This window comes from Nocardia nova NBRC 15556 (genome assembly GCF_001613005.1).
GTDB lineage: Bacteria > Actinomycetota > Actinomycetes > Mycobacteriales > Mycobacteriaceae > Nocardia > Nocardia nova.
In genome coordinates this window covers 1-114,552 of sequence record NZ_BDBN01000005.1, presented here as the reverse complement: position 1 = coordinate 114,552, position 114,552 = coordinate 1, and the positions used below count along the sequence as shown (strand labels likewise).

General features: G+C 68.0%; 112 protein-coding genes and 3 pseudogenes (1 of these 115 only partly in view). 68 read left to right on the top strand and 47 right to left on the bottom strand.

Annotated features, from left to right (window positions below):
* Positions 1-287, bottom strand: the start of a protein-coding gene (locus tag NN2_RS03125; RefSeq protein ID WP_227463121.1) for an aldehyde dehydrogenase family protein. The gene continues 1,249 nt to the left of window position 1, outside the view; 287 of the gene's 1,536 nt are visible here — the first part of the coding sequence; the start codon lies at positions 285-287; its stop codon lies beyond the left edge, outside the window.
* Positions 288-755: 468 nt separating this feature from the next.
* Between NN2_RS03125 and NN2_RS03115 the strand changes: the two genes are divergently transcribed.
* The gene (locus NN2_RS03115) at positions 756-2,150 is read left to right on the top strand and encodes a PucR family transcriptional regulator (protein WP_063010149.1); all 1,395 of its coding nucleotides are present in this window, start codon (positions 756-758) and stop codon (positions 2,148-2,150) included.
* A 4-nt stretch (positions 2,151-2,154) separates the two neighbouring features.
* On the opposite strand, the gene NN2_RS03110 is transcribed toward NN2_RS03115, so the two are convergent.
* Complete coding sequence (locus tag NN2_RS03110; protein ID WP_030517356.1) at positions 2,155-2,403, bottom strand: DUF2277 domain-containing protein; 249 nt, start codon at positions 2,401-2,403, stop codon at positions 2,155-2,157.
* A gap of 217 nt (positions 2,404-2,620) precedes the next feature.
* Between NN2_RS03110 and NN2_RS03105 the strand changes: the two genes are divergently transcribed.
* Positions 2,621-3,442: a DUF1266 domain-containing protein gene (locus NN2_RS03105; protein WP_227463118.1), complete on the top strand. Its 822-nt coding sequence runs from the start codon at positions 2,621-2,623 to the stop codon at positions 3,440-3,442.
* A 23-nt stretch (positions 3,443-3,465) separates the two neighbouring features.
* On the opposite strand, the gene NN2_RS03100 is transcribed toward NN2_RS03105, so the two are convergent.
* Entirely contained in the window at positions 3,466-4,389 is a 924-nt protein-coding gene (locus NN2_RS03100) for a hypothetical protein (protein WP_063010147.1), read from the bottom strand.
* Positions 4,390-4,700: 311 nt separating this feature from the next.
* Here NN2_RS03100 and ftsH point away from each other — a divergent pair, with 311 nt between their 5' ends.
* From ftsH to NN2_RS02995, 21 genes are all read left to right on the top strand, one after another.
* Entirely contained in the window at positions 4,701-7,109 is a 2,409-nt protein-coding gene (ftsH, locus tag NN2_RS03095; protein WP_063010145.1) for an ATP-dependent zinc metalloprotease FtsH, read from the top strand.
* Positions 7,110-7,184: 75 nt separating this feature from the next.
* On the top strand, positions 7,185-7,856 hold the full coding sequence (gene folE / locus NN2_RS03090) for a GTP cyclohydrolase I FolE (protein ID WP_036525602.1): 672 nt from the start codon (positions 7,185-7,187) through the stop codon (positions 7,854-7,856).
* 10 nt (positions 7,857-7,866) lie between these two features.
* Entirely contained in the window at positions 7,867-8,766 is a 900-nt protein-coding gene (gene folP, locus NN2_RS03085) for a dihydropteroate synthase (RefSeq protein ID WP_082856669.1), read from the top strand.
* Positions 8,763-9,155 carry a dihydroneopterin aldolase gene (gene folB / locus NN2_RS03080; protein ID WP_063010141.1) on the top strand — a complete coding sequence of 131 codons (393 nt, stop codon included), beginning with the start codon at positions 8,763-8,765 and terminating at the stop codon, positions 9,153-9,155. The genes folP and folB overlap by 4 nt, the downstream gene beginning before the upstream one ends.
* On the top strand, positions 9,152-9,688 hold the full coding sequence (gene folK / locus NN2_RS03075) for a 2-amino-4-hydroxy-6-hydroxymethyldihydropteridine diphosphokinase (RefSeq protein WP_063010139.1): 537 nt from the start codon (positions 9,152-9,154) through the stop codon (positions 9,686-9,688). Before folB ends, folK begins: the two co-directional genes overlap by 4 nt.
* A 22-nt stretch (positions 9,689-9,710) precedes the next feature.
* Positions 9,711-10,181, top strand: coding sequence for a DUF3180 domain-containing protein (locus NN2_RS03070; protein WP_063010222.1), 471 nt, complete (start codon positions 9,711-9,713; stop codon positions 10,179-10,181).
* Positions 10,182-10,251: 70 nt separating this feature from the next.
* Positions 10,252-11,334, top strand: a complete 1,083-nt coding sequence (locus NN2_RS03065) for a DUF6779 domain-containing protein (RefSeq protein WP_063010132.1) — start codon at positions 10,252-10,254, stop codon at positions 11,332-11,334.
* Between the two features lie 89 nt (positions 11,335-11,423).
* A complete protein-coding gene (locus NN2_RS03060; RefSeq protein ID WP_030517346.1) occupies positions 11,424-12,407 on the top strand; it encodes an AurF N-oxygenase family protein in 984 nt (327 codons plus the stop codon).
* 213 nt (positions 12,408-12,620) lie between these two features.
* Entirely contained in the window at positions 12,621-13,604 is a 984-nt protein-coding gene (locus NN2_RS03055; RefSeq protein ID WP_082856667.1) for a Rossmann-like and DUF2520 domain-containing protein, read from the top strand.
* The gene (gene panC, locus NN2_RS03050) at positions 13,604-14,629 is read left to right on the top strand and encodes a pantoate--beta-alanine ligase (protein ID WP_082856666.1); all 1,026 of its coding nucleotides are present in this window, start codon (positions 13,604-13,606) and stop codon (positions 14,627-14,629) included. The genes NN2_RS03055 and panC overlap by 1 nt, the downstream gene beginning before the upstream one ends.
* Positions 14,630-14,643: 14 nt before the next feature.
* A complete protein-coding gene (panD, locus tag NN2_RS03045) occupies positions 14,644-15,063 on the top strand; it encodes an aspartate 1-decarboxylase (RefSeq protein ID WP_030517343.1) in 420 nt (139 codons plus the stop codon).
* A gap of 21 nt (positions 15,064-15,084) precedes the next feature.
* Positions 15,085-15,879: a type III pantothenate kinase gene (locus NN2_RS03040; RefSeq protein WP_036497452.1), complete on the top strand. Its 795-nt coding sequence runs from the start codon at positions 15,085-15,087 to the stop codon at positions 15,877-15,879.
* A 175-nt stretch (positions 15,880-16,054) separates the two neighbouring features.
* Complete coding sequence (locus NN2_RS03035; protein WP_082856665.1) at positions 16,055-16,714, top strand: cysteine dioxygenase; 660 nt, start codon at positions 16,055-16,057, stop codon at positions 16,712-16,714.
* Positions 16,711-17,148, top strand: coding sequence for a rhodanese-like domain-containing protein (locus tag NN2_RS03030; protein ID WP_063010130.1), 438 nt, complete (start codon positions 16,711-16,713; stop codon positions 17,146-17,148). Before NN2_RS03035 ends, NN2_RS03030 begins: the two co-directional genes overlap by 4 nt.
* A 165-nt stretch (positions 17,149-17,313) precedes the next feature.
* Positions 17,314-18,780 (top strand): lysine--tRNA ligase, encoded by a 1,467-nt coding sequence (lysS, locus tag NN2_RS03025; protein ID WP_063010128.1) that lies wholly within the window; start codon positions 17,314-17,316, stop codon positions 18,778-18,780.
* A gap of 114 nt (positions 18,781-18,894) precedes the next feature.
* Positions 18,895-19,260, top strand: coding sequence for a histone-like nucleoid-structuring protein Lsr2 (locus NN2_RS03020; protein ID WP_030517338.1), 366 nt, complete (start codon positions 18,895-18,897; stop codon positions 19,258-19,260).
* Positions 19,261-19,498: 238 nt separating this feature from the next.
* Positions 19,499-20,122: an FHA domain-containing protein gene (locus NN2_RS03015; RefSeq protein WP_063010126.1), complete on the top strand. Its 624-nt coding sequence runs from the start codon at positions 19,499-19,501 to the stop codon at positions 20,120-20,122.
* Between the two features lie 144 nt (positions 20,123-20,266).
* Positions 20,267-21,208, top strand: coding sequence for an esterase/lipase family protein (locus NN2_RS03010; protein WP_439955841.1), 942 nt, complete (start codon positions 20,267-20,269; stop codon positions 21,206-21,208).
* A 327-nt stretch (positions 21,209-21,535) separates the two neighbouring features.
* Positions 21,536-24,085 (top strand): ATP-dependent Clp protease ATP-binding subunit, encoded by a 2,550-nt coding sequence (locus tag NN2_RS03005; protein ID WP_063010122.1) that lies wholly within the window; start codon positions 21,536-21,538, stop codon positions 24,083-24,085.
* A gap of 146 nt (positions 24,086-24,231) precedes the next feature.
* The gene (locus NN2_RS03000) at positions 24,232-25,017 is read left to right on the top strand and encodes a phytanoyl-CoA dioxygenase family protein (RefSeq protein ID WP_063010120.1); all 786 of its coding nucleotides are present in this window, start codon (positions 24,232-24,234) and stop codon (positions 25,015-25,017) included.
* 76 nt (positions 25,018-25,093) lie between these two features.
* Positions 25,094-25,942 (top strand): LLM class flavin-dependent oxidoreductase, encoded by an 849-nt coding sequence (locus tag NN2_RS02995; protein ID WP_063010118.1) that lies wholly within the window; start codon positions 25,094-25,096, stop codon positions 25,940-25,942.
* A gap of 83 nt (positions 25,943-26,025) precedes the next feature.
* On the opposite strand, the gene NN2_RS02990 is transcribed toward NN2_RS02995, so the two are convergent.
* Together NN2_RS02990 and NN2_RS02985 are read right to left on the bottom strand one after the other, a co-directional pair.
* Positions 26,026-26,691, bottom strand: a complete 666-nt coding sequence (locus tag NN2_RS02990) for a response regulator transcription factor (RefSeq protein ID WP_063010116.1) — start codon at positions 26,689-26,691, stop codon at positions 26,026-26,028.
* Positions 26,688-27,899: a sensor histidine kinase gene (locus tag NN2_RS02985; RefSeq protein WP_063010114.1), complete on the bottom strand. Its 1,212-nt coding sequence runs from the start codon at positions 27,897-27,899 to the stop codon at positions 26,688-26,690. The genes NN2_RS02990 and NN2_RS02985 overlap by 4 nt, the downstream gene beginning before the upstream one ends.
* Positions 27,900-28,025: 126 nt before the next feature.
* On the opposite strand from NN2_RS02985, the gene NN2_RS02980 reads away from it, so the two are divergent.
* From NN2_RS02980 to NN2_RS02970, 3 genes are all read left to right on the top strand, one after another.
* Positions 28,026-29,018, top strand: a complete 993-nt coding sequence (locus NN2_RS02980; RefSeq protein WP_082856679.1) for an ABC transporter ATP-binding protein — start codon at positions 28,026-28,028, stop codon at positions 29,016-29,018.
* Complete coding sequence (locus NN2_RS02975) at positions 29,015-29,863, top strand: ABC transporter permease subunit (RefSeq protein ID WP_063010112.1); 849 nt, start codon at positions 29,015-29,017, stop codon at positions 29,861-29,863. Before NN2_RS02980 ends, NN2_RS02975 begins: the two co-directional genes overlap by 4 nt.
* Before the next feature lie 114 nt (positions 29,864-29,977).
* A complete protein-coding gene (locus tag NN2_RS02970) occupies positions 29,978-30,421 on the top strand; it encodes an OsmC family peroxiredoxin (protein ID WP_030517328.1) in 444 nt (147 codons plus the stop codon).
* Between the two features lie 60 nt (positions 30,422-30,481).
* Here the strand turns inward: NN2_RS02970 and mhuD are convergent, their stop codons facing one another.
* Positions 30,482-30,796: a mycobilin-forming heme oxygenase MhuD gene (gene mhuD, locus NN2_RS02965; protein WP_030517327.1), complete on the bottom strand. Its 315-nt coding sequence runs from the start codon at positions 30,794-30,796 to the stop codon at positions 30,482-30,484.
* Positions 30,797-30,840: 44 nt separating this feature from the next.
* Here mhuD and NN2_RS02960 point away from each other — a divergent pair, with 44 nt between their 5' ends.
* The 3 genes from NN2_RS02960 to NN2_RS02950 all read left to right on the top strand — a co-directional run bounded on the left by NN2_RS02960 (position 30,841) and on the right by NN2_RS02950 (position 33,843).
* The gene (locus NN2_RS02960; RefSeq protein WP_063010214.1) at positions 30,841-31,584 is read left to right on the top strand and encodes an alpha/beta fold hydrolase; all 744 of its coding nucleotides are present in this window, start codon (positions 30,841-30,843) and stop codon (positions 31,582-31,584) included.
* Positions 31,585-31,709: 125 nt separating this feature from the next.
* On the top strand, positions 31,710-32,882 hold the full coding sequence (locus NN2_RS02955) for an acyl-CoA dehydrogenase family protein (protein WP_030517325.1): 1,173 nt from the start codon (positions 31,710-31,712) through the stop codon (positions 32,880-32,882).
* Between the two features lie 130 nt (positions 32,883-33,012).
* Positions 33,013-33,843: an enoyl-CoA hydratase/isomerase family protein gene (locus NN2_RS02950; protein ID WP_063010110.1), complete on the top strand. Its 831-nt coding sequence runs from the start codon at positions 33,013-33,015 to the stop codon at positions 33,841-33,843.
* Between the two features lie 75 nt (positions 33,844-33,918).
* Here NN2_RS02950 and NN2_RS02945 read toward each other — a convergent pair whose 3' ends face one another.
* From NN2_RS02945 to carD, 6 genes are all read right to left on the bottom strand, one after another.
* A complete protein-coding gene (locus NN2_RS02945; RefSeq protein WP_063010108.1) occupies positions 33,919-34,215 on the bottom strand; it encodes a hypothetical protein in 297 nt (98 codons plus the stop codon).
* A 274-nt stretch (positions 34,216-34,489) separates the two neighbouring features.
* Positions 34,490-35,458 (bottom strand): 23S rRNA (guanosine(2251)-2'-O)-methyltransferase RlmB, encoded by a 969-nt coding sequence (rlmB, locus tag NN2_RS02940; RefSeq protein WP_063010106.1) that lies wholly within the window; start codon positions 35,456-35,458, stop codon positions 34,490-34,492.
* Positions 35,459-35,519: 61 nt separating this feature from the next.
* A complete protein-coding gene (gene cysS / locus NN2_RS02935; protein WP_063010104.1) occupies positions 35,520-36,905 on the bottom strand; it encodes a cysteine--tRNA ligase in 1,386 nt (461 codons plus the stop codon).
* Between the two features lie 238 nt (positions 36,906-37,143).
* Positions 37,144-37,626, bottom strand: a complete 483-nt coding sequence (ispF, locus tag NN2_RS02930; protein WP_063010212.1) for a 2-C-methyl-D-erythritol 2,4-cyclodiphosphate synthase — start codon at positions 37,624-37,626, stop codon at positions 37,144-37,146.
* Positions 37,627-37,640: 14 nt separating this feature from the next.
* Positions 37,641-38,417, bottom strand: a complete 777-nt coding sequence (ispD, locus tag NN2_RS02925) for a 2-C-methyl-D-erythritol 4-phosphate cytidylyltransferase (protein ID WP_082856664.1) — start codon at positions 38,415-38,417, stop codon at positions 37,641-37,643.
* A gap of 10 nt (positions 38,418-38,427) precedes the next feature.
* Positions 38,428-38,916: an RNA polymerase-binding transcription factor CarD gene (gene carD / locus NN2_RS02920; RefSeq protein ID WP_019931623.1), complete on the bottom strand. Its 489-nt coding sequence runs from the start codon at positions 38,914-38,916 to the stop codon at positions 38,428-38,430.
* A gap of 272 nt (positions 38,917-39,188) precedes the next feature.
* Here carD and NN2_RS02915 point away from each other — a divergent pair, with 272 nt between their 5' ends.
* From NN2_RS02915 to disA, 3 genes are all read left to right on the top strand, one after another.
* Complete coding sequence (locus tag NN2_RS02915) at positions 39,189-39,917, top strand: copper chaperone PCu(A)C domain-containing protein (RefSeq protein ID WP_063010102.1); 729 nt, start codon at positions 39,189-39,191, stop codon at positions 39,915-39,917.
* A gap of 52 nt (positions 39,918-39,969) precedes the next feature.
* Entirely contained in the window at positions 39,970-41,373 is a 1,404-nt protein-coding gene (gene radA / locus NN2_RS02910) for a DNA repair protein RadA (RefSeq protein WP_030517317.1), read from the top strand.
* A 125-nt stretch (positions 41,374-41,498) separates the two neighbouring features.
* Positions 41,499-42,602, top strand: a complete 1,104-nt coding sequence (gene disA / locus NN2_RS02905; RefSeq protein WP_063010100.1) for a DNA integrity scanning diadenylate cyclase DisA — start codon at positions 41,499-41,501, stop codon at positions 42,600-42,602.
* Between the two features lie 36 nt (positions 42,603-42,638).
* Here disA and NN2_RS02900 read toward each other — a convergent pair whose 3' ends face one another.
* The gene (locus tag NN2_RS02900; RefSeq protein ID WP_063010098.1) at positions 42,639-43,292 is read right to left on the bottom strand and encodes a hypothetical protein; all 654 of its coding nucleotides are present in this window, start codon (positions 43,290-43,292) and stop codon (positions 42,639-42,641) included.
* Between the two features lie 148 nt (positions 43,293-43,440).
* Complete coding sequence (locus tag NN2_RS02895; RefSeq protein ID WP_030517314.1) at positions 43,441-44,064, bottom strand: carbonic anhydrase; 624 nt, start codon at positions 44,062-44,064, stop codon at positions 43,441-43,443.
* Between the two features lie 98 nt (positions 44,065-44,162).
* On the opposite strand from NN2_RS02895, the gene NN2_RS02890 reads away from it, so the two are divergent.
* Positions 44,163-45,113, top strand: a complete 951-nt coding sequence (locus NN2_RS02890; protein WP_063010096.1) for an HhH-GPD family protein — start codon at positions 44,163-44,165, stop codon at positions 45,111-45,113.
* 138 nt (positions 45,114-45,251) lie between these two features.
* Here NN2_RS02890 and NN2_RS02885 read toward each other — a convergent pair.
* The 5 genes and pseudogenes from NN2_RS02885 to kstR all read right to left on the bottom strand — a co-directional run.
* A pseudogene (locus NN2_RS02885) lies at positions 45,252-46,142 on the bottom strand (metal ABC transporter permease); the annotation flags it as partial.
* Entirely contained in the window at positions 46,139-46,981 is an 843-nt protein-coding gene (locus NN2_RS02880; protein WP_063010210.1) for a metal ABC transporter ATP-binding protein, read from the bottom strand. The pseudogene NN2_RS02885 and the gene NN2_RS02880, both read right to left, overlap by 4 nt.
* A 230-nt stretch (positions 46,982-47,211) precedes the next feature.
* Positions 47,212-48,141 carry a metal ABC transporter solute-binding protein, Zn/Mn family gene (locus NN2_RS02875; RefSeq protein WP_082856661.1) on the bottom strand — a complete coding sequence of 310 codons (930 nt, stop codon included), beginning with the start codon at positions 48,139-48,141 and terminating at the stop codon, positions 47,212-47,214.
* A 136-nt stretch (positions 48,142-48,277) separates the two neighbouring features.
* On the bottom strand, positions 48,278-50,851 hold the full coding sequence (gene otsB, locus NN2_RS02870) for a trehalose-phosphatase (RefSeq protein WP_063010092.1): 2,574 nt from the start codon (positions 50,849-50,851) through the stop codon (positions 48,278-48,280).
* Positions 50,852-51,017: 166 nt separating this feature from the next.
* Complete coding sequence (gene kstR, locus NN2_RS02865; protein WP_030517308.1) at positions 51,018-51,674, bottom strand: cholesterol catabolism transcriptional regulator KstR; 657 nt, start codon at positions 51,672-51,674, stop codon at positions 51,018-51,020.
* A gap of 150 nt (positions 51,675-51,824) precedes the next feature.
* On the opposite strand from kstR, the gene NN2_RS02860 reads away from it, so the two are divergent.
* Genes NN2_RS02860 through NN2_RS02835 form a run of 6 tightly spaced genes read left to right on the top strand, consistent with a single transcriptional unit; the run spans position 51,825 to position 58,857 of the window.
* Complete coding sequence (locus NN2_RS02860) at positions 51,825-54,008, top strand: acyl-CoA dehydrogenase family protein (RefSeq protein ID WP_063010090.1); 2,184 nt, start codon at positions 51,825-51,827, stop codon at positions 54,006-54,008.
* A 54-nt stretch (positions 54,009-54,062) separates the two neighbouring features.
* On the top strand, positions 54,063-55,142 hold the full coding sequence (locus NN2_RS02855) for an acyl-CoA dehydrogenase family protein (protein WP_063010088.1): 1,080 nt from the start codon (positions 54,063-54,065) through the stop codon (positions 55,140-55,142).
* Positions 55,127-56,296, top strand: coding sequence for an acyl-CoA dehydrogenase family protein (locus tag NN2_RS02850; protein WP_063010086.1), 1,170 nt, complete (start codon positions 55,127-55,129; stop codon positions 56,294-56,296). Before NN2_RS02855 ends, NN2_RS02850 begins: the two co-directional genes overlap by 16 nt.
* A 22-nt stretch (positions 56,297-56,318) precedes the next feature.
* Positions 56,319-57,269, top strand: a complete 951-nt coding sequence (locus tag NN2_RS02845; RefSeq protein WP_082856660.1) for a bifunctional MaoC family dehydratase N-terminal/OB-fold nucleic acid binding domain-containing protein — start codon at positions 56,319-56,321, stop codon at positions 57,267-57,269.
* Positions 57,266-57,685: a MaoC family dehydratase gene (locus tag NN2_RS02840; protein WP_030517303.1), complete on the top strand. Its 420-nt coding sequence runs from the start codon at positions 57,266-57,268 to the stop codon at positions 57,683-57,685. The genes NN2_RS02845 and NN2_RS02840 overlap by 4 nt, the downstream gene beginning before the upstream one ends.
* Positions 57,682-58,857, top strand: a complete 1,176-nt coding sequence (locus NN2_RS02835; RefSeq protein ID WP_063010082.1) for a lipid-transfer protein — start codon at positions 57,682-57,684, stop codon at positions 58,855-58,857. The genes NN2_RS02840 and NN2_RS02835 overlap by 4 nt, the downstream gene beginning before the upstream one ends.
* Before the next feature lie 53 nt (positions 58,858-58,910).
* On the opposite strand, the gene NN2_RS02830 is transcribed toward NN2_RS02835, so the two are convergent.
* Positions 58,911-59,513 carry a TetR/AcrR family transcriptional regulator gene (locus NN2_RS02830; protein WP_063010080.1) on the bottom strand — a complete coding sequence of 201 codons (603 nt, stop codon included), beginning with the start codon at positions 59,511-59,513 and terminating at the stop codon, positions 58,911-58,913.
* An 87-nt stretch (positions 59,514-59,600) separates the two neighbouring features.
* Here NN2_RS02830 and zapE point away from each other — a divergent pair, with 87 nt between their 5' ends.
* From zapE to NN2_RS02800, 6 genes are all read left to right on the top strand, one after another.
* The gene (zapE, locus tag NN2_RS02825) at positions 59,601-60,707 is read left to right on the top strand and encodes a cell division protein ZapE (protein WP_245658518.1); all 1,107 of its coding nucleotides are present in this window, start codon (positions 59,601-59,603) and stop codon (positions 60,705-60,707) included.
* Positions 60,708-60,820: 113 nt separating this feature from the next.
* On the top strand, positions 60,821-61,759 hold the full coding sequence (locus NN2_RS02820; RefSeq protein ID WP_245658516.1) for a DUF4129 domain-containing protein: 939 nt from the start codon (positions 60,821-60,823) through the stop codon (positions 61,757-61,759).
* Positions 61,760-61,764: 5 nt separating this feature from the next.
* A complete protein-coding gene (locus NN2_RS02815) occupies positions 61,765-62,256 on the top strand; it encodes a hypothetical protein (protein ID WP_063010206.1) in 492 nt (163 codons plus the stop codon).
* 49 nt (positions 62,257-62,305) lie between these two features.
* Complete coding sequence (locus NN2_RS02810; protein ID WP_030517297.1) at positions 62,306-63,268, top strand: AAA family ATPase; 963 nt, start codon at positions 62,306-62,308, stop codon at positions 63,266-63,268.
* Positions 63,265-64,539, top strand: a complete 1,275-nt coding sequence (locus NN2_RS02805; protein WP_063010078.1) for a DUF58 domain-containing protein — start codon at positions 63,265-63,267, stop codon at positions 64,537-64,539. Before NN2_RS02810 ends, NN2_RS02805 begins: the two co-directional genes overlap by 4 nt.
* Positions 64,536-64,985 (top strand): hypothetical protein, encoded by a 450-nt coding sequence (locus NN2_RS02800; RefSeq protein WP_063010076.1) that lies wholly within the window; start codon positions 64,536-64,538, stop codon positions 64,983-64,985. Before NN2_RS02805 ends, NN2_RS02800 begins: the two co-directional genes overlap by 4 nt.
* Positions 64,986-65,256: 271 nt before the next feature.
* Here NN2_RS02800 and chsH3 read toward each other — a convergent pair whose 3' ends face one another.
* Together chsH3 and kstD are read right to left on the bottom strand one after the other, a co-directional pair.
* On the bottom strand, positions 65,257-66,120 hold the full coding sequence (chsH3, locus tag NN2_RS02795; RefSeq protein WP_030517294.1) for an enoyl-CoA hydratase ChsH3: 864 nt from the start codon (positions 66,118-66,120) through the stop codon (positions 65,257-65,259).
* A gap of 124 nt (positions 66,121-66,244) precedes the next feature.
* On the bottom strand, positions 66,245-67,948 hold the full coding sequence (gene kstD, locus NN2_RS02790; RefSeq protein WP_082856678.1) for a 3-oxosteroid 1-dehydrogenase: 1,704 nt from the start codon (positions 67,946-67,948) through the stop codon (positions 66,245-66,247).
* A 152-nt stretch (positions 67,949-68,100) separates the two neighbouring features.
* On the opposite strand from kstD, the gene NN2_RS02785 reads away from it, so the two are divergent.
* From NN2_RS02785 to NN2_RS02760, 6 genes are all read left to right on the top strand, one after another.
* Positions 68,101-68,886 carry a 2-keto-4-pentenoate hydratase gene (locus NN2_RS02785; RefSeq protein ID WP_063010072.1) on the top strand — a complete coding sequence of 262 codons (786 nt, stop codon included), beginning with the start codon at positions 68,101-68,103 and terminating at the stop codon, positions 68,884-68,886.
* A 10-nt stretch (positions 68,887-68,896) separates the two neighbouring features.
* Positions 68,897-69,808 carry an acetaldehyde dehydrogenase (acetylating) gene (locus NN2_RS02780; RefSeq protein WP_030517291.1) on the top strand — a complete coding sequence of 304 codons (912 nt, stop codon included), beginning with the start codon at positions 68,897-68,899 and terminating at the stop codon, positions 69,806-69,808.
* Between the two features lie 13 nt (positions 69,809-69,821).
* The gene (gene dmpG / locus NN2_RS02775) at positions 69,822-70,871 is read left to right on the top strand and encodes a 4-hydroxy-2-oxovalerate aldolase (RefSeq protein WP_062994502.1); all 1,050 of its coding nucleotides are present in this window, start codon (positions 69,822-69,824) and stop codon (positions 70,869-70,871) included.
* Between the two features lie 176 nt (positions 70,872-71,047).
* On the top strand, positions 71,048-71,533 hold the full coding sequence (locus NN2_RS02770; RefSeq protein WP_063010070.1) for a hypothetical protein: 486 nt from the start codon (positions 71,048-71,050) through the stop codon (positions 71,531-71,533).
* A 318-nt stretch (positions 71,534-71,851) separates the two neighbouring features.
* Positions 71,852-72,457: a TetR/AcrR family transcriptional regulator gene (locus NN2_RS02765; protein WP_063010068.1), complete on the top strand. Its 606-nt coding sequence runs from the start codon at positions 71,852-71,854 to the stop codon at positions 72,455-72,457.
* 120 nt (positions 72,458-72,577) lie between these two features.
* Positions 72,578-72,985, top strand: coding sequence for a cupin domain-containing protein (locus NN2_RS02760; protein ID WP_063010204.1), 408 nt, complete (start codon positions 72,578-72,580; stop codon positions 72,983-72,985).
* Between the two features lie 139 nt (positions 72,986-73,124).
* Here the strand turns inward: NN2_RS02760 and NN2_RS02755 are convergent, their stop codons facing one another.
* A complete protein-coding gene (locus NN2_RS02755) occupies positions 73,125-73,442 on the bottom strand; it encodes a hypothetical protein (RefSeq protein WP_030517286.1) in 318 nt (105 codons plus the stop codon).
* The gene (locus tag NN2_RS02750; protein ID WP_063010202.1) at positions 73,442-74,665 is read right to left on the bottom strand and encodes a 3-ketosteroid-9-alpha-monooxygenase, oxygenase component; all 1,224 of its coding nucleotides are present in this window, start codon (positions 74,663-74,665) and stop codon (positions 73,442-73,444) included. The genes NN2_RS02755 and NN2_RS02750 overlap by 1 nt, the downstream gene beginning before the upstream one ends.
* 225 nt (positions 74,666-74,890) lie before the next feature.
* Between NN2_RS02750 and hsaA the strand changes: the two genes are divergently transcribed.
* The 5 genes from hsaA to NN2_RS02725 all read left to right on the top strand — a co-directional run bounded on the left by hsaA (position 74,891) and on the right by NN2_RS02725 (position 79,654).
* Positions 74,891-76,060 (top strand): 3-hydroxy-9,10-secoandrosta-1,3,5(10)-triene-9,17-dione monooxygenase oxygenase subunit, encoded by a 1,170-nt coding sequence (hsaA, locus tag NN2_RS02745; protein WP_063010066.1) that lies wholly within the window; start codon positions 74,891-74,893, stop codon positions 76,058-76,060.
* Positions 76,060-76,941 (top strand): 4,5:9,10-diseco-3-hydroxy-5,9,17-trioxoandrosta-1(10),2-diene-4-oate hydrolase, encoded by an 882-nt coding sequence (gene hsaD, locus NN2_RS02740; protein WP_063010059.1) that lies wholly within the window; start codon positions 76,060-76,062, stop codon positions 76,939-76,941. The genes hsaA and hsaD overlap by 1 nt, the downstream gene beginning before the upstream one ends.
* Positions 76,942-77,008: 67 nt before the next feature.
* A complete protein-coding gene (gene hsaC / locus NN2_RS02735; protein ID WP_030517282.1) occupies positions 77,009-77,908 on the top strand; it encodes an iron-dependent extradiol dioxygenase HsaC in 900 nt (299 codons plus the stop codon).
* A gap of 23 nt (positions 77,909-77,931) precedes the next feature.
* The gene (gene hsaB / locus NN2_RS02730) at positions 77,932-78,522 is read left to right on the top strand and encodes a 3-hydroxy-9,10-secoandrosta-1,3,5(10)-triene-9,17-dione monooxygenase reductase subunit (protein WP_030517281.1); all 591 of its coding nucleotides are present in this window, start codon (positions 77,932-77,934) and stop codon (positions 78,520-78,522) included.
* 223 nt (positions 78,523-78,745) lie between these two features.
* Positions 78,746-79,654 (top strand): AraC family transcriptional regulator, encoded by a 909-nt coding sequence (locus tag NN2_RS02725; protein WP_063010057.1) that lies wholly within the window; start codon positions 78,746-78,748, stop codon positions 79,652-79,654.
* Between the two features lie 57 nt (positions 79,655-79,711).
* On the opposite strand, the gene NN2_RS02720 is transcribed toward NN2_RS02725, so the two are convergent.
* The 11 genes from NN2_RS02720 to NN2_RS02670 all read right to left on the bottom strand — a co-directional run bounded on the left by NN2_RS02720 (position 79,712) and on the right by NN2_RS02670 (position 90,846).
* Complete coding sequence (locus tag NN2_RS02720; RefSeq protein ID WP_063010055.1) at positions 79,712-80,461, bottom strand: DUF427 domain-containing protein; 750 nt, start codon at positions 80,459-80,461, stop codon at positions 79,712-79,714.
* Positions 80,458-81,327: a helix-turn-helix domain-containing protein gene (locus NN2_RS02715; protein ID WP_063010053.1), complete on the bottom strand. Its 870-nt coding sequence runs from the start codon at positions 81,325-81,327 to the stop codon at positions 80,458-80,460. The genes NN2_RS02720 and NN2_RS02715 overlap by 4 nt, the downstream gene beginning before the upstream one ends.
* Entirely contained in the window at positions 81,324-81,845 is a 522-nt protein-coding gene (locus NN2_RS02710; protein WP_063010051.1) for a DUF6879 family protein, read from the bottom strand. Before NN2_RS02710 ends, NN2_RS02715 begins: the two co-directional genes overlap by 4 nt.
* Positions 81,823-82,158: a hypothetical protein gene (locus NN2_RS02705; protein WP_063010200.1), complete on the bottom strand. Its 336-nt coding sequence runs from the start codon at positions 82,156-82,158 to the stop codon at positions 81,823-81,825. The genes NN2_RS02710 and NN2_RS02705 overlap by 23 nt, the downstream gene beginning before the upstream one ends.
* Positions 82,159-82,996: 838 nt before the next feature.
* Positions 82,997-84,250, bottom strand: coding sequence for an MFS transporter (locus NN2_RS02700; protein ID WP_063010049.1), 1,254 nt, complete (start codon positions 84,248-84,250; stop codon positions 82,997-82,999).
* 8 nt (positions 84,251-84,258) lie between these two features.
* Positions 84,259-84,759 carry a MarR family winged helix-turn-helix transcriptional regulator gene (locus tag NN2_RS02695; protein WP_030518691.1) on the bottom strand — a complete coding sequence of 167 codons (501 nt, stop codon included), beginning with the start codon at positions 84,757-84,759 and terminating at the stop codon, positions 84,259-84,261.
* Positions 84,760-85,050: 291 nt separating this feature from the next.
* Complete coding sequence (locus NN2_RS02690) at positions 85,051-86,151, bottom strand: acyl-CoA dehydrogenase family protein (RefSeq protein WP_063010047.1); 1,101 nt, start codon at positions 86,149-86,151, stop codon at positions 85,051-85,053.
* A gap of 31 nt (positions 86,152-86,182) precedes the next feature.
* Positions 86,183-87,187 carry an acyl-CoA dehydrogenase family protein gene (locus NN2_RS02685; RefSeq protein ID WP_063010045.1) on the bottom strand — a complete coding sequence of 335 codons (1,005 nt, stop codon included), beginning with the start codon at positions 87,185-87,187 and terminating at the stop codon, positions 86,183-86,185.
* A 55-nt stretch (positions 87,188-87,242) separates the two neighbouring features.
* Positions 87,243-88,400: an acyl-CoA dehydrogenase family protein gene (locus NN2_RS02680; RefSeq protein ID WP_030518688.1), complete on the bottom strand. Its 1,158-nt coding sequence runs from the start codon at positions 88,398-88,400 to the stop codon at positions 87,243-87,245.
* Complete coding sequence (locus NN2_RS02675; protein ID WP_255359499.1) at positions 88,400-89,302, bottom strand: enoyl-CoA hydratase; 903 nt, start codon at positions 89,300-89,302, stop codon at positions 88,400-88,402. Before NN2_RS02675 ends, NN2_RS02680 begins: the two co-directional genes overlap by 1 nt.
* Positions 89,299-90,846, bottom strand: a complete 1,548-nt coding sequence (locus NN2_RS02670) for a FadD3 family acyl-CoA ligase (RefSeq protein ID WP_063010043.1) — start codon at positions 90,844-90,846, stop codon at positions 89,299-89,301. Before NN2_RS02670 ends, NN2_RS02675 begins: the two co-directional genes overlap by 4 nt.
* Before the next feature lie 243 nt (positions 90,847-91,089).
* On the opposite strand from NN2_RS02670, the gene NN2_RS02665 reads away from it, so the two are divergent.
* The 5 genes from NN2_RS02665 (at position 91,090) to NN2_RS02645 (ending at position 96,060) form a co-directional block, all read left to right on the top strand.
* Complete coding sequence (locus tag NN2_RS02665) at positions 91,090-92,271, top strand: acyl-CoA dehydrogenase family protein (protein ID WP_231983155.1); 1,182 nt, start codon at positions 91,090-91,092, stop codon at positions 92,269-92,271.
* A gap of 75 nt (positions 92,272-92,346) precedes the next feature.
* The gene (locus tag NN2_RS02660; RefSeq protein WP_030518684.1) at positions 92,347-93,141 is read left to right on the top strand and encodes an SDR family oxidoreductase; all 795 of its coding nucleotides are present in this window, start codon (positions 92,347-92,349) and stop codon (positions 93,139-93,141) included.
* 279 nt (positions 93,142-93,420) lie between these two features.
* Positions 93,421-94,155 (top strand): hypothetical protein, encoded by a 735-nt coding sequence (locus tag NN2_RS02655; RefSeq protein ID WP_063010041.1) that lies wholly within the window; start codon positions 93,421-93,423, stop codon positions 94,153-94,155.
* Between the two features lie 45 nt (positions 94,156-94,200).
* Entirely contained in the window at positions 94,201-94,863 is a 663-nt protein-coding gene (locus NN2_RS02650; RefSeq protein WP_063010039.1) for a TetR/AcrR family transcriptional regulator, read from the top strand.
* 9 nt (positions 94,864-94,872) lie between these two features.
* Positions 94,873-96,060, top strand: coding sequence for an acetyl-CoA C-acetyltransferase (locus tag NN2_RS02645; protein WP_051757277.1), 1,188 nt, complete (start codon positions 94,873-94,875; stop codon positions 96,058-96,060).
* 92 nt (positions 96,061-96,152) lie between these two features.
* On the opposite strand, the gene NN2_RS02640 is transcribed toward NN2_RS02645, so the two are convergent.
* Complete coding sequence (locus NN2_RS02640; RefSeq protein ID WP_063010037.1) at positions 96,153-97,469, bottom strand: lipase family protein; 1,317 nt, start codon at positions 97,467-97,469, stop codon at positions 96,153-96,155.
* 546 nt (positions 97,470-98,015) lie between these two features.
* On the opposite strand from NN2_RS02640, the pseudogene NN2_RS02635 reads away from it, so the two are divergent.
* Both NN2_RS02635 and NN2_RS02630 read left to right on the top strand, forming a co-directional pair.
* Positions 98,016-98,920, top strand: a pseudogene (locus tag NN2_RS02635) (cyclase family protein).
* A 46-nt stretch (positions 98,921-98,966) separates the two neighbouring features.
* Positions 98,967-100,487: an AMP-binding protein gene (locus NN2_RS02630; protein WP_063010035.1), complete on the top strand. Its 1,521-nt coding sequence runs from the start codon at positions 98,967-98,969 to the stop codon at positions 100,485-100,487.
* Positions 100,488-100,665: 178 nt separating this feature from the next.
* Here the strand turns inward: NN2_RS02630 and NN2_RS02625 are convergent, their stop codons facing one another.
* The 6 genes from NN2_RS02625 to NN2_RS02600 are packed head-to-tail and all read right to left on the bottom strand — an operon-like array spanning position 100,666 to position 106,533.
* Positions 100,666-102,051, bottom strand: coding sequence for a phosphotransferase family protein (locus NN2_RS02625; protein ID WP_245658514.1), 1,386 nt, complete (start codon positions 102,049-102,051; stop codon positions 100,666-100,668).
* On the bottom strand, positions 102,042-103,226 hold the full coding sequence (locus NN2_RS02620) for an acyl-CoA dehydrogenase family protein (RefSeq protein ID WP_174554942.1): 1,185 nt from the start codon (positions 103,224-103,226) through the stop codon (positions 102,042-102,044). Before NN2_RS02620 ends, NN2_RS02625 begins: the two co-directional genes overlap by 10 nt.
* Positions 103,226-103,615 (bottom strand): nuclear transport factor 2 family protein, encoded by a 390-nt coding sequence (locus NN2_RS02615; RefSeq protein WP_030518675.1) that lies wholly within the window; start codon positions 103,613-103,615, stop codon positions 103,226-103,228. The genes NN2_RS02620 and NN2_RS02615 overlap by 1 nt, the downstream gene beginning before the upstream one ends.
* Before the next feature lie 31 nt (positions 103,616-103,646).
* On the bottom strand, positions 103,647-104,558 hold the full coding sequence (locus tag NN2_RS02610; RefSeq protein WP_063010033.1) for a hydroxymethylglutaryl-CoA lyase: 912 nt from the start codon (positions 104,556-104,558) through the stop codon (positions 103,647-103,649).
* Entirely contained in the window at positions 104,555-105,850 is a 1,296-nt protein-coding gene (locus tag NN2_RS02605) for a CaiB/BaiF CoA transferase family protein (RefSeq protein WP_082856656.1), read from the bottom strand. Before NN2_RS02605 ends, NN2_RS02610 begins: the two co-directional genes overlap by 4 nt.
* Before the next feature lie 47 nt (positions 105,851-105,897).
* Entirely contained in the window at positions 105,898-106,533 is a 636-nt protein-coding gene (locus NN2_RS02600; RefSeq protein WP_063010031.1) for a TetR/AcrR family transcriptional regulator, read from the bottom strand.
* A gap of 123 nt (positions 106,534-106,656) precedes the next feature.
* Here NN2_RS02600 and NN2_RS02595 point away from each other — a divergent pair, with 123 nt between their 5' ends.
* Positions 106,657-107,223 (top strand): VOC family protein, encoded by a 567-nt coding sequence (locus NN2_RS02595; protein WP_063010029.1) that lies wholly within the window; start codon positions 106,657-106,659, stop codon positions 107,221-107,223.
* Positions 107,224-107,269: 46 nt separating this feature from the next.
* Complete coding sequence (locus tag NN2_RS02590; protein ID WP_030518670.1) at positions 107,270-107,908, top strand: carboxymuconolactone decarboxylase family protein; 639 nt, start codon at positions 107,270-107,272, stop codon at positions 107,906-107,908.
* A gap of 69 nt (positions 107,909-107,977) precedes the next feature.
* Here NN2_RS02590 and NN2_RS02585 read toward each other — a convergent pair whose 3' ends face one another.
* The 5 genes from NN2_RS02585 to NN2_RS02570 all read right to left on the bottom strand — a co-directional run bounded on the left by NN2_RS02585 (position 107,978) and on the right by NN2_RS02570 (position 111,751).
* Positions 107,978-109,072 carry an NAD(P)H-dependent flavin oxidoreductase gene (locus NN2_RS02585; RefSeq protein WP_030518669.1) on the bottom strand — a complete coding sequence of 365 codons (1,095 nt, stop codon included), beginning with the start codon at positions 109,070-109,072 and terminating at the stop codon, positions 107,978-107,980.
* Complete coding sequence (locus tag NN2_RS02580; RefSeq protein ID WP_063010027.1) at positions 109,069-109,827, bottom strand: CoA-transferase subunit beta; 759 nt, start codon at positions 109,825-109,827, stop codon at positions 109,069-109,071. Before NN2_RS02580 ends, NN2_RS02585 begins: the two co-directional genes overlap by 4 nt.
* Positions 109,824-109,961, bottom strand: a complete 138-nt coding sequence (locus NN2_RS36865; RefSeq protein ID WP_156511191.1) for a hypothetical protein — start codon at positions 109,959-109,961, stop codon at positions 109,824-109,826. Before NN2_RS36865 ends, NN2_RS02580 begins: the two co-directional genes overlap by 4 nt.
* Positions 109,958-110,839 (bottom strand): CoA transferase subunit A, encoded by an 882-nt coding sequence (locus NN2_RS02575; RefSeq protein WP_082856677.1) that lies wholly within the window; start codon positions 110,837-110,839, stop codon positions 109,958-109,960. Before NN2_RS02575 ends, NN2_RS36865 begins: the two co-directional genes overlap by 4 nt.
* Before the next feature lie 147 nt (positions 110,840-110,986).
* Positions 110,987-111,751: an enoyl-CoA hydratase family protein gene (locus NN2_RS02570; protein WP_063010023.1), complete on the bottom strand. Its 765-nt coding sequence runs from the start codon at positions 111,749-111,751 to the stop codon at positions 110,987-110,989.
* A 50-nt stretch (positions 111,752-111,801) separates the two neighbouring features.
* Between NN2_RS02570 and NN2_RS02565 the strand changes: the two genes are divergently transcribed.
* The 3 genes and pseudogenes from NN2_RS02565 to NN2_RS36860 all read left to right on the top strand — a co-directional run.
* Positions 111,802-112,596, top strand: coding sequence for an SDR family oxidoreductase (locus NN2_RS02565; RefSeq protein ID WP_439955840.1), 795 nt, complete (start codon positions 111,802-111,804; stop codon positions 112,594-112,596).
* 75 nt (positions 112,597-112,671) lie between these two features.
* Entirely contained in the window at positions 112,672-113,589 is a 918-nt protein-coding gene (locus NN2_RS02560) for an SDR family oxidoreductase (protein WP_063010021.1), read from the top strand.
* A 327-nt stretch (positions 113,590-113,916) separates the two neighbouring features.
* Positions 113,917-114,552 (top strand): annotated as a pseudogene (locus NN2_RS36860) (hypothetical protein); the annotation flags it as partial.

The following is a 114,552-nucleotide window of genomic DNA, read 5'->3' as shown; positions in this document are numbered from 1 at the left end:
TAATAGCCGGTGAGGTCGACCGAGAAGCTCGGATCGATCAGCGCGTCGACGCGGGCCTTGCCGGTTTCCGACTGCAGCACATCGGCGAGATGATCGGTGTGATCGATGATCCAGTCCTGCAGCTTCAGCAGCCATTCCTTGCGGCCCTCCGGCCCGATGGCCTCCCATTCGGGCTGGTAGAGCCGCAGTTCGCGCACCTTGGCGGCCACCGCGTCGGCCGATTCGGCGGGGACGGTGCCCACCAGCTCGCCGGTCGCGGGGTTGCGTACCTCGATCTCGGTGGCCACCGCGGTCGCGACCGCCCTCGCCTGCGGCCCGGATGAGGAGGCCTGCTCGGCGGCGGCCGGTGCCGATTTCTCGGCGGCCGCGGTGCGCGACTTCGCAGGGGTGCTCGACTTCGCGGCCGGGGCGGACTTGGCCGCCGACTTCGCGGGCGTCTTCTTGGCCGCGGTGCGGCCTGCGGTCTTGCGGGCGGCCGGCTTGTCGGCGCCGGTCGGCTTCCCGGCCGTGGATTCGCCGGGTGACGGTTCGGTATTCGGCACGATGCTGTCTCTCCCCACGTGCGCTGCGCTGCGAACGGTTGACATTGTGAATCACTTCACTGATCTATGATCGTGTCACAATGAATCGCGCGCTGCTTGGTCTTTGCGGTCAAGGACTCGCGCGGAATTTGGCACCAGAGCACAACTTTTCGCCGCCGGTGACAGGTGGTCGGCGGCTGCGGAACGAGATCGTGTGACGGAGGGGGATCGGTGATGGCGACAGCTGCGTCCGATGTGGCGGTGCGGCAGTGGATGGCCGATTTCGTCGCCGAGACACTGCGCGGGGAGACCCTCGAACAGATGGTGGCCCGGCTCGACGCGCAGATCATCGGCCGCGTACCGGAGCTGACCGATCGTGATCTGCGCCGCGACCTGGAATCCAGCACCCGGGCGCATGCCCTGGCGGTGCTCAGCGGTCTCACCCAGGACGCGATGGACTACGCGGTTCCCGAGCAGGCACACGCGTTCGCGCGCACCCTGGCCCGCCGTGGCTACGACCTGCGGCTGCTGCTGCGGGTCTACCACGCCGGCCAGGAGGCCGCGAACGATTACATGACCGAGGTGATCGACGAGCGCCGACTGCCCGAGCAGTTCGAACGCTCGGCGCTGATCCGGCTGTTCGAGCGCTCCACCCGCTGGGTCAACACCTCCGTCGAGGCGTTGACCGACACCTATATGCAGGAGCGGGAGCGCGGTCTGCGCGCTGCGCTCAACCAGCGCACCGAAATCGTGCGCACCTTGTTGTCGGGAGAGGATGTCGACGCGGACTACGCCTCGGCGCGGCTGGGTTTCCGCCTCGCGCAACGCCAGGTCGCGATCGTGCTGTGGACCGATCCCGCCGCGCGCGGGGCCGCTGCGTTGCTGTCCGCCGCGGCGGACGGGTTCGCCGGCTGGATCGACGCCCCCGGCGCGGGCGACGGCGAGGATGCCCCGACCGGGCTGCCCGGTAATGCGGTCGCAGGAAACGATGGCCGCGCGGGGGAGCGCGCGTCGGGTGAGGACCGGCTGGCGGGCGGCAGCGACGAACTCGGGCGGCTGGAACGTACGGCCACGCGGCTGGCCAACGCGCTCGGCGGGGTCGGCGTCCTCACCGTCCCGGCCGGATCGGCGGCGCTGTGGGCGTGGATCGCGGCCGATGCCGAGGCGGTCGCGGCGGTCGCCGCGGATATCGTCGCCGCCCCGATGCGCCTCGCGCTGGGGTCGTCCGGGACGGGCGTGGTGGGGTTCCGGCAGAGCCACCGCGAGGCGATCGCGGCCCGGCAGGTGGCCGAGCGCGCGGCCGTCGAACTCGGCCGGGTGCTGCCGTACGCGCAGGTCGAACCGGCATATCTGGCCGGTGCGGACGTCGCGGCGATGCGTGCGCTGATCCGGCGGGAGCTCGGACCGCTGGCCGCGCCGGATGCGAGTTCGGCGCGGCTGCGCGAGACGCTGCTCGCCTATCTGCGCTGCCACCGCAGCCCGGAGGGCGCGGCGGCGCGCCTGGGTGTGCACAAGAACACGGTCCGCTACCGCGTTCAGCGCATCGAGGAAACGCTCGGGCGCCGCATCGAGGAATGCGGGCTGCGACTCGAGCTCGCGCTGGAATGCGTCGCGGTCTACGGGGTGTGAGCGCTCAGACCCGGTCTCCGGTCGCGCGCAACGGCGGTTCCGCCGCCGCGGTCACCGGATGGTCGGGCAGTTCCGCCAGCAACGTCGTCGTTGCCGCCGCCACCGCGGCCACCGCCTTGTCGAAGGCCGGCTTCGTGACATACGACAGACCGGTCAGGCCACCCACCTTCCGCACGTATTCCTGTGCGGCAGCAAAGATTTCCTGCTCGGTGGCACGGGGTTCGAGCCCGCGCAGCACGGTGATGTTGCTCATGGCGCCGAGAGTAGCCCTAGGTAGGGGCTTGCGGCGCCCGATGAAACGGCAAATGTGAAAAATGTGTGTATCGGACTGCGACGAAGCGTCCAGAAGTCTCGAAATCCGCCTCTAGAGCGTCCCGATCGGTGAACGCGGCGAATCGTGCGGGTCACAGTCGACACGGCATCGGGAGATAATCGAACTCCCGCATCGCCGATACGACACAATCGGAACCATGGCTGCCCGCGACATGCCGACCCTGACCACATTCCCCTACCCGGAACTGGACGAGCGCGAGGACGACCACTGGTCCGGCGCTCAGGTTTCCGACGACGAATTGCGCGCGCTGTCCCTGGGGGCGTTCTATTCCGCCCGCTGGGACGCGTTCCACGACGCGCTGTTGCTCGGGCCCGAGCGGGAACATCCGCTCGGCGACCGCCGCGAACTGGCCATCGACACCCTGACCGGAGCCTGGGGAATCACCGACGGGACCGAGGCGATGGCGTCGATGGAACAGCTGCTCGAAGGGATGCACGCGCCCCTGTACGCGTTGGTCCATCCGCTGGTCAACGCGGCCCTCAACTCGCCCGAACGCGACCGCTTCGGTGAACGCGCCGATCGGCATCGCGCGTTCCTGCGGCAGGTCGGGGCGTTCCGGGGAATGGACAATCCGGAGGCGCTGGTTCGCGACTACGACATCTGGTCCCAGGCGATCAAACTCGATCTGACCGGCCATCTGGTGCAACCGCTGCCGGCCGATATCCAGGCCTGGGACCTCGCCCGGGTGGTGGCGGTGGCACGAATGGCCTTCACCGCCGGCTACCTCGAGGCCGATACCGCCTGGGATTATGTGATGCGCGCCCTGCCGCCGGCGCAGAAGCGCTACCGCAATTGGCGGCAGTTCGGCGACGCCTATCTCACCGGCTGGACCTACTGGCAGGCCTGCGAGGATCTGGCCGAACTCAAGTCCGGCGGCACCGATCGGCGGCTCGAACTGGTTCGACTATGGATGCGGCCGACCAGTCCGTGGCGGCGCATCGCACTCCAAGGGGAGTAGCACTCCAAGGCGAGTAGCGCGTCTCAGTCGGGGAGCGAGCGCAGGATCCCGCGGCCGTAGCGCTGGAACTGCGCATCGTCGACCATCGCCAGTGAATGACGCTCGACCAGCAGTTCCCACTCCGAATACAGCTGTGCCACACCGGGGTCCGGCGGCGCTACGGCGCCGTCGGCGGACTCGCGCTGAATCGCGAAATTCACCGCGCCGACGATCCGATCGGTATCGGCCCGGTCGGTCCCCAGAAAACTCAGCGTCCGGTTGCCGTCGGTGAGGTCGATGCCGTAATCACCACCCGGCTCGTCGCCCGAACCCTTGCCGACCTCGGCCGAGATCAGCGCGGAAACCGGCATCTCGTGCGCGTAGCGGGGAGTGGATCCGATCGAGAGCAGCAGCACCCGGTCGGTGGTGACGGCCATCAGCCCGCGCCCCCGTCCGGCCGGCGGGACCGCGGTGACCATCGCCGTCTCCAACATGAATTCCTCAGGTGTGACCATCGTGTGCAGCGCTCCGGCGGCCGCGCGGGTCTCGCGCCGCGGCGCCATCCGCCGGACCGCGCGGTCCACGTCGGCCCGGGTCGGCCCGGTCTTGCCCCAGACCGGCGCGGGAGGCACCAGATCGGGGGCCGACATATCGATGCGCTGGGTGGACAGGATCTGGGAGTTGATCCGCTCCACGATCACGGTCGCGGCCGGTACGTCGTGTTCGGCGATCAGCACCGGGAGCGGGGTGCGGTCGGCCGGGACGCCGGTGAGGACCGGACTCGGATAACGCAGATAGATCTCGATCACGACGGCGTCGTCGGCGCGCCGGTTCAGCCGGACCTTGAGCAGGTCCGACACCGGTACGTCGAGCACCCGCTCGCCATCGGTGCCCGGCCGCAGAACCTGGAGTCGCCCGCCGCCGTGGCGCAGTATCGCTGTGGGTGTCCGTAGCTCGACTATGTCCATACCCCCTGCGTTCGTCCTGTGTTGTCGCTCACAATAGGTCGTGCATGCCATGATTGGGACCACTTGGACGGACACCGTGAGGTGATCGCCCGATAGGCCGGGAACCACCAGCGTTCTCCGACCGTTTACCTGTTGAACTGCATCAGCTGCCGAACTGCGCGATGTATCGAGTAGACCGTACGCGGTAACGTGGCTTGTCCGCATCCGTTCTGCCCGACCCGGTCGGTGCCGGTATGGATACGGCCCCGCCCGACGCATAGTAGGCATACACCGGAAACACCGGAAAGGACTGGCCCGCCGGCCGACGCTCTATGAACCGCAAGACAGTGTTTCGCAACCTGGCCATAGTCGCGGGCATCCTGCTCGTGATCTATCTGGTCAGCTACTTCAGCAACGACACGCGCGGCTGGAAGAACGTCGATACCTCGGTGGCGCTCACCCAGCTTGCCGACAAGCAGAACGTCAAGCAGGTCCAGATCGATGACAAAGAACAGCAGCTGCGCATCACCCTGAAACAGGGCAACGACGCCACCGGCGGCCAGACCCAGATCATGGCCAAGTACCCCGGCGGCAGCGAGGTCTCCGCGCAGATCCTGCGCGACGTGCAGCAGTCCGGAGCGCCGTTCAACACCGCGGTCAAACAGGACAGCTGGTTCACCCAGGTGCTGCTGTTCGTGCTGCCGATGGTGATTCTGCTGGGTCTGTTCGTCTTCGTGATGGCCCGGATGCAGGGCGGTGGTCGCGGCGGCATGATGGGCTTCGGTAAATCCAAGGCCAAACAGCTGTCGAAGGATATGCCCAAGACCACATTCGCCGATGTGGCCGGTGCCGACGAGGCCGTCGAAGAGCTGTACGAGATCAAGGACTTCCTGCAGAATCCGGCTCGCTACCAGGCGCTGGGCGCCAAGATCCCCAAGGGCGTGCTGCTCTACGGCCCGCCCGGAACCGGTAAGACGCTGCTGGCCCGCGCGGTCGCGGGTGAGGCCGGGGTGCCGTTCTTCACCATCTCCGGTTCCGACTTCGTCGAGATGTTCGTCGGCGTCGGCGCCTCCCGCGTGCGTGACCTGTTCGACCAGGCCAAGCAGAACAGCCCCTGCATCATCTTCGTCGACGAGATCGACGCGGTCGGCCGCCAGCGCGGCGCCGGCCTCGGCGGTGGGCACGACGAGCGCGAGCAGACGCTGAACCAGTTGCTGGTCGAGATGGACGGTTTCGGCGACCGCACCGGTGTGATCATCATCGCGGCCACCAACCGCCCGGACATCCTGGACCCGGCGCTGCTGCGCCCGGGCCGCTTCGACCGCCAGATCCCGGTCGGCAATCCCGACCTCGCCGGTCGGCGCGCGATCCTGCGGGTGCATTCGCAGGGCAAGCCGATCGCCCCCGATGCCGATCTGGACGGCCTCGCCAAGCGCACCGTCGGCATGTCGGGTGCGGATCTGGCCAACGTGATCAACGAGGCGGCGCTGCTCACCGCCCGTGAGCACGGCAACGTCATCACCGGACCGGCGCTGGAGGAATCGGTCGACCGCGTAATCGGCGGCCCGCGGCGCAAGAGCCGGATCATCAGCGAGCACGAGAAGAAGATCACCGCCTACCACGAGGGTGGTCACACCCTGGCCGCGTGGGCGATGCCGGATATCGAGCCCGTCTACAAGGTCACCATCCTGGCCCGCGGTCGCACCGGCGGGCACGCCATGACCGTGCCCGAGGACGACAAGGGCCTGATGACCCGTTCGGAGATGATCGCTCGCCTGGTGATGGCGATGGGTGGCCGCGCCGCCGAGGAGTTGGTCTTCCACGAGCCGACCACCGGCGCCTCGTCCGATATCGACCAGGCGACCAAGATCGCGCGTGCCATGGTCACCGAATACGGCATGAGTGCCCGGCTGGGCGCGGTGCGCTACGGGCAGGAACAGGGCGACCCGTTCCTGGGCCGCACGATGGGCACAGGCTCTGACTATTCGCATGAGGTGGCCCGCGAAATCGACGAGGAGGTGCGCAACCTCATCGAGGCCGCGCACACCGAGGCCTGGGCGATCCTCAACGAATATCGCGACGAACTCGACGCGCTGGCCACCGCGCTGCTGGAGCGCGAGACCCTGCACCGCAAGGACCTCGAGCAGGTACTCGCCACCGTCGACAAGCGTCCGCGCATCACCGCCTTCAACGATTTCGGTGAACGCGTGCCCTCGGATCGGCCGCCGGTGAAGACCCCGCGCGAACTCGCCGCCGAACGCGGTGAGCCGTGGCCGGAGGAAGCCGAGACCCGCAAGCCGAACCAGCAGCCCGCGCCGCAGCCGGTGCCGGCCAACGGTTATCCGCAGGAGGGCCATCGCAACCCGGCCCCGGCTCCGACCGGCTACAGCTATCCCGCCCCGCAGCCCGGGAACTACCCGCGGCCCGCGGGTGGCCCGGGATATCCGCGGCAGAGTACGCACGGCTCCCGGCCGGATTACGGCGCTCCCGCCGGCTGGTCGGCTCCGGGCTGGCCTCCGCAGGAGGATCCGTCCGCGGGCGGATCGCCGCAGCAGCCGGAGTACGGCGGCGCCCCTCAGGGCGGCGGCTCGCAGGGATACGGCGAGCCTCAGCGCTATGGCGAGCCGCAGCGTTACGGCGGCGGTCATCGCCGGCCCGAATGGCCCGGAGATCAGGACGGATCGACGCAGAACGGCACTCAGGATCACGGCGATTGGGACGGACCGAACAGCCACCGCTGACCGGCTGCGATTAGGCTCGACGGTCGAACCGCGCTGTCGGCGCGTTGATTTACGTGATTGTGGAGGTGTCCTCGTATGTCGGCCAACAACAGCGCTCCCGCCGGGTCCGATTCGGCGTCGGGCGCGGGTGCCGCCGTGGTTGCGGAGGAACCGGCCCTGATCGCGCTGGGTACCGGTCGGCCCTTCGACCAGAAGCGGGCCGAGGCCGCGGTACGTGAACTACTGGTCGCGGTCGGGGAGGACCCCGACCGCCCCGGGCTGATCGATACTCCCGCCCGGGTCGCGCGCGCCTATCGCGAGATGTTCGCGGGCCTGTATGTGGAACCTGATTCGGTGCTGAACACCACCTTCGACGAAGGGCATCAGGAATTGGTGCTGGTGCGCGACATCCCGATGTACTCGACCTGCGAACATCACCTGGTGTCCTTCCACGGGGTCGCCCACGTCGGATATATTCCGGGCCCGCAGGGCCGGGTCACCGGTCTGTCCAAACTGGCCCGCCTGGTCGACCTGTACGCCAAGCGGCCGCAGGTCCAGGAGCGGCTGACCAGCCAGATCGCCGATGCGGTCATGCGGAAGCTGGATCCGCGGGGCGCCATCGTGGTGGTGGAGGCCGAGCATCTGTGCATGGCGATGCGCGGCATCCGCAAGCCGGGCGCGAGCACCACCACGTCCGCGGTCCGCGGCCTGCTGCAGACCAACGCGTCCTCGCGCGCCGAGGCTCTCGACCTGATCCTGCGCAAATGAGCGATCGCCCATGAGCGCATTGATCACTCCCCGGGACGGGCGCTCGTGCGTGGTGATGGGCGTGGTGAACGTCACCAGCGACTCCTTCTCCGACGGTGGCCGCTACCTCGATCCGGCTGTCGCGGTCGCCCACGGGGTGCGGCTGTACCAGGCGGGCGCCGACATCATCGATGTGGGCGGTGAGTCCACCCGCCCGGGCGCCGTTCGCATCGATCCGGAGACCGAGGCCCAGCGGGTGGTCCCGGTGATTCGCGGTCTGGTGGAAGCCGGCGTGCCGACCAGTGTGGACACCATGCGGGCCAGTGTCGCGGCCGCCGCGATCGACGCCGGAGTGAGCGTGGTCAACGACGTATCCGGTGGTCGCGCGGATGCCGAGATGGTGAAAGTCGTTGCCGCCGCCGAGATCCCGTGGATTCTGATGCACTGGCGGGCGAATGCCGATCATCGCCACATCGGCCCCGCCGATCACTACGACGACGTCGTGTGCGAGGTGCTGGCCGAACTCTCGTCCCAGGTGGATCTGGCTATGGCGGCCGGTGTGCATCCGAGCCGGCTGGTACTGGACCCCGGCCTCGGCTTCGCCAAGAACGCCGAGCACAACTGGGCCCTGCTGGGCGCACTGCCGGAACTGACGGCCCAGGGGTTGCCGATTCTGGTCGGCGCCTCCCGCAAGCGTTTCCTGGGTTCGCTGCTGGCCGACGAGTCCGGACCGCGCCCGCCCGACGGGCGTGAGGTCGCCACCGCCACCATCTCCGCCCTGGCCGCTCAGCACGGCGCATGGGGCGTGCGAGTGCACGATGTGCGGTCGTCGCTCGACGCCATCGCCGTCGCGGATGCCTGGCGGCGAGCCGCCGAATCTGCGGGGCGGCGAGCCGCCGAAGCCGGTTCACACAATCAGGGGAGCGAGTGAGTACCGATCGCATCGAGCTGCGCGGTCTGCGCGCCTACGGTCACCACGGCTGCTTCGATTTCGAGCGCCGCGACGGCCAGGAATTCCTGGTCGACATCACCCTGTGGCTGGATTTCGCGAAGGCGGCCGCGACCGATGAGCTGTCGGCCACCGTCGACTACGGCGAGCTGGCGCAACGCGCGGTCGCGATCGTCTCCGGCCCGCCGCGCAATCTCATCGAGACCGTCGTCGCCGAGATCGCCGATGATGTGATGCGCGACGAGCGCGTCACCGCGGCGGAGGTGGTCGTGCACAAGCCCTCGGCGCCGATTCCGCACACCTTCGCCGATGTCCGCGTGGTGGCCACCAGGCGGCGAGGATTACCGCCGACCCCGGAGGTGGCCGGATGAGCCGTGCGGTGCTGTCGATCGGGTCGAATCTGGGGGATCGGCTCGCCCATCTCCGCAGTGTGGTGGAGGCGCTGACGCCGCAGCTGGTCGCCGTCTCGTCGGTGTACTCGACCGCTCCGTGGGGTGGAGTGCCGCAGGAGGACTACCTCAATGCCGTTGTGGTGGTCGAGGATTCGGAGCTGGTCCCGCGCGATTGGCTCGAACGCGGACAGCGGTTGGAACGGCGGTCCGGGCGTGTCCGCGAGATCCGCTGGGGCGCACGGACTCTGGATGTCGACGTGATCTGGTGCGCGGAGCGTGGCCCCGCGGGGCTGCATCCGGTGACCAGTGCGGACCCGGAACTGACACTGCCGCATCCGCAGGCGCACAATCGCGCGTTCGTCCTGATTCCGTGGGCCGAAGTCGAACCCGACGCGACGCTGGAGGTGCTCGGCCGGACCCGGCCGATTCGGGAACTGCTCGCCGAGCTCGATCCGGACGAGATCGACGGCGTCCGGCTCACCGACCTGTCGCTGTCCGCGGCGCAACGATGAACGGCGGCTGGTCATGAACGTCATGAGGCCGACCAAAATTCTGGATCTGCTCGCCAATGTCGTGATCGCCGCCGCGGTGGCGTGGGTGGCGACTCGGTGGGCCTATTCGAGCTTTCCGCCGATCACGGTGATCGCGGCCGCCTCGCTGTATCCGGTGGCCGCCGTGGAAGCGGTGCTGGCGTTCGTGATTCGCGCCCGCGTCGGCGATCACCGCATCGGTGACGGGCCGAAACAGTTGCATCCGATCACCGCGGCCCGCGCGGTGGCGCTGGCGAAGGCTTCGGCGCAGGTGGGGTCCCTGGCGGCCGGCGTGTGGCTGGGCTTTTTGATCTGGGTGCTGCCGCAGCGGTCGGATATCCGCGCGGCCGCCTCGGACACCCCCGGCGCCATCGTGGGTTTGATCGCCGGTGTGGTGCTGGTCGCCGCCGCGCTGTGGCTGGAGTATTGCTGCCGCGCGCCACATGAGCCACCAGACGAACCGGCTACCTCATAGCTAACGCAATCGAGTGGAGTTCCGGACCGGCTGCGCGCCGGAATCCGCTATTCGAGCTACCCTTGCGGACATGGTTTCACCCTCCCGTAGCAGTGCTTCCCCGCGACAGCGGGACAACGCGGGAAAAATCGTCGTCGGCGTATTAATTCTGCTCGGTCTGATTGCCAGTGTGTTTCTGATTTTCAGCAACAATGTGCAGTTGGTCCGGGTCGGTTTGGTCGCGGCTCTGTGGGCCGCCGCGGTGGCCGCGCTGGCGGCGACCCGCTATCGCCGGGATGCGGCGATCGATCAGGCCAAGGCTCGTGACCTGCAGAAGGTCTACGAGTTGCAGCTCGAACGCGAGATCACCGCCCGCCGCGAATACGAACTCGGTGTCGAATCGCGGGTGCGCCGGGAGGTCGGCGCGGACGCCGCCGAACTGGCCGCGCTGCGCAGCGAACTGACCGTGTTGCGCGAAAGTCTGCAGCGGCTGTTCGACGGCGACCTACTGGTCGACCGACCGGCGCTGCGCGCCGAGGCCGTGCGGGTGCAGGAGCTCACCCACGCGACCGTGGCGAACGGTAGCTCGCAGGAAACCGACACCTGGGACGCGTGGAGCGCACCTGCCGTGCCGCTGCACGTGGTCTCGCCGGTCTTCGATCCCGATCATCCCGAACCCCCGGCCTTCGCCAGTCCGTACGACGATCCGGTGACGGCCGAGACCGCCGTGGTGTCGGCGGAGGCGCTGGATGAGGAGGGGGTTTCGTCCGGACCGTCGGTGAACGGCGACGGAAACGGCGGTCGCCAGGGTGGGGAAGCGCAGTCCGGATCGTCGGAGTCTCAGCTGCCGGAGTCTCAGCCGTCGGAGCTCCTGTCGCCGGAGTCCGGATCGGCCCCGTCCGGCGACCGGCAGATCGACGATCCCTCGGCGAGCTCGGCGAAATCCGCCACCGCGTCGGCGAACGGTACTTCCGAGCCGGCGACCACGGAGTCCGGCGACTCGCGCCCGAGTTCCTCGGTGCCGCGGCTGGCTCCCGTCCAGCCCACGACGACCATGGGTACCGCCGGTTCCCGCCGTCGTCGCCACGCCGATTCCGACGAGGATCAGCCGGGGCGCAAACTCACCGTCGCGGAGATCATGGCGAATCTGCGATCGGAGCAGAACAGCTCGTAATGCCCGCGATCACGCCTGTGAAACAGGTTGCATGTGACGCTAAGTATCGGTAACTTTCGCAGGAGAGTACTGCGAAGGAGACACCGAAGATGCTGTCCACTGCCGTAAAGAACACGTCGGCCGATCCCGAGTATCACGAGATCCTGCGCGGTCTGTCCGAGGGGTCGGTGCACAAGAACTTCGACCCCTACGTCGACATCGATTGGGATTCACCGGAATTCGCGGTCGATCCCACCGACACCCGCTGGATCATGCCGGACGAGGATCCGCTGGGACGCCATCCCTGGTACAAGGCGCAGCCGGTGGAACGCAAAATCGCCATGGGTATGTGGCGCCAGGCCGGTATCGCCAAGGTCGGCCTGGACTTCGAGCAACTGCTGATCCGCGGTCTGATGCAGTACCTGGTGTCGGTGCCCAACGGTGATCCGGAATTCCGCTACGTGACGCACGAGGCGGCCGAAGAGTGCAACCACACGATGATGTTCCAGGAGATGATCAACCGCATCGGCGAGGATGTGGTCGGCATGGGCACCGTCGACCGCAAGCTGACCATGATCATCTGGCCGGCCGTGAAGTACTTCCCGGAACTGTTCTTCACGATGATCCTCGGCGGTGAGGAACCCATCGACCACCTGCAGAAGTCGCTGCTGCGCGCCGGTACCGACCTGCATCCGATGGTGCAGCGGGTGATGCAGATCCACGTGGCGGAAGAGGCGCGCCACATCTCGTTCGCACACGAATATCTGCGCCGCAACGTGCCCGGCATGAATCCGGCCACGAAGTTCGTGCTGTCGCTGCTCTTCCCGACCGCGATGCGGATCATGCTCGACATGATCATGACTCCGCCCAAGGAGTTCGTGGAGAAGTTCGACATCCCCGCGGAGGTGATGCGCGAGGCCTATTGGGGCAGCACCGAATCCCAGGTCACCATGCGCAACATCTTCGGCGACGTCCGAGCACTGGCCACCACCAGCGGCCTGATGAACCCCGTGGCCAAGGTCGCCTGGCGCCTCCTGGGCATCCACGGCCCCACCTCCCGCTACCGCAGCGAACCCGCCCGCAAGGCCGCGTAAGGGCGGCAGCCGAGACCCCTGCCGAAGCGAAGCGGAAGCCAAAGATCCGAAGCGAAGCGGAGGCCAAAGGTCCGGAGCGAAGCGCAGGCCGAATCTACTGAGGGAAATATCACGCGCGGGTCCTCTGGCAGCGCCCCCGGTCACTACCTATTCTCGACTCGTAACGTCCGGTACCCGCCATGCGGGACTGGAACGCCTTCCGAGAGGACAACGGTGACCTCCGATTTTTCGCGGCCCGACGAGGCCGATTCGTCGCGCCCCGCCGCGCCTGCGGTCTCGGGCTCGTCCGCTGTACCAGGCAGTGATCCGGCGCCGGCCCGGCTGACGGTCGGCATCGTGTCGGCGGGCCGGGTGGGTTCGGCGCTGGGTGTCGCGCTGGAGCGGGCCGGGCACGTGGTGTTCGGGGTGTCGGCGATTTCCGATGCGTCGCGGCATCGGGCGCACACGCGGTTGCCGGAATCGCAGATCTTGCCGGCCGAGGAGATCGCGGCGCGCAGCGAACTGTTGATCCTGGCCGTACCGGACAGTGAACTGCCCGGTCTGGTGGCCGGTTTGGCGGCGGCGCGGGTGGTCCGTCCGGGAACGATCGTCGCGCATACCTCGGGGGCCAACGGTGTGGCCGTCCTGTCCCCGCTGACCGATGTCCGCCCGCTGGCGATCCATCCGGCGATGACCTTCACCGGCCACGACGAGGACACCGCCCGCCTGGCGAATGCCTGTTTCGGCATCACCGCGGCCGACGAGATCGGCTATGCCATCGCGCAGTCGCTGGTGATCGAGATGGGCGGCGAGCCGGTGCGGGTCCCGGAGGAGAATCGCGCGCTGTACCACGCGGCTCTCGCGCACGGCAGTAATCATCTGGTCACCCTGATCGTCGATGCGGTCGCGGCGTTGCGGGCGGCGCTGGAGGGTCCGGGCCTGCTGGGGCAGCAGGTAGTCGACGACCAGCCCAACGGATTGGCGGAGCGGATGTTGGCGCCGCTGGTCTCGGCGGCGCTGGACAACGCGCTGCGGCGCGGCCTGCCTGCGCTGACCGGTCCGGTGGCGCGGGGTGACGCCCTCGCCGTCTCGACGCACCTGGAGGCACTGGCCGCGGCCGATCCGGAACTGGCGGCCGGCTATCGCGCGATGTCGCTGCGCACGGCGCAGCTGGCCCGCACGAATCCGGATCTGATCGGCCTGCTGGAGGGATACTGATGTCGAATTCGGGAGCGAAGAAGCTGACCCCGGAGCAGCTGCGCAAGCTGTATCGCCCGGGCGAGCTCACGGTCGTCCACGAGCCGGCCGGTGTTTCGGCGGTGACCTCCGCACTGCGCGGGGTCGGTCGCACGGTCGCGCTGGTGCCGACGATGGGTGCTTTGCACGAGGGCCATCTGGAGTTGGTGCGCCGCGCCAAGCGCACGAATCAGGTTGTGGTGGTGTCGATCTTCGTCAACCCGCTGCAATTCGGTGAGAACGAGGACTTCGACAAGTACCCGCGCACCCTCGACAGCGATGTGGCGCTGCTGCGCGAGGAGGGCGTGGCGCTGGTGTTCGCGCCGAGCGTCGCCCAGATGTATCCGGACGGCCCGCGCACCTCGGTCCATCCGGGACCGCTCGGCGCCGAATTGGAGGGCGCCAGCCGCCCGACCCATTTCGCCGGGATGCTGACGGTGGTGGCGAAACTGCTGCAGATCGTGCGTCCGCACGAGGCGTTCTTCGGCGAGAAGGACTATCAGCAGCTGACGTTGATCCGGCAGATGGTCCGGGATCTGAACTTCGACGTCGATATCGTCGCGGTGCCCACGGTGCGCGAGTCCGACGGCCTGGCGCTGTCCTCGCGCAACCGCTACCTGGACGAACAGCAGCGCGAGTTGGCGATCACACTGTCCGCCGCGCTGGCCGCGGGCCGGCATGCGGCGGGGCGCGGGCCCGACGCGGTTCTGGCCGCGGCTCGTTCGGTGCTCGACGGTGCGACCGGTGTCGACGTCGACTATCTGGAGTTGCGTGGTTCGGATCTGGGCCCCATTCCGAGCAGCGGGAACGCTCGCCTGCTGGTGGCCGCCCGCATCGGCGCCACCCGCCTGATCGACAACGTGCCCGTTTCCGTCCCTCCCGCGGTGTCCGATGCGGCGTCCGCGGGGCCCTCCGTGGTTACGCAGGCTGCCGCCTCCGGACCCGTCGCACCCGCCGACGGCCACAACGCTGTCCCCGATTTCCAGCCTGCCCAGGCCGACGCATAGGAAAGGCGACCACGATGTTGCGCACCATGATGAAGTCGAAGATCCACCGTGCCACGGTGACTCACGCCGATCTGCACTATGTGGGTTCGGTGACCGTGGACCCGGATCTGATGGACGCCGCCGATCTGCTCGAGGGTGAGCAGGTCTGCATCGTCGACATCGACAACGGCGCCCGGCTGGAAACCTATGTGATCGCCGGTGAGCGCGGTTCGGGCGTGATCGGAATCAACGGCGCAGCAGCGCATCTGGTGAATCCGGGTGATCTCGTCATCCTGATCGCCTACGGCATGATGGACGAGGCCGAGCTGCGCGAGTACCAGCCGCGGGTGGTGTTCGTCGACGACCGCAACCGTCCGGTGGAGCTGGGTTCGGACCCGGCGCACGCCCCGGAGGGTTCGGGGTTGACCTCGCCGCGCTCGCTGACCTTCGCCTGAGCCGCGGGCAGCGGGGCGAGGATGCTGCTGACGATCGACGTCCGCAACACCAGTATCGAGATCGGCCTGTTCTCGGGCAGTGGTGCGCATGCGGAGCTGGTGCACACCTGGCGCGTGCACACCAATCCGCTGCTGACCGCCGACGAATTCGCCATGCAGGTGCGGGGTTTGGTGGGCGAGCGGCTGGACCAGGTGGTCGGGGTGTCGGCCTTGTCGACGGTGCCGCCGGTGCTGCGGGAGTTGCGCACCATGTTGGGTCGCTACTGGTCGCACGTGCCGCACGTGCTGGTGGAACCCGGTGTGCGCACCGGAATCCCGCTGCTGGTCGACAATCCGAAAGAGGTCGGCGCGGACCGGATCGTGAATTGCCTTGCGGCATATCATCGTTTCGAGTCGCCGGCGATCGTGGTCGATTTCGGCACCGCCATCTGTGTCGACCTGGTGTCGGCGAAGGGCGAGTTCCTCGGCGGGACGATCGCCCCCGGCGTGGAGATCTCCACCGAGGCGCTGGTGGCCCGGAGTGCGCTGCGGCGCGCGGAACTGACCCGCCCGCGTTCGGTGGTGGGGAAGAACAGCATGGAGTGTATGCAGTCCGGCGCGGTATTCGGCTTCGCGGGCCTGGTGGACGGTTTGATCGACCGGATTCGCGACGAACTCGACGCCTTCGCCGGTGACGATGTGTCGGTGGTGGCGACGGGCCCGACCGCACCGCTGATCGTCCCCGAATCCGAGACCATCGACCACCATGAGCCGCATCTGACCCTGGACGGCCTCCGTCTGGTCTACGAGCGCAACCAGCAGCGCCGCCGCCCGTGACCGGCGCGCTATGGGGTGAAACACACCGCCTTGCACGCGCTGGTCACCCTGCTAGACTTCGGCTCGTGACTTTCCGCGTGAGCACCCAGGAGTGTTGTCGAGGCTGATTCGCCTCGGCTGATTGTCGAGGCTGCGTATCCGCCCTCGGCCGTCCACTACTCCTGGAGCTTCGCTCATGCGTTCCTCTGTCCTCACCTCTGCTGTTACCTCCGTCGCGAGCGGTGATGCCGCGCGGCGTCGGACGGGGCAGTTGCCGCCCGCTCGTCCGGCCAACCGCCTCACCGCCGAGATCACCGATCGCTCGGTGTCGTCCGCATTGCCGACCCGGCTGCGCCCGGCGGATCTGCTGCGGCTGACCGACGAGGGCGCCGAGGACGTCATGGCGGGCCGCTTCGACCACCTGCTGCCGTCCGGTGGCGTGTGGCCCACCGAAAACCGTTGGGCCGTCCGGCTTCTCGCCGACGACGAGGTCGATGTCTGGCTGATCAGCTGGGTGCCGGACCGGTCGACGGAATTGCACGACCACGCCGGCTCGCTCGGCGCGCTCACCGTGCTGAGCGGTGCGCTCTCGGAATTCCGCTGGAACGGCAAGGAATTGCGCCAGCGCACTCTCACCGCCGGTGATCAGGCCTCGTTCCCGCTCGGCTGGGTGCACGACGTGGTGCGTGCCCCGGATCAGTTCGCGGGTGTGCCCGAGCCGTCGAATCCGACGCTCTCGGTGCACGCGTATTCACCACCTCTGTCCGCCATGTCGTATTACGAGGTGACCGGCCACGGGACGCTGCGACGTACCCGGACCTTGCTCACCGACCAGCCCGAAGGCGATGTGAAATGACGTACCCGCATCTCACCATCAACGACATGCTGGAGGCGGCGCGTGCGCGATTGACGCGCATGTACGCGTTCGAATTGCCGGAGGCGATCGCGCGCGGCGCCCTGCTGGTCGACATCCGTCCGCAGGCCCAGCGGGTCAAGGAGGGCACCCTGCCGGGCGCCCTGGTGATCGAGCGCAATGTGCTGGAGTGGCGGCTGGACCCTACCAGCCCCGCACGGCTCGCCCTGGCCACCGATCACGATCGCGAATGGGTGATCGTCTGCTCGGAGGGTTACACCTCCAGTTTGGCGGCAGCCACACTGCAGCAGCTGGGTCTGCACCGGGCCACCGATCTGGTCGGTGGCTACCAGGCGGTAAAGGCCGCGGGGCTGCTGTCGGTGGCCGCCGGCGCACCGCATCTGGCCGGTGAGATCACCGCACTCGTCTCGCTGTAATAGCCCGGGTGAGCGGGGGTCGGGCGCGCGCAGAACGATTTCCGGCGCACGATAGGGTGGTTCGCTGTGAGCACCCCGAAAAGCCCTTCGTCCGGTGGCTCCGCGGGCCGGGTTCCTGCGGGGCAATCGCATCCTGCCGCAGCGGAAGTCGACGTTCCCGAGCAGATGCGGATCCGCCGGGAGAAGCGTGAGCGGCTGCTCGACGCGGGCGTAGAGCCGTATCCGGTGGTGGTGCCGCGGACCCACACCCTCGCCGAGATCCGCGCCGCCTATCCCGACCTCGAGCCCGACACCAGCACCGGCGTGCAGGCCGGCGTGGCCGGCCGGGTCATCTTCATGCGCAATACCGGCAAGCTCTGCTTCGCCACGCTGCAGGAGGGGGACGGCACCAAGCTGCAGGCGATGATCAGCCTGAACGGTGTCGGCGCCGATGCGCTGGCGGCGTGGAAGGCCGATGTCGATCTGGGCGATTTCGTCTTCGTGCACGGCGAAGTGATTTCCTCCCGCACCGGCGAATTGAGCGTGATGGCCGATTCGTGGTCGATGGCGGCCAAATCGCTGCGTCCGCTGCCGGTGGCGCACAAGGAGATGAGCGAGGAGTCGCGGGTCCGCCAGCGCTATGTCGACCTCATCGTGCGCCCGGAGGCGCGGGAGATGGCCCGCACCCGGGTGGCGGCCGTGCGCGCACTGCGAAATGCGTTGGAGCGCAGGGGTTTCCTCGAGGTAGAGACGCCGATGCTGCAGACTTTGCACGGAGGTGCGGCGGCGCGTCCGTTCGTCACCCATTCCAATGCGCTGGATATGGATCTGTATCTGCGCATCGCGCCGGAGTTGTTCCTGAAGCGCTGCGTGGTGGGCGGGATCGAGAAGGTCTTCGAGGTCAATCGCAACTTCCGTAACGAGGGCGCCGACTCGACGCATTCGCCCGAGTTCGCGATGTTGGAAACTTATGAGGCCTACGGCACCTACGACGATTCCGCGCGGATGATGCGGGAATTGATCCAGGAAGTCGCACAAGAGGTCTTCGGCACTCAGGTCGTCACACTCGCCGACGGTACGGAATACGACCTGAGTGGTGAGTGGAACACCATCGAGATGTATCCCTCGCTATCCGATTCGCTGGGGGTCGAGGTAACGCCGGAAACTACTGTTCCGGAATTGCTCGCGCTAGCCGATCGGGTCGGTCTGGAAATTCCTCCGGACAAGGGTTACGGCCACGGCAAACTTGTCGAGGAACTGTGGGAACACAGCTATGGCGACAAGCTCTATGCGCCCACTTTCGTGCGGGACTTCCCGGTGGAGACCTCACCCTTGACGCGCCAGCATCGCAGTAAGCCGGGCGTCACGGAGAAGTGGGATCTGTATGTCCGCGGATTCGAGTTGGCTACGGGCTATTCGGAACTCGTGGATCCGGTCGTACAGCGGGAACGTTTTGTCGACCAGGCCAGACTCGCCGCCGCCGGTGACGAGGAGGCCATGCGGCTGGACGAGGACTTCCTCGCCGCCATGGAACACGGTATGCCGCCGACAACCGGTACCGGTATGGGAATCGATCGGTTGCTGATGGCACTGACCGGACTCGGAATCCGGGAAACCATACTGTTCCCAATTGTGCGTCCGTCCGGTCGCTGAGTACCGGGTTTGAATGCCGATTCCCCGTCTTGGAAATTTCGTATCTAGAGGTATTCTCGACTCGGGCATCGGCCTGGTATCCGGGTCGCACGATTTCGAGAGGACGTTCATCTCATGGCAAAGAAGGTCACCGTTAGCCTGATCGACGATGTCGATGGTGAGTCCATTGCGGACGAGACCATCGAGTTCGCGATCGACGGTGTTTCGTACGAGATCGACCTGTCGGCGGCGAATGCGGCGAAGCTGCGGGACGGGCTGGACGTGTGGGTTGCCAATGCCCGCCGGGTGAGCGGTCGCCGGCGCAGCAAGCCGGTCGGTGCGACCACCGGTGCGCCGAAGGGCCGAGTTTCCATGGATCGCGAACAGAGTGCGGCAATTCGGGAGTGGGCGCGGCGTAAGGGCCACAAGGTTTCCGCGCGCGGTCGCATCTCCGCCGATGTCGTGGAGAGCTACCACAAGGAAGTCGGCCGCAACAACTAGTGCGGTCGAAAAGACCCGGCTGCGTCTGTGCCGCTGCCGCCCGGAGGAATCGTGCGACGTCCGGGCGGCAGCGGCATTTCGATGCCTCGGCGGTATTTCCGTGCGGTCGCGGTATTTCGGTGCGGCCGTACCCGGACGGTCCCGGCGTGGTGATCTTGCTCGTCGCCGCGTCGGCGCGGCACCATGGGGCCTATGCAGACCACGTCACTGGCGGTACGAGGGTGGGGGTAGCAACGCGGTGACGAATATTCACGAATCGTTTCTCCGGTTCATCGACGACACCGGCCGCCGCCACGAACTGACGCTGACCCCGGATCATCAGCGCATCACCATCGGGCGTTCGCCGCAGGCAGATCTGTCCCTGGGCTGGGACGCCGAGGTGTCGCGACTGCATGCGGCAGTGGAATACCTCGGCGCGCACTGGACGATCGTCGACGACGGACTCTCGCGCAACGGCACCTTCGTCAACGGCGAGCGGCTGGCCGGCCGCCGCCGGCTGGAGGCCGGCGACCGCATCCGGGTCGGGACCTCGATGCTGTCGTTTCACGATTACACCGGTACGGTCGACGACGCGACCCGGACTTCCGTCGGCTCGGTGCCGAGTCCCCGTTCACTCACCGATACGCAGCGCGCGGTTCTGATCGCGCTGTGCCGCCCGTACCGCGGCAATACCGAATTCGCCACGCCCGCCTCCAATCAGCAGATCGCCGACGAGTTGTATCTGAGCGTGGATGCGATCAAAACCCATCTGCGCGCGCTGTTTTCGAAGTTCGGCGTCGAGGATCTGCCGCAGAATCAGAAGCGGGTGCGGCTGGCGGCGCTGGCCATCCAGAACGGCATCATCTCGCAGCGCGACCTCTGAGATCCGTCCGCCGGATGTGACGCGCGATTCCGGTTACCCGCCGGTATCGATCCGCACGGTTCCCTGCTCCCGCTAGCGTGTTGAAACGCGTTCTAGTTTTTGGAGCTCTCGATGTCGTCTCGTCCCGTGCGTGCGCCGCGTCTGCTGCGCCGGTTACCCGGATCCATCCTCGTCCTGGCGGTATTGAGCACCCTGTGGGTGACCGCCGCAGCGGCGGCCCACGCCGAATATCCGGTGGACTACAACTTCTTCTCCGGCATTCCGTACGAGCTGCGAAATCCGGGTGGTTCCCTGCCCGGCGCCGACGACTGGTCGTGCCGGCCCAGCGCCGCGCATCCCGAACCCGTGGTGCTGGTGCACGGCACCGGCGGCGGGGCGCAGACGAACTGGGGCGTGTACGCGCCGCTGCTGGCCAACGAGGGATATTGCGTCTACTCGCTGACCTACGGCGCCTACGACCTGCCGTGGCCGCTCTCGGCGATCGGCGGCATGCGGCCGATCGAGGACAGTTCGGCGCAGCTCGCGGAGTTCGTGGACCGGGTGCTGGCGGCGACCGGCGCCGCGAAGGTCGATCTGATCGCGCATTCGCAGGGCAATCTGGTGGGCAACTACTTCGTCAAGCGGCTGGGCGGTTCGGACAAGGTCGACAAGTTCGTGGCGATCGCCGCGCCGTGGCTGGGCACCTTCGGCCCGGTGATCGATCCGGCTCGCGATTTCGCGCGGCGCCTGGGCGCGGAGCCGGCCTTCGACGGCGTCCTGGGCGTGAGCCCCTGTGCCGCCTGCGCGCAGATGACGGGCAGTACGGATTTCCTCCGCTCCCTGAACGCCGACGGCGTCTACGACCCGGACGTCACCTACACCAATATCGAGACCCGCTACGACGAGCTGGTGGTCCCGTACACCGTTGCCCTGGTGCCCGGACCGACGACGACGAACATCGTGGTCCAGGACGGCTGCGCGTCGGACTATTCGGAGCACGCCGGCATCGCGGGCAGCGACCGGGCGGCCGCGTTCGCGCTCAACGCCCTGGATCCGGACGATCCGCACCCCGTGCCCTGCCATTTCATCCCACCGCTCACCGGATAGTTCCGTCGGCGAGGACGTCGCGCGGAGATTCGCGGCCGAGTTTCGGGGCCGCGAACCCCGACGTCGGGAAGGGGGCCCGAAAATTCAGCTGTGGGCGTAGTTGCTGGGGAAACGTTCCGGGTTGGAGCCGCGTTAGAACGGTATGACTCGCGTTGTCGCCCGTTCGCAATAGGGTAGACGGACGACGGCCGTGACCCCCGCCAACTACAGTAGAGGCGGGGGATGCAACCCCAGGGCTTCATGGCAGGCTGGCGCCACAGGTGTGAAGCACGAAGCACAACAGCAGCGCCGGATGCCGTGGATAGCGGAGCAGGAAGTGAGGGAGCGATGTTCGAGAGGTTCACCGACCGCGCGCGGCGGGTCGTTGTCCTGGCCCAAGAAGAGGCTCGGATGCTCAACCACAACTACATCGGCACCGAGCACATCCTGCTGGGCCTGATCCACGAGGGTGAGGGTGTCGCGGCGAAGTCCCTGGAGTCGCTGGGAATTTCGCTCGAGGGTGTGCGCAGCCAGGTGGAGGAGATCATCGGACAGGGCCAGCAGGCGCCGTCCGGTCACATCCCCTTCACCCCCCGGGCCAAGAAGGTGCTGGAGCTGAGCCTGCGCGAGGCGCTGCAGCTCGGCCACAACTACATCGGCACCGAGCACATTCTGCTCGGCCTGATTCGTGAGGGCGAAGGCGTCGCGGCCCAGGTGCTGGTGAAGCTGGGCGCCGACCTCAACCGGGTGCGGCAGCAGGTCATCCAGCTGCTGTCCGGCTACCAGGGCGGTAAGGAGGCGGTGGAGTCCGGTGCTCGTGGCGAATCCGGGACCCCGTCCACCTCGCTGGTCCTCGACCAGTTCGGCCGCAACCTGACCCAGGCCGCACTCGAAGGCAAACTCGACCCGGTCATCGGCCGCTCGAAGGAGATCGAGCGCGTCATGCAGGTGCTGAGCCGCCGCACCAAGAACAACCCGGTCCTGATCGGTGAGCCCGGCGTCGGTAAAACCGCCGTCGTCGAGGGTCTCGCTCAGGCCATCGTCAACGGCGAGGTGCCGGAGACGCTGAAGGATAAGCAGCTCTACACCCTCGACCTGGGTTCCCTGGTCGCGGGCAGCCGCTACCGCGGTGATTTCGAGGAGCGCCTGAAGAAGGTGCTCAAGGAGATCAACACCCGCGGCGACATCATCCTGTTCATCGACGAGCTGCACACGCTCGTGGGTGCGGGTGCCGCCGAGGGCGCGATCGACGCGGCCTCGATCCTGAAGCCGAAGCTGGCCCGCGGTGAGCTGCAGACCATCGGTGCCACCACCCTCGACGAGTACCGCAAGTACATCGAGAAGGACGCCGCCCTGGAGCGCCGGTTCCAGCCGGTCCAGGTGGGCGAGCCGACGGTCGAGCACACCATCAACATCCTGAAGGGCCTGCGCGACCGCTACGAGGCGCACCACCGGGTGTCCATCACCGACGGTGCGCTGGTGGCCGCGGCCACGCTGGCCGACCGGTACATCAACGACCGGTTCCTGCCGGACAAGGCGATCGACCTGATCGACGAGGCGGGCGCGCGGATGCGCATCCGCCGGATGACCGCTCCGCCGGACCTGCGCGAATTCGACGACAAGATCGCCGATGCCCGCCGGGAGAAGGAAAGCGCCATCGACGCGCAGGACTTCGAGAAGGCCGCGCGGCTGCGCGACAAGGAGAAGCAGCTCGTCGCCAAGCGCGCCGAGCGGGAGAAGCAGTGGCGTTCCGGTGATCTGGACGTCGTGGCCGAGGTCGACGACGAGCAGATCGCGGAGGTGCTGGCCAATTGGACCGGTATTCCGGTGTTCAAGCTCACCGAGGAGGAGACCACCCGTCTGCTCCGCATGGAGGACGAGCTGCACAAGCGGATCATCGGCCAGGAGGACGCGGTCAAGGCCGTGTCGAAGGCCATCCGCCGTACTCGCGCCGGCCTGAAGGATCCGAAGCGTCCGTCCGGTTCGTTCATCTTCGCCGGTCCGTCCGGCGTCGGTAAGACCGAGCTGTCCAAGGCGCTGGCGAACTTCCTGTTCGGCGACGACGACGCGCTCATCCAGATCGACATGGGCGAGTTCCACGACCGCTTCACCGCCTCGCGGCTGTTCGGTGCCCCTCCGGGCTACGTCGGCTACGAGGAGGGCGGCCAGCTCACCGAGAAGGTGCGCCGCAAGCCGTTCTCGGTCGTGCTGTTCGACGAGATCGAGAAGGCCCACCAGGAGATCTACAACACCCTGTTGCAGGTGCTGGAGGACGGCCGCCTCACCGACGGCCAGGGCCGGACCGTGGACTTCAAGAACACGGTGCTGATCTTCACCTCGAACCTCGGCACCTCGGATATCTCGAAGGCCGTGGGTCTGGGCTTCTCGCAGTCCAACGCCGAGGGCTCGAACTACGAGCGGATGAAGCTCAAGGTCAACGACGAGCTGAAGAAGCACTTCCGTCCGGAGTTCCTCAACCGTATCGACGACGTCATCGTCTTCCACCAGCTCACCAACGAGCAGATCGTGGAGATGGTGGATCTGATGATCAACCGCGTCGCGACGCAGCTGCGGAACAAGGATATGGAGATCGAGCTCACCGAGAAGGCCAAGAGCCTGCTCGCCAAGCGCGGTTTCGATCCGGTGCTGGGCGCTCGCCCGCTGCGCCGGACCATCCAGCGCGAGATCGAGGATCAGCTCTCGGAGAAGATCCTGTTCGGCGAGATCGGCCCCGGCCAGATCGTCGAGGTCGACGTCGAGAACTGGGACGGCGAGGGCGCCGGCGAGGATGCCAAGTTCACCTTCGCCGGTAAGGCCAAGCCCGCCAAGGCGGAAGCCGAACCGGTCGCGGCGCTGGCCGGCGCCGGTGAGACCGCTCCGGAGGCCTCGGGCGAGTAAGTAGTCCGTACGAACCGACCGATGCCGGCCACCCCGACGGGGTGGCCGGCATCGTCGTATCCGCGGCTGCCTGCCCTGAAAATGAGTGGCGGCCGCGCGGGAACCTGTTCCATGCTGGCGATGTTCGCGAGCGGAATGAGGGCTGTGTGCTGACCGATGCCGAGGTGCAAGACTTCATCTCCGACGGTTTCGTCCGAGTGGAGGGTGCGTTCTCCGAGTCCACCGCGGCCGAGGCGCGGGAAATACTCTGGCGCGCGACCGGATGCGATCCGGCGGATTCCGGAACGTGGACGCGGCCGGTGGTCCGGCTGCCCGGTTTCGCGGACCCGCCGTTCGCCCGGGCCGCGCGCAGCCCACTGCTGGCCCAGGCGTGCGATCGGCTGGTCGGTGCGGGCCGATGGGTCGCCGCTCAGGGACTGGGCACCTTCCCGATTCGCTTCCCCAGCGAGCAGCCGCCGGGTGACGACGGATGGCATATCGATGCGAGTTTCCCGGGCGAGGATCCGCAGGACTATCTGCGGTGGCGCATCAACGTGCGGTCGCAGGGGCGGGGGCTGCTGATGCTGTTCCTGTTCTCCGATGTCGGCCCCGACGATGCGCCGACACGGATCCGGATGGGCTCGCATCTGCGCATGGCGAAGGTGCTGGAACCGTACGGTGTGGCCGGAGTCGCGATGTCGGACCTGGTCGAGGACTTCGCCGCCACCGCGGACCTTCCGGAAATGGCGGCGACCGGTCGGGCCGGAGATGTGTATCTGTGCCATCCGTTCCTGGTGCATGCCGCCCAGGCGCATCGAGGCCGGAACCCGAAATTCATGGCCCAGCCGCCGCTGCTGCTGCACGAACCGTGCGTGCTGGACCGGCCCGACGGTGCGTATTCGCCGGTGGAGCAGGCGATCCGACAGGGACTCGAGCTCGGCGTCACCCGCTGACTACGCGCGGGGACGTACCCGGGATGTGTTCTCCGGACGGATGATTCGCGCTGCCGCGAGGCAGAGGGTGAAAGTCATGGATATCGGATTGCATCTGACGAACTTCGCGCTGGATACCCCCTCCGAACGCATCGGATCGCGCCTGGCCGAGGTCGTCCACACGGCCGAGGACAGCGGGTTCTCAGTCGTCGCGGTGGGTGATCATCTCTGGCAGAGCCCATGGCTGGGACGGGTGGAACAGAATGTGCTGGAGGCGTATTCGACACTGTCGTTCATCGCGGCGCACACCTCGCGGGTGGAGCTGACCGCGGTGGTGTCGGGGGTGCACTATCGGCATCCGGCCATGCTCGGAAAGCTGGTCACCACCCTGGATGTGCTGTCCGGCGGCCGGGCCTGGCTGGGAATCGGGACGGGCACCTCCACCGGCGATGTTGAAGGGTACGGCCTGCCGTTCCCGCCGCTGCGCGACCGCTACGACATGCTGGAGGAGGCGCTGCGGATCTGCCGGGCCATGTGGACCGGTGCGCGGGGCGGTCCGGAACCCGTATCCGGCAAGCACTTTCACGTCGAGCGCCCGCTGAACGCTCCGCAGGTGGTGCGGAATCCGCCGGCGGGCGGACATCGCCCGCATCCACCCGTGCTCGTCGGCGGCGACGGTGAGCGGCGCACATTGCCGCTGGTGGCGCGCTACGCGGATGTGGCGAGTCTGCGGCCGGGGCCGGAGCTGGCGAGCAAGATCGAACTGCTGGACCGGCTGTGCGCGGAGATCGGCCGCGATCCGCGCGAGATCCGCAAGAGCTGCGTCTTCGCCTTCGATCTCGGGCCGAGCGGTGGCGGCGTGGGCCAGGTGCTGGGGCAGCTGGAGCGGATGGCGGAGGTGGGAATCGATCTGGTGATCGGACGGGTGGCGGCGTCGACGAGCTGACGTCCCTGGAGGTGCTCGGGCGCGAGGTGATCCCGGTGGCCGCGGAATTCGGTCGCTGACCCGGAGCCGCGACCGACCCCGAATTACTGCCAGCCGGGGCGGACCACCCCCGACTCGTAGGCAAGGACCACGAGTTGCGTTCGATCACGGGCGTTGAGTTTCACCAGGATTCGGCTCACGTGAGTGCGAGCGGTGGCGGGGCTCATGAAGAGGCGCCGGCCGATTTCGGCATTGGTGAGCCCTTCCGCGACCAGCGCCATCACCTCGCGCTCCCGATCGGTGAGCTCCGACAGCGCCGCGGCGGGCGCGGGTTTGGCGTGGGTGGCGAATTCGGCGACCAGGCGGCGGGTGACGCTGGGCGAGAGCAGCGCGTCCCCGGCGGCCACCACGCGCACCGCCTTCACCAGATCCGCGGGTTCGGTGTGTTTGACCAGGAACCCGGTGGCGCCCGCGCGCACGGCTTCGAAGACGTATTCGTCGAGTTCGAAGGTGGTGAGTACCACGACCTTCACCTCGGACAGGCCGGGGTCGGCGGCGATCTCGCGGGTGGCCGACAGGCCGTCGAGGACCGGCATGCGGACATCCATCAGCACCACATCGGGATGCAGCTCCCGGGTCATCCGCAGGGCCTGGTCGCCGTCGCCGGCCTCCCCGACGACCTCGATGCCGTCCTGGGCGTCCAGCAGCGCGGCGAATCCCGCGCGAACCAGAGCCTGGTCGTCGGCGACCAGGACGCGGATCTCGTTCACGACACCTCCTGTAGGCCGGCGTCCGGCCGATCCGGAATCGGCAGCCGGGCCCGCACGGCGAACCCGCCGTCCGGCCGCGGTGCTGCCGAGAGCTCGCCACCCAGTGCGCGGGCGCGTTCGATCATGCCCGGAATTCCGTTCCCGCCACCGGTTGTGGACGACTGTGGAGAATTCGGGGAGCGCTCGTTGTCCACAGTGATGCACAGCTCGCTCGGCGAATAAGCCACAGCCACGGTCGCTTCCGCGCCGGGCGCATGCCGCAGCACATTGGTCAGCGATTCCTGCACGATGCGGGCGGCGGCGACGTCGACCACCACCGGCACCCGGCGCGGTGTGCCGGAAATGCGGGTGTGGACCGGGGTGCCGGCGGCGCGCATCGGAGCCAGCAATGATTCCAGGTCGCCGATGCCGACCGCCGGGCTGGTCGGCGCCGCAACGGTTTCCGCGCCGGCGCGGATCGAGCGCAGCAGACTGTGCACCTCGCCGAGCGCATCGCGGCTGACCTCTTTGATCGCAGAAAGGGCGGTCGCGGCCTGTTCGGGTTTGCGGTCGAGCAGTTCCAGCGCCACCGACGACTGGACATTGATCAGCGACAGGCTGTGGGCGAGCACATCGTGCAGTTCGCGCGCGATGGCCAGCCGTTCCTGGGCCGCGCGCTGTTCGCGCTCGGCCAGTTCACGGGCACGCTCGGCTTCCCGGTTGCGCCGGGCAGCCTCGACGCGCTGCCGCCGCGCGATCAGCGCCGAACGCCGCTGCCGGATGCCCTCGGCGATCGCGATCAGCACCACGAGCCAGGCCAGGATGCCGACGACCGGCCAGCCCCCGGGCCCGTGGCCGCGCAGCGCGGGCACCGGCCACACCATCAGCAGGAATCCCAGCGGCACCAGCGGATAGGTGTACCAGCGGGAGCCGCGCGAGGTCGCGGTCAGGAAGGCGATGACCAGCGATACGAAGACCGGCCCGTAACCGTAGCCGACCAGCAGATAGGCGACGGTGACCGCGAGCACGCCCACGAAGACCGCCCGGGGATACCTCGCGCGCATCGTCAACAGCAGCGGGCCGGCCACCAGCAGCGCATATCCCAGCGCATCCAGTGGACGCACGCCGGACTGATGCGCATTCGCCGCATGCCCGCCGCCCAGCTGGACGACGGCCACGACGACGCACAGCAGCACATCCCGGGCGCCGGGCCGTTTACTCGACTGCACAGTTCGAACGGTAACCCCGCCGCGTCGCCGCACGAGCCCGCGCGCCGCGAATTACGTCCAGATACGTACGCCGAGCCGGGCGCCCCGGCGGATGTGTCGGCGCGGGTCGAAGCGGATGGTCGAGATATGAACAGATCGAATGCCGATCCGGCCGGCGAACTCCCCGGCACGGTCACGCGGACCCGGGCCAGCGCCACCGAGGTCGTGGTTACCGAGTCTCTCACCAAGAAGTACGGCGACCACACGGCAGTCGACGCCGTCTCCATGACCGTGCGCCGCGGCGAGATCTACGGATTTCTCGGCCCCAACGGCGCCGGTAAGACGACGACGCTGCGGATGCTCGTCGGGCTGATCGCGCCGACCTCCGGTACCGCGACGGTGCTGGGCCTGAATCCGGGCGAACGGGAGTCGTTGCGGCGCATCGGCGTTCTGATCGAAGGGCCCGGCTTCTATCCGTACCTGTCCGGCCGCGACAACCTGCGCGTGCTGGCCCGCTACCACCTGACCGAGCGCACCGCCGGTTCCCGGCCTCGCGACCGATTCGCCGAGGTGGACGAGATCCTGGCGCGAGTCGGACTCGCCGACCGGGCAGGCGATCGGTTCCGCACCTACTCGCTCGGCATGAAGCAGCGCCTCGGTGTCGGCGCGGCCCTGCTCGGCAACCCGGATCTGCTCATTCTCGACGAGCCGACCAACGGTCTGGACCCGGCCGGAATGGCCGAAATGCGAGAACTGGTGACCGGTTTGGCCGCCGACGGGCACACCGTCGTGCTCTCCTCGCATCTGCTCAGCGAGGTGCAGGAAATCTGCGATCGGGTCGGCGTCATCTCCGGCGGGAGGTTGCTCACCGAATCGACCGTGAGCCAATTACGCGGTGCGGCGACACTTCTCGTGCGCGCCGAGCCGATGGAGAAGGCCTATCCGGCGGTGCGCCGGGTGGTGGGCGAACACCGTGCGTTACCGACCGCCGCCGGCATCAGAGTCGATGCCGGCAGGGCAATGGCGCCCGAGGTGGCGCGCGCGGTGATCGCATCCGGCGCGGATCTGCTGGAACTGCGCACCGACGAAAAGTCGCTGGAGGAAGTGTTTTTCGAGATGACGAAACAGGAGCACCGATGAACGACGTAGTGGCCTGCACCAGGGCCGAATTCGCACGGCTGCGGAAGTGGCCCGCGTTCTGGATCGTGCTCGGCACCTGGATCGCGCTGAATCTCGTTTTCGCGTATCTGTTCAACTATCTGGCCTACACCTCGGGCAGCAGTTCCCGGATGTCGAACGGGCAGCCGCGCGAGGTGCTGTTGCAGTTGATGCTGCCCGCGGCCGTGCCGGAGGTGTTCACCCAGGGCATGGCGATGTTCGGCGGTGCGCTCATGCTCGTCCTGGGCGCGCTGGTGGTGGGAAGCGGATACGGCTGGGGCAGTTGGAAAACCGTTTTCACCCAGGGACCCTCGCGTCGTGCGGTGGTCGGCGGAACCGTGGTTTCCCTGATGAGCGTGGTGGTGGGCCTGGTCGGTGCGGCGTTCGTGGTGGATACCGGGGTGGCCGCGATGATCGGGGCCGCCGAGCATCGGACGCCGACGCTGCCGACAGCCGCGCACACCCTGCTCGGTCTCGCGACCGGCGTGGTGATCCTCGGTATGTGGACGCTGGCCGGCGCGCTGATCGCGGCGATCGCCCGTGGTCCGGCGCTGGCGGTGGGCCTGGGCCTGGTGTGGGTGCTCGTCGTGGAGAATCTGCTGCGCGGTGTCGCGTCGATCTTCTCGCCTGTCCGGGCGCTCACCGACCATCTGCCGGGGACCGCGGCGGGTTCGGCGGCCGGGGCCATGCGCACCGTGGGCGGCACGGCGACGCCGGGCGTCCTGGACATCCTGTCCCGACCGGCGTCGTTCGTCGTGCTGGCGGTGTACATCGCGGTATTCGCCTGCGGCACAGTGGCACTGATGGTGCGCCGCGATATGGCGTGAACAGCGCCGCGGCGTCCCGCCGGAATCGCGCCGGGCCGGACAGCGGTGAGTCGAGCGCGCGCGGCGAGTAGGTTCGATCGCGACGGCTCATTCTCACTCGACGAAAGGACAGCGATGCCTACACGCAGCGCGCGTACCGCATGGACCGGTGGCTTGCAGGACGGTTCCGGACAGGTCGACCTGGCCAGTTCCGGTGTCGGCAAATTCGACGTCTCGTTCCCGAAGCGCACCGCCGATACCGCCGAGGGCACCACCAGCCCCGAGGAACTGATCGCGGCCGCGCATTCGTCCTGCTACGCGATGGCGCTGTCCGGTCAGATCGGCGCTGCCGGCGGCACCATCGAAAGCCTGGACGTGAATGCCGATGTGACGCTCGGCCCGGATCCCGCGGGCGGTTTCCGCATCTCGGCGATCAAGCTGACCGTGCGCGGCCGGGTCTCGGGTATCGACGCCGGCGGCTTCGAGCAGGCCGCCCAGACCGCCAAGGCCGGTTGCCCGGTCAGCAAGGCTCTGGCCGGCGTCGAGACGATCGAACTCGACGCCGCCCTCGAAAGCTGAGCCGGGGCGACCGGCGCACCTCACCCGGTGGTCGGACCGACCACCGGGTGCGGCGAGAAACTACTGAGCGGGCTTCGCCGCGACGTCGAGGACCACCTCGAATTCCAGCAGCGAGGCGCCCGTGGCGACCGGCTGGCGGGCCTGGCCGGCATGCGCCTCCTTGGCCGGTCCGTCTCGCCACGCGGCGAACGACTCCTCCGAATCCCACTGCGTCACAACGAAATACCGGTTGTCACCGGCGACCGGGCGCAGCAACTGGAAGCCCAGGAAGCCGGGAGAATTCTCCACCGCGTGCGCCCGATGGGCGAAGCGCTTCTCGAGTTCGGGTCCGGCTCCCTCGGGAACCTCGATCGCATTGATCTTTACAACAGCCATGAGCACAGGCTAATCCCACCGCGCGGCACGTATCGTCGGTGCCGATGTTGTACGACGAGGGTGGCACCGGGGTGCCGATTCTGCTGCTGCACGGATTGATGGGCAGCGCGCGGACCTGGGCGGGTCAGGTGCCGTGGCTGCGCGAATTCGGCCATGTCCACTCCTTCGACGCCGCTGGGCACGGCCGGCCGGCCCCGCCGGAGCTCACCACCGAGGCATTCGTCGCCGATCTGGCCGCCGCGACCGCCGCGATATCGGAACCGATGGTGGTGATCGGCCATTCGATGGGCGGACTGCACGGGTGGATGTTCGCGGCCGCGCACCCGGAGCGGGTCCGGGCGCTGGTGGTCGAGGATATGGCGCCCGATTTCCGCGGGCGCACCGCGCGGCACTGGGCGGAGATGATCGAGGCCTGGCCGCAACCGTTCCCCGACGCCGACGCGGTACTGGACTCTTTCGGCCCGGTCGCCGGGCGCTACTTCCTCAACTCGTTCACGCGCGGCCGGGACGGCTACCGGTTGCACGGTTCGGTCGCGACCTTCCGCGACATCTCCGAGGAGTGGGGCACCCGCGATTTCTGGGCCGAATGGGCCGCGGTGCGCGTGCCGACCCTGCTGATCGAGGGCGAATACACGATCACGCCGCCAGGTCAGATGCGGGAGATGGCGGCCGCTCGGGCGGGTGTGCGCCATGTGGTCGTCGGTGCCGCCGGACATCTCGTCCACGACGATCAGCCCGCTGTCTATCGCGCCGAAGTCGAACGGTTTCTGCACGAAAACGTGGGTTGATCGGATCGCCTGCGCGTGGGTCCGGGCGAAGGGAGACCCGAGGTCCGGCAGTTGCGGGCAATCGCCTTCAGTCTCGGTGGGGAGGCGACGTATGCTCCACTCAGGCCCCGACCATAAGGTGAATCATGATTAACTTCTCGATACCCGCCGACCTCGCCGCCGAACGTGACCGCATCCGCCGGTTCGTCATCGACAAGATCGTTCCGTTCGAGCGCGACCCCCGCCTGACCGCGCACGGGCCCAACGACGATCTGCGCCAGGAATTGGTCGAATTGGCGCGGGCCGAGAAGCTGCTCACCATCCAGGCGCCCGAGGCACTCGGCGGCCGCGGGCTCACCCACGTCGAACAGGCCGTGCTGTACGAGGCCGCCGGGTGGTCCACGCTGGGACCGGTCGCGATGAACTGCGCCGCGCCCGACGAGGGCAACATGTTCCTACTGTCCAAGGTCGCCGACACCGAGCAGGTCGACCGCTTCCTGATGCCGGTGATCGACGGCCGTCAGCGCTCGGTCTTCGCGATGACCGAGCCGGGCGGCGCCGGATCCGATCCCGGCCAGCTCGCCACCACCGCCACCTTCGACGGCGAGAACTTCACCGTCAACGGCCGCAAATGGCTGATCACCGGGGCCGACGGGGCCAAGACGTGGATCATCATGGCGAAACTCGAGGACAACGACCACCTCCCCGCGGGCCCGACCCTGTTCCTCACCGAGGGGGACGCGCCCGGAATCGTCATCGAGCGAACCATGAACACGATGGACCGCAACTACGTCGGCGGCCACGGCGTCGTGCGCTTCGAGAATCTGATCCTGCCCAAGGAGTCGCTGCTGGGAGAGAGCGGCCAGGCGCTGCGCTACGCCCAGCTGCGACTGGCCCCCGCCCGCCTCACCCACTGCATGCGCTGGCTCGGCGCCGCCGAACGCGCCCAGAGCATCGCCGTCGAACACGCCAAGACCCGCACGGCCTTCGGCAAGCCGATCGGCGAGCACGAGGGCGTGTCCTTCATGCTCGCCGACAACGAGATCGCCCTGCACCAGTGCCGCCTGACCATCTGGCACGCCTGCTGGTTGATGGACCAGGGCCACAAGGCTCGCCACGAGAGTTCGATGGCCAAATCGTATGTGTCCGAGGAACTGTTCAAGGTCGCCGACCGCTGCGTCCAGGTCCTCGGCGGCATCGGCATCAGCGACGAAACCGTGGTCGAGATGATCTTCCGCGATATGCGCGCCTTCCGCCTCTACGACGGCCCCACCGAGGTCCACAAGTACGCGATCGGCCGCCAAGTGTTGCGGGGATAGCGGTCCTGCGCCTGCTGCCATCTGTCAAGGCGTACGTCTATGAGCCGTTCACCCCGCCGCAGCGAAGCGGAGGCAGATAACACAGCCAGTAAGGTGGTCGGGAAAGATCACCCAAACCTAGGATCGTCGCATGAGTTCGGAACTGCAGGTCGATGTGTCCGCCGGTGTCGCCGTACTCACGCTCAACCGTCCCGCGCAGCAGAACGCCATGACGCCCACGATGGCGGTGGAGCTCGGGACCGCGCTGCGGCGCTGCGATACCGAGGACGCGATTCGGGCGGTGGTGATCACCGGGACGCCGCCCGCGTTCTGCGCGGGCGCCGATCTGTCCGCCCGCGTCGGTGACGTGCGCGGCACGATCGATCCGCCGCCGTGGCAGATCCGCAAGCCGGTGATCGCGGCCGTGAACGGGCATGCCGTGGGGATCGGGCTGTCGCTGGCCCTGCAGTGCGATCTGCGATACATGGCCACCGATGCCGTATACGGGCTGAATCAGGTGCGTCGCGGCGCGATGGCCGACGGCTACGCGCACTGGACACTGCCGCGGCTGGCGGGAATGGCCAACGCCGCCGACATCATGCTCACCGGCCGCACCTTCGACGGTGAGGAAGCGCGCCAGATGGGCGTGGCCAACAGCAGTCTGCCGGCGGGCGAGGTACTGCCGACCGCCTTGGCCGTGGCGCACGACCTGGCGGCCGGTTCCGCGCCGCTGCCGACCGCTCTGACCAAACGGTTGCTCTGGGAGGGCCTGGGGATGAGCCCCGAGGCGGTCGGCCGGCTGGAATCCGAGCTGCACGGCTTCGTCGGCAAGAGCGTGGACGCGGCCGAGGGCATGGCGGCGTTTCGCGACCGCCGCCAGCCACAGTGGAAGGGCAGTATCAGCGCCGAATGGCCCGCGGGCGAGTTGTCGTCGCCGGGCGAGCGTCGCGGTCTCGACGGCACCGCCGAGGAACCGGCCTAGTCCTGCGAAGCCGGGCGCTTCGACCTCGGACCGGTTACGGAGCCACCGCCGGCGAGTTCCCCCGGAGCCGCCCGGTCAGCGCCCGCCGATGAGCATCAACAGAAAGACGCACGCGTACAACACCATCAGTACGGTGCCGACGATGCCGACCACATAGCCGACCACCACCTGCGATCGGCCGCCGATGGTGCCGCCGGACATCTCGATCTGGTCGAGCGCCCGCTTGCCCATCACCCATGCCACCGGACCCAATGCGCCACAACACAATAGGCTCAGCACACCCAGGATCAGCACCGTCGTCGCATGAGGGTGTTCGACCGGGTTACCGGTCGGCGGCTCAGGCAGCGATCCCCAGTAGTCGGGTTGATTCATGGCCACCGTGCGAGTTTAAGGCGTGCCCACCCTAAAAGCTGTATCTTCGGCCTACGCTTCGCTTCGGCGGGGGTCTCGGCCCCTTGGGCCTCGATTTTTCACTCCTCCGCTCAGTCGCTGCGCTCCCTCGCTCCGTCGCTCCAAAATCGAGGCGGGCCGAGACCACCATGGTGCACGCCTCGTAGACGTTCACCCGCGTGGGGTAAGCGCCTGCTGCCTCGCAAACGGCTGCGACGGTGCAGAACTCACTGGCCGATAGCCCGGCTGCCCCCGCTCAGCGGCGTTGGCGGGCGATGTCGGCCAGCACGACTCCCGCTGCCACCGAGGCGTTGAGCGATTCCACCGGCCCGGCCATCGGGATGCTGATGATGGTGTCGCAGGTTTCGCGGACCAGGCGCGACAGGCCCTTGCCCTCCGAGCCGACGACCACGACGGTCGGTGTGGTGCCGTCGAAGTCGTCGAGGACGGTGTCGCCGCCGGCATCGAGGCCGACCACCTGCAGACCTGCCTTGGCCCAATCCTTCAGTGTGCGAGTCAGATTGGTCGCACGCGCCACGGGCAGCCGGGCCGCGGCGCCGGCGCTGGTGCGCCAGGCGACCGCGGTGACGCTGGCGCTGCGGCGCTGCGGAATCACCACGCCGTGCCCGCCGAACGCGGCGACCGAACGGATCACCGCGCCCAGGTTGCGGGGATCGGAGATGTTGTCCAGCGCCACCAGCAGCGGGGCGGTCCCGGAAGCGCGGGCGCTGTCCAGCAGATCCTCCGGATGGGCGTAGCGGTACGGCGGCACCTGCAGGGCCATGCCCTGATGTAAACCGTTGGTGCTCATCCGATCCAGGTCGATGCGCGACACCTCCAGGATGGAGATTCCGGCATCGGCGGCGCGCTGCACGGACTCGGTGAGGCGGTCGTCGTTCTCGGTGCCCAGCGCGACGTACAGCGCGGTGGCCGGAACCTCCGCGCGCAGACACTCCACCACCGGATTGCGGCCGAGCACCAACTCCGGCCCGTCGTCACCCTTGCGGGTACCGGGCCGGGCGCGGTTCTGCCCCTGCGTCGCCTTGGCCGCTTTCGCCGCCGCCGCAGCGCGTTTCGCGGCGGGGTGGTTCTTGCGCATGGTGGCGGGCGGGGTGGCGCCGCGGCCCTCGAGTCCGCGACGGCGCTTACCACCGCTGCCGACGACGGCGCCCTTCTTGGTGCCGCCCTTACGGATCGCACCTCGTCGCTGCGAATTTCCTGCCATCAGTATGCCTTTCGTGTCGGTCGCGACACCCGCACCCGATCAGCAGGCTTCGCTGGGAGAATCATTTGGCCAGCGACCAATCCGAGCCGCCGGGAGTGTCGACGACGTCGATTCCGGCCGCGCCCAACCGGTCGCGCACGGCGTCGGCGGTGGCCCAGTCCTTTTCGCGGCGGGCCTGCTGGCGGCGTTCGAGTTCGGCCCGCACCAGGACGTCGAGCGCGGATTCGGCCGCCGAGGTGTCCTTCGGGCCGGCCCAGTGCGCATCCAGCGGATCGACGCCCAGAATTCCGAGCATCGCCCGCACCTGTCCGGCGGCCTCGCGCGCCGATTCGCCCGCGCCCGCTTCCAACGCCCGATTGCCCTCGTGCACCACGCGATGAATCTCGGCCAGGGCCTTCGGGATCGCGAGATTGTCGTCCAGCGCCTCGGCGAAGGCGTCGGTCCATTTCCCGACCGCGACCTCACCCACCCGCTCGACGGTGCGCTGCACGAATGCCTCGAGTCGCTGATAGGTCTGCGCGGCATCCGCCAGCGCCTGTTCGGAATATTCGAGCATCGACGCGTAATGCGCACTGCCCAAATAGAACCGCAATTCCACGGCCCGCACCTGGGCGAGAATATTCGGCACCGAGAGCGTGTTGCCGAGCGATTTCGACATCTTCTCGCCGCCGAGCGTCACCCACCCGTTGTGCAGCCAGTACTGCGCGAATCCGTCTCCGGCGCCGCGGGATTGGGCGATTTCGTTCTCGTGGTGCGGGAAAACCAGATCCATACCACCGCAGTGGATATCGAATTCGGGCCCGAGGTAGAACTCGGCCATCGCCGAGCATTCCAGATGCCAGCCCGGACGCCCGGGTCCCCATGGCGAGGGCCAGGTCGGCTCGCCCGGTTTCGCGGCCTTCCACAGCGTGAAATCGCGCGGATCGCGCTTACCCTCGCCGGCGCTCTCGCCCTGTTGCACATCTTCGAGTTTGTGCCCGGACAGCGCACCGTATTCCGGATAACTGCGCACATCGAAATACACGTTGCCGCTCGACGCGTAGGCGTGGCCGCGGTCGATGAGCCGCTGCATCATCTCGACCATCTGGGTGATGTGCCCGGTGGCCCGTGGTTCCACCGACGGCGGCAGCACCCCGAGCGCTTCGTAGGCGCGGTCGAAGGCGCGCTCGTGCGTCGCGGCCCATTCCCACCACGGGCGGCCCGCCGCGGCGGCCTTGGCGAGGATCTTGTCGTCGATATCGGTGACATTTCGCACGAAGGCCACGTCGTAGCCGTTCGCGGTGAGCCAGCGGCGCAGCACGTCGAAGGCGACGCCGCTGCGGACGTGCCCGATATGGGGTTCGCCCTGCACGGTGGCGCCACACAGGTACACCGACGCACGTCCAGGGACCAGCGGGGTGAAATCCCGCAGGGTCCGCGTCGCGGTGTCGAACAGGCGCAGAGTCACGACCAGCCATCCTAAGGCTTGTTGAACAACGGTATGGGTGGGCCCCTCCTATGGTCCACGGTCCATCGAATGCGATGACACCGCGGGTCCGGAACGGATTCGACGGGGCATGTTTCCGGAGCGAGTGTGAGGCCGACGGTGCGGCCGCCCGGCGCGGATGCAAATACGGCGGCCGGCGCCGAGTTCGCCGCGGTAGATCGGCGCGAACGATAAATCAGCACCGAATCGCCGACTGCGGTTACGCGGTACTACATCGCCCGTCGTGCACGAGTAATGCGGTCGCGACCGCGGCGATTCCCTCCCCACGGCCGGTGAGCCCCAGACCGTCGGACGTCGTACCGGATACCGAAACCGGGGCGTCGAGTAATTCGCCGAGTATTTTTTGCGCTTCGGCGCGTCGCGGCCCGATTTTGGGGCGATTACCGATGATCTGCACCGCCGCGTTGACGATCCGATATCCGGATTCGGCGAGCAGGCGCCGTACCTCGGTCAGCATCGCGGCGCCGGAGACGCCCTCCCACTCGGGACGTCCGGTGCCGAAGACCGCGCCGACATCGCCCAGGCAGGCGGCCGACAGCAGCGCATCGCACAGGGCGTGGGCGGCCACATCGCCGTCGGAATGTCCGGAGCAGCCGTCGTCGCCCTCGAACAGCAGCCCGGCCATCCAGCAGGGCCGACCGGGTTCGATGGGATGCACATCGCTGCCGATGCCGGTGCGCAGCGCGGTGAGATCGGTCATCCGGTCACCGCCGCCTCGGTCGTCGTGGTGACCGCGGTCTCGGCGTTCGCCGCGCCGGCAGCCCCGCCCGCGGCGGTGGAGTCGTCCGCTACCAGCGCGTTCGCGAGTCGCAGATCCAGTGGGCCGGTGATCTTGAATGCCAGGGGATCGCCCGGAACCACCGAGACGGTCGCGCCCATCGCCTCCACGAGGCCGGCATCGTCGGTGGCGGGCAGGTCGACCGCATAGGCCTCGCGCAGCAGCGCGGCGTCGAAGCCCTGGGGAGTCTGGATCGCTCGCAGTCCGGAGCGGTCCGGTGTCCCGGTGACATCACCGGCCGCGTCGACTGCCTTGATGGTGTCGGCCACCGGGATGCCGGGGACGACCGCGCGATGACCGGCGTCCAGCGCGTCCACGACACGCTCGATCAGCGACGGCGGCGTCAGGGCGCGGGCCGCGTCATGCACGAGGATATGGGTGGCTTCCGGGGCGGCGGCCAAGCCGGCGCGCACCGAGTCGGTGCGTTCTACGCCGCCGGCCACCACATCGACCGGTATCGAGCTGGCCGCGTGGGCACGGGCGGCGAGCAGTTCCCGGGCCGCATCGATCATCTCGATGGGCGCCATGATCACGATGCGGTCGACGACCCCGGACGCGATCAGACCGTCTACTGCGTGTACGAGCATGGGACTGCCGCCGACCGGGACGAATGCCTTGGGTGTCGATTCACCCAGGCGAACGCCCCGACCGGCGGCAGGTACCAATGCCACAACGCGGCGGGAGTTGAGCGTCAAGGCGATGCGGTCAGGAGGCCGCGGCGAGAACCTCGTCGAGCAGGGTCTCGGCCTTGACGTCGTCGGTGCCCTCGGCGAGCGCGAGCTCACCGACCAGGATCTGCCGGGCCTTGGCCAGCATCCGCTTCTCGCCGGCGGACAGGCCGCGGTCCTGCTCCCGACGCCACAGGTCGCGGACGACCTCGGCCACCTTGTTCACATCGCCGGAGGCGAGCTTCTCGAGGTTGGCCTTGTACCGCCGAGACCAGTTCGTCGGCTCCTCCGTGTGCGGAGCGCGTAGCACCTGGAAGACTCGGTCGAGACCTTCCTGGCCGACGACGTCGCGGACGCCGACGTACTCCGCGTTCTCTGCGGGAACCCGAACGGTGAGATCGCCTTGAGCGACCTTCAGGACCAGATACTCTTTCTGAACACCCTTGATGGTGCGAGTCTCGATTGCTTCGATCAGCGCCGCTCCGTGGTGGGGGTAAACGACGGTGTCTCCGACCTTAAAAATCATGTGTCCCGTGCCCCTTTCGATGTTCACAGTTTAACATGCGACTCGATAACGCCGCGATCAACGGCGCAGGTCAGGGGCCACAACAGGCCGACCTTGGGGCTTGACAGATCGCGATGCGTGTGCATCCCGTTGCGGCAGAACGGGATACGCGGCTCGCGGGTCGCCGCGGAACATTACACCGGACCGGTCCACACCGACCACCCTGCGAACTACTACGCTGCCTACTACTACTCTCCATCGTGGAGTGAGCCGGTCGACATGGAGGACAACCCGTGACTGCCCTGAAAGCCACCACAGCGTCGAATGTGACCAAGGTGTCGCGGCGCGCAATCGCTGTTGCCGCGCTGGCCACCGGTGCGGCGCTGGCGTTGTCCGGATGCGGTGCCGGCCAGATCTCGCAGACCGCGGGTCAGGTGCCCGCCGTCAACGGCAGCGCGGCCACCGTCGGCAACGTGGCGCTGCGTGACGTGCGCATCCTGCTGCCGCAGTCGGAGGAGTACACCAACGCCAAGGGTGGCAAGTCCGTCGTCGCGTTCAGCGCGATCAACGAGGGCTCGTCCAAGACCGACCAGCTGGTCAGCATCACCACCGACCTCGGCCAGGTGAAGATCACCCCGGCCACGCCGGAACTGATCCCCGGCCAGACGGTCGTCGCCGCGAGCCCGGAGGCCGCCAAGGCCGCCCAGGCGGGCGCCGAGAACGCCTCGCCGACCACCGGCGCCGCGCAGCCCACCAGCTCGCCCGCCACGCCCACGCCGGAGCACAGCGCGTCGCCGCGCCAGGAGGGCGCCGGTTCGCCCGATCAGCCGGCCGACCCGAACGCGCATCCGATCCTGGTCGAGATCACCGGACTGACCAAGGACATCGTGCCGGGCCTGACCTACGGCGTCACCTTCAACTTCAAGAACGCCGGCACCGTGCAGGTGCAGGTGCCCGTCGACGCCGGCCCGAACACCCCGCGGCACGAGGGCGCGACGGTCGCCGAGCACGGCGGCCACTGAGGCTCGCTCCTGCACACCGGCCCATGTCGGCCCCCCTATCTAGGCTGCGCACGTGGCCAAGGTGAAATCGCTGTACCGCTGCTCGGCATGCGGGAACGAGGTTGCCAAATGGGTGGGGCGCTGCCCGGGGTGCAACGAATGGGGAACCGTCGACGAGGTGGTGTCGGCCGGCGCCGGGGCGGGAGCGCATGCCGCCGGGCGCCGGGCACTGCTGCCCTCGACGGCCGCGGCGCCCATCTCGACCATCGACTCGAAGGTCACCCGCGCCCGGCCCACCGGTGTCGCGGAATTGGATCGCGTCCTCGGCGGCGGGGTGGTGCCCGGATCGGTGGTGCTGCTCTCGGGTGAGCCGGGCGTGGGCAAGTCGACGCTGCTGCTCGAGGTCGCCCACCGCTGGGCGCGGGAGCGCGAGGAGCGTGCGCTCTACGTCACCGCCGAGGAGTCCGCCGGGCAGGTCCGGCTGCGCGCCGACCGGACCGGGGCGGTGCACGAAAGGGTTTATCTCGCAGCCGAATCCGATCTCGCCACGATTCTCGGCCATGTCGATCAGGTCCGGCCGACGCTGCTGGTGGTCGATTCGGTGCAGACCATGCTGGCCGCCGACGCGGACGGGGTGATCGGCGGTGTGACCCAGGTGCGCGCGGTGACCGCGGCCCTGACCTCCCTGGCCAAGGCGAGCGGTATCGCGGTGCTGCTGGTCGGCCACGTCACCAAGGACGGCAATGTCGCCGGGCCGCGCACCCTCGAACACCTGGTGGATGTGGTGTTGCAGTTCGAGGGCGACAAACACTCCACTCTGCGCATGGTGCGCGGCATCAAGAACCGCTTCGGCAGCGCCGACGAGGTCGGCTGTTTCGAACTGCACGACGACGGCATCGCCGGGGTGAGCGATCCGTCCGGGCTGTTCCTGCATCACCGTGCGGATCAGGTTCCCGGCACCGCGATCACGGTTGCGATGGACGGTAAGCGGCCGCTGCTCGGCGAGGTGCAGGGGTTGACCGTATCCACCCAGGTACCCGCTCCGCGACGCGCGGTGAGCGGTCTGGACTACAACCGCGTCTCGATGGTGCTCGCGGTGCTGCAGAGCCGTTGCGGCGTGTATCTGGGCAAGCACGACGTCTACGCCGCCACGGTCGGCGGAATGCGGTTGACCGAGCCCGCCGCCGATCTGGCCGTCGCGGTCGCGATCACCGGCGCCGAACGCGATATCCCGCTGCGCGCGGGCATGGTGGTGCTGGGCGAGGTCGGCCTCGCCGGTGAGGTCCGGCGTGTCACGGGGGTCGGGCGCAGGTTGCGCGAGGCCGAGCGGCTAGGTTTCACGGAGGCGTTGGTACCGCCCGGAACCGACCTGTCCGGCATCGGAATGAAGGTGCACGAGGTCGCGAGTGTTCGTGCGGCTCTCGCCTCGAGTGGTTTGTCGAAGCGACGACGCGAGCGTGTGGAGGCTGTGGAATGATCCCGGGCCGTTGGGTGACACACCTGCTCGGCCGTCCCGCGCCGCGCCGCAGGTTCGTGACTCCAGCGGACGTGCCGGCCACGGTGGCTGCGGCAGATGGGGTGGCTCCGGCGGATGGGTCGCCCGTGGCCGAGGCGGTCGAGGCCGATGGTGACCCCGGCCTGAGTACCACCATCGCCCGGCTGGTGCCGGGCACCGAACTGCGCGACGGTATCGACCGGATCCTGCGTGCCCGCACCGGCGGGCTGATCGTGCTCGGCTACGACGAGGAACTGGAGCGAATCTGCGACGGCGGATTCGAACTCGACGTCGAATTCTCGCCGACCCGGCTGCGTGAGCTGTCGAAAATGGATGGCGCCGTGGTGCTTTCGACCGACGGCGCACGTATCCGCCGCGCCAATGTCCATCTGGTTCCCGACCCCGGCCTGCCGACCACCGAATCCGGCACGAGGCACAAGGCGGCCGAGCGCACCGCCGCGCAGACCGGCTATCCGGTGGTGTCGGTGAGCCGCTCGACGGGCATCGTCACGGTCTATCTCAACGGGCACCGGCATCCGATCCAGACCTCGGAGACCATCCTGTCGCGCGCCAATCAGGCGATGGCGACGCTGGAGCGCTACCGTTCGCGCCTGGACGAGACCACCCGGCAGCTGTCGCTGGTGGAGTTGAACGACTGCGCCACGGTGCGCGATGTGCTGGCGGTGGTGCACTGCCTGGAGCTGGTCCGCCGCGTCGCGCGCGAAATCAGTTCCGACGTGGCCGAACTCGGCGTGGACGGCCGGCAGCTGGCGCTGCAACTGGCCGAACTCGTCGGCAACACCGAGGCCCTGCGCCGCCTGCTGGTCCGTGACTACATCCGCACCGAACCGATCGACGACGTGATGGTCGACCGCACGCTGGCAGCGCTCGACGGGCTGCTCGAGGTGGATCTGCTCGAACTCACCAACCTCGCTCCGCCACTGGGCTTTCCGGCGACATACGAGGCCCTCGACACCGCCGTGGGCCCGCGCGGATATCGGGTGCTGGCCGAGATTCCGCGGGTGCCGCTGCGCCGCGCCGAACCCGTGATCGCCGCATTCGGCTCGCTGTCGGGCCTGGTTTCGGCGAGCGCCTCGGAAATCGAGGGCGTCGACGGTATCGATGCGCATCTGGCCCGGCAGATCCGCGAGGGCCTGTCCCGGCTGTCGGAATCCGGCGCGGTGCGATCGGCGGAATCCGGCACGGTCTGAACCGGCTTCGGGCGCTACCGGTTTCGAGCCGGTGAGTCAGGCGATGTTGAAGGTCTCCGGCGCGCTGCGCACCGAACCGAACTGCGCCACCACCGCGTACCCGCCGGCCGGCACCGGAACGCGATCGCCCGCACAACCCGGCTGCGACGTGGTGCCCGACCAGGTGAGAGTGAACGCCGCCTGCTGGCCGCCGTTGAGCGTGCGGAGATCGGCCGGACCGCCCTGATCGCAATCGGTGTTCGACCACAGCTTGCGCTGGCCGTCCAGCGACTGCACCCACACCTGCTGCAGGCCCGAACCCATATCCCGAGTACAGCCCGCGGTGGAGATGTTGGTGAGCACGATGGTGAACACCGGCTGATCACCGGCCTTGTAGGTCGGCTGGCCGACGGTCACCTTCACCGCCAGCGACTGATCCGGGCACGGGGCGGGGATGCCGCTGGCGGTGGCGTTGACGGTGCCCGAAGCCGGCGCCTTCGAACCGCTGGGATCGGCGGTGGTGGATCCGCCCGCCTTCGCGGAGGTGGAGGTCGCCCCCGCGGCCTTGGGGTCCTTGTCGTCCCCGCCGCCGCGCAGCAACATCAGCGCCAGCCAGATGACCAGAGCGAGCGCGACGATCAGCGCGCCGATGGCGAGCAGGCGGCGACGCCAGTAGATCTCCGGCGGCAGCGGTCCATTCGGTTCCAGCACGGCAACAACGGTAAGGGCACGATCGTGCCGTTCCGCTCAGGTACGCGGCGTGTCGGCGCCGAAATGGCGGTGACGCCGGGTACATTTTCGCGCCGCCTTCCGCGGCGGTGCGGGCACCCGGCGATCACCGTGTGAGAACCGTTGTGGTTCAGACTGTTTCGCCGATATCGCCGATCACCTTGTGCAACTGCGCGCGGCCGTCGGCAAGCTTGTAGTTCACACAGGCGATCGCGCACTGTCCGCTGTCGACCCGATCGGAGACGATCTTCGAGCGATCGGTGAGCAGGCGTGCGGTCTCCTGCACGTGGCGGGCCTCGAGTTCGTCGACTTCGGTGAGTCCGTCGCGGCGGCCGGTGAGGATGGACGGCGATACGCGCTCGACCACGCTGCGGATGAATCCGCCGGGCACGTTGCCGTCGTCGAGGGCGTCGATGGTCGCGCGGACCGCGCCGCAACTGTCGTGTCCGAGGACCACGATCAGCGGCACGTTGAGGATGGCGACGCCGTATTCGATCGAGCCCAGCACCGACTCGTCGACGACGTGGCCGGCGGTGCGGACCACGAACATATCGCCGAGGCCCTGGTCGAAGATGATCTCCGCGGCGACGCGGGAGTCGCCGCACCCGAACAGGATGGCCCGGGGCTGCTGGCCACCGACGAGTTTGGCGCGGTCGGCGGCGCCCTGGCTGGGGTGCTGCAGTGTGCCGTTGACGAACCTGTCGTTACCCTCGCGGAGAGACTTCCAGGCACTGATCGGGTTGGTATGAGGCATGCGTCCCATTTTCCACAGCTTGCGGGCTACCGGCGAGTCCGATTGGCTACACGTGGGCAAATTTCGGATCATCGGCGGGCGGGCACGGCGGTGATGTCGTGAGCTCGAAGGCGGCGAGCGAGACCACGCGCGACCCGGTCGCGGGCGTCGACAGCGACGTTCTGATCGACTGGTACGAGCAGTCCGCCCGGGACCTGCCCTGGCGGCGGCCCGGCGTGAGCGCCTGGCAGATCCTGATGAGCGAGATCATGCTGCAGCAGACGCCCGTGGTCCGGGTGGAGCCGATCTGGCGGGAATGGGTGCGGCGCTGGCCGGTGCCCTCGGCGATGGCCGCCGCCTCGCCCGGTGAGGTGCTGCGCGCGTGGGGCAAACTCGGATATCCGCGCCGTGCCCTGCGGTTGCACGAATGCGCCCGGGTGCTCGCCGCCGAATACGGCGACGTGGTGCCCGACGATGTCGAGGTGCTGCTCACCCTGCCCGGCATCGGCGCCTACACCGCGCGGGCGGTGGCCTGTTTCGCCTACGGGCAGCGAGTTCCGGTGGTGGACACCAATGTTCGCCGAGTGGTTGCCCGTGCGGTGCACGGCCGCGCCGAGGCCGGCAATCCGCGCGCTCGCGATCTGGCCGAAACCGAGGCCCTCCTCCCGGTCCGGATCGACCGGGCGGCGGTCTTCTCCGCGGCGCTGATGGAATTGGGAGCCACCGTCTGCACCGCTCGCACTCCCGACTGCGAGCGCTGCCCGCTGCCGCGCTGCACGTGGGTCACATCCGGTCGTCCGGCATCCGATGTGGTGCGCCGTACCCAGAAATACGACGGCACCGATCGGCAGGCTCGCGGGCGACTCCTGGACGTGCTGCGCGCGGCCACCGGACCGGTCGAACGGGTGGCTCTCGACCTGGCCTGGACCCGCGATCCGGGCCAGCGCGACCGGGCACTGGATTCGCTGCTCGTCGACGGTTTGATCGAGCAGACCGCCGAGGGGTTGTTCGCGCTGGCCGGCGAGAGCGGCGCCGTCATGCTGTCCGGACCGGCCGGTCGATCCGGCTGACCGAATCGACCCGAGGCGGGCGATCGACGACCGCGGGTCTCATCCGCGGACCGGCAGCTGTTCCTCCGCTCGGTTCCGTCGCGAATCCGGGTCGTTCGAGGCGTCGATATGCGGAGCCGGATCCGGCGCCGCTGTCGCGGCAGGCGCCGGGGTACGCAGGGCCGTGCGGCGGCGCGCGTTCACGAGCGGGCGGCCGATGAACCGGCAGGCCAGGTAGATCACGAACGAGATGGTCGTGATGAAGGTCGAGACCGGGACGCCGGGCGCCAGGGACAGCAGAATCCCGCCCACGGCGGCGATTTCGGCGAACAGCACCGACAACAGCGTCGCCCGCAGCGGGCTCGCGGTGAGCTGGGCGGCGGCCGCTGCGGGGGTGATCAGCAGCGACAGCACCAGCAGGGCGCCGACGATCTGCACCCCGAAGGCAGCGGTCACGCCGAGCAGCACCGCGAACACCACCGAGAGCGCGCGCACCGGAACCCCGCGCGCCACCGCGACTTCCGGGTCGGTGCTGGCGAAAAGCAACGGGCGGTAGATGAACGCGAGCACCGCCAGCACGCCGACGGTGCAGAGCGCGAGCAAGGTGAGACCGGTGCCGCCGACGCTGACCACCTGCCCGGTGAGCAGGGAGAATTTCGATCCGGCGCGACTCGGCCCCAGCCAGAGGAACAGCACCGACAGGCCGAGCCCGAACGACATCACCACCGCGATCACCGAATCACGTTCGCGCGCCTTGGAACCCAGCAGACCGAACATGACCGCCGCGATCACCGATCCCGCGATCGCCCCCGCGCCCACGCCGATACCCACCAGCAGCGCGGCCGCGGCACCGGTCAGCGAGAGCTCGCTGGTGCCGTGCACGGCGAACGACATCTGCCGGTTCACGATGAGCGGCCCGATCACCCCGGCGAGCAGTCCCAGCAGGGCGGCCGCGAGCACCGCCTGCTGCACGAAGTCGTAGGACAGCAGGTCGGCGGTGGTGTGCAGATCCAGCATCTTGGTGATGACGTCGGAAAGTTTCTCGTTCATTCGCCGGCTCCCTCGGTGTGGTGGGTGCCCAGTGCATCGATTTCGTCGCCGGTGCCGACGACCACCAGCCGGCCGCGGACGCGCAGCACGTCGACCTCGGTGCCGTAGAGCTCCGAGAGCACATCCGAGGTCATCACCTCGTCGGGCGTGCCGATCCGGAACCTGCCCTCCACCAGATACAGCACCCGATCCACCAGCGGCAGAATCGGATTGATCTCGTGCGTCACGAACAGCACCGCGGTGTCGTGGGTGCGGCGGCGGCGATCGATGAGTTCGGACACCAGCCGCTGATTGGCCAGATCCAGGCTCAGCAGCGGTTCGTCGCACAGCAGCACGCGCGGATCACCGGCCAGTGCCTGCGCCACCCGCAAGCGTTGCTGCTCACCGCCGGACAGCGATTCCAGCGGTGCGTTCGCGAAATGCTCGGCTCCGACCTGGGCGATGGCGTCGGCGACCCGACGCCGGCGCTCGCCCCGGCCGCGCCCGCCCAGCCCCCAGCGATGCCCGTCCACGCCCAGCCCGACCAGATCGATCCCGCGCAGTTGCACACCGGCATCGATCGTCTTCTGTTGTGGCACATAGCCGATACGCGGATTGCCCAGCCGGGCGGGCGCCCCGCTCACCTCGACCGTCCCCGCACTCGGCGCGAGCTGCCCCAGCAGCATCCGCAGCAGCGAGGTCTTACCGGACCCGTTGGGTCCCAGCACCGCGACGAATTCGCCGGGCGCGACATCGAGATCGAGGCCCTCCCAGAGCGTGCGCGGCCCGAACGCCAGGCTCGCACCCCGCAGCGATACCGCGGGTGCCGCCGTGGCCGCCGCTGATGTGGTCGCGGGAATCGTCGCCGCCTCGCCGGTCTCCTCGCAGAACGCGCACTCCGCGCCGTCGAAACGGGTCGTGCTCGCGACAGAGCCGGGCCGGGCCGCCGTATCGGGGGATTCGTCGGCGGTCGGCCGGGTCCGCTGGTCGCCGTCCCTATCGGTGTGGCCGTCGCCGGAGAGTGCGTCGGCTCCGCTGCCGGCGGATTCCGGCGCTTCGGTTCGGGTGCGTCCCGCCATCACTACCTCCCTCAGCCGAGCGCGGCGGCCAGTGCCGTCGCGTTGTCGGTCTGCCACTTCACGAAATCGGTGTTCGCCGGGAGGGTTTCGGTGACCTCGACGATCGGCACACCCGCGGATTTCGCGGTCGCGGCGACATCCTTCGTGGTCTTGTCCTCGGTCTGGATGTTGTAGACCAGCGCGCGAACCTGCTTGCCGGTCAACAGCTCTCGCACCGCCGCCAGATCCGCCGGCGAGGGATCGGTGCCCTGTTCGATCGCCTCCTCGAAGGCGTGCGGGGTGCGGTCGTCGGTGTCGGCGGCCAGCAGCAGATAGTGCGCGAGCGGTTCGGTCTGCAGTACCGGCGTCTTCGGGTGGGCGGCCGCGGCTTTCGCGGTGATCGCGGAGATGTTCGCCAGCTGGGCGCGGAATCCGGCGGCGCGATCGGTGAAGGCCTGCTTGTGCTCGGGATCGATGCGGCCGAGTTCGTCGGCGATCCGCCCGGCCACGGCGTCGACGGTCTTCATGTCATACCAGACGTGCTCGTTCTCGTCGTTCGGCGTCGAGCGCAAGTCGAACGCGGCGATGCTGGGTTTGCCGCGCCCCGCGGCCGCCTTCTCGGCGAATTCGTCGTAGTGGCCGCCGTTGTAGAGCACCAGCGCGGCATCGCGGATCGCGGCGGCATCGGTCGGGCTGGTTTCGTAGGAGTGCGGGTCCACGGCCGGGCTGTCGATGATCGACTTCACCTCGACGTCGGGACCCCCGACCGCCGCCGCGACGCTGCCCCAGACATCGGTGGAGGCGACGATTTTCGGCTTCCCCGAATCCGAGGACGATCCCGAGCAGGCGGCCAGCGTGACCGCGGTGGTGATTCCCAGCGTGACGACAGCGATTCGAGCGGCGAAACTTCTGATCACGCGGGGTACTCCTGCACACGAGCTCTTAACGGAAACGATTTCCATTTAAATGTAGCCTATGTGGCGGGCCCGGACCCCATCGATCGGACCGGCCGGGATGTGAACCGCACCACGAACAGGGCCCGCGACCGCTCGATCCGAGCGACCGCGGGCCCTGGAACGGGAATCCGGCGACCGGTGGCTACTGCACCATGGCCGCTACCGGCTGGCTCAGCAGCTGGGCGCAGCGCAGCAGACCCAGATGGCTGTAGGCCTGCGGGTGGTTGCCCAGGGAGCGTTCGGCGACCGGGTCGTACTCCTCGCTGAGCAGTCCGGTCGGGCCGGCGACATCCACCAGCTGGGCGAACAGCGCCTCGGCGTCCTCGCGCTTGCCGATCAGCAGGTAGGCCTCCACCAGCCAGGCGGCACACAGGTGGAAGCCGCCCTCACCGCCGGGCAGGCCGTCGTCGTGGTGATAGCGGTATACCGTCGAGCCGCTGCGCAATTCGGCCTCGGTGGCGACGACCGTGGCCGCGAAGCGCGGATCCGACGGTTCGATCAGTCCGCTGAGGCCGATGTGCAGGGTCGCGGCGTCCAGATCGGTGCCGTCGTAGGCGGCCGTGTAGGACTGCACCTGCTCGTTCCAGCCCTTGGCCTTGACCTCGTCGGCGATGGTCTCGCGCAGTTCGACCCACACCGGGTCGATGCCGCGGTCGAACCGCTCGGCCAGCTTCAAAGCCCGGTCGACCGTCAGCCAGCCCATCACCTTCGAATACACGTGGTGACGCGGGTTGCCACGGATCTCCCAGATGCCGTGGTCCGGTTCGCGCCAGCGGCGCTGGACAGCCTGGACCATGGCCTCGACGAGTTCCCAGTCGCGGTCGGGCAGTGCCTTGGCCGGGTCGAGAATGCCCTTGCCCTCCCGAGCCTCGGCCAGGGCCGCGATCAGATCCACGATCGGGCCGAACACATCCAGCTGGACCTGCATATTCGCCGCGTTGCCCACGCGTACCGGCCGCGAGCCCGCGTAACCGGGCAGCTGATCCAGCACGGCCTCCGGGGGCAGCGTCTCGCCGTAGAGCGTGTACAGCGGGTGCAGGCGTTCCGGTCCGGCCAGCGTCTCGAGCACGCGGTGCGTCCAGGCCAGGAAATCCTCGGCCTCCGCCAGCGAGCCCAGGGTGACCAGGGCGTGCGCGGTGAGCGAGGCGTCGCGCAGCCAGCAGTAGCGGTAGTCCCAGTTGCGGACGCCGCCGATGTCCTCGGGCAGCGAGGTGGTGGCCGCGGCCAGAATCGACCCCGACGGGGCGTGTACCAGCCCGCGCAGGGTCAGCGCCGAACGCTTCATCAGATCGGGCTTCAGCGGCGGCAGGTTCAGATCGGCGGCCCAGTCGCGCCAGTACCGCTCGGCCTCGTTGCGCCGATCCGCCTCGCTGACCATCGCTGGGGCGAGATCGGAGGTGCCGCAGCGCATTTCGAGCACGATCGGCCCCTGCGAAGGGTCGACCACCGCGCGGGCGACGTGGTGGATGCCCTCTTCGGAGATCTCCCACTGCACGCCGGGGGAGCGCAGCACGATCGGATCGTTGGTGCCGTGCACGCGCAGGCCGGCCGGTTCGCGGACCAGCGTCACCGGCACCTGCCCGAACTCCGGGCGGGGTGCGAAGGTGACCACCGCGCGCGCGTCACCGGTGATCACGCGGGTCAGATCGGTGCGTTCCAGCGCGACGTCGTGCGGCAGGTAGTCGACGATTTTCAAACTGGACCAACGGGTTTCGACGGTCATGGTGCCGTCGACGTAGCGCTGGGACAGCGGCAGGCTCTGACGCTCGGGGGCGATGGTGAAATGTCCGGCAGCCGGGCCGCCCAGCAGATGGGCGAAGACCGCCGCCGAATCCGGCTCGGGATGGCAGAACCAGCTGACGGTCCCGTCGGGGGTGAGCAGCGCCTTGGAGCGCGGCGAGGCCAGCATGGTCAGCCGCTCGATGCGCGGCGCCGACGCACCCGCCAGCCAGGTACGGCGCTCCTCGAGCAGGAACGCCAAAGCCTTGGCGACCTCCTCGGTGCTGGGCACCCGGTACTCGGCGAGGCTCTCGCCGTCGCCCACCTTGATGCCGATGTCCGGACCCGACAGCCGCGCGAAGGCCTTCTCGTCGGTGACGTCGTCACCGAAGAAGACGGCGGCCGAGGCGCCCTCCTGATGGCGGATGATGTCGAGAGCCGCGCCCTTGTCGGTCTGGATGACGGCCAGTTCGATGACCGCCTTGCCCTCGGTGACCTGGATGCCGACCCAGCTCGCCGGACCCTGCCGGGCCTGCTGCAGCGCACGCCGGCCCACCTCGGGAGTGGCGTTGCGCACATGCAGCGCGATGCTGGCCGGCTTGGCCTCGACGGTGACGCCAGGGTTGTCGTCGGCGATGGCGGCCAGGGCGTGGCGCACCTCGGTCAGCAACTGCTTGGCGTCGTTGTCGATGGCGTGCACGAATCCGACATCGAATTCGGAGCCGTGGCTTCCGATCAACTGCACCTCGACGGGAAGCCGGGAAAGCGCCGCGAGATCTCGCAGCGCGCGGCCGGAGATGACGGCCGCGGTAGTGGTCGTCAGGCCGGCGAGCGCACGCAATGCGCTGACCGATTCCCGATGGGGATAGGCCTTTGCCGGATCGGAGACTATGGGCGCGATTGTCCCGTCGTAGTCCGAAGCGACCAATAGCCGCGGCACGCGGGCTACGGCCGACAAGGCACGGCGAAGTTCGTGTGGCAGATCCTGTGCGCTCACGCATCCAACCTAGTGATCGGAGGAGATTTTTCAGGGCGCGAGAAACTTTACTGGGTCAGGTTTGCCCGCGTGTTGGCGCAGTGATACGTGCTGTTTACACGAGCTCGCCAGGCAGGTTTCGAACGCCGGACCTACATTGTCCGGCAATCCGCTCCCTGCCGCGCGCTCAGGACTTTTCGCCCAGCAAGAGGTCGACGGTCAGGTCGAGGCGCTCGGCCACATCGGTCGCCGAGGCGCGCCGGGTGAGCCACGCCACCAGATTCGACAGCCACACGTCGCTGATGACGCGGGCGATGGCCAGATCGCGCTCGGTGGGCTCGCCCTCGTTCACGGCCCGCGCGAAGAAGCGGTCCATCACCTTGCCGACCCGGTCGACCTCGGCGGCCGCGGAGGCGTCGGCGAACATGAACGCTCGCGTCATGGCCTCGGTGAGCAGGGGATCGCGCTGCATGGCGCGGGTGACCTGGGTCAGCATCACGTGCATGCGTTCCTGCGGGGTCTGCCCGGCCAGCGGCTTGCGTTTGCTGTCGAACTGCTCGAATTCCCGGGCCAGTGCCGAGACCAGCAGATGCACCTTCGAGGGGAAGTACCGATACAGCGTGCCGACCGCGACGTCGGCGCGTTCGGCGACCGCGCGCATCTGCACCGCGTCGTAACCGCCCTTGGAGGCGAGCGCGAGGGTGGCGTCGAGGATCCGCTTGCGCCGTTCGCGCTGGGCCGCCGAGCTCAGCTCGTCCTCGCTGAGGGTGCTGACCGTCGCGCGATTGCGGGCTCCGTTCTGCGCACCCGAGTCGGCTGCCTGCTCTCGGGAGGGACTGGCCATTCGTGAAAGTCCTTTCCTGCACGCACGTCGGTTCCGGTGGCCGACGAGCGTAGTTCAGCGGCGGCGACGGACGCCCCTTGACTTACGCCCGACCGTCACATTAGAACATGTTCTAGGTGTGGGAGTCACGCCGGAAAGGCGGTATGGAGTGTGACCATCGCCACCACTGACGAGCATAAAGCCGTCCAGGAGTCGATGCGCGGATGGGCCGCAGCGGTGCACCCGATTGCAACAATGCGCAGTGGCGCGCCGGGGTACTGGCGTGAATTCTGGCCGGGCCTGGTGGGCCTCGGCATCTTCCGCGTCGCGGTCCCCGAGGAGGCCGGCGGCGCGGGCGGCTGCGTGAGCGATCTGGCCGTGCTGATCGAGCAGGCGGCGCATGATCTCGTGGGCGGACCGGTGACGGCTACCGCGCTGGCCGGCCTCGTTGCCGGCGACACCCTCGACGAGGATACGCCCTGCGGTATCGCCCTGGGCGAGCCTGTTGTGCTGTCGCACAACGCAACCGACGCGCTGGAAGTGACCGGCACCTGGGAGACCGTGCTCGGCGCCGACGAGCAGACCGCGCTGTTGCTGCCGGTACGCTCCGGCGACCGCGAGCTGTGGTGCCTGCTGCCGGCGGGCACGCCGGGCGTGACGGTCGAGGCGCTCGAGCCCCTGGACCCCAGCACTCCGCTGGCCCGTGTGGTCTGCGCAGGCGTCGCGGTGCCGGCCGGGCACATCTTCGAACCGCCCTACGCGGTGGGCGATCTCGTGGCCGCGCTGATCGCGGCCGAGGCCGCGGGGATCGCGGGCTGGTGCCTGGAGACGGCGGTCGACTACGCCAACGTCCGGGAGCAGTTCGGCCGCAAGATCGGCGAATTCCAGGCGATCAAGCACATCTGCGCCTGGATGCTGTGCCGCACCGAACAGACCCGCGCCGTGGCGGCGGACGCGGCGGCAGCGGCCGATCCGGCGACCGCCGCGGGAGCTACCGACGCGGGTGGTGGCGAACTGCGACTGGCCGCCGCCGTCGCGATGGCGATCGCGCTGGACGCCGCCGTGGAGAACGCCAAGGACTGCATCCAGGTGCTGGGCGGTATCGGCTTCACCTGGGAGCACGACGCGCACCTGTACCTGCGGCGCGCGACCGCGCTGCGGGCGTTGCTGGGCGGCTCGGCACACTGGCGGGCCGAGGTGGCGAAGCTGACGCATGCCGGAGTGCGGCGCAACGTCTCTGTCGACCTCGGTGACGCCGAAGGCGGATCGGCATGGGAGGCAGCGGGTCTGGACACGGCCGAGGGGACCGTGCTGGCCGCCGACCTGGCCCGTATCGCCGCGCTGCCCGCCGGAGAGCAGCGCAGCGCACTGGCCGAGGCGGGACTACTGGCCTGCCACTGGCCGGCTCCCTACGGTCGCGACGCCGACCCGATTCAGCGCAGTCTCATCGAGGATCAGATCCGTAAGGCCGGAATCGAGCTGCCGGATCTGGCGATCGCCAACTGGGCGATTCCGACCCTGCTGCAGTGGGGTACGCCCGAGCAGATCGAGCGCTACGCGCTGCCCACGCTGACCGGTGAGGTCATCTGGTGCCAGCTGTTCTCGGAGCCGGGCGCCGGCTCCGATCTCGCGGCGCTGCGCACCGTCGCCGAGCGGGTCGAGGGCGGCTGGAAGCTGCGCGGCCAGAAGGTGTGGACCTCGCTCGCCGACCGTGCCACGTGGGGAATCTGTCTGGCGCGCACCGATTCCGCCGCGCCGAAGCACAAGGGCATCAGCTACTTCCTGGTCGACATGAAGAGTGCGGGGCTCGAGATCCGGCCGCTGGTGGAGATCACCGGGGAGGCGCGCTTCAACGAGGTCTTCCTCGACGACGTGTTCGTCCCCGACGACTGCCTGGTGGGAGAGCTCGGCAACGGCTGGCGGATCGCCCGGTCCACGCTCTCGGCGGAGCGAGTGGCCATGGGCGGCAAGGGAATCGGCGACGAGCTCGAGGCCCTGATCGCCGCAGCTCCCACCGCGGGCCCGGGTGCCGAGGTGGTCGCCGATCGCCTGGGCGCGCTGGTCGCCGATTCGGTGGCCGGCACGTTGCTGGAGGCGCGTGCGGCCGCGAAATTGCTGTCCGGCGGTGACCCCGCGGCGGAGAGCAGCGTCCGCAAACTGGTCGGCGTCCGGCACCGGCAGGCAGTGGCCGAATTCGCGGTCGAACTGTCCGGCACGGCCGGTGCGCTGGATACCGACGTGGTGAAGGAATTCCTGCTCACTCGTTGTCTGTCGATCGCCGGCGGCACCGAACAGATCCTGCTGACCGTCGCCGGTGAGCGGATTCTCGGGCTGCCGCGCGAATCGAAGGGCTGATACCGCAGGGCAGTGGCCACCAGAGCAGCCCACATCCGACAGGGAGCAAAAGAATTGGACTTCACCAGAGACGAGAGTCAGGACGCGGTCGCCGAAGTCGTCGTGAGCCTGCTCGAACACGACAGCGCGCGTGATCTCGCGTTGTGGCCCGCGCTGGTCGACAGCGGGCTGCTGGCGCTGCCGCTGCCGGAACAGCACGGCGGCGACGGGATGGGACTGCTCGAGGTCTCGACCCTGCTGACCGAACTCGCGACCGACGCGGTGGCGGTGCCGGCGCTGTCGACCCTCGGGTTCGGCGTACTGCCGCTGGTCGGCCATGTCGGAGACGACTTGGCGGCCAAGGTCTTTCCCGCCGTCGCCAAGGGCGCGATCCTGACCGCGGCACTGCACGAACCGGGCGCCCCGTTCGTCGCCGAACCGCAGACGAAGGCGGTGGCCGACGGCGATTCGGTGCGGATCACCGGCCGCAAGATCGCGGTGCCGTACGCGGAACAGGCACAGTGGATTCTGGTGCCGACCGATCGCGGTATCGCGGTCGTCGACGGTGACGCGAACGGCATCACCCGTACCGAGAGCCCGAGTTCCACGGGCGCGCCGGAATTCTCGGTGGCCTTCGACGACACGGTGATTCCGGCGGCGCAACTGCTTGATATCCCACTGGAGGACCTGCACCGCATCGCCCTGGCCACCCTCGGGGCGGTCGCCGACGGTTTGCTCAAAGGCGTGCTGGCGCTGACCTCCGAACACCTGCGGACCCGGCAGCAGTTCGGCCGCCCGCTGGCCGAATTCCAGGCTGTCGCACAGGAAATCGCCGACGTCTACGTGGTCTCGCGCGCCTTGCAGGTGGCCGCGACATCCGCGAACTGGTCGCTGGCGCAAACCTTCGGCGGCGAGAACTACAGTGGTGACAAGCACCTGGAACGTGTCGATGACGACCTCGATGTGCTGGCGTTCTGCGTGGCCTCCGAGCTGCCGGCGGCCATGCAGCGGTGCCATCACCTGCACGGCGGCATCGGCGTCGATGTGACTCACCCGCTGCACCGCTACTACTCACAAGCCAAGGACATCGCCCGCTGGCTCGGCGGTGCGTCGTTCCGGCTGGACCGGTTGGGAGCCAGATGTACATCGATCTGACCGCTGAACAGCACAAGCTGCGCGACGAATTACGCGCCTACTTCGCCGATCTCGTCACTCCCGAGGAGGAGGCCGAGATGGCGGTGAACCGCCATGGCGACGCCTACCGCGCGGTGGTCAAGCGGATGGGCCGCGACGGGTGGCTGGGCGTGGGCTGGCCGAAGGAGTACGGCGGCCAGGGCTTCGGCCCGCTGGAACAGCAGATCTTCTACAACGAGGCGGTCCGCGCCGATGTGCCGGTGCCGCTGGTGACGCTGCTGACCGTCGGCCCGGCGCTGCAGTCGTTCGGTACCGACGAGCAGAAGCGCAAGTTCTTGCCCGGAATCCTCACCGGCGACATCCATTTCGCCATCGGATATTCCGAGCCGGACGCCGGCACCGACCTGGCCGCGCTGCGGACCTCGGCGGTGCGCGACGCCGACGGCGACTGGATCGTCAACGGGCAGAAGGTGTTCACCACCGGAGCGCACGAGGCGGATTTCATCTGGCTCGCGGTGCGCACGGGTTCGGTCGAGTCCCGGCACAAGGGCATCTCGATCCTGATCATGGACACCACCGATCCCGGCTACTCGTGGACGCCGATCATCACCGCCGACGGCGCGCATCACACCAACGCCACCTACTTCGACAACGTCCGCGTGCCGGCGGAAATGCTGGTCGGGGAGGAGAACGGCGGCTGGAAGCTCATCACCACCCAGCTCAATCACGAGCGGGTGAGCCTGGGACCGTCCGGCAAGATCGAGCAGCTCTACGAGCGGGTACGTGACTGGTCGCGGCGCCAGGGTGTCCTGGAGGAGCCCGAGGTGCGGCGCGCGCTGGGCCGCCTGCACGCCATGGTGCGGGTCAACGAACTGCTGAACTGGCAGGTCGCCTCGAATATGGAGCGCCCCGATTCCGACCAGCGGGATGTGATCGCCGACGCCTCGGCGACCAAGGTGTACTCCACGGAGGCGCTGCAGGAGGCGGGCCGGCTGGCGGAGGAGATCGTGGGGCGCTTCGGCGATCCGGCCGATCCGGTCACCGCGGAACTACTGACCTGGCTGGACAAACGCACCAAGCAGAACCTGGTCGTGACCTTCGGTGGCGGCGTCAACGAGGTCATGCGCGAACTGATCGCGCAGATGGGCCTGCGCCTGCCCCGCGTACCGAGATAGGAGTTTTCGCGTGTCGGAAACCATGACGGCGGAAGAGATCCGCGCCGCCGGCGAGAAGATCCAGCAGCTGGGCGAGTCCGCTCCGCGGCTCGGCCGCGACCCGGTGAACCAGCCGATGATCAACAACTGGGTCGAGGCGCTGGGCGACGCCAACCCGATCTACGTCGACGACGAGGCCGCCCGCGCCGCCGGACATCCCGGCATCGTCGCACCGCCGGCCATGGCCCAGGTGTGGACCATGCCCGGTCTGCACGGCTCACGGCCCGCCGACGACCCGATGAACGCGGTCAACGATCTGCTCGACGCCGCCGGTTACACCTCGGTGGTGGCGACCAACTGTGAGCAGACCTACCACCGCTACCTGCGCCCCGGCGAGCGTCCGGTGGCGCGGACCAGACTGCGAGAACTGGTGGGGCCCAAGCGAACCGGCCTCGGCGAGGGCTGGTTCGCGACCTATCTGCTGACCTGGTACGTCGACGACGAACCCGTCACCGAGATGTTGTTCCGGATGTTGAAGTTCGCACCCGGCACGGCGAAGCCGGCCGCTACCGAACCCGGCGAGGTGTCGGCGGAGGATCTGGCGAAGCGGGTCCGGCCCACCGTGTCCAAGGACACCGAATTCTTCTGGGCCGGAACAAAACTCGGTGAGCTGCGGATCCAGCAGCGCCCGGACGGATCGTTGCAGCATCCGCCGGTTCCGGCGCTGTGGAAGGACCACACCGAACAGTCCGACTACGTGGTGGCCTCCGGTCGCGGCACCGTCTTCAGTTTCGTGGTGCACCACGCGCCGAAGGTGCCCGGCCGTCAGGTGCCGTACGTCGTCGCTCTGGTCGAACTCGAGGAGGGCGTGCGCATGCTCGGTGAGCTGCGCGGCATCGACCCCGCCGAGGTCGAGGTGGGCCTGCCCGTCGAAGTGGGCTTCCAGCAGCTCGACGACGACAACACCGTGCCCTACTGGAAGGCCGTGCGATGACATCCACGATTCAGCCGACCGCCGTGCAGGTCGGAACCACTCTGCCCGAGTTGGTGATTCACGCCGACCCGACGTTCGTGGTCTCCACCGCCCTGGCCACCCGCGACTTCCAGGACGTGCACCACGACCGCGACAAGGCCGTGGAGCGCGGGTCCAAGGACATTTTCGTCAACATCCTCACCGACACCGGTCTGGTGCAGCGTTTCGTCACGGATTGGGCGGGGCCGGGGGCGGTGGTGAAATCCATCGCCCTGCGCCTGGGGGTGCCACTGTACGCGGGCGACACCCTGACGCTCAATGGAACCGTGGCGGCCGTGGACGGCGCGGACATCACCATCGACGTGGTCGGCAAGGACAGCCTCGGCGACCACATCACGGCGAAAGCCGTTATCTCCCTGCAGGAGGCACGCCAGTGACGGGTCTGAGCCGCCGCGCCGCCATCGTCGGCATCGGCGCCACCGATTTCTCCAAGGACTCCGGCCGCAGCGAGCTGCGCCTGGCGGCCGAGGCCGTCACCGCCGCGCTCGCCGACGCCGGCCTGACGCCCGCCGATGTGGACGGCCTGACGACCTTCACCATGGATACCAACACCCAGGCCGCGGTCGCGCGGGCCACCGGTATCCCTAGCCTGAAGTTCTTCAGCAACATCCCGTTCGGCGGCGGCGCGGCGGCGGCGACCGTGCAGCAGGCCGCCATGGCGGTCGCCACCGGAGTCGCGGATGTCGTGGTGGCCTACCGCGCGTTCAACGAGCGGTCCGGAAATCGCTTCGGGCAGTTCGCCACTCATCTGGCGACCGGCAATCCCAGCTCGTCGGGTGTGGACAACGCATTCTCCTACACCCACGGCCTGGGCACGCCGGCCGCGCAGGTCGCCATGGTGGCCCGGCGCTATATGCACGTATACGGCGCGAGCAGTGCGGATTTCGGCCGGGTGGCGGTCGCCGACCGCAAGCACGCGGCGGTGAATCCGGCGGCGCATTTCTACGGCAAGCCGATCACGCTCGACGACCACCAGGCCTCGCGCTGGATCGCCGAACCGTTGCATCTGCTGGATTGCTGCCAGGAGACCGACGGTGGGGTGGCCATCGTGGTCACCAGTGCCGAGCGCGCCCGGGACCTGCCGAACAAGCCCGCGCTGATCGCCGGTGCGGCCCAGGGGTCGGGTGCGGACCAGTACGTGATGACCAGCTACTACCGCGACGCCCTGACCGGCCTGCCGGAAATGGGCCTGGTGGGCGACCAGCTGTGGGCGCAGAGCGAACTGCGGCCGGAGGATATGCAGGCGGCCATTCTCTACGACCACTTCACTCCGTTCGTGCTGATGCAGCTCGAGGAGCTGGGCTTCTGCGGTCGCGGCGAGGCCAAGGATTTCGTGGCCGACGGGGCGATCGAAATCGGCGGCCGGCTGCCGCTCAACACCCACGGCGGCCAGTTGGGCGAGGCCTACATCCACGGGATGAACGGCATCGCCGAGGGAGTGCGCCAGATCCGCGGCAGCTCGGTGAACCAGGTCGAGGGCCTGGAGAACGTCGTCGTCACCGCCGGCACCGGTGTGCCGACCTCCGGACTGGTACTGACCGCGGCCTGATCCGGGCGCCCGTGGGGCAACCCCGATGCGGATCGACCGATGGCTCATCGCGGTTATTCGGACCCCACGCGCAAGTGGGCCCGCAGCGGGCGGGCCAGCTGTTCGACACTTCGCGCTGTCCCGGCCGCCAAACCTGTTCGCGCACCGGCGAATCGGTCGAAAACCAAGCCTTCGATGACGGCGATGTAATCGGACGCGGCCGTGTCGGGGTCGGTGGCGCCCAGCGCGCGGAACAGCTCACGGGCGTGCCGATGGGAGAACAGGCTCGCGACCAGGCGGGGATGCAGGTCGGGGTCGCCGAGCAGGTCGGTGATCAGCATGTGGCGGGCGATCAGATGGTTACGGCGTTGCGCCAGGAGGTTGTCCAGCCACGCGGCGACCGCGGCGGCGATGTCGTCCGGGCCGGAGGCCGGTAGGTCGGCGGCGCGGAAATCGGTGCGCGAGCGCTCGGTGATCGCGTCGACGATCGCCTCGATCAGTGCGCGCTTGGTGCGGAAGTAGTACGAGGTAGACCCGGCCGGCAAGCCGGCCTCGGTATCGAGCGCCCGATGAGTCAGCGCCCGCAGCCCCTGGCGGGCGATCAGGTCGATCGCCGTGCCGACGATGAGTCCGCGCCGGTCCGTCGCACCTACCTCACCCGCTGGACGTGTGGACATCGTCACCTTCTCTCGTTTCCCACGGGATCATCCTCTACAAGTGTAGAGGCGCTCTACGGATGTAGAGCTCTCAGGAGGGTGGAGACCGTGGACGGACTGGTTCTCGATGACGCTCAGCGCGCAGCCGCGGCGGCACTGGCCACGGTGGCCCGGCGATGGAGCCGGCGCCGGTGGTCGTTCCCGCGGCCGGTCCCGCGCGGGGTCTATCTGCACGGTCGACCCGGGCGCGGCAAGACGATGCTCATGGACGAGTTCTTCGATCGGGTGGATTCGACACGTAAGTGCCGCTTCCACTTTCACCAGTTCTTCGCCCGGCTTCATACGGCGATCGCCGAATCCGGCGCGCTGCCGGCCGCGCTGGACGCAGTACTCGGCGACACCGAACTGATCTGTTTCGACGAATTCCACGTGCACGACGTCGGCGACGCCATGCTGATCACCCGCCTGCTCGAGGCCCTGTTCGCGCGCCGCATCGTGCTGGTGGCGACCTCGAACTATCCGCCCGAGGAGCTGCTGCCCAATCCGCTGACGCACGCGAAATTCGAACCTGCCATCGCCCTGCTGCGTGCGCATCTGGCCGTGCTCGCGGTCGACGGCCCGCAGGACTACCGTGCCCGCGGGGACCATCCCCGGACCGGATTCGCGAGCGGGCGCTATGTGTACGGGCGCCGGTCCGGCGCCGACCGGCCGGCCGAGGTGCCGATCGCGCACCTGCTGCTCCGAGCACGAACCGTGGACGCGGACCTGCTGGTGGTCGACTTCGACGAGATCTGCGCGACGCCCTTGTCGGCCATCGACTTCCTGACCCTCACCCACACCTACCGGCGCTGGGTCCTGTGCGCGGTGCCGCCGCTGCGGCGCGTCCCGGTCGACGCGGTGACACGGTTCGTCAACCTCGTCGACGTGCTCTACGACGCCGATCTGGCACTCACCCTCTACGCCGAGGTTCCGCTGCCGGAGTTGATCCGCGACGTCGCCGCCGCCCCGGATCTGGACCGCACCGCGAGCCGGCTGGGCCGGTTGCCCGGCGCTCGCCCGGCGAGCGTCGTCGAGTCGGCCGAGTCGCGGAGCGCGGTGACCGAGCACCCGTCGGCGTCCACCGAAGTGAAGTGCGTTCGTTTGGACGGACGTGCCGTCGACGAGCCCGAATGCTGTGCGCGGTCACAGTTTCTTCGGCTGTCAACTGGCGGCTAGGGGCATAGACCGGATCGGTCACCGTCCGGTGTCACGATTTCCCTCCTCACGGACCGTTCGGCATGTAACGATGTGCCTGTTTGTGCAGTTCGGATGTTTTCTGGGAGAGGCCCGTGGCCGGGGTGAGAACGGCGATACCACGCGCGATCGGGCTGATCGCACTGATGGCGTGCGTCGTCTTCGCGCTGCGCGGATACCTGCCGGGTACCGGCGGTCCGCATGCACCGTCTCCGCCCTCGGCGGTGACGGTGGCACTCATGCCGGTGCTGTCGCTGGTGTCGGTGGTGATCCTGCTGGCCGGGGTACTGACCAGCCAGCACCACCTGCCGCTGGCGATGGCCGAGGTCGACCGTGACCGTAAGCGGCAGCCGTTCCGGTTGGGCCGGTTCGGGATCGTGGTCCTCATCGGCACCGCGGTCGCGGCCGTGCTGACCGCGATCGTCTGGGCGGTGTATCTGCTCGCCGGCGGGCGCGAGGAAGCCGCCGCGCCGCGATCGAATCCGCCCGCCACCGCACGGCAGCCCGAAACCACCGCGCCGCCGACCACCCAGCCGTTCTCCAGCAGCCCGGAGCTGAGCGGTCACGCTCTGCTGTTCGTCGGCGCATGCGCCGCGGTGCTGGTGGCGGTCGCGATCCTCGGTCTCGGCGTGGTGGCCTTCGGCGCTCGGGACCGCCGGGGCGCGCCGGCGCTGCTGCCCCCACCCGTGGCCGCCGATGCGCCGGTCTCGCTGGCGCAGGTCGCCGAGATGGGCCTGGCCGCGATGATGGCCTCGGGCAAGGACGCGCGCGCCGCGATCATCGCCTGCTACGTCGCGATGGAAAGCGGTCTGGCGCAGGCTCGCGAGGTGGCGCCACTGATCTCCGATACCCCCTCGGAGGTGCTGGCCCGGGCCTTCGATCGGGGTGTCCTGCACGACGCCTCGGCCCGCGAACTCGTGACGCTGTTCGAGGAGGCCCGGTTCAGCCCGCATTCGATCCTGGAATGGCAGCGAATGCGCGCCGAACAACTGCTGCGCATCGTGCTGGCGGATCTGCAGGGGGCGCGGCTGTGACCCGGATGACGATCGTGGTCGGCGCGGTGCTGATGATCGCGCTGATCGAGTTGGTCGGCCTGAGCAACCAGCGCGAGATGCTGCCGATTCTGGTCGGGGTGCCGGTACTCGGGGCCCTGGCACTACTGCTGTGGTCGCTGGTCGAGCGTTCTCGGGCCCAGGCCCGCGACCTCGACGACCACGACTTCGAGAACGGCCCGGCCGAAATGCTGAGCCGCTGGCACGCGCGGGCGCAGATGCTCGCGACCCGTGCCGACGGCACCCGGGCCGATTGGGATCGCTATCTGCGCCCGCTGCTGGCCAAGGAGTTCGAACTGTCCAGCGGGCATCGGATCGCGAAGAACCGCAAGGCCACCGAGGCCGCCGGACGGCTGCAGTTCGGTCCGGAACTGTGGCGCTGGGTGGATCCGGCCAATTCGTCGCCGCGTGATCAGACCTCGCGCGCGCCGGGCCGGGCCGCACTGGACGAGATTCTACGTCGCTTGCAGAGCATGTGAGCCGCTTGCAGAACATGTGAAATGGGTTGGAACTAGTGCGAGATCGGATATGACGACACCTTTGGATGTGACCATCAAACGCACCGATGCGGTGCTGCGGGAGATCGCCCGCGTCGTGGTCGGCAAGCGCGATGAGCTGCAGCTGATCATGGTCGCGGTGCTATCGGGCGGCCACGTCCTGATCGAGGACCTACCGGGCTTGGGTAAGACGCTCATCGCCCGATCTTTCGCCACCGCATTGGGGTTGGACTTCACGCGCGTGCAGTTCACCCCGGATCTACTGCCCGCGGACCTCATCGGTTCGACCATCTACGACATGGCCTCGGGGCGGTTCAATTTCCGCCGCGGGCCCGTGTTCACCAACATGCTGCTCGCCGACGAGATCAACCGCACACCGCCCAAGACGCAGGCCGCACTGCTGGAGGCGATGGCCGAGGGGCAGGTGAGTATCGACGGCGAAACCTTCCCGCTGCCACAGCCTTTCATCGTGCTGGCCACCGACAACCCGATCGAGTACGAGGGCACCTATCCGCTGCCCGAGGCCCAGTTGGACCGATTCGCCATGCAGTTACGGCTGGGATATCTGTCGGAGAAGGACGAGACCCAGATGATCCGCCGCCGGCTCGAACGCGGCGCGGTCACCCCGCAGGTGGGCCAGGTGGTGGACGCGCAAGGTCTGGTGGAGATGCGCCAGGCGGTCGAATTCGTCACTGTCCACCCGGATGTGGTGACGTATGTGGTCGCCCTGGCCGCCGCCACCCGCGGTCATCCGCAGGTCGAGGTCGGTGCGAGCCCCCGCGCCGAACTGGATCTGGTGCAGATGGCGCGGGCCCGGGCGCTGCTGCTGGGGCGCGACTACGTGATCCCCGAGGATGTGAAGGCGCTGGCGGTTCCGGCCATGGCGCACCGGATCACGCTGCGCCCGGAGATGTGGGTGCGCCGGATCCGCGGCGAGGACGTCATCTCCGAATTGCTGCGCCGCCTGCCCGTACCGCGCGCGACGGTGACATGAGACATCGCGATACCACCTCGGCGAGCGAGGTCGATCTGCGCTGGCGGCCCGCGCCACTGGTGTACATGCTGGCGGTCGCCGCCGCGGTCGCGCTGGTGCCGGCGATCATGCTGGAGCGCTGGCAGCTGGCGGTGTTCGCGGCGCCGATGCTGGGTGTGCTGGCCACCGCGCCGATTCAGTTGTCGCGCACCAGGATTCAGATCGACGGCGGGGGAGTGCTGCGCTGCTTCGAATCCGAGGAGGTCGAACTCGCGGTCGCCGCCTTCGTCGAACAGGGGCATGCGCTGCTGCGCTGTCGCCCCGAGGAGGCGAACGGACTCGAGGTGCGCGTGGAGGAGTCGTCCGATTCCGGACCGGCTCCGGCGGGCCTGCGGTTGGCGCTGTCCACGCAGCGCTGGGGCCGCTATCCGGTGACGGTGCGGCTGACGGCATTGAGCCCGGCCGGTCTGGCCCAGGCCGCGGCGAGTGTCGCGGCCGGCGAGGTCTACGTATATCCGATCGCGGACCCACAGCGAATGCGCCTGCCGCGCACCGAACTTCCGGAACGGATCGGTACCCATCTGACCCGCCGGCACGGTCCGGGCGTGGAATACGCCGATATTCGCGCCTACGCTCCCGGTGACGAATTGCGCATCGTCAACTGGCCGGTGAGTGCGCGTCGCGGCCGGTTGTACGTCACCCAACGGCTCACCAATCGCGCCGCGGATGTCGTTGTGCTGGTGGACACCTCGCTGCAGGCGCCGGGTCCGGCCTCGGATTCGATGGAGCTGACGGTGCGCGGCGCCGCACAGGTCGCCCAGACCGCGCTGCAGGCGGGCGACCGTACCGCCGTGGTGTGCCTGGGCCGCGCGCCGCGCTGGCTGCGGCCCGATATCGGACGCCGCCAGTTCTATCGCATCATCGACACGGTGCTCGGCGTGGGCGACGAGCACATTCCCAATGTCGGCACGCTGGCCCCGCATTCGGCGGTACCGATCGGCGCGGTCGTGGTCGCGTTCTCGACCCTGCTCGACACCGAATTCGCGCTGGCGCTGATCGACCTGCGCAAACGCGGACATGCCGTGGTGGTGGTCGACGTGCTGCGCGGCACGCCGTTCAAGGACGGCCTGGATCCGACGCTGGCCCGGATGTGGCAGTTGGAACGCACCGCGATGTATCGCGACATGGGCACGGTCGGTGTGGATATCGTGCCCTGGCCCGAGGGGGCTCGCCTCGACCAGGCGATGCGCCTGCTGCCCGAACATCGGCGAATGGTGCGGGTGAAGCGATGACGAGATTTCTGGCCGTGCTGTCCGGGCTGCTGCTGGCCACCGCGGTGGGCATCGTGCTGCCGTGGGCCGCGATTCCGGTGTTCGTGACGGTGGTCGCGGGCTGGTGGTTCCGATCGGTCGCGGTGGTGGCGGTGCTGATCGCGCTCGGTGCGCTGGCGTGGGCCGATACCGGGGCACTGGCCGCCGCCGGGACGGGTCTGGTCGCCACCACCTATCTGCTCAACACCGCCACGTTGCACGCCCCGGCGGGTGTGGTTCCCACCACACTGCCCTCGGTGATCGGCGCGCTCGGATTCGCCGCCGCGGCGGTGCTCGCAACGCTGATTCCGGGACGGCTGGCCTGGCTGCCGCTGGCCGCGCCCGTGCTGGTCATCGCCCTGTACGCCGCGATCGTGCAGGGCCTGACAGTGCGCGAGGATGCCCCGGATTCGGCGGAACCGACGTAGTCGAACGAGCGTGATATACCCCACAACCAGGGTGTTTGCCCTACTACGCGATGTCGTGGTTTTCTACTACACCTTGTAGTCTGATGGCATGTGGATTATCCCGATCATCGCTGTCATCTGTTCCGTCGCGATCGCCGGCCTGTTCGCCACCGGCTTCCCGGACTGACGCCGACAGGCACCGCCCGGAACATCAGCGAACCGGGATAGGACGAAACCGCCCGACCGGCACTGCCGGTCGGGCGGTTTCTCGTTCGGCGGCGGGTAGCCGGTGTCAGGCCGAGAAACTCAACCGCACATCACTCAGCACGGGGGCGTCCTCGCGTTCGACCACGGTGGCGCCGATGACGAGTTCGTCACCCTCGCGCCAGATCCGCGACCGGATCGTCTCGCCCGGATACAGCACGCCCGCGAACCGCGCCCGGAAGCCGGTGACCCGGCTCGCGTCCGAGTCCAGCACGGTGTCGGTCGCGGTCTTGCACACCAGACCGTAGGTGCACAGGCCGTGCAGGATCGGATTGGGAAAGCCTGCGGCGCGGGCGAATTCGGGATCCGAATGCAGTGGGTTGCGGTCACCGCACATGCGGTACAGCAGCGCCTGCTGCGGCAGTGTCGGGGTGAGCACCTCGAAATCCGGGGTCCGATCGGGCAGTTCGGCCTTGGTGCTCGGGCCGCGCTCACCACCGAAACCGCCCTCGCCCTTGGCGAAGATCGAGGAACGCGCCGTCCACAGCGGCTGCCCGTCGGATCCGGTGATCACCGTCTCGTGTGCGATCACCGCCGCCGACCCCTTGTCCCACACCTCGGTGATCCGCCCGGTGCTGCTGGCCTTGCCCTCGGCCGGAATCGGCCGGTGCACAACGATTTCCTGGCTGCCGTGCACGACCTTGGCCAGGTCGATCTCCACGCCGGGATAGCTCACCTTCGGCGGTTCGGTGACCCGCATCGTCGGTGCGACTGTCGCGAAGGTCGGCAGCACCTGCGGCTCCCGATCGTCGAGATATCGCAGTTCACCCGGATCGGTCCAGCGGGTACCGGCGCTCAGGCCCAGGTGGTACAGCTGCACATCCGACGGCGTCCAGGAGAACTCCTGGGCCGGAAGTTCCGCTCCCAGAGCGGTTTTCAAGTCAATCGGCATGATGTTTCCTTACTCCGCCACGTCGCGATCGCACCCGCGGCGACCGAGGGCGTCCCCGGTGCGCCCGGCTCCATTCGTCTCGGCCGGGCCGGGCGCACGGTAGGGGATGTCCCACTGAACGGTTCTACTTGCTCGCCGCGCCGGTGGGGGCCTTCTCCTCGCGCGCCTTCTCGACGATATCCATGACCGCCAGATAACCGAAGGTCAGCGCGGGTCCGATGGTCGCGCCGGGACCGGCGTAGGTGTGGCCCATGACCGGGGTCGAGGAGTTGCCGGCGGCGTAGAGGCCCTCGATCACGCTGCCGTCCGCCCGCAGCACGCGCGCCGCGGTGTCGGTGACCAGGCCGCCCTTGGTGCCCAGGTCGCCGGGCACGATCTTGGCGGCGTAGAACGGGCCCTGCACGAGGGCCGCCAGGCACGGGTTCGGCTTCACCGTCGGATCGCCGTAGTAGCGGTCGTAGTGGCTCTTGCCGCGCCCGAAGTCCTCGTCCACGCCCTTTTCCGCGAAGGCGTTGAAGCGGGCGACGGTGGCGGCGAGATTGTCCGCCGGCACGCCGAGACGCTGGGCCAGCTCCTCGAGGGTGTCGGCCTTGACGATGTTGTCGTTTTCCATCCAGCGGGACGGAAAGCGCTGGCCCGGCTGCAGCCCGGCGAAGATGTAGCGGTTGCGGTAGCGCTGGTCGAATACCAGCCAGGCCGGGATGTTCTCGCCCGGACCGTCACCCTGACCCCATTTGCCGCCGTACATGGTGTGCACGGCCTCGACGTAAGGAGCGGACTCATTACCGAATCGCTTACCGTCGGCGTTCACCATGATCGCGCCGGGCAGATTGCGCTCGGCCAGCGCGAACCACGGCTTGCCGCCCTTGAAGATGGTCGGCCCCCACCAGGCGTCCTCCATGAATCCGATGTCGCCGCCGACCTCCATACCGGCCCGGATGCCGTCACCGGTGTTGGCCGCGGCGCCCGTGGTCCACTCGGTGGTGATGGGCTTGCGCTGGTACTGCTCGCGCATCTCGGCGTTGTGCTCGAAACCGCCGGTGCCCAGCACCACGCCGTAGCGGGCCTTGAAGATCGTCGGCTCGCCGTCGACGGTCGCCTCGACACCCACGACCCGGTCGCCGTCGGTGATCAGCTTGGTCAGCGGGGTGTCGAGCAGCACCGGGACATTCGCGTCCATCAGGCCCTTGCGCATCGCGGCGATGATCGCCTGGCCCATGCCGACGATGTGCTTGCCGGTGAATTTCGCCAGGTAGGTGCGGGCGCCGACGCGCATGGCCCGCATCATGCCCTTCGGGTGGCGGCGGATCAGGTTCAGTCGGACGAAGTCGGTCTGCATGACCACGACGTTCAGCGGGGCCTTCGCATACGGCGGTTCCAGCTTGGCCGCCTCGGCGCCGAGCACCTTCAGGTCGAACGGCTTCGGCTCGCAGGAGCGGCCGGAGCCCAGGCCACCCGGGGCCTCGGGGTGGTAGTCGGAGTAGCCGGGGACCCAGGTCATCCGGAGCGGGCTGTGATCGAGAACGAAGTCGAAGGCCTCCGCGCCGCGATCGATGTAGGTGTCGATCTTCTCCTTCGGCACCACGTCACCGATGATGCTGTGCAGGTAGCGGCGGGCCTCCTCCCGGTCATCGGGCCGGCCGGACGCCTGGAGCGCCTTGTTGCCGGGGATCCACACACCGCCACCGCTACGCGCGGTCGAACCGCCGTAGTGTGCGGCCTTCTCGATGAGCACCGCACGCAGGCCGTGGTGCGCGGCGGCGAGGGCGGCGGTCATCCCGGCGGCGCCGCTGCCGACCACCACCACGTCGTATTCCCGATCAGTCATGTAGAACACGTTATAGAATCGGATCAGGTTCGGTCTATATTGGTCTGGCAGATGGGACTGCTGACACGAGAAAATGCAGGAAAACTCGTTTCAGTTTGTATCCCGCTCACCGGCTGGTCACCAGACCGAGCGCCCCAATGGAAGGAACAAGCGTGCTGTCCGACGCGGTACGGAATGAACTGGCCGCGGAGCTCGCGGTCGCCGAACGAGACCGGGTGCCGATCGATCCGCTGGTCACGCGGTATGCGGCGATCGATGTGGTCGACGCCTACGAGATTCAGCTCATCAACATCCGGCAGCGGCTGGCCGACGGCGCGAAGGTGGTCGGCCACAAGGTCGGGCTCTCCTCGAAGGCCATGCAGGAGATGATGGGCGTCGACGAACCCGACTACGGCCATCTGCTCGCCGATATGCAGGTGTTCGAGGATGTTCCGGTCGACACGTCGAAGTACCTGTTCCCGCGCGTCGAGGTCGAGGTCGGCTTCGTGCTGGGCGCGGATCTGCCCGGCGAGGAGTGCACCGAGGCCGACGTGCTGGCCGCGACGGTGGCCTACGCCCCCGCGATCGAGCTGATCGACACCCGCATCAAGAACTGGAATATCGCGTTGTGCGACACCATCGCCGACAACGCCTCCTCGGCCGGCTGGGTGCTCGGTCCGGAGCGGGTGGCCCCGGATACCTTGGACATCAAGGCGATCGACGCGACGCTGACCCGCAACGGCGAGGTCGTCGCGCAGGGCCGCAGCGACGCGGTGCTCGACGATCCGACCATCGCGGTGGCGTGGCTGGCCCGCAAGGTCGCCTCGTTCGGGGTGCGGTTGAAGGCCGGTGACATCGTGCTGCCGGGTTCCTGCACCCGCGCCATCGACGCCCGCCCGGGTGACGACTTCCATGCCGAGTTCGCTGGACTCGGTTCCGTCCGTTTGACATTCAGCTGAGGGAGATCAAGTGACCGACAACGGGAAGGTGACAGCCGCGATCGTCGGCTCCGGCAACATCAGCACCGATCTGCTGTACAAGCTGCTGCGGTCGGAGCGGATCGAGCCGCGCTGGATGATCGGTATCGATCCGGACAGTGAGGGGCTGAAGCGCGCCCGCGGGCTGGGTCTGGAGACCTCGCACGAGGGCGCCGACTGGCTGCTCGCGCTGCCGGAGAAGCCGGACATGCTCTTCGAGGCCACCTCGGCCTACGTACACCGCGAATACGCGCCGAAATACGAGGCGGCCGGTATCCGCGCGGTGGATCTGACCCCCGCCGCGGTCGGCCCGGCGGTCGTGCCGCCGGTGAACCTGGGCGCGAATATCGACACCCCGAACGTCAACATGATCACCTGCGGTGGGCAGGCGACGATTCCGATCGTCGCGGCCGTCTCGCGCGTGGTCGAGGTGCCCTATGCCGAGATCGTCGCCTCGGTGTCCTCGGTCTCGGCGGGTCCGGGTACTCGCGCCAATATCGACGAGTTCACCAAGACCACCAGCAAGGGTGTGGAGACCATCGGTGGTGCGAAGCGCGGTAAGGCGATCATCATCCTCAACCCGGCCGAGCCGCCGATGATCATGCGCGACACCATCTTCGCCGCCATTCCCGAGGATGCCGACACCGATGCGATCAGCGAATCCATCCACAAGATGGTCGCCGACATCCAGGAGTACGTGCCCGGCTACCGCCTGCTCAACGAACCGCAGTTCGACGAGCCGAGCGTGATTTCCGGTGGGATGGCGAAGGTTTCGGTCTTCGTGGAGGTCGAGGGCGCGGGCGACTTCCTGCCGCCCTACGCCGGCAACCTCGACATCATGACCGCCGCCGCCACCCGGGTGGGCGAGGTCATGGCCGAACAGATCCTCACGGCTCGGGTCTAGGAGGGACCAGATCATGAACTACGTATTGCAGCCGTTCTCCCAGGAACTCGACGTCCGCGTCACCGACACCTCGCTGCGCGACGGTTCCCATCACAAGCGTCACCAGTTCACCGCCACCGAGGTGCGCGATATCGTCGCGGCCGTCGACGCCGCGGGCGTGCCGGTGATCGAGGTGACCCACGGTGACGGCCTGGGTGGTTCTTCGTTCAACTACGGGTTCTCCAAAACCCCTGAGCAGGAATTGATCACGATCGCGGCGCAGACCGCGAAGCAGGCCAAGATCGCGGTTCTCATGCTGCCCGGCGTGGGCGTCAAGGAGGACATCAAGATCTCCCAGGACAACGGCGCGTCCATCGTCCGCATCGCCACCCACTGCACCGAGGCCGACGTCTCGATCCAGCACTTCGGCTACGCCCGCGACCTCGGCATGGAAACCGTCGGCTTCCTGATGATGTCGCATTCGCAGCCGCCGGAGGTGCTCGCGAAGCAGGCGCGCATCATGGCCGACGCGGGATGTCAGTGCGTCTACGTCGTGGACTCCGCCGGTGCGCTGGTGCTGGACCAGGTGTCCGACCGCATCGCCGCGGTCGCCGCCGAACTCGGTGACGACGCCCAGGTCGGCTTCCACGGCCACGAGAACCTCGACCTCGCCGTCGCCAACTCGATCTACGCGGTGAAGGCCGGCGCCAAGCAGATCGACGGCAGCGCGCGGCGTTTCGGCGCCGGTGCGGGCAACACCCCGGTCGAGGCGTTCGTCGGCGTCGCCGACAAGATCGGCATCAAGACCGGTATCGACTTCTTCGCGATCGCCGACGCCGCCGAGGATGTCGTGCGCCCGGCGATGCCGCAGGAATGCCTGCTGGACCGCCAGGCCCTGATGATGGGCTACGCCGGGGTGTACTCGAGCTTCCTCAAGCACGCCGAGCGTCAAGCCGAGCGTTACGGCGTCTCGGCGGCCGAAATGCTGGTGCGCGCCGGTAAGCGCAAGCTGGTCGGCGGCCAGGAGGACCAGTTGATCGACATCGCGCTGGAATTGCAGCGGGAACAGACCGCCTCCGCCTGAGCGTATCGAGATCGACGGGCCGCGAACGTGAGTCGTTCGCGGCCCGTTCTCGTGTTCCGCCGTTAACGCGCGTGCGGTCCGAACCGATCCGAATTATGGGTCTGGGACGCGCTGTACCATTGCGCGGCAAGCAATTCTGTTCTCGGGTAATCGTTCGGACAAATAGAGGAGTTGCTGTGAACATGCGGGCGTTGATCGGTGGATCCGTTGCCGCCGTCGCGATTTCGATGGCCGGTGGGGCGGTGGCCGGTGCGCAGCCGTTCGTCGCCGCGAACGGGCCCACCGTGCAGAATCCGGCGGATTACCTGGTGGGCGACACGGTGTATTTCAGTGCCGGATACGCCAATTGCTCGATGCACCCGAACGGTGATGTGGGCTGTGATATCAGCCCCGGAATCGCCTACCTGTTCGGAATTCCCATCAACAACGTCGCCATCGATCTGCCGTTCCTCCCGGCGCATCCGACCTTCGGTCTGACCGGCCCGCTCGGACGCGCCGGCAGCCGCTCCATCGACTCGGGGCCCGCGTCCGACGGCTACGACTACGGCGGCGTCATCAACTACGGCGGCGCCACCTGCAGTGCCGGTGGACGCGGTGCCGTGCAGTGCAGCTCGAAGGGACACACCTTCAACTTCGGCTGGTCGGGCACCAACCTCAGCTGACGGCAGCAGGGAACCGGCTCAGCGGGCCGCGAACGCTCCGACGTTCGCGGCTCGCGGTCGTTCGTGCGGCCGGGCGGATCGACCGGGTCGTTTCGATCGGCAACCGGGAACAGACAGGTTGATACACTCGTGTATCCACGTGTCCATGGAGAGGAAGCGTTCGTGACGTCGGTCGGTGCGCGGAATTCGTCCGAGGCCGGGCGCGGCCGGACATCGCAACGCCGCCGCGACGCATCGGCCGAATCGGGGACGCCGGGAGGGGCCGCTTCCGTCGGTGATGTCGCCGCACCGAGGGGCGTAGCGACGCGCGAACCGCGAATGACCAAGCGGCGGGCCGAAACTCGGCAGCGGTTACTCGACGCCGCCTTCGACGCTTTCGCCGAAGAGGGGTTCGGTCGTTGCACGGTCGAGCAGATCTGTGAGCGCGCCGGGTTCACCCGGGGTGCGTTCTACTCCAACTTCAGCTCGCTGGAAGAGCTGTTCCTGGCGATGTGGGAGCTGCGCTCGGCCGAGATGCTGCGCGAGCTGACGGGAGTGCTCGAGTCGGAGACCGGCGCCGACGTCCAGGATCTGCGCGCCGGTGTGGAGCAGGTGCTGCGGGCGGTTCCGCTGGACGACAAGTGGTTTCGCATCACCGCCGAATTCACCGCCCACGCCCTGCGCAATCCGCCGCTGCGGCGGGTGATGGTCGCGCGGGAGAGCGCCATCGTGGCGGCCCTGCTGCCGGTCCTGGAGGCGCTGCTGAACCACGCCGGACGCACCGTCACCGACCGCGAGGGCCTCGGCCGCGCGGTGGTCGCGGTGCACGACGGAACCTCGCAGCAGTGCCTGCTCGAACCGGACGACCCCGCCGTCCGAGAACAGCGCACCACTCTGTTCACTCACGTCGCGATGGCCTACAGCGTGGGGCGCGACGCGCGATGACCCACCGCCGGAACGTCTGCGCCGATCCGCGGCAGCGAGCCGGCGCCATGCCGCCGAGTTCGCGGCGTCGGCCGTAGCCGCGCACAATCCGGGGGGACGACGACTGTGCAGGAGGCGACGATGTCCGAACGACCCGCGCTGGCCGAGGCGCTGGATCTGCAACCGCATCCCGAAGGCGGCTGGTTCCGCGAAACCTACCGCAGCCCGGTCGAATTCGAGCCGGACGGCTACGACGGGTCGCGTGCGTCCGCCACCGCCATCCACTTTCTGCTGTTGCCGCACGAACGTTCCGCGCCGCATACGGTGCGCTCGGACGAGATCTGGCTGTGGCAGCGCGGTGGTCCGCTGCTGCTGAACATCGGCGGCGACGAAGTGATTCTCGGCCCCGACGTCGAACGGGGACAACTCCTGCAGGCCGTGGTGCCCGCCGGCGTCAGCCAGGCCGCACGTCCGGCCGGCGACGAATATGTGCTGGTGAGCTGCGTGGTCGCGCCCGGATTCGATTTCGCGGACTTCCGGCTGGACTGATCGCCGGGTGAACAAATCGTGCAAACCTCGGTGATTCGGCGCGATTTCCGCCTTTCGCGCGGAGGTTTGCACGAATAGTTCAGGCCCGCCCACCGAATCCCTGTCGAATACGGTGGGCGGGCCTGAGCAACACGCCTGCCTACTCGTCGATCGCCAGGATGCCCTCATCGATCGCATACTGGATCGACTTCTCCAGGTCCGGGCACGGATCCGGCCGCCCCGGCCCGGCCAGCTTCGCGAAGACCGGGCAGTGTTCGGCCGGGCTGACCGTCCACTGCACCGAGCGCTGGTGCGAGGAGGACTTGCGGACCAGGACTTCCACTCCGCATGCCCGGCAGGCCACCGGCGTCAGGCCGTCTTCGAGATAGCGCTGCTTGTCGACGACCGTCTGGGCACGCACCTGTTCCCGGCGTTCCGGGCGGTCCGCGAAATCGGGTGCTTTCGCCCAGGAGACCATCAGGCACCCGCCTCCTGCTTGACGGCAGGGTTCGTCTTGCCGGCCGCCTCTTCTTCTTCCTTCTTGCGCCGCAGATTCTCGGCGACCTCGGCCTCCCAGTGCTCGTTGGCCTTGGTGGTGTCGACCTCGAATTCGAAGCGCTGCACCATCTTCGGGTCGATATCGGCGACGTCGACGTAGAACTGGTCGTACCAGCGGCGCAGCTGGTAGACCGGGCCGTCCTCCTCGCAGAGCAGCGGGTTGTCGATCTTGGACTTGTGCTTCCAGATCTCCACGTCCTGCAGGAAGCCGTCGCCGAAGAAGTCGGTCATGGACTTGGCCAGCTTCTCCGCCGTCTCGTCGTCGATGCCCTTGGGCTTCTCGACCGACAGGCCGTACTGCAGCACGAACGAATCCTGCGTGACCGGGTAGTGGCAGTTGATCAGCTGGACCTTGATCTGGTAGCCGCCGTAGATATTGGTCAGCGGATTGATCATGTAGGACGGGCCGAAGTAGGACGCCTCCGACTTCAGCAGCGTCTCCCCGCCGTACTTGGCGGCCATGCCGATGTCCGGACGGCCCTTGGTCTCGAGGAACTGCGTGGCCACGTGGCCTTCGAAGACGTTCTTGAAGTACGTCGGGAAGGCGAAGTGGATGTAGAAGAAGTGGGCCATGTCCACCACGTTGTCCACGATCTCGCGGCAGTTGGCGCCCTCGATCAGCATCGTGTTCCAGGTGAACGGGGTCCAATCGCTGTTGCGCTCCTCCACCGGGTTGCCGTCGGCATCGGTGTAGGGCCCCTCGATGTAGGGGATCGTGACGTCGTCCGGCGGCGGGTTGCCCTCGTGGTCGTGCCAGACGTACAGCTGGCCGTTGCGCTCGAGGGTGGTCCAGGCGCGGGTACGGGCCAGCGGCGGCACGCGGCGCGCATAGGGGATCGAGGTGCAGCGGCCGTTGCCGCCCCAGCGCCAGTCGTGGAACGGGCACGCGATGGAGTCGCCCTTGATCTCGCCCATGCTGAGATCGCCGCCCAGGTGGCGGCAGTAGGCGTCGAGCACCTTCAGCTCGTCGTTGCTGTCGGCCCACACCACGAGTTTGGTGCCGAAAGCCTGCACGGCATGCGGCTTACCGTCGCGAAACGTCTCGGCCAGGCCCAGGCAATGCCAGCCCCGCGCGTACCGCGTCGGTGTCGAGCCGACGTCGATCTCGCGGACCTTCCCGCTCCGCTGTGCGGTTTCTGCCATCGTCATCCCTCCTCTGGAAGTACTAGAACACGTTACAAAATTGAGCGGCCCAGCGCCAGCTATTCCGTTGACTACCAGGCAAAGGTGTTCGTTGTGGGACAATGAACACCCGTTCTCGACATAAATAAGAACGTGTTCTAGTCTCAAGACAAGTATCGGTTCCGCAGAACGGAATGCGACCGATACACCCGTTCCGATTTCGACCAGGCAGGAGCAGCCCCCGAGATGACGCAAGAAGTAACCGAGCGGGTCGAAGCACTGTTGCCGAAGCTGCGCGAACAAGCGCAGGAGGCAGAAGATCTGCGCCGCATCCCAGACGAGACCATGAAGGCGCTGCAAGAGACCGGTTTCTTCAAGCTGCTGCAGCCGCGCCAGTGGGGCGGATACGCCGCCGACCCGGTCGTGTTCTACGACACCGTGCGCAAGATCGCCAGCGCCTGCGGTTCCACCGGCTGGGTGGCCGGCATCATCGGCGTGCACAACTGGCATCTGGCGCTGTTCGACCAGCAGGCACAGGAAGAGGTCTGGGGCGAGGACACCCAGGTCCGCATTTCCTCCTCCTACGCCCCGATGGGCGCCGGCGTGGTGACCGAGAGCGGCGACGGCTACATCGTCAACGGCTCCTGGGCCTGGTCGTCGGGTAGCGATCATGCCACCTGGACCTTCGTCGGCGGTCCGGTGATCAAGGACGGCAAGCCGGTGGACTTCGGCAGCTTCCTGGTTCCGCGCACCGAATACCGCATCGACGACGTGTGGAACGTGGTGGGCCTCAAGGGCACCGGTTCCAACACGCTGGTGCTGGAGAACGTCTTCGTGCCGCGGCACCGGTTCCTCAGCTACAAGAGCATGAACGACCTGACCGCGCCGGGTCTGCAGCAGAACACCGATCCGGTCTACAAGATGCCGTGGGGCACCATCCATCCCACCACCATCTCCACGCCGATCGTCGGCATGGCCTACGGCGCGCTGGACGCGCACGTGGAGCACCAGGGCAAGCGCCTGCGCGCGGCCTACGCCGGTGAGAAGGCCAAGGACGACCCGTTCGCCAAGGTGCGCATCGCCGAGGCCGCCAGCGATATCGACGCCGCGTGGCGCCAGCTGTCGGGCAACGTCGCCGACGAGTACAAGCTCCTGGTCGCCGGCGAGGAGATTCCGTTCGACCTGCGCGTGGCTGCGCGCCGCGATCAGGTCCGTGCGACCGGCCGGGCCATCGCCTCGATCGACAAGCTGTTCGAGAGCTCGGGTGCGACCGCGCTCGCGAACGGCACTCCGCTGCAGCGGTTCTGGCGTGACGCGCACGCCGGTCGCGTGCACGCCGCCAACGATCCCGAGCGCGCCTACATGATGTACGGCACCCACGCGTTCGGGCTGCCGGTCACCGACGGGATGGTGTGATGACCGCCGTTTCGGAGCTGACCTACGAGTCCACCTCGAAGTTCGCCCAGGTCCGCCCGGATCTGAAGCTGCACTACCACGAGGCCGGCGAGGGTAACGGCCCCACCATCGTGCTGTTGCACGGCGGCGGTCCGGGCGCCTCGTCGTGGTCGAACTTCGCGCGCAACATCCCGGTGCTGGCGCAGCACTTCCACGTGCTGGCCGTGGACCAGCCGGGCTTCGGGCAGTCGGACAAGCCGACCGATCACCCGCAGTACTTCGTGCACAGCGCCTCGGCGCTGAAGGATCTGCTCGACACCCTGGGCATCACCGACCGCGTTCACCTGCTGGGCAATTCGCTGGGCGGCGGCGCGGCGGTGCGCTTCGCCCTCGACTATCCGGACCGGGCCGGCAAGCTGGTGCTGATGGGTCCGGGCGGACTGAGCACCAACCTGTTCGCCCCGGACCCCACCGAGGGTGTCAAGGCGCTGGGCAAGTTCAACGTCGAGCCCACCCGCGACAATCTGGAGAAGTTCCTGCGGATCATGGTCTTCGACCAGTCGCTGATCACGCCGGAACTGCTCGACGAGCGCTTCGCCTCGGCCAACACGCCCGAAGCGCTGGCCGCGACCCGCGCGATGGGAAAGTCGTTCGCCAGTGCGGATTTCGAGAAGGGCATGCTGTGGCGGGAGGCCTACAAGCTGCACCAGCCGGTGCTGCTCATCTGGGGTCGTGAGGATCGGGTGAATCCGCTCGACGGCGCGCTCGTGGCGCTGAAGACCATCCCGCGCGCGCAGCTGCACGTGTTCGGCGGTTGCGGGCACTGGGCGCAGCTGGAAAAGTTCGACGAATTCAACCGGCTGGCAACCGATTTCCTCTTCGGTGTGAAGGAGGCCCGATGACCTACCATGGCGCAGCCGGTCATCGGGCCGACCGGGTGCGGGTGTCCCGCAAAGCAAAGGAGACCCGATGAGTATTCGTGCGCTCGGTTATATGCGCATCGAGGCGACCGACGTGGCCGCCTGGCGCGAGTACGGGCTCAAGGTGCTCGGCATGATGGAGGCCGACGGGCCCAACCCCGATGCCCTCTACCTGCGGATGGACGATTTCCCCGCCCGCCTGGTGATCGTGCCGGGCGAGAAGGACCGCCTGCAGGTCTCCGGCTGGGAGGTCACCGACGCCCCTGGGCTGCAACGACTTCGGGAGACGCTGACCAAGGCCGACGTCGCCTTCGAAGAGGGCACCAAGGACGAGCTCGCGGAGCGGCGCGTCGAGGGCATGATCCGCTTCCAGGATCCCTCCGGCAATACGCTCGAGGCGTTCTACGGCGCCCAGTACCTGGCCCGGCGCTTCGTCAGCCCTTACGGCCACAAGTTCGTCACCGCCGAACAGGGTCTGGGCCATGTGGTGCTGACCTGCAACGACGATGCCGAAGCGCAGGCGTTCTATCAGGATGTGCTCGGCTTCCGGCTGCGCGATTCGATGCGGCTGCCGCCGCAGGTCGTCGGCCGGCCCGCCGACGGCGACCCGGCGTGGCTGCGCTTCTACGGCTGCAATCCCCGCCATCACGCGCTGGCGTTCCTGCCGCTGCCGAATCCGACCGGCATCGTGCACCTCATGGTCGAGGTGGAGAATTCCGACGACGTCGGGCTCTGCCTGGATCGCGCGCTGCGCAAGAAGGTCAAGATGTCGGCCACCCTCGGCCGGCACATCAACGACAAGATGTTGTCGTTCTACATGAAGACCCCCGGCGGATTCGACATCGAATTCGGCTGTGAGGGTTTGGAAGTCGACGACCACTCCTGGATCGCGCGGGAATCCACCGCGGTGAGCCTGTGGGGTCACGACTTCACGGTGGGATTCAAGTAGCGAGCGCGGAGAGGGCGACAACCATGACCGCCACGGGCGAATACCCGGAGATCGACGGCCGGCAGTTCCGGAATGTGCTGGGGCAGTTCTGCACCGGTATCACGGTGATCACCACCTTCACCGAGGCCGAGGACGCCGAGCGGGCGCCGATCGGTTTCGCCTGTCAGTCCTTCGCCGCCCTCTCCCTCGACCCGCCGCTGGTGCTGTTCTGCCCCACCAAGGGGTCGCGGTCCTGGGCCGCGATCGAGCAGTCGGGGCGGTTCTGCGTGAACGTCCTGGCCGAGGAACAACAACAGGTGTGTGCCCGCTTCGGTTCCCGCGAACCCGACAAGTTCGCCGGAATCGGCTGGAGCACTTCGGAGCTGGGACTTCCGGTCCTGGACGACGCGCTGGCCACGATCCAGTGCACGGTGGACAGCGTCGTCGACGGCGGCGATCACTACATCGTGATCGGCCGGGTACAGGCCCTGTCGGAGTCCACGGACTCCGGCAGGCCGCTGCTCTTCTACCGCGGCCAGTACACCGCCATCGAACCCGAGAAGACCACCCCGGCCCCCTGGCGAGCCGACCTCGAACACTTCCTCACCACCACCACCCTGGACACCTGGTTGTAGGTCCGGGCGATCGTCGAGGGCGGGCACCTTTCCGGGTGGCCGCCCTCCGCTGTTTCGCGTGGCCGGCCGGGATCCGGAAGACGTCGGGCGGGTCGTAGTGGGCCCGCGCGTCGGCGTCGCACGGTGACAGCCGGGCGCCGCCATGCCGGTGCGTTGACCGTGGCCGGATCGGTCAGCATGCTGGTGATCGTCGCGGTGTGAGATCGGCCGAGTGGGGCAGTGTGTGGATATCTTGAGCGAGACGGTGGCGGCGGTGCGAACCGGAATGCCCGCCTCCGGGCTGTTCGTGCGGCATGCACCGTGGGGGAGGCGGTATCCGCTGGTTCCGGGCGCCGGATTCCATATCGTGCTGCAGGGTGAATGCTGGTTGGTGGCACCGGATTCGGAGCCGGTGGTGATGGGGCCGGGCGATGTGCTGTTCATGCCACGCGGTGCGGCGCATGTGATAGCGGACAGTCCGCACAGTGCGGTCACCGAGGTGGCCAGGCCGGGGGAGCCACGGGAACTTCCCGGACCGGGGGCGCGCACGACGCTGCTGTGCGGTGCGTACGAGGTCAGCCGCAGCCGCAGCCACCCGCTGCTGGACCAACTGCCCGACTTCCTGCATCTACCCGCCGATCCGGGCCGCTCCCCGGCGCTGCGTGCCGCGGTGGATCTGCTCGTCGGCGAGCTCACCGAACCGCGGCCGGGCACCGACGCCGCCGTACCCGCGCTGCTGGATACGCTGCTGCTGTTCGTCCTGCGCTCCTGGTACGAACAGGCCGAAACCTCCGGCTGGGCGGGCGCTTTTGCCGATCCGGCGGTGTCGGCCGCGTTGCGCGCCATCCACGCCGAACCCGCGCGGGCCTGGACCGTGCCGGGGCTGAGCGCGGTGGCGGGAGTCTCCCGCGCCACCCTGGCCCGCCGCTTCGCGGCGACCGTCGGCGAAGCGCCGCTGGCGTATCTGACCCGCTGGCGCATGCTCACCGCCGCGCGCCTGCTGCGCGAGACCGACCTGCCGATCGCGGCGGTTGCGCACCGGGTCGGCTACGGCTCCGAATTCGCCTTCGCCAAGGCGTTCAAGCGCGAGTACACCCTCGCTCCCGGGCGTTATCGCCGCGCCGAGGAGTTGCCGCCCGTCCTCGCGGTGTGAGGAGATCGGAGGCGTCCGGAAAGCCCTGTGCCGGCGGGCCGGAGGTAGCGCCGTGATTCAGCTGAACGGGGTCGAGTGTTCCTGCCGGACCCCGTCCACGTACAGCTCGACCTTCTCGTTGTAGAAGCAGACCAGCCCGGCGACCTTCTGACTCTCCGGCAGGGGAGTGCGGTAGTACCAGACCAGATCGGGATAGTCGGTGTCGCCGACGCGGATGTTGTAGTACTCGGCGGTGCCCTTGTAGGGGCAGCTCGTCGTGGTGGCCGAGGGCGTGAGCAGATCCATCCGGACATCGGTCAGCGGCAGGTAATAGCGCGGAACGAGTCCGGTCTCGTAAAGAATGTGCGGCGAATTCGATTCCGCCACAACCTCTCCGCCGATCTCCACCCGCACGGTGCGTGAACTGGCGAGGATGTCGACGCGCGTATAGGGATTGCGCGGATGGACGTAGATCGGCTCGTCCTCCTCGAACCACCGATCCATCTGTTCCCACTCCAAGCGGATGTGCTCGCGCAGCTCCGGGATCGGCGACTCCGGATAGCGAAGGGCCGCAGCAGGTCTGGTGCTTCCGCCGATCACCACGTCGTAGATGACGCCCTCGCCGCGACTGGTGGAATGCTTGGTCGATCCGGTCGCGACCAGTTCGGCGCGAACGTCCTCGACCGGCACATAGTAGGTGGGGTAGTAGGGACTCTCCCAGACCAGCAGCGGACGGATGGTATCCGCGACGACCTGCCCGTCCACATAGGCCCGGATCCGCCGATGCCCCGCCTCGGTCCGTACCCGCCCCCGATTCGTCTCGGTCATTGCACCACGGTACGCGCGGAAGGTGACGCGGTGTGCGTCCGAGATTCGATCGCGCGGCGGATGATCTCTCGGGCTTTGTCTCCTGTCACGGATTCTTCGGCGAGTTCAGCGAACAATCGACCGTAGACAGCGATCTCTCGCGGCTGAGTAATCGTCAACTCGGCTGTGAGAGCTTCCACGAGTGTCAGTCGTTCGTCGAAGATGACGAAATTGGTCGTTTGCATCGGTACTTCGGCTTGTGCCGGAACGATGCCGAGGAGGACTCGGGGGAGCCCGATGACGGCTAGAAGCCGGTCGAGTTGTCCGAGCACTACCGCGTCCGTGCCGACAGTGGTGTGTAGGGCTTGCTCGGCCACCAGAATGTGAAACCGGTGATCGCCGCGGTACAGCATTTGCTGGCGCTCGAGCCGTTTCGACACGCCCTCGTCCAGGTCATCAGGCACCTGGTAGAAGTCGATGTACCGGCGCAAGACGGCCGCCGCATATTCGGCGGTTTGCAGGATGCCGGGGATGATGTTCGGCTGAAAGATCCGCATCAGTTTCGACTCTTCGGCGAGCTTCACCGCTTCCTGCTGGCGACGTTTCGTACCGGTGCCGAGAACCTTCCGCCATTCGAGATATGCGGCTTGGACGTTTCGCAACGTGGCTATGAGGTCCGGCAGCTGGTCCTCGTTACCGGTGTGGGCGCAGTAGGCGTGTAAATGTGCTTCTGTCGGGCTTCTGTCGCCGGTCTCGATCTTCGACACCACCGATTCGTGCCAGCCGGCCAGGGCGGCCAGCTGGCGGCCGGACATGCCGGCGTCGCGACGAAGCCCTCGGAGGATCGCCCCGAGGGCTCGCCGTTGTTCATGGATTGCGTTCGTCACTGCTTGGCGTACTCCGCATACGGGATTGCCAGCTTCCACAGACGTTCGCGTACTCGAAGGCAGTACTCGACGATTTCGGGATCGGTGGTGACCGCCAGGCCGCCGGCGGGCACTCCGGCCGAATCAGTCAGGTTGTAGACCACGCGTTGTGCATCCATCAACCACCAGTCGTCCGGCGGCACTTGTCCAGCGATGTGGCGGGGTACGTATCGGATGTCTTCACCGGCATCGATATTCGACCCGGTGACCGACAGCAACCACCGCTGGTAGTCCGAATGCGGCTCGGTAACCACGCGTACCCGGGACACTGTCACACCTCGAGCGGTTGTTTCTCGCATGAGGTCTTGCCAGGGCGTGTGGCTGTACGGTGCCGGCTCGCCGGCGAGGAATGCCCGTACCCGGGATTCTTCGTCGGGTACGTGGTATTCGTCCCGAACTTCGAGATGGAAGGCGCTCCGCGTGAGCTCACGAAACAGGTTCGGCCACAGGTCCGGCTCAGTGTTGGGGCGCAGCAGCATTGCCGTAGTACCTCCGTACTTGTTTCGGAACCTCGATCGCCGTCTCATTCTCTGCCAAGGTGAGCATGCTGAACACGTCCGGTTCGCTGATCGCGCGGCCGGACACCGCGAACGTACCGCGGCCGGTGTCGGTCATCGTTGAGCCGATGAACGTATCCGGCTCCGCAAATGCCGGCAGTAAATGCGGGATCTCAACGGTTCCAACAGTTGGCGTCTCCCATCCCTGCACGATGTAGGTGCCTCGATCGGTTGCGTAGAGGCTGGGGCAGCCGCCTGAGTCGGATCCGCCTTTGCCCAGGAACTTCAGGTTCAACGTCCTATCTCCCGTCCAGAGGTGTGGCACTTCTTGGCTCTTCCTCGCAGTATGTTCTCGTAAATCGACGGCTTTCGTCGCAGGTAAGGCACTTTTGCCAAGTAATGCCAAGTTGGTAGACCGACTGATGCGCCCGCTCCTACCGTTCTGACCGAGCCCCGGCACCGGGCCGAAACGACTTCCCCGGTGCCGGGTGCCATACCACGGCGCACGAGGGGATGGAGACGACATGGAAGCAAGGCCCAGGCGCGCAAGGCTTTACGTGTTTCCCGGTGGCGTGCTGGAGATAGCCGATTATGGGGACGGCGATTCGGGTGGTGTTTACCTGGAGTTCAGAAGTTCGCCTCTGCCGCAGCGTGTTTCATCCGCATCCGATGTACCCCCGCCTCTCCGCCCGATCGATTCGGCCGATGCGGAGACGTGCGGACGAGTTCTCCGGTCGCTGCGTCGGTGGCAGGCATAGTCGCGTGCTCACCGTCGCGTGGATTGTCGTCGTCGGGTTGCCGGTGGGGGTCGTCGCCTGGGCGGTCCGGCCCTACCGGGACGGGTGTTCGGTCGGGAAAGATCGACGCGGCACCGGCCCATAGCGGTATGCCCGAACTTTTCGTGCAAACCTCGGCGGAATTGCGAGAAAACTGCCGAGAACGGGCAGGTTTGCACGATCTGTTCACCGCTACGGGCCGCACGAGCGAGAACGGGTGAAGAGGGAAAGGCCGGAATCCCCTGCGGGTTTCGCGAGGGGATTCCGGCGCACCGCCGTTGCGGTCAGAGAAGGGGTACCGCAGCGGAGGGTGTCGTCGGGGCCGAGGGGGTGGATCGTCCCCGACGACGAGCTCGGTCAGTCGTCGCCGACGGTGATGGCTTCGGCTTCGGCCGGGCTGTGTTCGGCCGGGTCGTGCTCGTCCATGTGGGACAGGGCCGACCGGCCGCCGAGCAGTACCAGGACGCCGACCGCGGTACACGCGGCGCCGACCCAGAACGGCAGGGCCATCTGATGTTCGCCGAGCTTGCCGGCCAGATACGGGGCGGCGGCGCCACCGACGAACCGGACGAAGCTGTAGGCGGCCGAGGCGGTGGAGCGTTCCACCGGGGCGGAGATCATCACGGCCTCGGTGATCAGGGTGTTGTTCACGCCGAGGAACAGGCCCGCCGATACGGTGCCCACGATCAGCACCGGCTTGTGATCGGCCCAGATCGCCATCGCGGCCAGATCGGCGGCGAACAGCGCCAGCGCGGTCGCGATCATCGGCACGGTGCCGAATATGCGCTGCAGTCGCGGCGCGAAGACCACCGAAGCCAGCGCCAGCAGCAGACCCCAGCCGAAGAAGATGAACCCGATCGAATAGGTGCCCATGTTCAGCGGGAACGGGGTGTAGGCGAGCAGGGTGAAGAACCCGTAGTTGTAGAGCAGTGCGGTGATGCTGACCAGCAGCAGTCCGCGGTGCCGTAAGGCCTTGAAGGGGGCCGTGATCGAGGTGTGGTGGGCCGGTTTCGGCATCTCCGGCAGCAGGGCGACGATCGCGACGAACGCCACCGCCATCAGGACGGCGACACCGAAGAACGGTGCGCGCCAGCTGAATCCGCCCAGGAATCCGCCGACCAGCGGTCCGGCGGCGATACCGATGCCCAGTGCCGCCTCGTACAGGATGATGGCCCGGGCGACTCCGCCGCTGGCCGCGCCCACGATGGTGGCCAATGCGGTCGCGATGAACAGCGCGTTACCCAGACCCCATCCGGCGCGGAAGCCGACGATCTGCCCGACCGTTCCCGACGATCCGGCCAGCGCGGCGAAGACCACGATGATGGCCAGGCCGGCGAGCAGCGTCTTCTTGGCGCCGAAGCGGCTAGACACCACGCCGGTGATCAGCATCGCGACACCGGTGACCAGCATGTAGCTGGTGAACAGCAGGGTGACCTGCGACGGCGATGCGTGCAGCTGTTCGCCGATCGGTTTCAGAATCGGATCCACCAGGCCGATACCCATGAAGGCGATGACCGAGGCGAAAGCTACTGCCCATACCGATTTGGGCTGCTTGGTCGTCGTAGTGGTCGTCGCCTCGGTCGCGGTCGGCGATGAGAGAGTGGTGCTCATCAACGCTCCTACTTCGAGACTGTGTGCGGTGCAGCCGATTTCAAGGCTTCGAGGAGATCGGTCAGTTCACTTTCGAGGTGGCTGAGCCGGTCGATGCCGAAGTCGGGCAACCGGGCCGCGAGGGCGGTGCCGAACGCGCGACGGGACACGGACAACTGTTCGTGCCCCGCCGGCGTCAGCTCGACGACCACGGCTCTGGAGTCGTCGGGGTCTTTGGTGCGCGCGGCGAGTCCGGCGGCTGTCAGCCGGCCGATCAGCGCCGTTGCCGAGGGCTGGGAGCAACCGTCGATCTCCGCGAATTCGCTGATTCGCAGCGGACCGTGCTCTTCGAGCGTGGACAGCGCCCGCACCATCGCACGCGGGAGCGCTCGGGTTCCCAGCGTGCCGGCCAGTCGAGTGAGCCGCGCGGCGGTGACGGCGATGTCGACCATGAGCACCTCGGCCGGATCCGGGGCGGAGACCGAGCTCCGGGCCGAATCGGGGAGAGTGGGCGACTCGTTCGACTGCACGAAAATTATGTTACATAAGCTAACTATGTATGTACATAGCCTAACTATCTATTTTCCGGTGACCTCGCGCACAGCTAGTTTCGGCAGGTCAGCGCCGCTCTTGCGGCAGCAGCGGAAGCCGCTTCGCTGTCGGTGGCGGCGGTGGCGGCAGGCGGCTGTACCAGCAGGGTTGAACGGGGCGGAACGGCAGAGCCGGACGGCCGGGTCGCGAACACGACTCGACCCCGCGACCGTGGGGCGCGGGGTCGGAGTACGCGAGCGCGGCCGCGTGAATTGTCGGGCGATGCCGGATCAGGCGGGTCGAGCCAGCGGCCGCCCCGGCATCCCGAACAGTTCGGCATCGCCGTGCGCCCGCTTGAAATACAGATGCGCGTCGTGCTCCCAGGTGATGGCGATACCGCCGTGCATCTGCACGGTCTCCGACACCACCGAACGGAACGCGTGTGAGCAGTGGATGCGCGCCGACTCGAGGTCGAGCGTCGTCTCCGCGGTCACCGGTCTATCCAGATCCGCGATCGCGGCATACGCGGCCGAGCGGGCCGATTCCACCAGCACGTACATATCGGCCATGCGGTGCTTGAGCGCCTGGAAACTGCCGATCGGGCGGCCGAACTGCACGCGCGACTTGCTGTACTCCACGGTCGTGTCGAGGCACTGATCGGCCGCGCCGACCTGTTCGGCGGCCAGGGCGGTCCAGGCCACCGCCCGCAGGCGAGCCGTGATCGCGTCCGCATCCCCGCCCAGCCGGGTGGCCTCCGCGCCGTCGAAGGTGACGGTGCTCAGGCGCCGCGTCGGATCCATGGTCCGGACGACGGTGCGGGTGACTCCCGGTGCGGTGGCGTCGATTTCGTAGAGTCCGTCGGCTGTCACCACCAGCAGGGTGTCGGCGTTGGCGCCGTCGAGGACGTAGTGCGCGGTCCCGGTCAATGTGCCGCCGTCGGCCCGCACCGCGTATCCCGCGGGTCCGCGAGCCGCACCGGTGCTCGCGACTGCGCTTGTCGCCCAGCCTTTTTCGTCCGCCCAGCACACCGCTAGCGTCCGGCTGCCCTCGGCGACCCCGGGCAGCAATCGCTGCGCCGCGGCGGCATCGCCCGTCGCCAGCACGGCCTGGACGCCGAGAACCGCCGATCCGAGCATCGGCGGGTTGTGCAGCGTGCGCCCCAGTTCCTCGATCACCACCAGTGCCGTATCGATCCCGGCGCCGACGCCGCCGTACTCCTCCGGAATCGCCAGCGCGGCCACACCCACCTGCTCGCACAGCAGTTGCCACAGCCGCTCGTCGTAACCGAGTTCGCTGTCGATCGCCTGCCGCAGGGCGGCCCGGTCGCCGTGCCGGGTGAGGACGGCGCGTACGGTCGCGGCCAGTTCCTGCAGTTCCGCGGTATCGGTCATCGCCGTACTCCCGTCTCGTCGTCTCGGTGGTTCACGCGCCGGCCGCCACCGGCGTACGCAGCGCCGCGGCGATCCGGGCGCGATGGAAGTCGGCGGTGCCCCACGCGGATCGCAGAGCGGTCACCTTGGTCAGCCACAGCGACAGATCGCATTCGGCCGTGTAACCGATGGCGCCGTGCACCTGCAGGGCGATCCGCGCCGTCCGGTACGCGGCCTCCGCGCAGGCGAACTTGGCCGCCGAGACATCGCGGGCGCGGTCGGCGGTGCCGAAGCTCAGCGCCGCGCGGTACAGCAGCGGTTCGGCCATGTCGAGGCCGATCTTCGCATCGGCCAGATGGTGTTTGATGGCCTGGTAGCGCCCGATCGGCTGCCCGAACTGATGCCGCTGGATCACATAGGCGACGCTGGTGGCCAGCATCGCGTTACCCGCGCCCAGCAGCTGGGCCGCCGCCGCCAGCGCACCGGCGTCGAACGCCGTCTCCGCCGCGGCGAGCACCGAATCACCCTGTGCCACCACCTCGTCCGGGCTCACCGTATACAGCCGCCGCGCCGCGTCCACCGATTCGATCCGGTCGCCTCGGCGAGCCGTGCACAGCTTGTCACCGTCCACGACCAGCACCACATCGGCGGAATCGGCGTCGAGGGCCGGTGTCTGCGGCGAGAGCGCGATGGTGCCGAGCGACTCACCCTCGGCGAAGCCGGGCAGCCAGCGCCGCGCCGGGCCGGAATCGTCGAGCGCCTGCAACAGCGCCGGAATCACCGCGGCGGTCTCGATCACCGGGCCCGGCACCGCGGCCCGGCCGAATTCCCGGCACGCCACCACCAGGTCGATGGTCTCGGCGCCCATCCCGTCGTATTCCTCGGCCACGGCCAGGCCCAGAGCGCCGGCGCCGGCCAGTTGCCGGATCAGTGCCCGGCCGCCACGGGCGCCGCCGCCGTTCCAGTTGCGGATGACGGCGGGCGTACCCGCGGCATCGCACATCTTGCGCAGGCTGTCGGCGAAGTCGCGTTGTTCGGGGGACAGTGCAAATCTCATCGATGGGTCCATTCGGGGGTGCGGCGCGGGGAGGCGGGGTGGCACATGGCGGATCTCAACGCGGTAGCCCGAGCAGGCGCTCGGCGACGATATTGCGCTGAATCTCGTTGGTACCGGCATAGATCGGGCCCGCCAGCGAGAACAGGTAGCCGTCGGTCCAGGCGCTGCTCTGCTCGGCCGAGGCGCCGAGCAGATCCAGGGCGGTCTCGTGCATCGCGATATCGAGTTCGGACCAGAAGACCTTGTTGATCGACGATTCCGCGCCGAGTTTGCCGCCCTCCGACAGCCGGGTCACGGTGCCGAGGGTGTTGAGCCGGTAGGCCTCCGCGCCGATCCACGCGTCGACCACGCGGTTGCGGGCCGCGGTGTCGGCCGGATCGGCGGTCTCGCGCCACAGCTCGATCAAGCGCGCGGCCGTGGCGTTGAACCGGCCCGGGCTGCGCAGCGACAGGCCGCGTTCGTTGCTGGAGGTGCTCATCGCCACCCGCCAGCCCGCGCCCGGTTCGCCGATCACATCGCGATCGGGGACGAAGACGTTGTCCAGGAAGATCTCCGCGAAACCGGGCTCGCCGTCGAGCTGCGGGATGGGCCGCACGGTCACACCGTCCGCGGACAGCGGGAACATCACATAGGTGAGGCCTGAATGCCGCGAAGCGGCCAAACCCTTACTGCGCCGCTCCTCCTCTGTTTCGCTGCGGAACAGGCCGAAGGCCCAGTCCGCGAACGAGGCTCGCGAACTCCAGGTCTTCTGCCCGTTGAGCACCCAGCCGCCCTCGACCCGCTTCGCGCTGGATCGAATGCCCGCGAGGTCGCTACCGGCCTCCGGCTCCGACCACGCCTGCGCCCAGATGTCGTCGGCGCGAGCCATTCTCGGCAGGATGCGCTCGAGCTGTTCCGGCGTACCGTGTTCGAACAGGGTGGGGGCCAGCAGGAAGATGCCGTTCTGGCTCACCCGCCCGGGCGCGCCCGCGGCGTAGTACTCCTCCTCGAACAGCACCCACTCGAGCAGCGAGGCGTCGCGCCCGCCGTATTCGCGCTGCCACGACACCACCGAGAGCCGGGCATCGGCGAGGGTGTGCTCCCAGGCTCGATGCGCCTCGAAACCCTCCCGGGTGTCCATCGACGGCAGCGGTTCGGCGGGGACGTTCGCGCGCAGGAATTCGCGCACTTCGAGCTGAAATTGCGCTGCGGCCGAATCGAGTTCGAGATCCATTACTTGCCGCTCCGTTCTGCGGTCGTGGCGGTCGTTGCGGTCGCCTTCATCGACTTGGCGGTCATACCGGCCAGCGAGTCGGTGCCGACCTCGGCGTTGTGGGCGTGGGCGAAGTGGTGCAGGCCGAAGACCGAATCCATGCCGGCGCGCAACCCCATCAGGTCCTCGCACTGGTTGACGGCCTTCTTGGTCAGCGCCAAGCCGAATTGCGGCATGGTGGCGATCTTCTCGGCCAGCTCGAGAGTGTGCGATTCCAATTCGGCGCGAGGCACGACCCGGTTGACCATGCCCCACTCGTAGGCCTGCTCGGCGCTGAACCGATCACCGGTGAACAGCACCTCCTTGGCCCGCCGCGGGCCCAGCACCCAGGGGTGCGCGAAGTACTCGACGCCCGGAATGCCCATCCGGACAACGGGATCGGAGAAGAAGGCGTCGTCGGCGGCGACGATCATGTCGCACACCCAGGCCAGCATCATCGCGCCCGCGATGCAGGCGCCCTGCACCATCGCGATGGTGGGTTTGGGAATCTCCCGCCAGCGCCGGCACATGCCGAGGTAGACCTCGAGCTCCCGGGCGAAGCGCTGATCGCCGCCGGGCCGGTCGACGTGGTCCCACCACAGCGCGGCCTTGTTGTCGTATTCGATGTGGTGGTCGCGTCCGGGCGTGCCGATGTCGTGCCCGGCGCTGAAGTGTTTTCCGCTGCCCGCCAGGATGATCACCTTGACCTCGGCGTCCTCGACCGCCCGCGTGAAGGCGGCGTCGAGCGCGTAGGTCATCACCGAATTCTGGGCGTTGCGGTAGTCGGGCCGGTTCATCGTGACCAGGGCGATCGGACCACGGCGCTCGTAGGTGACGACTTCGCCCTCGTCCGGAATCGGCGCGGGGGTTGCGTCTGTGGTCACGAGATCTCCTCACGTAGTTGCCGCTTGAGCACCTTGCCGGCGGCGCTGTAGGGCAGCCGGTCCCGGAACTCCACGAATCGCGGCACCTTGAAATTGGCCAGGGTCTTCTTCGCGTAGGCGACGACGTCGTCTTCGGACAGTTCGGCGCCCGCCCGGCGCACGATGTAGGCCTTGCCGACCTCGCCCATCCGCTCGTCCGGCACCCCGATCACGGCGGATTCGGCGACGCCGTCGAGCCGGGCCAGAGTCTGTTCGATCTCGGCCGGGTAGACGTTGAAGCCGCCGGAGATGTACATGTCCTTGAGCCGGTCGGTGATCTTGAGATAGCCGCGCTCGTCGAGGATTCCGACGTCGCCGGTGTGCAACCAGCCGTCGGCGTCGATGGTCTTGGCCGTGGCCTCGGGATCGTCGAGATAGCCGACCATCACGTTCGGCCCGCGCAGCAACACCTCGCCGTGATCGCCGATGCGCACCTCGAATCCGGCCATGGCCGCACCGGAGGTATTGGCGATGGTCTCCGGATCGTCGTCGGGCAGGCACATGGTGCCGAAGCCGGAGGATTCGGAGAGGCCGTACGCGGTGACGACCACCTCGAATTCCAGTTCGCTGCGCATTCTCTCGACCAGCACCACGGGTACGGTCGCCGCGCCGGTGACCGCCACCCGCAGGCTGCTCAGATCGAAATCGGCGCGGGCGGGATGTTCCAGGATGGTCTGGTAGATCGTCGGCGGACCGGTCAATACCGTGATGGCCTGCTCCTGCACCATCCGCATCGTCTGCGGCACGTCGAAGGTCGCCTGGGGCACGATCGTGGCGCCGGTGACCAGGCAGGCGAGGATGGCCGCCTTGTAGCCGAAGTTGTGGAAGAACGGCGGGATCACCAGATAGCGATCGGAGCTGTTCAGCGTCGACCGCTCCACCCAGGCCCGCACCACATCGAGTGCCTGGCGCTGGGCGACGAGCGTGCCCTTGCTGCGGCCGGTGGTGCCCGAGGTGAACAGGATGTCGGCGATGTCTTCGGGCTCGACCGATTCCGCGCGCGCGATCACCTTCTCCACCGGCGTCTGCGCGGCGAGTTCGGCCAGTTGCGACCAGGCGACGGCATCGTCGTAGGCCGATTCGCCCTCCGCCGGAATGACGATGATCGTGCCGACCGCCAATTCCGGTGCGGCCGCGCGCAATTCCGCGAGGCGCTGCCGGCCCAGGAACGGATCGGCGATGAACAGCGCCTTCGCGTCGACCCGGGCGATCACATCGGCGGCCTCGTCGGCGACGTAGCGGGTGTTGAGCGGAACCAGTGCGGCGCCGGTGTAGTGCGTGGCCAGTGCGGCCACCACCCAGTGCCAGGTGTTGGGCGCCCAGATCGCGATCCGATCGCCGCGCTGGATTCCGCGCGCGATCAGCGCCCCCGCCGTCTGCCGCACGGCATCGAGTAGTTGCACCCAGCTCAGGTGCACCTCGCCGTCGCTGACCGCCGCCGCATCGCCGTGGATGCGCGCGGCTTCGTGCAGGGCGAGAGGGGTGGTCTGCACAGGGGGTGTCACGTCGTCCTCGTCTTCTACACGCTGGTCGACGGGCCGAGCAGCCGGCTTGTCCGGCGTGGTGACGGCTCGGTCCGTCGGTCGATTCGCGCTGCAGAGCTCACCGCCCTACAAAGCAAGTGCTTGGTAGGTTACTCTACCGGAGTGAGTGCGATCCAGACCCCCGATTCCGCCGCCGGCGCGGATGCCTCCGGCACGGCGGCCCCCGGTACGGAAAACGCAGCCGACCAGGAATTCCGCGCCGAAGTGCGGGAATGGCTGGCCGAAAACCTGAACGGGCAGTTCCGCGAGCTGCGCGGGCTCGGCGGGCCCGGAAGTGAGCACGAAGCCTTCGACGAGCGGCTGGAGTGGGACCGCCACCTCGCCGCGGCGGGGTTGACCTGCCTGGGCTGGCCGGTCGAGTACGGCGGCCGGGCGGCGACGCTGCGCCAGCAGGTGATCTTCCACGAGGAGTACGCGAGCGCGAATGCCCCGGCGCGCGTCTCGCACCTGGGGGAGGAGCTGCTCGGCCCGACCCTGCTCGCCTTCGGCACCGAGGAGCAGAAACAGCGTTTCCTGCCCGGTATCCGCTCGGTCACCGAACTATGGTGTCAGGGATATTCCGAGCCCGGGGCCGGTTCGGACCTGGCGAACGTGTCGACCAGCGCCCGGCTCGACGGTGACGAATGGTCGATCAACGGCCAGAAGATCTGGACCTCGCTGGCGCATCTGTCGGACTGGTGTTTCGTCATCGCCCGCACCGAATCCGGCTCGACCCGCCACCACGGCCTGTCCTATCTGCTGGTGCCGATGAAGCAGCCCGGTATCGAGGTGCGCCCGATCATCCAGCTCACCGGAACCGCCGAATTCAACGAGGTGTTCTTCGACAACGCCCGCACCGCCGCCGATCTGGTGGTGGGCAAACCCGGTGAGGGCTGGCGAGTCGCCATGGGCACGTTGACCTTCGAGCGCGGCATCTCCACCGTCGGCCAGCAGATCCGGTTCGCGCGCGAACTGTCGAATCTGGAGGCGGTGGCGAAAGCCAATGGCGCGCTGGCGGATCCGGCTCTGGCCGAACGCATCGACCAGGCGTGGGTGGGTTTGCGCGTGCTGCGCGCACACGCGCTGCGGACCCTGGAATCGGCGCATCAGAACGTCGACGCCCGCACCGCCGCCGGCCAGGCCTCGGTCTCGAAGCTGTTGTGGGCCAATTGGCATCGCGGCCTCGGCGAACTGGCCATGGACGTGCTCGGCGCCGAAGGCCTGATCGCCCGGCCTCCGGTCGGCGGCACCGGCTCCGCCCTCGATCCGCACCCTGCGGACGATCTGAACCAATGGCAGCGCCTCTATCTGTTCACCCGCGCCGACACGATCTACGGCGGCTCGAACGAAGTGCAGCGCAACATCATCTCCGAACGCGTGCTCGGCCTGCCCCGCGAAGCCCGCTGACCACCCCGCCCGGCCGAACGCTCGGCCGGAAACCATCGGCCGAAGCCGCTGTTCGGCCGTAAGGAAGGACCTACAGTGCCTGATCTCTCGGTTCCGCCCCAGCCGATCTCCGGTCACGGACTGCTCGCCGGCCGGGTCGCGGTGATCACCGCCGCCGCCGGCACGGGCATCGGATCGGCCACCGCGCGCCGCATGCTCGACGAGGGCGCCGACGTCGTGGTCTCCGACTGGCACGAACGCCGGCTGAAGCAGACCGAGGAGGAGCTGGCCGCGGAATTCCCGCAGCGCAAGGTCGCCTCGGTGGTCTGCGACGTGACCAGTACCGAACAGGTCGACGAACTGATCCGCGCCGCGGCGCAGCGCCTGGGCCGCATCGACATCATGGTCAACAACGCCGGCCTGGGCGGTGAGACGCCGGTCGTCGACATGACCGACGAACAGTGGGATCGCGTCCTGGACATCACGCTGAACGGCACCTTCCGCTGCACCCGCGCCGCGCTGAACTACTTCCGCACCGCGGGCCACGGCGGCGTGATCGTCAACAACGCCAGCGTGCTCGGCTGGCGGGCCCAGCACGGCCAGGCCCACTACGCCGCCGCCAAGGCCGGTGTCATGGCATTGACCCGCTGCAGCGCCGTGGAGGCCGCGGAACTGGGCGTGCGGATCAACGCGGTCGCGCCGAGCATCGCCCGCCACCCCTTCCTGGACAAGGTGAGCTCTACCGAACTGCTCGATCGCCTGGCCGCGGGCGAGGCCTTCGGCCGGGCCGCCGAGCCGTGGGAGGTCGCCGCCACCATCGCGATGCTCGCCAGCGACTACACCTCCTACATGACAGGCGAAGTCGTCTCGGTAAGCAGCCAACGCGCTTGAGAGGAAACCTCTGCGAGAGGCACGCCCCGACGGCCCTGAGGTAACGCACCAGGGTGCACAGCTGCGAGAGGTACACCCTGGTGGTTCTCGGCCCGCCTCGATTTTGGAGCGACGGAGGGAGGGAGCGCAGCGACTGACCGGAGGAGTGAAAAATCGAGGCCCAGGGGGCCGAGAACCCCGCCGCAGCGAAGCGGAGGCGAAAAAACACTGGCGCCGACTGCCCTTACCTGTGGGATCCTGAGAACGTCCGGTTCCGACAGTTCGAAGGGACCACGACCCATGGGTCTGGACGGTCGACAGGAAGACAACGACGTACTGGAACTCGAGTTGATTCGCGAGGTGGTGCTCGCGCGGCGGCGGCAGGACAGCGTCGTGCTCGCCGCTCTCACCCTCGGTGCGGAATTGCTCGATCACCCCGATGCGCACGCGACGGCGACCCGCGCTGCGCAGATTCTGCACGAACACGAGGTCGACGAGGCCGAGGTGGCACGCGATCCGCGTGCCGCCCTGCGTGCGGATATGGCCCGCGATCGGCGGCGAGTGCGGCGCATCGGCGCCGGCTGCGGCCCGGGGGAGGCCGATCCCGGTGGGGAACGCCGCCGGCAGCAGACCGCCTTGCTGTGCGAGGTGCGCGCCGATCTGCTGGAGGTGGTCCGGCGCTGCCGGCGGTTCCGATTCGATCGCCTCGCCTTCGCCGACGGCATCGATCGAGGACTGGCCGCGGCCACCGGCAAATTGGAGGGCGCCGCCGATCGCGACACCTATCTGGCGTGGCGGCGCGGCATCGTGCTCAAACTCAGTGAGATCCCGGATCCGGCCGGCCCGCCGCGGGCGATGGCGACCGTGGACGCGGGACCCGGCCGGGGGCCGCTGACGGTGGAATGGGACAGCTGCGAGCGTCGGCTCGCGCTGGTGGCACGGATGAAACGGGCCGGTATCCCGCCGATGGAGATCTGCGATCGGCTCCTCGTCGATCTGTCGATGTCCTCGCCGCTGCGCTATTCCATTCGGTGAGCCACCACCGTAGACCAAGCAAATGCTTGGTTGTATTATGGCCGAGTGACCGCATCCGAGGCCTCCAAATCCGCACGCCGCAACGAGTTGCTCGGCCTGGCCGCCGGCCTGTTCGCCGAGCGCGGCCTGCGTGCGACCACGGTCCGCGATATCGCCGATGCGGCGGGGATTCTATCCGGCAGTCTCTACCACCACTTCGACTCGAAAGAGGCGATGGTGGACGAGATTCTGCGCGGCTTCCTCGACGATCTGTTCGGCCGCTACCGCGAGATCGTCGCCTCCAACCTGTCGCCGCGAGCCACGCTCGAGGCGCTGGTCATCGCCTCCTGTGAATCGTTCGACCGCTGGCATTCGGCCGTCGCGATCTATCAGGCCGAGGCCAAAAGGCTCAGTGACACACCGCGTTTCGAGTACATCGCGGAATACAACCGGGAATTCCGGGAGCTGTGGCGCAATGTGCTCACCGAGGGCGTGCGCGACGGCAGCTTCCGCCCCGAACTCGATGTCGAGCTCGCCTTCCGCTTCCTGCGCGACACCGTCTGGGTGGCGGTGCGCTGGTATCAGCCCGGCGGCCGCATCACCGCGGACACCCTCGCCAAGCAGTATCTGACCATCGTGCTCGATGGGCTCACCAACCCCGAGAACCGTTCCGGCGCAGTTCATTCCGGAGCATCTCAGTCCGGCGCCGAATCCGGCACATCCGAATAGGAGCGTTACATGTCCACACCGTCCGATCGCCGCCGGTACGCGCCGGTACGCGAGGCCTACGTCATCGATGCCGTGCGGACGCCGATCGGTAAGCGCGGCGGTGCGCTGGCCGGTGTGCATCCCGCCGACCTCGGCGCGGCGGCACTGCAGGGGTTGCTGGGCCGCAACGCCATCGATCCCGGCAACGTCGACGATGTGATCTTCGGCTGTGTCGACGCCATCGGCCCGCAGGCCGGCAACATCGCCCGGACAGCCTGGCTGGCGGCCGGATATCCGGAGGAGGTCCCCGGTACCACGGTGGACCGTCAGTGCGGATCCAGCCAGCAGGCGATCAATTTCGGCGCGCAGGCCATCATGAGCGGCACCGCCGAGGTGATCGTCGCCGGTGGCGTGCAGAACATGAGCGCGATCCCGATCTCGGCCGCCATGCTGGCCGGTAAGGAGTACGGTTTCGACTCACCGTTCGTCGGCGCCAAGGGCTGGGACCACCGCTACGGCACCGGTGAGGTCTCGCAGTTCAACGGCGCGCAGCTGATCGCCGAGAAGTGGGATATCAGCCGGGAAGATATGGAGCGCTGGGCACTTCGCAGCCACGAACGCGCCCGCAAGGCCATCGCCGAGGGTTCCTTCGATCGCGAGATCGTGCCGGTCGGCGATTTCTGGATCGACGAGGGCCCGCGCGAGACCAGCCTGGAGAAGATGGCCGGACTCAAGCCGCTCAGCGAGGGCAGCCGCCTGACCGCCGCGGTCGCCAGCCAGATCTCCGACGGCGCCAGCGCCACCCTGCTGGCCTCCGACTGGGCCGTCGCCGAATACGGCTTGAAGCCGCGCGCCCGCATCCACCACGTCAGCGCCCGCGGCGCCGACCCGATCTACATGCTCACCGCGCCGATCCCGGCGACCAAGTGGGCGCTGGAGCAGACCGGGCTGACCATCGACGACATCGATGTCGTCGAGATCAACGAGGCATTCGCCTCCGTGGTGCTGGCCTGGCTGAAGGAGACCGGCGCGAACCCCGACAAGGTGAACGTGCACGGCGGCGCGATCGCGCTCGGACATCCGCTCGGCGCCACCGGCGCGAAGCTGTTCGCCACCCTGCTCAACGAGCTCGAGCGGGTGAACGGCCGCTACGGCCTGCTCACCATCTGCGAGGGCGGCGGCACGGCCAACGTCACCATCATCGAGCGAATCTCCTGAGCCGCTTCGCCTTTCGTCAGGCGAATGCGATCCGGTGAACACGGAAGAGGCCCCGCACGCCGCGGGGCCTCTTCTCATATAGTCCGGTGGGCTCAGATCACCGGGTCCAGCGAATTGCCCGGCGCGATGGCGCCGCAGTTCGCCGGCGCCGGCCGGCCCGCGAACCGGTCGTCGAGCCAGAGCAGGGCCTCCGGCAGCCACGCGATGGTCGACGGAGTGTGGCTGAGCAGGTCGTACTGCCGATACAGGATCGCGGAGTTCCCGGTGTCGCAGTACTGCCGGGCCAGGCTGCGCACGTCGCCCGCGACCATCACGCCGTCACCGGGGCCGGACACCGGCTTACCGTTGTCGGTCCCTTCCAGCACGCCGTTGGCGCCCTGCCCGATGAGCATCGGAATCGTCGGCGTCGGCGCCAGACCGAGGTCGACCTTGCGCACCGCCGCGACGAACGGCGCCACGCTGTTGGGATCGGCGTACTCCGGCTTCACCATCTGGGCCCAGGTCAGGCCCGGGTATTGGAACAGCACATTGGCGATGGACGCGTACTGCATCTTGTTCAGGATCTCGGCGCCGTACGCACTCATATAAGGCGAGAAGTCGATGTCGTAGGAGCGGCCGATGCCGATCACAGCCATGGCCGCCACCCCGGCCCAGCCGAAACTGCCGTCGATATAGCGCAGGTTGCGTGCCGGATTGACCAGGACGCCACCTTCGGCCGCCCCGACCAGCTGCCGGTCGACATCCGGGGCGTAGACCGGCGCCAGGGCCGCGGCCCAGTTGGTGGCGATCGCGCCGCCCGAATATCCGAACAGCGCGACGCGGGTCTGCTCGTTCAGGCCGACCTGCGCCGAGTGGGTCGCCGCCCGGATCGAGTCCAGGGTGTTCATTCCGTACTCGGGGCCCGCGGCGAAATCGGCCGCCTGGCCCTCGGTGTCGGCGACGATGATCGTGTAGCCCTGCGCCAGCAGCGGCGCGATCAGCTCACCCTCCACATTGTTCACCGCGCCGCCGAAAGACACATTGCCCGCGACCGATCGCGACGGCCCGTCCTCGGGATTGAGCGAGTCGTAGAAGGACTGGTAGGCAACGGCTTTCGCAGGATCGACGCCGGTCGGCGGCAGGAGTACGGAGGTGACGTTCACGGCCGGACGCTGCCGGGCATCGGTCGTGCGGTACTGCAGCTGCACGGCCGTGACGGGCGTCGGGATGCCCGCGAAGTGGTACGGCATCGTCCGCGTCTGCAACACGGTTCCCGGTGCGATCGAGGACAGCGGCGCCGCGCCCGTGTACTCGTAGAACGAATCGGATGCCGCGTGCGCATTCGGTGCGAGACCGGTCGCTGAGCCGACGAGCAATGACATGGCCGCGACGGCGGTCGCGAGCTGAAGGACTGCGCGTCCTCGTTTCACCAGAGTCCCCTTCTACCCGAACCGGACACCTTCGTCCGGTTACTCGTTGGTAGTGTGAACCCAATCACCCTCGCACGTCAATATGGCGGAAATCAACCGCTCGGTTTCGGAAATCGGCCGCTTTCGATGGGTCTGCGCGTGCCGCTGCATCTACGGCTCAGCTGTAGATGAGCGGCTTTCCGGACGAAAAGCGCTGCGCAGCAACAAATTATGTTCGACATGGCCGATTCTTCCGCGCCGCTGCGAGGCTGTCCCACGAACGCTATGAAGTGAAACTGCACAGTATCGGATACTCGTCGCCAGGTGAGCGGAAGAAGTGTGTGAATAGCCTTGCGCTATCGCATCTCAGCCGAGTTCGTACGCCCCGCTTCGTCCAGGCCGTTCCATCTCGCCTGGTCCGGAACCTGCCTCCCGGCCTCGAGCGGGGCGAACCTGACATCCGGCTATTGACACCGAAAGTGCCGTCGGACACACTTGCGGCACAAAGTTGACATGACTGTCACGTCACAAACTGTTCAGGAGGCAACGGTGCCCGAAGTTCCCGATATGCGCGCTCTGGGCCGGAAGGTCAGCAATTGGGGTCGGTGGGGGACCGACGACGAGCGCGGAACCACGAATCTGATCCGCCGGAGCGGGTGGTGGCCGCGGCGGCGCTGATTCGCACCGGTGAGACCTTCAAACTCGGCATTCCGCTCGACGGTGACGGCCCACAGCCCGGCGGCGCGCGCATCAATCCGATCCGGTTGATGTCGGAAAACGGCCAGGAACAGGTGCTTCCCGGCGGTTTCAAATGGGCCGACGACTTCGTCTTCATGCCGTTGCAGGCCGGTTCCCAATACGACTCGCTGGCGCATGTGCACTACGACGACGAGCTGTACAACGGACACCCCGGCTCTGGAGTGACGGTCAAGGGCGCCGATAAATGCGGTATCCACACCCAGTCCGGGGGCATCGCCGGGCGCGGCGTGCTGCTGGACGTGGCTCGCCATCGCGGCGTGGACTGGCTCGAAGCCGGAACCGCGATCGGTCCCGACGAACTCGACGCCGTCGCGGCCGCCCAGGGCGTGGATGTGGGCGCCGGCGACATCCTGTTGATCCGCACGGGCTGGCGCAGGAAATTCCTCACCGACGGTGATCCGCAGGGCTTCATGGCCGGTGAGCCGGGCCTGAGCCTGGCGTGTGCGACCTGGCTGCGCGACAAGGACGTGGCCGTCGTCGGCTCCGACAACTGGGCGGTCGAGGTGATGCCCGGCGAACATCCGGGAACCGCGTTCGAACTGCATATGGTGCTCATCCGCGATATGGGCCTGACCCTTGCGGAAATGCTCGACTTCGAGGATCTGGCGCAGGCATGCGCGGGCGACGGACGCTGGGACTTCTTCTACGCCGGCCCACCCCTGCAATTCACTCGCGGGGTCGGCTCGCCGATCAACCCGCTCGCGATCCGGTGAGAAGGGTGCCTGCCATGAGTGTCGAATCGGCGAGGAGTTCGGACAGATGCTGATCGGTGACATCGTCGAATACGGCGCGCGTAAACACCCCGACCGGATCGCGGTGCGCTTCGAGCAGGAGGCGATCGATTACCGGCGGTTGCGCGACGGTTGCCGCCGCCTCGCGAACGCGCTGCTCGGCGTGGCGGAGCCGCGTGACCGGGTGGCGATTCTGTCGGCGAACTGCCCGCAGTATCTGGAGTGCTACTACGGCGTTCCGATGGCGGGAATGGCGTTGACGATCCTCAACTTCCGGTTGCACGAGGACCAGATCGCCGGCCTGATCGAGCATTCCGGCGCCCGGGTGCTGATCGTCGCGGAGGAGTTCGCCGATCTCGTGGACCGCATCCGCGACCGGATCCCGTCGGTCACCACTGTGGTGTCGATCGGCGCCGCACCGGGCACCATCGGATGGGACGAGTTCGCCGGTACGGCCTCGGCCGCCGCGCCCGCCTACCGTCCCGATCCCGACGATGTGGCGTGGCTGGTCTACACCAGCGGGACGACCGGGGCGCCGAAGGGCGTCATGGTCTCGCATCGCAATCTCCTTGCGGGCGTGACCTCTTCGGCGCTGCAGTGGACCGTCGCGGAGGAGACGGTTTTCCTGTTCTGCTTCCCGCTGTGCCATGTCGGCGGCTATGTGGTGCTGGTCAACCATCTGATCGGCGCCACTGTGGGCATCCTGCGCGCCTACGACAACGCGACCTTCCTGCGGGTGGTCGACGAATGGCAGGTGACCCAGACCGGGCTGGCGCCGACGATGATCAATTTCCTGCTGCAGGATCCGGCGTTGGAGCGGCATTCGCCGAAGACGCTGCAGGCGATCGGATACGGGTCCTCCGCCATCCCGTCCGCGGTGCTGCGCGCGGGCCTGGAGCGGTTCGGATGCGATTTCTATCAGGGCATGGGGATGACCGAACTCGCCGGGAACGTCTTGCATCTGGACGAGGAGGCGCACCGGCGGGCGGCGCGCGGGGAAACCCATCTGCTCGCCTCGGCGGGTAAACCCATGCGGTTGGCGGATATTCGCATCGTCGACGAGGATTTCGCCGATGTCGCGCGGGGCGAGATCGGCGAGATGGTGGTGCGCGCGGACCAGGTGACCATCGGCTACTGGAACGATCCGCGCGCGACCGCGGAGTCGTTCACCGACGGCTGGTTCCGCACCGGCGATATGGTCCGCCAGGACGAGGAGGGCTTCGTCTACATCGTCGACCGGAAGAAGGATCTGATCATCAGCGGCGGTGAGAACGTCGCCTCGCTGACGGTCGAACAGGCGCTGTACCGGAATCCGCAGGTCGCCGAGGCCGCCGCCATCGGCGTCCGCGACGACACCTGGGGCGAGGTGGTGTGCGCGGTGGTCGTGCTGCGCGACAACGCGACCGCCGCGGCCGCCGACATCATCGCCGGCTGCCGTGAACACCTGGGCGGATTCCAGGTTCCGCGGCGGGTGGAGTTCCTGGACGCACTTCCGAAGAACGTCACCGGCAAGATCCTCAAACGCGATCTGCGCGACCAGTTCTCCTGAACCACTCCGCGACCCGGCGGTCCGGTGGTGACGATGCCAGTCGCCACCGGACCGCCGTTTCGTTTCGCCGATGCCCCTGGCCGATCGCGATGAACGAGCGTGGACCGCCTACAGTGCCGAACCGCCGGCCCGCCATCAAGCCGAGCGGTCGGCGCTCGCCGATGCCGCCGTTGTGCGATTACCCGAGGTGGCGTGGATTCGCGACCTGCAATCGCGCGAGAACCGCGGCCGAGATCGCCGCGCGCACGGCGTCGTCGGTGTACGACACCGCGCCGGAGCGCAGCCGCGCGGCCAGCTCCGCTTCGGACTCGCAGCCCAGCCCCGCCAGCCGGCTGTGCACTTCGGCGGTGGCGGCGGGGCCTGCGGCCAGCTCGCGTGCGGCGATACCGAGCAGGTTGGCACACACCCGCAGCAGATAGCGCGAGCGCGACTGCTCGGGCGGGAGCGCGGGCCCGACCTCTGCGGACAGCGTGTCGGCGACCAGCTCGAGTATTTCGGTCGGATGCGGCCGATCGTGCACGGTAGCAGGCATGTCCGAGGGCGAGGGAACCGAAACGCTCTCGTCGAGCAGGCCCAGGACGGCGAGCAGATCGTATTCCGATTCGCAGACCCGGCGCCCGATCGCGGCGAGCTCGAGTGAGCGTTCGTCTCCGCCGAGATGCCGCTGCGCCTGAAAGCGGCTGAGTACCAGCCACTTCAGAGTGCCGAAGACTTCCCACCAGTGCAGCTCCGCCGCAGTGGGCCGGTAGCCCGCGGACCGTTCGTAACCGTCCAGAAGTTGCTCTCGGCTCCCCAGTCCACCCACCGGAGCCGCGGCGCCGAAGCGCCAGGCCCGCACACACAACCAGCCCAGATCCTCGATCGGATTGCCGAGATGGGCCAGCTCCCAGTCCAGTATCGCGCGCACGCCGTCCGGCTCGATCAGGAAGTTGCCCAGCCGGAAGTCGCCGTGCACCAGTGTCTTCGGGCGATCCGCGAGCCGGTGCTCACGCAGCCAGCACAGTCCGGCCTCGACCGCCGGCCGCGGATCGTCCAGGTCGCGATAGATCTGTTCGATGCCGGCGAGCGGATCGTGATCGTCGAGGATGTCCAGGGTGTCCAGTGGGGTCCGGTGAATCAGCCCGAGGACGTGGCCGAGATCGCCGGCGAGGCGCTCCCGCACCGCGGCGAAGGCCGGATCCCGTTGCAATTTGCGGGGAATCGACTCCCCGGCGACCCGCTCCATCAGCAGATAGGGGGCGTCGATGCCGGGCGCGTTAGCACCGTCCGCGAGGACGGCGGGCACGGGCACCCCGGCCGCACCGGCTGCTCGCAGACAGACCGCCTCCGCGTGCATGCGCGCGGGATCGCCGTGGCCGGGTGGGTCCCGCCGCAGCACGGCCCGCACCGCGGTGCCGGTCCCGTCGCGGGCCTCGATCGCATATACCTGCCGGCTCGCGCCACCGGTGAACTGCCGCAACACGACATCGGTGAGTTCGGTTTCGAGAGTGGCGGCCAGTACCGAGCGAACGCCGTCGGCGAGCGTAATCGGCTCGGCAGCAGCCGATTCCGCGCTCACAGCCACGGCGCCGCCTCGGGGGAGCGCAGCAACCGGCGCGCGGTCGACATGCGATGCACCTCGTCGGGGCCGTCGTAGACGCGGGCGTAGCGGGCCTGCCGGTACATCCGTTCCAACGGGGTGTCGGCGGTCAGCCCGAGGGCCCCGTGTACCTGGATGGCGCGATCGATCACGTTGTGCAGCATCCGCGCACCCCAGAACTTGATCAAGCCGACCCGCACCCGATAGTCCTCACCTGCATCCATGGCGCGGGCGGCGTCGAGCGTCATCAGCCGGGCCGCGTGGATCTCGGCGGCCGATTCGGCGATGTACCGGTGGATTTCGCCCTTCTCGGCGAGCAACGATCCGTGTACGTATCGGGTGTTCGCCCGCTCGCACATCAATTCGTAGGCGCGTTGCGCCTGCCCGAGCCAGCGCATGCAGTGGAAGATCCGCCCCGGTCCGAGCCGGTCCTGCGCGACGATGAAACCCTTACCTCGCTCGCCGAGCAGATTGGCCACCGGGACCCGCACATCGGTGAGCCGGACCTCGTAGTGATCGCTCGGATCGTGGCCCATGGTCGGGATGGAGCGGACGATCTCGAAGCCGGGGGTGTCGGTCGGCACGATGATCGCGCTGATCCGCGAGTGCCGGGGAACCGATTCGGGCTCGGTGCGGGCGAAGACCGTGCAGTAGGCCGCCTGGGCGGCGCCGGTGGTGAACCATTTGTGCCCGTTGATGATCCAGGTGTCGCCGTCGAGTTCGGCCTCGGTGGCGATCAGGGTGGGATCGGATCCCGCGACCTCGGGTTCGGTGAGGCCCACCGACGGCAGGATGTCGCCGGCGACCATGGGCGGAATCCAGCGGGCGCGCTGTTCCTCGGTGCCGTGCCGGTACAGCATGAGCGTGTCCTGCATGGAGACCGAACCGACGGCCAGCATGCCGAATTCGGACCGGCCGATGATCTCGTTCAAATAGACGAAGTCGAGGAACGGCACCCCGCCGCCACCGAGTTCGGCCGGATGGCCCAGCGCCCACAACCCGAGTTCCTTCGCCCGCTCCTTCAGGCGGGCGAGGGTGGCGTGTGCGGTGTCGTCCTCGCGGGCCAGCACCGGCTCCGCGGGCACGACCTCGGTATCGATGAATGTGCGCATCCGCGCGGACAATTCGGCGATCTCGCCGTCGGGGCGGTTGACCGACATCACCGGTAACCTCCGTTCGTCGCCGAGACCTCGCGCAGCGGCTGCGTCGCCGCCGAGTCGACATATTCGTCGATCCTGGTGATGCGCCCGTCTTCGACGCGGACGAACAGGCTCGCGGGTACCTCCAGATCGCCGTGGCCGGGTAGATGGCCACGCACGACGTGCTGCTGCGCGAAGCCGTCGGTCAGCACATGGCGCCGAATATCCTCGTACCGTAGGTTTTCCACCGTGCGCGAGAGCCAGCGCAGCACCCGCAGATTCTCGGTGACGGTCTCCTCGGCGTTCTTGTCGTTGTGCCAGATCCGGGCGTCGGGCGCGTACAGCGCGGTCAGGGCCGCGGTATCGCCCGCGCTGACCGCGGCGAAGAAGCGGTCGGCCAGTTCATCCATGCGAAGGACCTCCGGGTCGTTCTCGTGCGGCTCACTGTGATGCCGCATTGCTGGGCCGCAGGCGGCCGCCCGCGGTGAGCAGATTGCTGTCGACGGGTTTGCCGAGCAGGCGCGAGATCAGCCGGGCGGCGTCGAGCGCCCGGTCGATGTCGATGCCGGTCTCGATGCCGCCGTCGTCGAACGAATAGGCCAATTCCTCGGTCGCGATATTGCCGCTCGCTCCGGGGGCGAACGGGCATCCGCCGAGACCGCCTGCGGCGGAATCGAATCGGCGGATGCCGTGTTCGTAGGCGGCCCAGGCATTGGCGAGTCCCTGCCCGCGCGTGTTGTGCAGATGTATGCCGAGTTCGGTATCGGGCGCCGCCGCACGTACTCGGTCGATCACCTCCGCGGTGCGGACCGGCGAGGCGGTGCCGACGGTATCGGCGACGGCGAGCGAATCGGCGCCGGAAGCCACTGCCCGCGCGGCGATCGCGGCCACCCGCTCCGGCGGCGTGCGGCCGTCGAACGGGCAGTCGAAGGCGATCGCGATGATCACCTCGAGTTGTCCGCCGACCGCATGAACCTGTTCGGCGATGGGGTCGATGAGAGCGATCGATTCGGCACTGTCGCGTCCCACGTTCGCCCGGCTGTGCCCGTCGGACGCCGACACGACGTACTCCAGCCGATGCACACCGGCGGTGAGTGCGCGCCGCACCCCGCCGAGCCCCGCGACCAGGGCGGAGAATTCCACGCCCGGCCACCGGTCCAGTTGTGCGGCAACGGCTTCGGCGTCGGCCAGGGCCGGTATCGCGCGCGGCGAGACGAACGAGGTGGCCTCGATCCGGCGCACCCCGGTGGCGACGAGGGCGTCGATGAAGGCGAGTTTGGCCTCGATGGGAATCGGTTCCTCGATCTGCAGACCGTCGCGCGGCCCCACCTCGCGAATGTCGACGGCGTTCATCCGATCGTGCCTTCGCCGCGCAGATTCGCCAGCCGGTCGGCGTCGTATCCGAGCAGCTCACCCAGTACTTCGTCGGTATGTGTGCCCGGCCGGCTCGGGCCACCCCAGCGCACGCCACCGGCGGTGGCGCTGAGTCGCGGCACCACACCGACGCCCTTGACCGGGACGGGATCGTATCCGGCGTCGTCGCTGCCGACGGACGGATCGACGTGGTCGACGAAGATGCCGCGCGCGGTGAACTGTGGATCCGCCATCACCTCGGCGACGGTGTTCACCGGGCCGGCGACCACGCCGTGGCGGTTCAGCAGATCGATCAGATCGGCGGCGGTGAAATCTCCCGCCCAGGCCGCGATCATCTCGTCGAGCTCGTCCTGCCGCTCACCGCGCGCCGAATGGGTGGAATACCGTGGGTCGGAGGCGAGTTCGGGCCGGCCCATCGCGGTGACCAGCCGCCCGAAGACGGTGTCCTGATTGGCCGCGATGATCACCCACAGCCCGTCCTTGGCCTTGTAGAGATTCGACGGCGCCACCCGGTCCAGCCGGGTGCCCGACGGCTGGCGCACATGTCCGGTCTTGTGGAAATCCGGCACCGTGGACTCCTGGATCGCCAGCGACGCCTCGGTCAGCGCCGCGTCCACCACCTGCCCGCGCCCGGTCCGCTCCCGCACCAGCAGTGCGGCGAGGACGCCCTGGAAGGCGAACAGTCCGGCCAGACTGTCCCCCAGCGACAACGCCATCCGCGGCGGCGCCTGCCCCGGGAATCCGTTGAGGTGGCGCAGCCCGCTGATGCCTTCGGCCACCGAGGCGTACCCCGCCCGGGACGCGTACGGCCCGGTCTGCCCGTAACCGGAGACCCTTGCCAGCACCAGCCCCGGATTCAGTTCCCCGAGCACGTCGTAGCCGAGACCCCAGCGCTCCAGCGTGCCGGGCCGGAAACTCTCGACCACGACATCGGCCGTGCGCGCCAATTCCAGGAAGATGTCGCGCCCCGCCGGGACACGCAGATCGAGGCTCACGCACCGCTTGTTGCGGGCGTGCACGGTCCAGAAGTACTGGTGGCCGCCACCGGCCGCCTGCCCCCAATCGCGAAGGGGGTCGGGACGATCCGGCGCTTCGATCTTGATGACGTCGGCCCCCATATCGCCGAGCAGGCGCCCGCAGTACGGCCCCGCGATCAGTGTCCCCAACTCGAGCACGCGGAAGCCGTCGAGCGGTCCGGCCGCCGGGTGCGCGGTATCGGCCTCGCCGTCGCCCGCGTCGGGATGTGCGGTGACCGGTGGGTCCGTTCTCATACTGCCTCCTGTCGTGTGCGGGACACCCGCACCCCGCGAAAATGCCGTTATCTGTCGTCCGGATCGAGACCCAGCGCGCTGACCGACATCTGGTCGAGGGTGTTCAGCAGCGCGTCCTCGTCGGCGTCCTCGCCCTGGATCAGCCACAGGTAGAGGGTGTGGTCGACCATCGCGGACATGGCCCGCGCGGCCAGTTCCGGATTCAGCGACACGCGAACCAAGCCCTCGCGCTGCCAGCGGGCGATCGACTGCGCGGTGCGCTCGATGAGTTGGCGCCGATGTTCGTGGCGCAGCCGCCGGAACTCCTCGTTGAAGGTCGCGACCTGTTCGACGATCGCCATCATCCGGGCATTGCGCCGGTAGGCCGCGTAATAGGACCGATTGGCGGCGATGAGCCGGGCGGCCGGCGAGAGTCCCGCGGGCATGGGTTCGCGACGGTGCATATCGTCGAACAGCCGCGTGCTCAACTCGCCGAACACATGTTCCTTGGACTCGAAATAGCGGTAGAAGGTGCCGTAGGAGACGCCCGCCTCCTCGCTGATCTGTTCCACTCGGGTATCGAGGAATCCGACGGTCTCGAACACCTTGCGCGCCGCGTCCAGCAATGCGTCGCGTGTCTTGCGGCCCCGGGGCGTCAGGTTGTCGACGGGGGTGGGCGCGCTATTGACAGATGACTTCGGCACGGATCACACTATCCACGAACATGACATGACTGTCAAGTCAGTTCAGCCGGGAGAATCCCAGCTCACAGTAGAGGTGCGGACCCGTCACGGAGGTCGAATCGGCACCACAGCGGAAGGACTGCAATGAGCGCCGCCAACCCGAAATACGAACTACGCGGAATCAACCATCTCGCCCTGGTGTGTTCCGATATGCGCCGCACGATCGAGTTCTACTCCGGCACCCTGGGCATGCCGTTGATCAAAACCATCGAGCTGCCGCACAACCTCGGTCAGCACTTCTTCTTCGACTGCGGCGGCGGCAACACCATCGCCTTCTTCTGGCTCGCCGACGCGCCCGATGCCACCCCCGGACTGGCCGCGCCCAAAGGACTTCCGGACGAGGGGGAGTTGGTGAGCGGAGTGGGCTCGATGAACCATGTGGCGTTCGCCGTGCCGCCGGAACTGTTCGACGACTATTACCAGCGGGTGCAGGCCGAGGGCATCAAGGTCAGCCGGGTCCTCAATCACGACGACAGCCCCGCGGGCGTCTCCCGCGATGTGCACCCCGGAACCTTCGTGCGGTCGTTCTATTTCCAGGACCCGGACGGCGTACTGCTCGAATTCGCCTGCTGGACCAGAACTTTCACCGAGGCCGATGTCTCACATGAGCCGAAGACCGCCGCCGATCGCCGCGCCGCCGCCGAACTCTGACCCCGATCCACCCTCCGCGAAACCGCACTACCGAGAGGTTCGAAACATGCCCCGCCTGCGTGAAGTCCCGCGCGCCGAAGTTACCGACGAGCGGATCCTGTTCTATTACGACCGGCTGTTCGGACCCGACCGCGATCCGGCCGTCGACCACGGCACTGTCCACGCCACCCCCGGCGACTGGTGGACCGTCTTCGCGCAGTCACCGGAGGTGTTCCGGCACGCGGTCCGGGGATTCGCCGTCTACCGCAACTCCCGCCTGGATCCGTTACTGCGCGAACTGGGACAGTGCCGGGCCGGATACGCGCGCGGCAGTCAGTTCGTGTTCTCCCAGCACTGCAAGCAGATGCGGTCGCTGGGTGCGCCCGAGGAGAAGATCGCGGCCATCCCGTCCTGGCAGATCAGCGACTGTTTCTCCCAACTCGAGCGCGCGATTCTGGCCTACACCGACTGCCTGGTCCACGATGGCGGACGGGTGCCGGACGAGGTGTTCGCGGTCCTGCGAGCCAACCTCAGCGATCCGGAGATTCTGGAACTGACCTACATCACCGCGCTGTACGACATGCACGCCACGATGTGCCGCGCCCTGCGGCTGGAATTCGACGATCGCCCGGAACCCGTTGCGGAGGTGCAGATTCCGGAAGGTGTCGAGGTGCGCGATCTGTCGGCCGACCTGTCGGGGGAGTAGCTGCGAACCGGAAAGGCCGCCCCGCCGGCATCGGCGAGGCGGCCTTTCCTTGCGGCCGAACGGCTTCGGTTACGCCGACGGGCCGGGGGTCGCCTCGGCGCCGTCACGGAGCGCGGCGATCGTGTCGATCCGCGCGATTGCTTCCTCGATGATGCGGTCGATCAGCTCGGCCACCGTGGGCAGATCGTCGATGATGCCGGCGACCTGGCCCGACGCCAGCACGCCCGCGTGCGTATTGCCCTCCACCAGACCGGCTTTCAGCAGCATGGGAGTGTTGGCGGCCATGATCACCTGCGACCAGGTGAGGTCCTTCTGCTTGCGCATGGCAAGGCCGTCCTTGATCATGGTCGACCATTTCATGCCGGTCATACCCTTGAACTTGACGGCGTTCGAGACCGCGGCGACGAGGCCGCGATAGCTGCCCGAATGTTCCAGCTTGTCGACCAGTTCGGTGTTGAGCACGCGGTGCGGCATGCCGTCGACCTTCAGTGAGACGACCGTGTCCTGCAGACCGCGCGAAAGGTACTGCTGTTTCACCGAATCCGGCACACTCGAGTCCTGGGTGAGGAGGAACCGGGTACCCATCGCGACGCCCGCCGCGCCGTAGGCCAGGGCGGCGGCCAGACCGCGGCCGTCGAAGAATCCGCCGCCGGCCACGACCGGAATATCGACCGCGTCCAGTACCGAGGGCAACAGCAGCGTGGTAGCCACCGAACCGGTGTGCCCGCCGCCCTCACCGCCCTGCACGATCACCGCGTCCGCGCCCCATGAGGCGACCTTGACCGCATGCTTGGCCGCGCCGATGGACGGCATGACCACGACACCGTTGTCCTTCAGGCGCGCGATCAGTTCTTTCTTGGGGGCCAGCGCGAACGAGGCGACCTTCACGCCCTCGCGGATCATCAACTCGATCCGGTCGGGCGCGTCGGACAGGTCGGCGCGGATGTTCACACCGAAGGGCTTGTCGGTCTTGGCCTTCGTCTTGGCGATCGCGACCTCGAGTTCCTCGAGCGTCATCGTCGCCGAGGCCAGGATGCCCAGGCCGCCGGCGTCGGCGGTCGCGGCGACCAGACCCGGCCCGGCCACCCAGCCCATCCCGGTCTGCACGATCGGATGCTCGATGCCGACCAGCTCGGTCAGCGGAGTCCGCAGCCGGCCGCTCACGAGGCCACTTCCTTTTCCCGGATTCCCTTGGGATCCAGCACCGTCCGAATGATCCGCAGTTCTTCCTCGGTGGGCGTGCGAGTCACCTCGGCGCTGTCCAGTCCGGCCACCTCGAACGCGGTGTTCTCGGCGACCTCGTCGGCGGCGACCCCCGGATGCAGCGACAGCGCCCGCAGGGTGTGGCCGGGACCGCCGAAGTCGAACACGCCCAGATTGCTGATCACCCGATGCAGGTGGTGGAACCGGTACGCCGGATTCTCGGGATCGATCTTGTCGTAACCGATTCCGCACACGATATCGACGGTTTCGCAGAACACGCGCTTGCTGTGCTTGGGCACGAAGTAGCTGGTCGCGTGGTTGATGGTGTTACCCGGTGCGCCGCGCACACCGAACATCTGCCGGCTCGGCTGCTGCAGCGCTCCGAAGGCGGACAGATTCTGGTTGCCGTAGCGGTCGATCTGGTTGGCGCCCATGACGACATGGCGCCGCCCGGAAGCCACGACGTCGAACACCTTGCCGAACGGAATCCAGCCCTCGGTGGGAGCCTTGGCGCCCAGCGCGGGGGTTTCGGCGAGCAGCAGGGACTCACCGTCGGAGATCAGCAGATCCGGTTCGAAGGTCAACCGTGCCAGCCGGGCCCCGATGGTGGGGGTCGGCGACATCGGGCTGGCCATGATCTCACCTGCGCCGCGGAAGATCTCGGCGCAGGCGACCGCGCACACCTCGGCGCGGGTCACAGTGGTGGTGTCGCTCATCGGCGCTCCTCGGATCGGACGGGGGCCTGGTCGAAACGCACACTCATCACGCCCGGGCGGGTGAACACCACGCGCATCCGGGTGCGAATCGAATGCTGGTCGCGGTGTGCGGAAGTGGTTGTCTGCTCGCTCATTTCACCTGCTCCGCCGCGAAGTCTGCGACCGCGGAACGATACTCGTCCTCGGTCACGTCCAGATAGCGGGCCTTGAAGGCCGCCCAGGTCTCGGGATCCTTGGCCGCCTCGACGTAGTGGCGCTGGAACTTCTCGTCGCGGCCGTAGCTGCCGGAGAAGGTGAAGTGCGCGCCGTCCGGCGCCTCCACGACGCCGTCGACCATCATGCGATTGAGGATGATCGCCTGGTTCGGAACGGCTTTCACCAGTTCCTCGGTCTCGACCAGCCGATCCACCGACAGGAACCGCCGCTCCGCGGCCAGGCAGTAGAGATCGTCCATGTACGGGTCGACGCCGGTGTAGGCGGCGTTGCCGTGCTTGTCGCCGATGTCGAGGTGGACGAACGCGGCGTCCAGGGTCAGCGCCGGCATCGCGACCAGGGTTTCGGTACGGCCGTCGGCATCCGGATACGGTGACTGGACCGTCCGCAGTTCACCGTCCCAGAACGTCAGCACGTCCGACCCCAGCCCGGCGCGGGTGGGCAGGAACGGCAGCCGGGCCGCGGCCGCCTGCAGGCCCGATTTGACCATGCCCTCGTCCATTTCGCGGGAAACCAGCTCACCGCCGGTGCGCGCCTTGGCGAACCAGGGATCGTAGAACGGCGCCGAATCCAGGGATACGAATCCGTAGTAGGCCTTGCGCACCTTGCCCGCCGAACACAGCAGACCGAGATCCGGCCCGCCGTAGGTCACCACGGTCAGGTCGGTGACGTCCGAGCGCAGCAGCGCCCGCACGAACGCCATCGGCTTACGCCGCGAACCCCAGCCGCCGAGGCCGATGGTCATCCCGCTGCGCAGCTGGGAGACGGCTTCCTCCAACGACATCCGCTTGTCGCGCATGCTCATCGCACCTCCTGTGTCTTGCGGGACACCCGCACCCGGTCGGCCCGATGCGCGGGCTGCGCATTGTGGCTCATCGTGCCTCCTGCTGTGTCTTGCGGGACACCCGCACCCGGTCGGCCCGATGCGCGGGCTGCGCATTGTGGCTCATCGTGCCTCCTTCTTGGCCGCCAGATCCTCGTCGAACCGCGCCCGGATCTCATCGGCCACACCGGCGAGATTCAGCTCGAAGGTGAAGCCCTGTTCGAAGCGGTAGCTGCGGTGCACATCCTGCAGATCGATGCCGTTGAGCGCGCGCTTGGCGGCCCGGATGACCCGGCCGTCCTTGGCGGCGATGTTCTTCGCGACTTCCATTGCGGCGGAATCGAGTTCGGCCCGCGGCACCACCTTGTGCACCGAACCGAAGTGGTGCAGCTGCTGTGCGGTGACGGTGGAGGCGGTGTAGAACAGCGTGCGCATCATGTGCTGGGGGACCAGCCGGGCCAGGTGGGTGGCCGCACCCAGTGCGCCGCGCTCGACCTCGGGCAGCCCGAAGGTGGCGTCGTCGGAGGCGACGATGACATCGGCATTGCCCACCAGGCCGATGCCGCCGCCGAGGCAGAAGCCGTTCACCGCGGCGATCACCGGCACCGGGCAGTCGTAGACCGCGCCGAAGGCGTCGTAGCAGCCGTGGTTGGCGTCGATGAGCGTCTGATGGCCCGGGTTGCGCTGGATCTCCTTGATGTCGACCCCGGCGTTGAAGCCGCGGCCCTCGGCGCGGAGCACGACGACCTTGGTCTCCGGGTCGCGCCCGGCCTCGCGAATCGCATCGGCCACGCCGAACCAGCCCGCGGTGGGCAGTGCGTTGACCGGCGGATAGTCGATCGTGACGACCTCGATACCCGAGGTCTCGGTGTGACGGTTGATCCCCATCGCATGTCCATTCGTTGGCAAAACAAGCAAGTGCTTGGTAGGTTAGCACGGTGGCAATCGAAGTGGACCTGTCCGGATCGGTAGTTCTCGTGACGGGCGGGGTCAGGGGCGTAGGCGCCGGCATCAGCCGGGTATATCTGGACGCCGGCGCGACGGTCGTGGTGTGCGCCCGCCGCCCCGGTGAGGCGGCGATCGAGAGCTCCGGCCGCACCGCCGAATTCCTGCCGTGCGATGTGCGCGACAGTGAGGCGGTCACCGGGCTGATCGAGACGATCGTGCAGCGCCACGGCCGGATCGACCATGTCGTGAACAATGCCGGTGGGGCGCCGTTCGCCCCCGCCGCCACCGCCTCCCGCAATTTCCATGCCAAGATCGTGGAGCTCAATCTGCTTGCCCCCCTGCTGGTTTCGCAGGCGGCCAATGCCGTGATGCAGCAGCAGCCCCAGGGCGGCTCGATCGTGATGATCTCGAGCGTCAGCGGCCATCGTCCCTCGCCCGGCACCGCCGCCTACGGCGCGGCCAAGGCCGGTCTGGACAGTCTGGTGTCCTCGCTGGCGATCGAGTGGGCGCCGAAGGTGCGGGTCAATTCGGTGATCGTCGGGATGGTCGGCACCGAATCCAGCCATCTGCACTACGGCGACGATGCCGGGATCGCGGCCGTGGAGGCGACCGTGCCGTTGGGGCGGCTGGCGACACCCGAGGACATCGGCCGGGTCGCGGTCTTCCTGTCCTCCCCGCTGGCCGGCTACGTCAACGGCGGATCGCTCATCGTGCACGGGGGTGGGGAACGTCCCGCCTTCCTGGACGCGGCGACCGTCAACGACGCGCAACCGGCCGCGCGATAACAGCCGCCAGCTGGTGACCGCGCCCCACTTCGCGACGAAAACCCTTACCGCACCGAGGAAATGAGAGCAGCAGATATGACCGACAACTCCGAGCGGATCTGTGCAGGACGCACCGTGATCGTCACCGGCGCCGGCCGCGGAATCGGCCGGGCCCACGCGTTGGCCTTCGCCGCGGCGGGCGCCAACGTGGTGGTCAACGACCTGGGCGCGGAACTGGACGGCGCCCCCAGCGCCGATTCGCCCGCCGCGCAGGTGGTCGAGGAGATCGTGCAGGCCGGTGGCCGGGCCGTCGTCAACGGTGACGACGTGGCGGACTGGGCCGGTGCGAAGCGGCTGATCGGCCAGGCTGTGGAGACCTTCGGCGGCCTCGATGTGGTGGTGAACAACGCCGGTATCGTGCGCGACCGGATGCTGGTCAATCTGGCCGAGGACGAGTGGGATGCCGTGATCCGCGTCCATCTCAAGGGCCACTTCGCGACCATGCGTCATGCCATCGAGTACTGGCGCGCGGAATCCAAGGCCGGTCGCGCCCGCGAAGCCCGCATCATCAACACGAGCTCGGGTGCCGGTCTGCAGGGCAGCGTCGGACAGGGCAACTACGCGGCGGCGAAGGCCGGTATCGCGGCGCTGACCATCACTGCCGCAGCGGAATTCGGGCGCTACGGGGTCACCGTCAACGCCATCGCGCCGTCCGCGCGCACCCGCATGACCGAAACCGTCTTCGCCGATATGATGGCCCGCCCCGACGACGGCTTCGACGCGATGGCGCCGGAAAACGTCTCGCCCCTGGTGGTCTGGCTGGGCAGCCCGGATTCGGCCGGTGTCACCGGGCGCATGTTCGAGGTCGAGGGCGGCAAGGTGGCATTGGCCGACGGCTGGCGCCACGGTGTCGCCGAGGACCGCGGTGCACGGTGGCAGCCGTCCGAATTGGGACCGGTGGTGCGTGAGTTGATCGCCAAGGCAACCGATCCCGAGCCGGTCTACGGAGCCTGAGCACCGCAATCCTCACAGCAACGATCCGCGCCGGTGAGATCGCGTTCCGCCGCATCCTTCCCGCGGCCGCGATCCGCCGGCGCCGGTTTGTGAATTGCCTTGTGCCCGTGCCGATGACGTCCTCTTTTCGGTTCGCCGACGGTGAGTGGGCTGGGTCACCGCGGCAGCCGATTCCGCTTTCCGCGACGCGACGGGTGATCGGCCTCACATGATCTCGCTGCGCGAGCAAACTGTCGGCAGTTAAGATGGGCCGGCATTCGTTCGGTCCCGGAGGTTTGTAGCGACCGGGGAGAAATCTGCGCTGAGAAGTTGAGGGAAGGCAAGCGCATGACCATGGGTCGCATCGCGCGCGTTGTTGCGGTAGCCGGATTGATCGGCAGTTGCGGGGTCCTCGGCCCCCTGGTGGCCAACGCTCAACCAGCCACCCCTGCTGCCGCCCCGCACCCCTCGCCGACAGCCCCGCACAGCTCGCCCTCCGGCAGTCCGAGCGCCGCGCAGCCCGATGCCGCGACGCCCGTTCGAGATTCCGCAGCTCGGCCGAGTGCCACCGCGTCAGCGCCCGATGATCCGGCGGGCGGGGTCACCCCGGTGTCGCAGCCCGCGGCCGGGCCCGGCGTGGTGGCACAGCAGGGGCCGTCCGGTTCGGCGGGGCCCACTCCGTCCGACGACGGCCAATACGACGGCCACCTGACCATTCCCGGACGCTCGACCACGTCGTCGACGCCGGCGCCATCGCAGGTTTCCGCACCGCCGCCGCCCATCACGCCGACTCCGGTTGCCGGTGAAGGCTTTGCGGGCCTGGCGAGCATTCTGGGCACCGGCTCGGCCGCGGTCGGATCGGCGGCCGCGGGTTCGGCCGCGTCCGGCTCCGCGCTGACCGGTTCGGCGTTGGGCGGCACCGGTTCCGCCGCAACGGGTTCGGTGGGCGCGGCCACGGGATCCGCCCTGGCCGGAACCGGCTCC

Excerpts from the sequence above, each read along its gene's own strand:
- lysS (WP_063010128.1), top strand. The coding sequence starts at position 17,314 with ATGCGGATCCGCCGGGAGAAGCGTGAGCGGCTGCTCGACGCGGGCGTA.
- NN2_RS02700 (WP_063010049.1), bottom strand. The coding sequence starts at position 84,250 with ATGAGCACCACTCTCTCATCGCCGACCGCGACCGAGGCGACGACCACT.
- NN2_RS02645 (WP_051757277.1), top strand. The coding sequence starts at position 94,873 with ATGTCCACACCGTCCGATCGCCGCCGGTACGCGCCGGTACGCGAGGCC.
- hsaA (WP_063010066.1), top strand. The coding sequence starts at position 74,891 with ATGACGCAAGAAGTAACCGAGCGGGTCGAAGCACTGTTGCCGAAGCTG.
- carD (WP_019931623.1), bottom strand. The coding sequence starts at position 38,916 with ATGATTTTTAAGGTCGGAGACACCGTCGTTTACCCCCACCACGGAGCG.
- NN2_RS02970 (WP_030517328.1), top strand. The coding sequence starts at position 29,978 with ATGCCTACACGCAGCGCGCGTACCGCATGGACCGGTGGCTTGCAGGAC.
- NN2_RS02840 (WP_030517303.1), top strand. The coding sequence starts at position 57,266 with ATGACATCCACGATTCAGCCGACCGCCGTGCAGGTCGGAACCACTCTG.
- NN2_RS03060 (WP_030517346.1), top strand. The coding sequence starts at position 11,424 with ATGCTGTCCACTGCCGTAAAGAACACGTCGGCCGATCCCGAGTATCAC.
- NN2_RS02690 (WP_063010047.1), bottom strand. The coding sequence starts at position 86,151 with ATGACCGATACCGCGGAACTGCAGGAACTGGCCGCGACCGTACGCGCC.
- NN2_RS02610 (WP_063010033.1), bottom strand. The coding sequence starts at position 104,558 with ATGAACGCCGTCGACATTCGCGAGGTGGGGCCGCGCGACGGTCTGCAG.
- NN2_RS02615 (WP_030518675.1), bottom strand. The coding sequence starts at position 103,615 with ATGGATGAACTGGCCGACCGCTTCTTCGCCGCGGTCAGCGCGGGCGAT.
- NN2_RS02975 (WP_063010112.1), top strand. The coding sequence starts at position 29,015 with ATGAACGACGTAGTGGCCTGCACCAGGGCCGAATTCGCACGGCTGCGG.
- NN2_RS02765 (WP_063010068.1), top strand. The coding sequence starts at position 71,852 with ATGACCAAGCGGCGGGCCGAAACTCGGCAGCGGTTACTCGACGCCGCC.
- NN2_RS02760 (WP_063010204.1), top strand. The coding sequence starts at position 72,578 with ATGTCCGAACGACCCGCGCTGGCCGAGGCGCTGGATCTGCAACCGCAT.
- NN2_RS02980 (WP_082856679.1), top strand. The coding sequence starts at position 28,026 with ATGAACAGATCGAATGCCGATCCGGCCGGCGAACTCCCCGGCACGGTC.
- hsaD (WP_063010059.1), top strand. The coding sequence starts at position 76,060 with ATGACCGCCGTTTCGGAGCTGACCTACGAGTCCACCTCGAAGTTCGCC.
- NN2_RS02800 (WP_063010076.1), top strand. The coding sequence starts at position 64,536 with ATGACGAGATTTCTGGCCGTGCTGTCCGGGCTGCTGCTGGCCACCGCG.
- NN2_RS02620 (WP_174554942.1), bottom strand. The coding sequence starts at position 103,226 with ATGTCGGTCAACCGCCCCGACGGCGAGATCGCCGAATTGTCCGCGCGG.
- NN2_RS02830 (WP_063010080.1), bottom strand. The coding sequence starts at position 59,513 with ATGTCCACACGTCCAGCGGGTGAGGTAGGTGCGACGGACCGGCGCGGA.
- NN2_RS02630 (WP_063010035.1), top strand. The coding sequence starts at position 98,967 with ATGCTGATCGGTGACATCGTCGAATACGGCGCGCGTAAACACCCCGAC.
- NN2_RS02815 (WP_063010206.1), top strand. The coding sequence starts at position 61,765 with ATGACGATCGTGGTCGGCGCGGTGCTGATGATCGCGCTGATCGAGTTG.
- NN2_RS02845 (WP_082856660.1), top strand. The coding sequence starts at position 56,319 with ATGACGGCGGAAGAGATCCGCGCCGCCGGCGAGAAGATCCAGCAGCTG.
- NN2_RS02580 (WP_063010027.1), bottom strand. The coding sequence starts at position 109,827 with ATGAGCGACACCACCACTGTGACCCGCGCCGAGGTGTGCGCGGTCGCC.
- NN2_RS02850 (WP_063010086.1), top strand. The coding sequence starts at position 55,127 with ATGTACATCGATCTGACCGCTGAACAGCACAAGCTGCGCGACGAATTA.
- NN2_RS02995 (WP_063010118.1), top strand. The coding sequence starts at position 25,094 with ATGGATATCGGATTGCATCTGACGAACTTCGCGCTGGATACCCCCTCC.
- panC (WP_082856666.1), top strand. The coding sequence starts at position 13,604 with ATGTCGAATTCGGGAGCGAAGAAGCTGACCCCGGAGCAGCTGCGCAAG.
- kstR (WP_030517308.1), bottom strand. The coding sequence starts at position 51,674 with ATGGCCAGTCCCTCCCGAGAGCAGGCAGCCGACTCGGGTGCGCAGAAC.
- NN2_RS02895 (WP_030517314.1), bottom strand. The coding sequence starts at position 44,064 with ATGCCTCATACCAACCCGATCAGTGCCTGGAAGTCTCTCCGCGAGGGT.
- NN2_RS02955 (WP_030517325.1), top strand. The coding sequence starts at position 31,710 with ATGATTAACTTCTCGATACCCGCCGACCTCGCCGCCGAACGTGACCGC.
- NN2_RS02875 (WP_082856661.1), bottom strand. The coding sequence starts at position 48,141 with ATGGAAATCGTTTCCGTTAAGAGCTCGTGTGCAGGAGTACCCCGCGTG.
- folK (WP_063010139.1), top strand. The coding sequence starts at position 9,152 with ATGAGCCGTGCGGTGCTGTCGATCGGGTCGAATCTGGGGGATCGGCTC.
- folE (WP_036525602.1), top strand. The coding sequence starts at position 7,185 with ATGTCGGCCAACAACAGCGCTCCCGCCGGGTCCGATTCGGCGTCGGGC.
- NN2_RS02810 (WP_030517297.1), top strand. The coding sequence starts at position 62,306 with ATGACGACACCTTTGGATGTGACCATCAAACGCACCGATGCGGTGCTG.
- NN2_RS02595 (WP_063010029.1), top strand. The coding sequence starts at position 106,657 with ATGAGCGCCGCCAACCCGAAATACGAACTACGCGGAATCAACCATCTC.
- NN2_RS02720 (WP_063010055.1), bottom strand. The coding sequence starts at position 80,461 with ATGACCGAGACGAATCGGGGGCGGGTACGGACCGAGGCGGGGCATCGG.
- NN2_RS02960 (WP_063010214.1), top strand. The coding sequence starts at position 30,841 with ATGTTGTACGACGAGGGTGGCACCGGGGTGCCGATTCTGCTGCTGCAC.
- NN2_RS02805 (WP_063010078.1), top strand. The coding sequence starts at position 63,265 with ATGAGACATCGCGATACCACCTCGGCGAGCGAGGTCGATCTGCGCTGG.
- NN2_RS03115 (WP_063010149.1), top strand. The coding sequence starts at position 756 with ATGGCGACAGCTGCGTCCGATGTGGCGGTGCGGCAGTGGATGGCCGAT.
- NN2_RS03040 (WP_036497452.1), top strand. The coding sequence starts at position 15,085 with ATGCTGCTGACGATCGACGTCCGCAACACCAGTATCGAGATCGGCCTG.
- NN2_RS03110 (WP_030517356.1), bottom strand. The coding sequence starts at position 2,403 with ATGAGCAACATCACCGTGCTGCGCGGGCTCGAACCCCGTGCCACCGAG.
- NN2_RS02605 (WP_082856656.1), bottom strand. The coding sequence starts at position 105,850 with ATGAGAACGGACCCACCGGTCACCGCACATCCCGACGCGGGCGACGGC.
- NN2_RS03070 (WP_063010222.1), top strand. The coding sequence starts at position 9,711 with ATGAGGCCGACCAAAATTCTGGATCTGCTCGCCAATGTCGTGATCGCC.
- NN2_RS03065 (WP_063010132.1), top strand. The coding sequence starts at position 10,252 with ATGGTTTCACCCTCCCGTAGCAGTGCTTCCCCGCGACAGCGGGACAAC.
- NN2_RS03005 (WP_063010122.1), top strand. The coding sequence starts at position 21,536 with ATGTTCGAGAGGTTCACCGACCGCGCGCGGCGGGTCGTTGTCCTGGCC.
- NN2_RS36865 (WP_156511191.1), bottom strand. The coding sequence starts at position 109,961 with ATGAGCGAGCAGACAACCACTTCCGCACACCGCGACCAGCATTCGATT.
- NN2_RS02710 (WP_063010051.1), bottom strand. The coding sequence starts at position 81,845 with ATGCTGCTGCGCCCCAACACTGAGCCGGACCTGTGGCCGAACCTGTTT.
- hsaB (WP_030517281.1), top strand. The coding sequence starts at position 77,932 with ATGACCGCCACGGGCGAATACCCGGAGATCGACGGCCGGCAGTTCCGG.
- NN2_RS02755 (WP_030517286.1), bottom strand. The coding sequence starts at position 73,442 with ATGGTCTCCTGGGCGAAAGCACCCGATTTCGCGGACCGCCCGGAACGC.
- NN2_RS02750 (WP_063010202.1), bottom strand. The coding sequence starts at position 74,665 with ATGGCAGAAACCGCACAGCGGAGCGGGAAGGTCCGCGAGATCGACGTC.
- NN2_RS02685 (WP_063010045.1), bottom strand. The coding sequence starts at position 87,187 with ATGAGATTTGCACTGTCCCCCGAACAACGCGACTTCGCCGACAGCCTG.
- hsaC (WP_030517282.1), top strand. The coding sequence starts at position 77,009 with ATGAGTATTCGTGCGCTCGGTTATATGCGCATCGAGGCGACCGACGTG.
- NN2_RS03030 (WP_063010130.1), top strand. The coding sequence starts at position 16,711 with ATGACGTACCCGCATCTCACCATCAACGACATGCTGGAGGCGGCGCGT.
- mhuD (WP_030517327.1), bottom strand. The coding sequence starts at position 30,796 with ATGGCTGTTGTAAAGATCAATGCGATCGAGGTTCCCGAGGGAGCCGGA.
- NN2_RS02950 (WP_063010110.1), top strand. The coding sequence starts at position 33,013 with ATGAGTTCGGAACTGCAGGTCGATGTGTCCGCCGGTGTCGCCGTACTC.
- NN2_RS02680 (WP_030518688.1), bottom strand. The coding sequence starts at position 88,400 with ATGGATCTCGAACTCGATTCGGCCGCAGCGCAATTTCAGCTCGAAGTG.
- NN2_RS02560 (WP_063010021.1), top strand. The coding sequence starts at position 112,672 with ATGACCGACAACTCCGAGCGGATCTGTGCAGGACGCACCGTGATCGTC.
- NN2_RS03035 (WP_082856665.1), top strand. The coding sequence starts at position 16,055 with ATGCGTTCCTCTGTCCTCACCTCTGCTGTTACCTCCGTCGCGAGCGGT.
- NN2_RS02575 (WP_082856677.1), bottom strand. The coding sequence starts at position 110,839 with ATGCGCGACAAGCGGATGTCGTTGGAGGAAGCCGTCTCCCAGCTGCGC.
- NN2_RS02570 (WP_063010023.1), bottom strand. The coding sequence starts at position 111,751 with ATGGGGATCAACCGTCACACCGAGACCTCGGGTATCGAGGTCGTCACG.
- folP (WP_082856669.1), top strand. The coding sequence starts at position 7,867 with ATGAGCGCATTGATCACTCCCCGGGACGGGCGCTCGTGCGTGGTGATG.
- NN2_RS03020 (WP_030517338.1), top strand. The coding sequence starts at position 18,895 with ATGGCAAAGAAGGTCACCGTTAGCCTGATCGACGATGTCGATGGTGAG.
- NN2_RS03100 (WP_063010147.1), bottom strand. The coding sequence starts at position 4,389 with ATGGACATAGTCGAGCTACGGACACCCACAGCGATACTGCGCCACGGC.
- rlmB (WP_063010106.1), bottom strand. The coding sequence starts at position 35,458 with ATGGCAGGAAATTCGCAGCGACGAGGTGCGATCCGTAAGGGCGGCACC.
- dmpG (WP_062994502.1), top strand. The coding sequence starts at position 69,822 with ATGAACTACGTATTGCAGCCGTTCTCCCAGGAACTCGACGTCCGCGTC.
- NN2_RS02590 (WP_030518670.1), top strand. The coding sequence starts at position 107,270 with ATGCCCCGCCTGCGTGAAGTCCCGCGCGCCGAAGTTACCGACGAGCGG.
- NN2_RS02945 (WP_063010108.1), bottom strand. The coding sequence starts at position 34,215 with ATGAATCAACCCGACTACTGGGGATCGCTGCCTGAGCCGCCGACCGGT.
- ftsH (WP_063010145.1), top strand. The coding sequence starts at position 4,701 with ATGAACCGCAAGACAGTGTTTCGCAACCTGGCCATAGTCGCGGGCATC.
- NN2_RS02655 (WP_063010041.1), top strand. The coding sequence starts at position 93,421 with ATGGGTCTGGACGGTCGACAGGAAGACAACGACGTACTGGAACTCGAG.
- chsH3 (WP_030517294.1), bottom strand. The coding sequence starts at position 66,120 with ATGCCGATTGACTTGAAAACCGCTCTGGGAGCGGAACTTCCGGCCCAG.
- kstD (WP_082856678.1), bottom strand. The coding sequence starts at position 67,948 with ATGACTGATCGGGAATACGACGTGGTGGTGGTCGGCAGCGGCGCCGCC.
- NN2_RS03105 (WP_227463118.1), top strand. The coding sequence starts at position 2,621 with ATGGCTGCCCGCGACATGCCGACCCTGACCACATTCCCCTACCCGGAA.
- panD (WP_030517343.1), top strand. The coding sequence starts at position 14,644 with ATGTTGCGCACCATGATGAAGTCGAAGATCCACCGTGCCACGGTGACT.